Genomic DNA, 115,343 nt, shown 5'->3' with positions numbered 1-115,343 from the left:
ATATGCTCATATCAGTTGTATATTTATAACAATTAAGTATACAGAGGATATGGGCATATTTTTATATGTAAGATTAAGTTATTTAAACTCTATATATAATAGAAAGTAAATTGATTAAATACTAAATTTTTGATAGAATAAAGGAAAAAAGTGGGGATGTGAGATTTATGAATTATGAACAAGCCATTGATTACATAACGAATACAGCTAAATTTGGTATGAATTTTGGGTTAGAGAGAACAAAGAAGATATTAGAGCTTCTAGGAGACCCTCATAAGAAGATAAAGACTATACATATAGCAGGTACTAACGGAAAAGGTTCTACTACTGCTATGCTTACAAAGATATTAATGCAGTCTGGCTATAAAGTTGGAATGTACACTTCACCTTTTATCGAAGTATTTGAGGAAAGGATTCAGATAAATAATGAAAATATTTCAAAGGAAGATTTAAGCTTAGCAGTTACAGAAGTCTCAAAGGCAGTGGATAAGGTTATAGAGCTAGGTTATGAACATCCAACAGAATTTGAAATAATTACTTGTACTATGTTTTACTACTTTAGTCAAAATAAAGTTGATTTTGCAGTAGTAGAGGTTGGACTAGGGGGAAGACTTGACTCTACTAACGTAATGGAGGCTTATTCAGAAGATAACTCTGGTGGAGTAGTAGCTACGGTAATTACTTCAATAAGTTATGATCATATGCAAATTCTTGGAGATACTCTAGAAAAGATTGCATGGGAAAAGGCAGGGATAATAAAGGATGGTGTTCCTGTAATAATGTATCCTCAGGAAACAGAGGCGGAAAAGGTAATAGAAAAAGTCTGTGAAGAAAGAGGATGTAATTTAGTAAGAGTATTAACTAATTCTGTTGAATATTTACAAGAAAATAATGAGAAAGTAGATAAGAATACTGATACATATACTCAAAATTTTAAACTTACAACGGCTAAGGATAATTATGATATAGCTTTGTCTCTTTTAGGAAAACATCAGCTTTTAAACTGTGCTGTAGCAGTTTCTGTGGTGGAGCAGCTAATGGAGAGAGGGGTAACCGTTGATAAGAAAGATATTGTTGGTGCGCTGAGGGAAGTTAAGTGGATTGGCCGATTAGAGGTTATGAAAAGGAAACCTTTAGTGGTAATTGACGGAGCCCATAATATAGAAGGTATCAGCAAGCTAAGAGAAAATGTACAACAGTATTTTAAGTATAATAAAATGATTTTAATACTTGGAATATTAGCTGATAAGGAAGTAGACAAGATGATAGCTACAATTGCTCCTCTAGCAGATAGAATTATTGCAGTAACACCTAATAGTTATAGGGCAGAAAGCGCCGATGAACTTAAGAAGGCAGTAGAAAACTACCATATTAAGTGTGAAGCAATAGAAAATTATGAAGATGCGTATAAGCTAGCTCTTTCATACTGTGAAGAAGATGATCTTTTGTTAATTTCCGGATCTCTATATATGATAGGGGATATGAGAAAAATAATAAAGAATCTATAAAAATGGAAAAAGCTGTTCTAAGGATGTGTATACCTTATAGAGCAGCTTTTTTTATTAGTAAATTTTTATTTATTGCTTACAAGTTTTTCAAGAGCAGCAGCGAACTGATCTGGACAAGAAGTGGATTTTCCACCGCAGCTTATGCCTTTTAATCTTTCAATAGCATCATCAACTTCCATACCTTCTAGAAGTCGGGATAGACCTTGTAAATTTCCGTCACAACCTCCTAAAAATCTAACATTAGAAATTTTATTGTCTACCACATCGAAGTTTATTTCTTTAGAACAAACACCATTAGTTGAAAAAATATACATAAAAACACCTACCCTGTAAAAATTATTTAAGTCAACATGAATATTATATATAAAATATAAATCTTTGTCATTAATATAATTCTAAATCTTAGAGAAAGGTAAAATAGGTAAGCTTCCGGTATTATATAGCTTAGTTCTTAAACTAATTTAAAAAATCTTTACTAATTGTTATTACCCATTTTAACAAATATTCATATTATATTTGTAAGGGGGTGATAAGGTTGGGGTATTTGTATGTATGTAATACTTCTTCAGATTATATTTCAAAGGTCAACCTAGATAGCTTTGTTGAAGAAAATAGAATTTACCTGAAATCGAATAGTATGAATAATAGGGTAGGTCCACATGGAGTATGTGCAAACAATAATAAAATATTGGTTGCTAATAATTATAGCAATAGCATATCAGTTATAAATATATTAAAGGAAACTGAAGAAAATAGCTATTATATAGGGTTACACTGTAATGACGTTGTAGTTTTTGAAAATAACGCTTATATAATATGCGGAGACCTTAATAGCCTACTGGTTTTTGACATACTAGAAAATAGGGTTGTTGAGGAAATCCCATGTGGAAATCTACCACATAGTATATGCTTGAATAAAGAAAAAAAGCTTTTATTAGTAACGAATATGGAAGATGATAGTATAACATTAATCGATTGTAAAAATAATGGAAGTATAAAGCATATAAGAGTAGGGTCATACCCAACTAAGGCACTTTTCACAGTAGATGGACATCATGCTTTAGTATGTGAGAGTAACATTGGTTCAGATTTTAGAGGAAGTATAGCAGTGGTATCACTAAAGAATTATAAAGTTATAAATAGAATAACAGCAGGAAATTCCCCAATAGATATGTGTAGTAATGAAAATTACTGCTTTGTATCAAATTTTGGAGATGGAAGCGTAAGTATTATTGATATAAACCATTATAGGGAAGATAAGAATATAATTGTTGGAGGAATGCCGAGAGGAATAATAAAATTTGGAGAAAATATTTATGTAGGAGATAACTATAATAATCTACTAATAAGAGTAAATATTAAAGATGAGAATAAAAAATATATACCTATAGGAGGAGAACCTACAGGTATGATTTTGATTTGATAGTATAAAGAATTAAACTAGCCTTCTATTAGCGTGTGCATGATTTTTCCGTATAATTCTGAAGAATTACTTTTCCACTTTTCACATAAATTTTTTGCTTGTTTATTGGAGGCAACATTAATTTTAATGTCTATAAGTATTGAATCATTCTCAAGGGCCTTTAGATTGACAATAAAATTATTGTTCTGTTCAATAGTATAGTCGGCAGTTACAGTAACTTCCTTCTTTATGCTATCGATTTCCTTATTCAAATAGTCGTCTACTATTTGGATTTTAGAATCAGAAATTCTGTTTTTAAAGAGAGACAGAACCTTTACACCCTTTTCAGTTATTAAAAATCTATGACTTCCTGACTCACTTGTATATCTCAAAAACTTAGATGAAAGTAGTTCAGTTAAATACTGTTGTAGAGTAAAGTAGTTTATAAAGTTATTTTCTAAGATGATTTCTGTTATCTGGTTATTTGAAACGGGGAATTTAATTTTATCAAATATATAAAGAAGCAGTAATTTATTTTCTGCTAATTCTAAGGTATCCTCAAACATTATATATCCTCCCTATACGATAAGTTCTTGAGTATATTATAACATAAAATATATGAAAATAAATAAAGCACTGAAATAGCACAGTGCTTTATTTATTTTCATTTTCATAGAAATAAGGGTAGGACAATTACAAAATATTAATAAGAAATTTACTTAATTTCTGTAATATTTAGCATCAAAATATACTATATAAGTTTATAGGGATAAATATTTTGGGGGGAATAACTTGGAACTAAGAATAAAAAGAAAAATATTATTAGTACTTATATTACTTTTCTTAGGAACTACAACAGCTATTTTTATGAATCAAAATGATACCAGTGTATTATTAAGATTAGATAAAAAACTGCCAATTTATTGTGTAGATACAGAGGATAAGAAAATTTCATTAACTATTGATGTTAGTTGGGGAAATGATAATACAGAGAAAATTTTGGACATACTAGACAAATATAATATTAAAGCTACATTTTTTGTTGTAGGTGGATGGGTAGATCAATACCCTGATAGATTAAAGGAAATTTATAAAAGGGGACATGAAATAGGAAATCATTCTAATAAACATCCAGATATGACTAAGCTGTCTAGGGAAAACATTATTAAAGATATGCATATAAATGACGCTAAAATAAGAAATCTAACTGGTGAAGGAACTAAGCTTTTTAGATGTCCGGAAGGGGCATATAATGATTTGGTAGTTAAAACAGTGGAGGAAGCAGGATATTACTGTATACAATGGGACGTAGATAGCATAGATTGGAAGGAACAGGGTGCAGATATAGAATATAACCGAGTTATAAAAAACACAAAGCCTGGTTCTATATTGCTATTTCATAATAATGCTAAATATACGCCAGAAAATCTGCCTAGGATTATAGAAAAATTCCAAAGTGAGGGATATCAATTCGTTAAAACTGGTGATTTAATCTATAAAGATAACTATAAAGTAGATTATGCTGGAAAGCAAATCAGCAATTAGGAAAAAAGATAAAGGATTTAATGACAGATTTTTGTAATTAATAGCCTTTCAACTGTAAGAATTATTGAAACAAGTAGGAAATTTGTATATAATGGAAATATATAACTTTAGGGAGGAGATATTATAGAATAACAAATGATATGGTATAAAAAACTATATCCTGTTTAAAATAGTTTTAACAAATTATTTTATCGGGAGGGCAAAGAATGAAAACAATAGCGATTATAGGTGGTAACAAAGCTTTTTACTCATATTTAGTGAAAGTTCTCAAGCTGTTAGATGTAGAAGTAAAATTTTTCACCAAGTATGCAGTAAAAAATGAAACGTACTATGATTATGTAGTCTTTAACTCCAGTAGTAATATTAAAGATGTTCTAATAAACGGAGGTTATTGTTTTGTTAATATGGAATCAATAGGTTATAAAAATAACAATGTTAATATATATGGCAACTTAATTACTTATGGTTTGGGAAGTAAAAATACAGTTACAGTTTCTAGCATGGAGGATAATAATAGCTTTGTATACTGCTTACAAAGGGAACTTAATTATAATGCATTGGAAAGGCTCGAGCCACAAGAACTTCCTGTTACCATGAATTTTAATGGTGATGACGAAATATACGCAGCTATGGTTGGGATTACAATAGGTTTAATTGAAGGGAAAGATATAGGTAGTTTAAATAAAGGAAAAAAGTTAACTATCTTTAGCTAAGGATTTTAATTTAAATATTTGTTAGTATATTTTCTATATTTTTCGAATAATTATATGTTGATAAGATAATTTAAAAACTAAGGGAAAGAGGGGTTACGATGGATAATTTAATGTTAAATAATAAGATTTACCTTGAAGGAGAAATAGTATCAGAACTTCAGTTTAGTCATGAGATGTATGGAGAAGGATTTTATACCTTTAATATCGAGGTTCCAAGACTAAGTGACGCTAAAGATACACTGTTTGTTACTGTATCTGAAAGGCTAATTAGCGGAATGGATATTAAAATTGGCTCTCAGATTATTGTAGAGGGCCAATTAAGGTCTTACAATAAGTTTGTAGATGGAGCTAATAGACTAATATTGACTGTATTTGCTCGTAATATAAGTATATGTGAAGAAAGAAGTAAAAATCCTAATCAAATTTTCATGGATGGCTTCATATGCAAAGAGCCAGTGTATAGGACAACTCCTTTTGGAAGAGAAATCTCAGATATGCTCCTTGCGGTAAATAGAGCTTATAATAAGTCAGACTACATACCAACGATTGCATGGGGGAGAAACTCAAGGTTTTGCAAAAGCTTAAAAGTTGGTGATAACATTAAAGTATGGGGAAGGTTGCAAAGTAGAGAATATCAGAAAAAGATTTCAGAAACTGAAGTAATTAAGAAAATTGCCTATGAAGTATCAATATCAAAGATGGAGAGAGTTAGTAGGGATTCATCTGATAACGGTGATGAAAATATCTGTTTTGATGGTTTTGATGAATTAGAGGAAACTACTATAATGATGAATGAGGAATCCACCAGCAGTACAAAAGAAAATTTAGAGGATAAACAGATATCATAGTAAATGTAATAGGCAGTGAAGGTTCACTGCCTATTTATGATAACTATTTTCTTAAATCGTCAAGTATTTGAGTCTTATCCTTTGTTTTATCATCTACTTCTTTTATTATCTTAGCTGGAACACCGGCAACTACAACTCCTTCAGGAACATCTTCTACTACAACGGAGCCAGCGGCTACAACAGATCCTTTACCAATCTTTACTCCTTCAAGAATAACAGCATTTGCACCTATTAAAACATCGTCTCCTATCTCACAAGGTGACTTACTTGGTGGTTCTAAAACTCCAGCAACTACAGCACCAGCACCAAGGTGAACTCTTTTTCCTAATATACCTCTAGCACCAACAACTGCATTCATGTCTACCATAGTTGCCTCTCCAATTTCAGCGCCTATGTTTACAACAGCACCCATCATTATAACAGCATTTTTTCCTATGCTTACTTTATCTCTAATGATAGCACCAGGTTCAATTCTAGCATCTATCTTTGTTACATCAACAAGAGGAATAGCTGAGTTTCTTCTGTCATATTCAACTCTGAAGTGGTCTATTTTACTTTTGTTATCCTCTAAAAACTTAGTAACCTCTTCTGATTCTCCAAAAAGCACGTAGAAATTAGAACTATTATAACATTCTATATTTCCTAAATCACAATCTGAGATGTCACCTTTAAGGTACACCTTAACAGGAGTAGATTTTTTAGCTTCTTTTATGTATCTTGCAATTTCATATGGATCGGTTAAGTTGTAATTCATATGTAGAACCTCCTTAGTTAAGCATTTTTGATTATTAATAACATTATAATAAATATATTTTGTGAATTAAAGAGGTAAAGTATAATTTTTAGTAACAAAATGGCGATAGGAAAAATAATCTAATAGTAGAGTGCTTTAGGAGGTAGTTAAATGGATTATGAAATTAAGGATTGTATCGATGCGGGAAGTGCCTATTGTCCTTGTCACTTAGCTGAAACTGGAGACTGTATACTTTGTTCACAGCTTTCAGGGAAGAATTTTTGTGATTGTATTAATTGGAAAGGCGTATGCATATATCAAGACTATATACTAAATAATGAAAAAGCAAAAAGCGGTAGAAAAAGTTATATGTGTAAGATAATGAAGAAGGAAGTTTATAAAGATAAATTATATATATTTACTATAAATGCACCTCACAGCCTAGTACAGGATTTAGTTCATCCTGGAAGTATAATTTTCATGAGAAATCCTCAAACATCAACCTACTATGATACACCTATATCTATCATGGAGGCAGATACGTCAGAGAATACCTTGAAGGTTGCAATAGAGCTAAGGGGAGTAAAGACAAAAAGTATATGCAAACTTAAGGAAGATGAAAAAATACTTATAAGGGGACCTTTCTGGAATGGAATTTTAGGATTGAAAAATGTATATAAGGCAAAGGAAGGCGTTTCTATTGTTGTAGCAAGAGGTATAGGCATTGCTCCAGCAGCGCCTGTATTAAAGAAGCTGTATTCAAACGGAAATAAAGTCATATCTATAGTGGATAAAACTCCTTTCAGAAATATTTTTGGTAAAGAATATTTTCAGATGTGTAATTCAGATATTTTGAAATGTAAGATGATAGAGAATGGAGAGCTAAGTGAAGAGTTTAAAAATTTAATTGAACAAATTCTAAAGGTAGAGAATGTGAATCTAATTCATTGCGATGGACCGGATATACTGATATATAAACTGCTAGACTTTATAGGAGATAGGGTTAACTTCTCCTGCTGTAATAATTCTAAGATGTGTTGTGGAGAGGGAGTATGTGGTACTTGCAGTACTAGATATAAAAATAGGGTAGTTAAAAAGCTATGTAAGGTACAAGTAGATCCAAAACATGTATTCAGAGAGAGAAGACTTATTTAGCAGGAGGATTTAGGTTGAAAATAATTTTTTCAAGATATAGTTAACAGATTAATGAGGTTAAGGAGGACATTAAATGAAGGTTATAGTTATTGGTGGTGGATGGGCTGGTTGTGCAGCAGCTATATCCGCTAAAAAAGCTGGAGCCCAAGTAGCTCTTTATGAGAAGACGGATATGTTATTAGGCCTTGGAAATGTAGGAGGCATAATGAGAAACAATGGAAGATATACCGCTGCAGAAGAATTAATAGCACTTGGAGCTGGAGATTTGATAAACCTTACAGATAGTAATACAAGGCATAAAAATATAGATTTTCCAGGTCATGAGCATGCTTGGCTTTATGATGTAAATAAAATTGAACCTGCAGTTAGAAGATATTTAAAGGATATGGGCATTGAGCTAAATATGATAGCGAGAGTAATAGACATACAAAGAGAGGGAGATATAATAAAGGGTTTATATTTGGCAGATGGAAGTTATCAAGAAGGAGATGTATTTATAGAGGCTACAGGTTCCACTGGACCTATGGGAAACTGTTTAAGGTACGGAAATGGTTGTTCTATGTGTGTATTAAGATGTCCATCCTTTGGACCTAGAGTTAGTATAAGTATGAGAGCTGGTATAGATGACCTTCAAGGGGAAAGAGATGATGATATACTTGGAGCGTTTAGCGGTTCCTGTGAGCTATGCAAGGAAAGCCTTGATGAGGATTTAGTAAGGGAATTAGATGAAAAAGGGTCTGCTGTTATAAAGGTTCCACCTGAAGATATAAATATGGATAAATTAAAGGCAAAGGTATGTCAGCAGTATGCTTTAAAAGAATTTGCTGAAAACGTAGTTTTACTTGATAATGGACACATAAAGCTTATGACTTCCTATTACCCTCTTGATAAATTAAGAAAAATAAAGGGATTGGAAAATGCAAAGTATATAGACCCTTATGCAGGAGGAAAAGGAAATTCTATTAGATATCTTTCCGTTGCTCCAAGAACTGACGATATGAAGGTTAAGGGCATAAGTAACCTTTTCTGCGGCGGAGAGAAAAGTGGTCTTTTTGTAGGGCATACTGAAGCTATCTGTACAGGAAGTTTGGCAGGACACAATGCAGTAAGACATTTCCTGGGAATGCCTCCTCTAGTTCTCCCTAAAGCTACAGTTATAGGTGATATAATAGCCTTTGCAAATTATAAGATGATGACGAAGGAAGGCAGAAGAAATAGATATACCTTTGCAGGAGCGGAATACTTTAAGAGAATGAAAGAAATAGGACTATATTCCATAGACAAAAATGAAATAAGAGCAAGAATTGAAAAATTGAATTTGCTAGATATAATGAATCAAAAGCTTGTTTAGAGTGATATATTATATAAAAAAGAGGTTTGAAATTTTAAAGTTCAAGCCTCTTTTTTATACTAGCACTTTAGAGTGAAAAATTATATAATTATAATAATTAATTTTTGGTATAGTAATATAAGAGATAACAGTAATGTTAGAAGGGGTGCGTAAAAATTATGGATAACGTTGAAAATGTAGTTTCAAGAAATGTTCAAAGTATAGAAATATCAGGAATAAGAAAGTTTTTTAATAAGGTTGCTAAGTATCCAGATGCTATATCACTAACACTAGGGCAGCCAGACTTTAATGTACCTGCTAAAATAAAAGAAGCTATGATTAATGCTATAGAGGATAATAAAACTACATATACCTCAAATGCAGGGATTGTAGAGCTAAGAAAAGAAATATCTTCATATTTAAAAACTCAACATATAAATTACCAACAAGATGAGATTTGTCTTACAATAGGTGGAAGCGAAGGATTAATGGATGTATTTACAGCGCTATTAAATCCTAATGACAAAGTTTTAATACCTACACCAGCCTATCCTGCTTATGAAAGTTGTGTAAAATTACTAGGTGGTCAAATCTTAAACTATAATTTAAACAAGGACTTCTCTATTGATTTTGAACAATTAGAAACCTTAATAGAGACCGAAAACCCTAAGGTAATGGTAGTATCTTATCCATCTAATCCTACAGGAGCCATAATATCGAAGGAAGATAACGATAAGTTACATAAAATTCTTAAGAATAATGAAATCATTATTATAAGCGATGAAATGTATAGTGCTCTTTGTTTTGATGATAATTATTACTCAATAGCACAATTTGAGGATATAAGAAACAGGGTAATAGTAGTAGGTGGATTTTCTAAGATGTTCTCTATGACAGGACTTAGATTAGGTTATGTATGCGCTGATTATAAACTTATGGAAGCCATAATGAAGGTTCATCAATACAATGTATCCTGTGCACCGTCAATAGTTCAGTGGGGAGCTTATGAGGGACTTAGGAGCTGTATGGAAGATGTAGATTATATGAAAAGTCAGTTTATTAGAAGAAGAGATTATTTATATGAAAGACTTATAAGTATGGGATTTGAAACAAATTTACCAATGGGGGCTTTTTATATCTTTCCATCCATAAAGAAATTTAACATGGAAAGCGAAGAGTTTTGTGAAAGGCTTTTGAAGGAAGCAGGAGTTGCAGCTGTTCCAGGTTCTGCCTTTGGAATAGGTGGAGAAGGCTACATGAGAATATCCTATGCTTACAGCATGGAGCAGTTAAAGGAAGCAGCAGATAGAATGGAAAGCTGGATAAAAAAAGTGGGAGTATAATCCCACTTTTTTCATTACTTAACTACATCATCCATGGAGTAGAAGCCTTTTCCTTTTCCATACATAAATTCACAAGCCTTAAGAGCTCCTACAGCAAATACCTCTCTAGAAATAGCCTTGTGGCTGATTTCGATAACCTCGCCTTGGCCAGCAAAGATAACGTCGTGGTCACCAACTATGCTGCCGCCTCTTATAGCATGTATTCCAATTTCTTTATGCTCTCTCTTAGCAATTCCTTCTCTTCCGTAGGTGAACTGAGTTTCTTCAGGAATAGAATCTTTTATTGTATTCGCAAGAAGAAGTGCTGTTCCGCTTGGAGCATCAACCTTTTGATTATGATGTTTTTCTATTATTTCTATATCAAAGTTATTATATAATAATGCACTGATACTTCTTAATACCTTATTTACTACATTAATACCAATGGACATATTAGCTGAGCGAAACACTGGTATTTCTTTAGATGCTTCAGTAATTTGAGATAGTTGTTCATCGGTAAATCCAGTTGTGCATAAAACTACTCCAACATTTTTTTCTTTAGCGTACTTTAGTAAAGAATCCAATGCATCTGGTCTTGAAAAATCTAGGATTACATCAGCATCTACAGTACATTCGCCTATGCTGGAGAATACAGGATAACTAGAACCGTCAGTATTTTTATCTATTCCAGCAACTATACTTAAGTTGGAGAAATTATTTGCTAGACCGGATATAACTTTTCCCATTTTTCCATTACATCCACTTAATATAATTCTAACCATTCGAAAAACTCCTTTTTGATTTACTTTAATAGTCCGTAACTTTTCATTTCTTTCTTTAATACTTCAAGGTTTCCATCACTCATGTCGCATAATGGAAGTCTTAAATGTCCAACCTCCATACCCATTAAATTCATAGCGGTTTTTACAGGAATAGGGTTTGTTTCTATAAACAATGCATTTGTTAATGCTAAAGAATCTAACTGAACCTTTAAACCTTCTTTAACCTTGCCGGAAAGATATAATTCACATAAATCATGAACGTCCTTAGGAATTATATTTGCAAGAACAGATATAACACCTGCACCACCTAGGGATAGAATAGGAATTATTTGATCATCGTTTCCTGAATATATATCAAGTCTATCTCCGCATAACGCTTTAATTTCAGCTATTTGACTTATATTTCCACTAGCTTCCTTAATAGCGATAATATTATCAAATGCACATAATTCTTTTAAGGTTTTTGGCAGAATGTTCATGCCAGTTCTTCCAGGAACATTATAAATAATTATTGGAGTTTTAACACTGGTAGCTATAGCTTTAAAATGCTCTATAAGTCCCTTTTGTGTAGTTTTATTATAATAAGGAGTTATTACTAAAAGTCCATCTACCCCTATGCTTTCAGCCCATTTGCTCATATTTATTGAAGCAGCAGTATTATTAGTACCTGTACCTGCTATTACAGGAATTCTCTTTTTAACTACATCTACTGTGAATTTAATAGTTTCTTTTCTTTCCTGTTCTGACATTGTTGAAGCTTCACCAGTAGTTCCGCATATTATTATAGCATCTGTACTAGACTTAATGTGCCACTCAAGCAGTTCTTCCAATTTTTTAAAATCTACACCTTGATCATTGAATGGGGTAATGATAGCAACACCTGAACCTTTAAATAAACTCATACAAACACCTCGTTCTTAATATTTTTATTTATAAATAATTTTATAAATTATTTACTTTCTTTAATTATATACTCGGCAATTTGAACTGCATTAGAAGCAGCACCTTTTCTTATGTTGTCTGCAACTACCCATAAATTTAAACCATTATCTAAACTAAAGTCTCTTCTAATTCTTCCAACAAAAACTTCATCACGGCCGGCAGCGTCTACAGGCATAGGATAAACTAGGTTTTGAACATCGTCCTTCAGAATTATTCCTTCGGCATTACTGTATAGCTTGAATATGTCCTCTATTTCAAAGCTGTTTTTTAGTTCTACATTTATACTTTCACTATGACCATATATTACAGGAACTCTAACTGTAGTAGCTGTAATTCTTAAAGTATCATCATGAAGAATTTTTTTTGTTTCATTCACCATTTTTATTTCTTCTTTTGTATATCCGTTATCTAGAAAAACATCTATATGAGGAAGTAGGTTTCCTGCTATAGGATAAGGAAATTTCTTTGGAGCAGTTCCTTTATAACCTTCTACTAAATCATTATATCCTCCTAGACCAGCGCCAGATACGGCTTGATATGTCGAATATATAATTCTATCTATACCGTATTTATCATGAAGTGGTTTTAATGCCACTACCGCTTGAATTGTAGAACAATTTGGATTAGCTATTATTCCTTTATTCCATTTAATGTCCTCTGGATTTACCTCTGGAACAACTAAAGGTACATTAGGATCCATTCTCCAGGCACTGCTGTTATCTATAACTGTAGCTCCATATCTTGCGAAAATAGGAGCGTATTCCTTACTTATATCTCCACCTGCAGAAAATAGTGCAAAGTCTATTTTTTTATTTTTTATATTATCTTCCTTTAATTCTTCGATAATCTCATCTTTATTTTTAAACTTTAAAGATTTACCAGCAGACCTTGCTGAAGCAAAGAAGTAAATTTTATCTATTGGAAAGTTTCTCTCTTCTAATACTTCAATAAATTTTCTTCCTACCATTCCAGTGGATCCAACCACTGCTATATTATAGTTCATTTAAATCCCTCCTGAAATTTTACTTGATTATATTATATAACTGCTTAGAGCAAAAATATATAGCTTTTTTATTAATACATTATTTGTGAATATATATAAGTAATAAATTTACCTAATCTATATAGGTATTAGTGCTTGTTTAATGCAAAATAGAAAGGATTAAAGGTGGGCTTCATTCTAAAGTCAGAATATTGCGCATGAGTTCCCCTTGATCATGATACCTAAAGCTCATATACAAGACTTATTTGTTAAATTAATAATGTTACTAAATACAGTGAAATTAGTAATAAGCAAACCTATATGTATAAGTAGAATAATTCTATAAAAAAACTCTGGTTAGAATATATATTGGGTTTCAACTATTAAGTTATTAAATAGTTGAAGGCAAAAAATCTAAAGCTTAAACATTTAAAAAATTTTATATTTTACTCTACATTATAGTTTATAAATAATTAATGCAAAAAGTTCTATATTTAGTGAATAAAATTTGGACAAAATATCAGAATATTATATGATGTTATTTCGCAATTTATACAAATGTGGTTATATTAGTAATAATTTGGCTTTTGAATTTTTAGTAAGTTGCTTGCGTAGTGAATCAATCATAATTTAAGGAGAGATTTATGTGAAATTAAAGAGAAGAATATCTATGATAATTATATTTTTTATGCTTGAGACTTTAACTTTATCTGGATGTAAAAGCAGTAGTGTACAAAGTAATTCTATTGAAAATGATAAATCCCAGTATTTAAATATGGCTTTATATGAAGATCCAAAGACTTTAGACCAGTCTAAGGCAGTAGACATATCTTCCTGTCAGGTTCTTGCAGATGTAAATGAAGCATTGACAAGAGTTGAAAAAAATAAAGATGGTATAGATGAAACTAAGCCTGCAGGAGCAGAGCGTTGGGATATATCTTCAGATGGTTTAAAGTGGGTGTTTTATATAAGAGATAACTACTGGTCTGATGGAAAAAAGGTTACAGCTAAAGATTATGAATACGGAATTAAAAGAACCTTAGATCCTAAAACTCAGTCAGAAAACGCATTCTTATTGTATCCCATAAAAGGAGCTAAAAGTTATAATGAGGGAGGCAAGGGGAAAAAAGTACCTTCAAGCACAGTAGGAGTAAAAGCTTTAGATGAGAAAAAATTAGAGATAACCCTTGAAGCTCCTAATGCATATTTCTTGAATCTAACAAGCTTAAATATAATGCAGCCACAGCGGAAAGATATAGTAGATATTAATGGGGAAAAATATGGATTAGAAGCTAGCACAATGGTTTTTTGTGGACCTTTTTTAATAAAAGAATGGAACCATAATGATAAAGTAGAATTAGTAAAAAATGAAGATTATTGGGATGGTAAATCTGTGAAGCTGGAAAAGATTACAATGCAGATTGTTAAATCGGAGGACTATTCACTTGATGAGCTAGCAAATGGATCTATAGATATAGCAAAGGTTACGAAGAGCCAGTGGAAGGATAAGCTTAATAAGACAGGAAAGTTTGATAACATAAAGGCTCCAAAGCCAACTATTAATTATGAACTTTTTAATCAAAAGGATAAGCTATTTAGCAATATTAAAGTAAGAAAGGCTTTTTCATCAGCAATAGACAGAGAAGAGATATCGAGAAAGTTGTGGAATGAGGTTTATAGCCCCGCTTATGGATGGGTACCACCTTCACTTAAGATTGGTAACGATATTTTTAGACAAAAAGCCAATGAAGAACCAGTGAAGATCTTAAAAGAAGATATAAAAGATCCGAGGGCCCTGTTAATAGAGGGTCTAAGAGAGCTGGGGTTAGGAAAAGAACCAGAAAAAATCACAGTTAGATATTTACAACCAGGTATAGATGGAGCACAAAAGGAAATGGCGGAATTTTTTCAGCAGATGTACAATAAAAAGCTTGGTATAAATGTGAAGATAGAATATGTTCAATGGGAGGATTTTCAGAAAAAAGTAGCAGCAGGTGATTATCAAATCGCTAGCATGGTGTGGTCTGCAGACTACAATGACCCTATGTCAATGTTTGAGCCGTGGGTAAAAGGAACAAATATTATCTCTACAGGATGGTCTAATTCAAAATACGACACATTAGTAAAAGAAGCCTCTTCATTAGGAAATGACAAGAATGAAGAAAGGTTTAAGTATTTTAGAGAAGCAGAAGACATATTGCTTTTAGAAGACGTTGTAATGGCACCTACAATATATAAGAATAAGCAGTTATATAAGCAGAAATATATTAAAGGATTAATGTTCCCTTTGTTTGGCCCAGAAGTGGAACTAAAATATGCCTACATACAAGGCAGATGGAAATAATCTTTTCCTATGTATAAATGATCCTTACGCTGTAAAAGATAATAAAATATAAATAGTGGAGGGGTGGATCAATATGGGAAATACACCATTAAAAAAGGTAATAAAAGCAAAGCTAAAGTCCCATAGAGAACTTTCAGAGGTAGAAAAGTTAAGGGAAAAGCTTAAGTATGAAATTGCAGAAGAACTAGGACTTAGGGAAAAGGTAGATGAATATGGATGGAGTGGACTCACAGCAGAGGAAACAGGCAGAATAGGAGGGATGATGACAAGAAGAAAGAAAGAGTTAAATATCCCTAAAAATGAGGTTATTTTAAATAATTTAAAAAAGAATAAATAGAAAATATAACGAACTGTAAATATAAACTATACTAATTAAGCAAATTCCATATGGTGTAATTTGCTTAATTAGTAAATGCAAATTATTGACTTATTAATTAAAAATATATAATATTAATTGATGAATATAATTAGACAGTAAATTTATTGTTTTTGAAAGGGCATAAACATGGATTGTTATAAAGAATTTGCACATATTTATGACGAGCTTATAAATAATGATATTGATTATGAAAAATGGTCAGATGTAATATTAAGTATAAGTGATGAATTGGCAGTTGATAGAAAAAACTACTTAGATTTAGGTTGTGGCACTGGCAATATAACGGAAAAAATTGCGCCTAAGTTTGCTAATGCATGGGCGGTGGATTTATCCTATGATATGCTTACTGAGGCAGAAAATAAGCTTAGAGGTAAGGGCTTAAAGGTTAAGTTTCTTTGCCAAGATATAACAGAGCTTAACTTAAATAAAAAGTTCAACCTTATAACTTGTTGTCTAGATTCTACAAACTATATACTAGATAAAAATGACCTGAAAAAATATTTCTATAGTGTATTTAATCATCTAGAAGAGAATGGGGTTTTTATATTTGATATAAATTCCTACTATAAGCTTACTAACATATTAGGAAATAATGTGTATAACTATGATGATGAAAAAGTGACATACATATGGGAAAACTTCCTTCAGGATGAAATTGTGGACATGTATTTAACTTTTTTTGTAAAAGAAAATGAGCTATATAGAAGATTTGATGAGCATCACTCCGAAAGAGCTTACAGCTGTGAGGAAATTGAAAAGTTTTTAGAAGAAACAGGTTTTCAGGTTATAAGAAAAATGGATAGTTATCAGTCTGAAAATGTAGTAGAAGACACTGAAAGAATAGTTTATATAGTTAAAAAGAAAAGTGGGAAAGCTTTAGATTAAGTTACTTAATGTTAAGGAGGAAGATAATTATGGCAGATAAATTAGTAAAGGCTACTGCTAGTGATGGAAATATTAGAATAATAGCAGCAATAACTACTGAACTTGTAAACGAGGCAGTTAAAATTCATGATTGTGCACCAACTGCTGCCGCTGCCCTTGGTAGGATGGTTACAGCAGGAAGTATTATGGGCTCAATGCTTAAGTCGGAAAAGGATTCTTTAACTCTTAAAATATCCGGTGGAGGAGAAGCTAAAGGGGTAGTAGTTACATCCTACGCTGATTCTACTGTAAAAGGGTATATAGGAAATCCTTCTGTAGATTTACCTGCGAATAGTAAAGGAAAGCTTGATGTTGGTGGAGCTATAGGGAAAAATGGTAATTTAGTTATTATAAGAGACATGGGACTAAAGGAGCCTTATGTAGGTCAGGTACCTATATATACAGGAGAAATAGGAGATGACTTAGCTTATTATTTCACCGTTTCTGAGCAAACACCATCAGCAGTAGGCTTGGGGGTGCTTGTAGACACAGACTTAAGTATAAAAGCTGCTGGTGGATTTATAATTCAAATGATGCCTGGAGCTAATGACTTAGTTGCAGATTTAGTGACATACAGACTTCAAGAAATACCATCTGTAACAGAAATGATAGTAAAAGGAATGTCTGTAGAAGATATGCTTAATTATATATTCGAAGATATGGATTTAAAAATACATGAAACTATGACACCTGCTTATAAATGCGATTGTTCAAGAGAAAGAGTAGAAAGAGCTTTAATAAGTATAGGTAAAAAAGATTTAGAAGAGCTATATAATGAAGGAAAAACAGAAGAGTTAAAATGTCACTTTTGCAATAAATCCTATGAGTTTACTAGTGAACAAATAGGTAATATACTTAAGGGCGTTAAATAGGAAAAATTGATACATTATAATGGTAAAATGAAAGTTAAATGCTTTAATTTTCAAGTAATAGACCCTTAAGACTTATTATTGTTGTCATATAGCAAAGGAATAACTTATAACAAATAAATAGAGGTTATAAGTTATTCCTTTTTAAGTTGTCCATTAAAACTATTATTATAGATTTTAATTAATAAGTTTGTAGTAAAAGTGAGAAAAAAGCTGAAACACTAAGGAAATTAAGAATAAATTCAATGAAATGTAAAATATGACGTTGACAATACTTAATTATTTTTGTATTATAATATTCGTCAGCAGCGACAGAGCAGCATCAAATAATAACTTTAATAAGTTTAAAAAAAGGTGTTGACAAAGTCGAAAGATGATTATATAATAATAAATGTCTTAAAGACAAAGCGTATGGGCGCATAGCTCAGCTGGGAGAGCACCTGCCTTACAAGCAGGGGGTCACAGGTTCGATCCCTGTTGTGCCCACCATACGCGGCCCAGTGGCTCAGTTGGTTAGAGTGCCGGCCTGTCACGCCGGAGGTCGAGGGTTCGAGTCCCTTCTGGGTCGCCAAATTTAGGCTGGATAGCTCAGTCGGTAGAGCAGAGGACTGAAAATCCTCGTGTCCCTGGTTCGATTCCTGGTCCAGCCACCACTACGCGGGAGTGGCTCAGTGGTAGAGCGTCACCTTGCCAAGGTGAACGTCGCGGGTTCGAATCCCGTCTTCCGCTCCAGATGGCGCTATAGCCAAGTGGTAAGGCAGAGGTCTGCAAAACCTTTATCCCCAGTTCAAATCTGGGTGGCGCCTCCAAAAAACACTGTTTAGTAATTCTAAACAGTGTTTTTGTTTTTTTTTGTATAAAATGTAAATTATAAGAGGCATAAGTTAACTTATGCCTCTTATAATTTACTGTTGGGAGTATAACCTTTTGTCTAATTAACTTTAAGGCTAATTCTCTATTACAAAAAGACTTCCTCTATCTATTAGCTTATCCTTTCTTAAATAAACTGGTTTTACATTATGCTTTTTTAAAAAACTTAAAACTTCATTTCCATAAGCATAGTAATTTAAATCTCCGTAAAAAGCTAAAGTATTTTCATTAAGAAGACCACAACAACCTCCAATAAATCCATAATTCAAATTAGGCAGCTCAATATCTCCGGGAGGGAGAAGAAGTACGTCTATATTTTCAGTTATTAATGCTTTTGCTATAGACTTATCACTAGTCATAACTGCCTTCTCTGTTACAATAGCTGTTGAACATTTGCTATATCCTTGTTTTACATTTATCAGCTTTTTACTAGTCATCAGTTTCAAAAGTTCAGGATCAGTGTATTTTATATTATGCATAAATAAATTTGATAAGGATACACTATTTAAAATAATGTCGTGAGGATAAATATCTTTCAACTCATTTCCCGATAACAATACAGAAAATCCTAAATTTTTTAGCAGAGCTATAAAGTTTTTATCTACACCCTTATGAACCACTATTTTGTTTTTATCAAGAATATGCAAAAGCATATCAGGATGCCCGCAGACTGCCTCATAAAGGACTTGTGAAGGAGGGCATATTATAGTTTTATAACCTAAACTTGTAATGTTATATTTTTCTTCTTCTGTTATTCTAAAATCTACAATCGCATATTTCATTATAGTGTCCTTCCTTTGTTTCACGCTAATTTACTTGGAAACTTAATGTTAATTAGTGAGGATTTTTATTGGCTAGAAAAACCCTTTTTTTCTATTCTATATTTTTGTCATATAAGTTTCAAGTACAGAGGTTACATGTCGGGATTTGACAAAAAGATTTTGTATATAGATTTAGTTTAGACACATACTATTTTTAGAAGGGAGTGTGAGGGATGCTATTACTTACAGTAGTATATGATAGAGAAAAAGAAGATGTAATACATGGAATAAATGATATAAAAGAGTATTTTAAAAGTAAAAATATAGTTATTGGTATTTCGGAAAGCATAGAGTCAAATACTCACTTCGTAAAAATATTTTGTGAAGAAGAAATTAGCGCAAAACTCCATAACATGTTTAATATACATGTAGCAAATATTTTATATAATGTTGTAATAGATGAATTCTATAGAAAAGATATGATGAGTTTTTTATCAGATACATACTTTTTTCTTAAGTATGATGAATTAAAAGAGATAAAAGACAGTAGTGTGGAAATATTAAAAGGCGAAGGCGGCATAGTTGATGAGAGTTCAATCTATTGCATGAATAAAAGAAATAACATAATAGATAAGATAGTTGAGTGTATAGGTGAGAATAAAGAGATTAATATAAAGGGGTTTATTACCTTTAGAATGAAAGACCTAAAAGATGATTTGGAAGCTATAATAGATAAAGTAGTAGAAAAGTATATGGTAGAAAAGGAATATAATGAATTTATTAAACTCTTAAAATACTTCGTAGAAATTCAGGAAAGTAAAATTGATTTAGTAAACATAGAAATTGATAGTCGAGGAAAGTATTCAGTAAAAGACAAAAACTCAAATGATATAACTGAAATGTTATTTAGTGACCTTAATGACTTAAGATATAGAGAAAATACCAATGCAGAGGATATGATAATAAGCATTCTTATTACTAACTCTCCAGAAAAAATAGTAATTCACTGTGTTGAAAACTGTAGGAATAATGAGCTAATAGACACAGTTAAAAAGGTATTTACCGATAGAGTAGAGTTTTGTGACAATTGTAAAAGTTGCAAACAAATAAAGCAAAGTATTCATAGAGTGTAACATTTTAATTTAAAAATATTCATTATTTTTAGTTAATGTGTTGACAGTTAGAAAATTTAATACTATAATTTAAGAAAATAATTAAGCAGAATAATTAAAGACTATGATAAGGAAAAGTAAATAGAATACTGCTCTAAGAGAGAGGGATCCATTGGGTGAGAGGTCCTTTGAGTAAGATTTATTGAAAACCACCTTTAAGTTGTATACTGAATTTTAGTAAGTATTTCCGTAAGCCTGCGTTAAAGGTTCAGAGATAATAGTTATATTTATTATCTGCTAACTTAAATTATATTTCTAAGCATTTATATTTAGAATATGGTTTTATTAGTCAAAGATATATTTACTATTAAATTTGGGTGGAACCGCGATATACACTCGTCCCATGTACTGGGATGAGTGTTTTTTATTTGCAAGTAATTAAATTACAATAAGTAACAGAAAAGGGAGGAAAAAACCATGGTAAAGATTACTTTAAAAGATGGAAGCATAGTTGAAGTAGAAAAAGGATCAAAAGTAGCAGAAGTAGCTGCTAAACTAAGTACCTCATTAGCTAAAAAAGCTTTAGGAGCTAAAATAAACGGAGAAGCAGCAGAGCTAATGACAGAAATAAATGATGATTGTAAGTTAGAGATTCTAACTTTTGAGGATGAGGACGGTAAGAAGACTTTAAGACATACTGCATCTCATATACTTGCTCAAGCAATTAAAAGATTATATCCAGAAGTTAAGTTAGCTATAGGACCAGCAATTGATAACGGATTCTATTATGACTTCGATGCTGATTTTTCATTTACTCCAGAAATGCTTGAAAAAGTAGAAGCTGAAATGAACAAGATAGTTAAAGAAGATCACAAGCTTGAAAAATTCGAACTTCCAAGAGAAGAGGCTATAAAGCTTATGGAAGAAAAGGGAGAAAGTTATAAGGTTGAATTAATAAAGGACTTAGAAGAAGGAGCAGTAATATCCTTCTATAAAGAGGGAGAATTCGTAGACCTATGTGCAGGACCTCACGTACCATCTACAGGAAAAGTAAAGGCTGTTAAACTTCTTTCAATAGCTGGTGCTTACTGGAGAGGCGATGAGAAAAATAAAATGCTTCAAAGAATTTACGGAACAGCCTTTGAAAAGAAAGCTGAACTTGATGAGCACTTAAAGATGCTTGAAGAAGCAAAAAAGAGAGATCACAGAAAGATTGGTAAAGAATTAGATCTATTTAGTATTCATGAAGAAGGACCTGGATTCCCATTCTTCCATCCAAAGGGAATGGTAGTAAGAAATACACTACAAAACTTCTGGAGAGAAATGCACAGGAAAGCTGCTTATGATGAAATAATGACTCCTATAATCCTAAATGAAGCATTATGGCATCAATCTGGACACTGGGATCACTATAAAGACAATATGTACTTCACAAAGATAGATGAAGGAGATTATGCTATAAAGCCAATGAACTGCCCAGGTTCAATACTTGTTTACAAAAACGATATACACTCTTACAGAGATCTTCCTTTAAGATATGCTGAAATGGGAGTTGTTCACAGACATGAAAAATCTGGAGCATTACATGGACTAATGAGAGTTAGATGCTTTACTCAAGATGATGCTCATATATTTATCACTAAGGAACAAATAAGAGAAGAAGTACTTGGTGTTATAAGTCTTATAGATAACTTCTATAAAGTATTTGGATTTGAGTACTTTGTTGAGCTTTCAACAAGACCAGAAGATTCAATGGGAACTGATGAAGAGTGGGAAGCAGCAACTAACGGCTTAAGAGACGCTTTAGAGGATATAGGACTTAAGTATAAAGTTAATGAAGGTGATGGAGCATTCTACGGACCTAAAATAGACTTCCACTTAAGAGACTGCATAGGTAGAACATGGCAGTGTGGAACTGTACAGCTTGATTTCCAAATGCCAGAAAGATTTGACTTAAATTATGTGGGAGCAGATGGAGAAAGACATAGACCAGTTATGATTCACAGAGTTGTATTTGGATCTATTGAAAGATTTATAGGAATATTAACTGAGCATTATGCAGGGGCATTCCCAGCTTGGCTTGCACCAGTTCAAGTTAAGGTTATGAATATAACTGATGGTCAAGTTGAATATGTAAAGAAAATTGCAGATGAGTTAAAGAAAAATGATATAAGAGTTGAACTAGACTTAAGAAATGAAAAAATCGGATATAAGATTAGAGAAGCTCAACTTCAGAAGGTACCATACATGCTTGTTATTGGAGACAAAGAAATGAACGAAGGAAACGTAGCAATAAGAAGCAGAAAACAAGGTGATATTGGTACAATGAGCTTAGAAGGATTTATCTCAAAAATAAAAGAAGAAATAGATAAAAAAATAAGCATAGTTGACTAATAAAATATTGACAATTTAATATTATAGGTTTATAATACTATTTGTTAAGAAGAAACAGCCGTTTCTCACCTTGCAGCACAGCTAGTAGGGTTATTGGAAGCATTTATTTACTAGTGTATTCTAAGGACGGCTTTGCCGTCCTTTTTTATGTTTAAATAAATTAATGTCTATAAATTCACTGGAGGTGAAAGTTATTAGTAAAGATCTTCTTTTAAATGAGGAAATAAGAGAAAAAGAAATTAGGGTTATTGGGGATGATGGCTCTCAGTTAGGTATCCTAGCATCTAGAGATGCACTTAGAATGGCAGAAGAAAAAGAGTTAGATTTAGTTATGATATCACCAAATGCTAACCCGCCAGTTTGCAAAATAATGGATTATGGTAAATTCATTTATGAGCAAGCTAAAAAAGATAAAGAGGCTAAGAAGAAACAAAAAGTTATTAGTGTAAAGGAAATTAGACTTAGTCCAACTATCGAAGAACATGATATTTCAATAAAAGCTAACAATGCAAGAAAATTTTTGATTGCAGGAGATAAAGTTAAAGTAACTGTTAGGTTTAGAGGTAGAGAAGCTGATTATTCACATATAGGTAAAAAAATACTAGCTGATTTTTATACTAAAGTTGAAGATGTCTGCATTCTAGAAAAAGAAGCAAAATTAGAAGGTAGAAACATGATAATGATTTTATCATCAAAGAAAGCATAATTGAGAGGAGGAATTTATTATGCCAAAAATGAAAACTAAAAAAAGTGTTGCAAAAAGATTCAAAGTTACAGGAACAGGTAAGCTTAAAAGAGCAAAAGCTTTCAAGAGCCATATATTAACTAAGAAGAGCACAAAAACTAAGAGAAATCTTAGAAAGACTGGATATGTTTCAGAAACTCAAGAAAAAACAATGAAAACATTAATGCCTTACGCTAAGTAGTAGGCTCTAGAAGGAGGATTTTTAAATGGCAAGAGTAAAAAGAGCCGTAAACGCTCGTAAATATCATAAAAAAATATTAAAACTTGCAAAAGGATACTATGGTGGAAAAAGCAAGTTATTTAAAACAGCTAATGAAACTGTTATAAGAGCATTAAGAAATGCTTATGTTGGAAGAAGATTAAAGAAGAGAGACTTCAGAAAACTTTGGATAGCTAGAATAAACGCAGCTACAAGAATGAATGGTCTTTCATATTCTAAATTCATGAATGGTATAAAAACTGCAGGTATCGATATAAACAGAAAGATGCTTTCAGAAATAGCTATAAATGACCCTAAAGCATTCACTGAATTAGTTGAAATAGCTAAAAAGCAATTAAACGCTTAATATACATAAAAGATGCAGCGATGACGCTGCATTTTTTATATTTATGGACATATAAATTATGTAAACTCATCAAATATAGAAGTTTTTCAAATAACCAGCAATTATACTAGCTTTTACTTATAATCTTATTAAACTTTTAATATGTAGACAAGTATTGCCTATAGGATATACTTGTCATAAATAATTATTTTAGAACTACAGATAATATTTAATAAATAAAAATTATCATTAAATAAGGAAGGTATCTTAAGATGAAGGTAGCAATCAATCGGTGGTTCAAGGTCAACGAAATTCAAATATTAGTGTTAGGTTTTGCCGCAGTAATTTTTATTGGAGCAATTTTGTTATCCCTGCCAGTGTCCTCAAGAAGTGGACAGTACACTAATTTTATTGATTGTCTTTTTGTATCTACGTCAGCAACCTGTGTAACAGGATTAGTAACAGTAGATACAGGAACCCATTGGAGTAATTTTGGCCAGTTTGTAATCTTATGTTTAATTCAAGTTGGTGGACTAGGTTTCATGTCAATAGCTACGTTGTTTGCATTACTTATGGGAAAAAGAATTACTTTAAAGGAGAGGCTTGTTATCCAGCAATCTCTTAATTCTTTTTCAATACAGGGCCTTGTAAAGATGTCAAAATATCTATTGAAATTTACTATATTAGTAGAAATTATTGGGGCTACTTTACTAGCAACGCAATTCATACCGGAATTTGGAGTAGCCAAAGGTATATATTATGGAATTTTTCACTCTATATCTGCTTATTGTAATGCAGGAATAGATTTAATAGGAGAATTTAGAAGTGTAACTCCATATGCAGATAATCCATTAATATTAATGACTATAGCATCATTAATTACAATAGGAGGTCTTGGATTCTTTGTTTGGCAGGAAATATATAGCTTTAGAACTACTAAAAAGTTATCTTTACATTCAAAAATAGTAATAATATCTACAGTGATTTTAATTGTAGGTGGGGCAATTTTAATGTTTATATTCGAAATGAATAATGTTAAAACAATAGCTAATATGCCTTTAAGAGATAAGATAGTAAACTCCATATTTGCCTCAGTGGTTCCAAGAACTGCTGGATTCAACTCAGTTCCTACGGCAGATATGACAGAGGGCGGAAAGTTCTTAACAATAGTACTTATGTTCATTGGTGGATCTCCAGGATCTACAGCAGGAGGAATAAAAACCACTACAGCAGCTTTACTTGCTATTACAGTAGTTTCTATTATAAGAGGAAGAGAAGACGCTGAAATATATGAAAGAAGAATAGGAAAAGAAATTGTGTATAGAGCGTTAGTTGTAGCAACTTTAGGAATGTGTATTGTCTTGGTGGCCACCATCATATTGTGTATAACAGAAAAGACTACCTTAGACTATATCGTGTACGAAGTTGTATCTGCTTTTGGAACTGTAGGTTTGACCCTTGGGTTAACACCGGAGCTTAGTACACCGGGAAAGCTTTTAATTGCTTTTATTATGTATTGTGGAAGGTTAGGTCCTTTAACAGTGGCATTGTCTCTTGCACAAAAGAGTATGCCTGGTTCTATAAAATATCCTGAAGATAAAATTATAATTGGATAGAGGTGGGTTTTATGAATAAAAAACAGTTTCTTGTAATAGGTTTGGGGAGATTTGGAACATCTGTAGCTAAAACTCTATATCAACTAGGTCATGATGTATTAGCAGTGGATACTAATGAAGAAAGAGTTCAAAATGTAGCAGAGGATGTAACACATGCTATTCATACTGATGCTACAGACGAAGAAAATTTAAAGTCATTAGGTATAAATAACTTTGATGTGGCAATAGTTGGAATAGGGGTAGATATACAAGATAGTGTTATGATAACTCTTTTGTTAAAGGAAGTTGGCATTAAGTATGTCATTGCAAAGGCAAACACAGAACTTCATGCAAAAATTTTATATAAAATTGGGGCAGATAAAGTAGTTTTCCCAGAAAGAGATACCGGTGTAAGAGTTGCTCACGACCTTGTAGGTGATAATGTACTAGATTATATTGAACTTTCATCAGAGTATAGTATTGCAGAAATTATGTCTGAAGAGAGCTGGTATGGTAGAACCCTAGGAGAACTAGATATGAGGTCAAGATACGGAATAAATGTAGTTGCTGTAAAGAGAGCAGATGATATAGATATATCTCCTACTTCAGATTATACCATCCAAAAAGGTGATGTAATTGTAGCAATTGGTAAGTATAAGTGCTTAAATAAGCTAGAGGTTATCAAAGGATAAGGGTGAATTATAATTGGAAACTATTCAAAGCAAGGACAATTTATTAATTAAAGAAATAAAAAAGCTAAAAGACAAAAAGCATAGAACTGAAAGTGAAAGATTTATAATTGAAGGTTTTAGGTTTGTTTCTGAAGCATTAGAGTCTGACTTTGAAGTTCCTCTGGTTTTTATAAGTGAAAAAGCTAAAGATAGATGGAATAACTTCAATGTTGAAACTAAACTTCAGAAGAATACAAAGGTATATGTTGTAACAGAGCAAATTTTAAAAGTTATCAGCAGCACAGATACACCTCAAGGAATTGTAGCTGTAGTTAATAATAAGAATATGGTTTTACAGAATAAATCAGGTTTTTATATATTAGTTGACAAAGTCCAAGACCCTGGCAATATGGGAACTATAATAAGAACTGCCCATGCAGCAGGGGCGCTAGGTATTTTAGTAACTAAGGGAACTGTAGATATTTATAATGAAAAGACTTTAAGATCTACAATGGGCTCGATTTTTCATATACCTATTATACAGGATGATAACTTAGAGCAGTTACGTTTTTTAAGAGAGAATGATTTTAGGTTAGTTGTAAGTTCATTGGATACGAAAAGTAATTTCTATGATGCAAATTTAAAAGATAAGGTAATAATAGCAGTGGGCAACGAGGGAAATGGTGTAAGTGATGAAATAATCAGCTTATCGGATATTAAGGTGAAGATACCTATGCCTGGAGGAGCTGAATCCCTAAATGTGTCAGTGGCGGCATCAATTATGATGTTTGAAGTAGTAAGGCAAAAGCTAAGCTAACTTTTTATTGACAATTTATGAATGTATATGTAAAATAAAAAAATACGATATATAAAATTACATATATTAACTATGATAGAGAGAGTAAATATATAGTTTCTTTAAGAGAGTGAAGGTCATGGCTGGAAGCCTTCTCAGAATACTTTATGTTGAAGTTCACTCTGGAGTTCTGATTGTGAAATAATAGTAGCAGTTGGCGGTATAACCGATAAATTTACAAAGAGGATATTGTTTATTACAGTATCAATTTGGGTGGTAACGCGGATTTAAGAGTTCGTCCCTTATTTGGGATGAACTTTTTTTATTTGTTATAGTATTTTTTAAAAATAGAAAGGAGCAGATCAAATGAAAGAAAAATTACAGGCTATAGGTAATAGTGCTCTTGAAGAATTAAAGAGTGCTGAAAATAGCGCTCAGCTTGAAAACATAAGAGTTAAGTACCTTGGTAAAAAGGGAGAATTAACACAAATACTTAGAGGTATGGGAGCATTGTCTTCTGAAGAAAGACCTTTGGTAGGAAAAATAGCTAACGAGGTAAGAGCTTCTATTGAAAATGCTTTAGATGAATACGCAAGAGAAATAAAAAATAAAGAAAAAAATGAAAGACTTCAAAATGAAGTAATTGATATCTCAATGCCTGGCATAAAACAAAACTTAGGTAAGAGACATCCACTTGAGCAAACTCTAAATGAGATGAAGGAAATATTCATATCTATGGGATTCTCAATAGAAGAAGGCCCTGAGGTAGAGCTTGACTACTATAACTTCGAAGCATTAAATATACCTAAAAATCACCCAGCAAGAGGTGAGCAGGATACCTTCTACATAAATGATAATTTAGTTTTAAGAACACAAACATCACCACTACAAGTTAGAACTATGGAAAATCAAAAGCCTCCAATAAAAATGATAGCACCAGGAAAGGTTTATCGTTCAGATGCAGTAGATGCTACACATTCACCAATATTCTATCAAATGGAAGGCTTGGTAGTGGATAAGGGAATAACTTTTGCAGATTTAAAAGGTACTCTTGAGTTATTTGCTAAAAAGATGTTCGGTGATAAGCTAAAAACTAAGTTTAGACCACACCATTTCCCATTTACAGAGCCTTCAGCAGAAATGGATGCTACTTGCTTCGTATGTAATGGAGAGGGTTGTAGAGTATGTAAGGGTGAAGGTTGGATGGAACTTTTAGGCTGCGGTATGGTTCATCCAGATGTCTTAAGAAATTGTGGAATAGACCCTGAAGTATATAGCGGATTTGCCTTTGGTTTCGGAGTAGACAGAATGGTTATGCTTAAATATGGCATAGATGATATAAGACAACTGTATGAAAGTGATATGAGATTTTTAAATCAGTTTTAATTGAGGGCTATAGATAGGTTATAACTGAGTTAGCAGTTAAGCTTATCACCTATAAGGAAATTTTACTAGTTAATTAAATAAGGAGGATTTGGAAATGAAAGTTCCTGTTAAATGGTTAAAGGACTATGTTAATATAGATATTTCACCAAAGGAGTTAGGAGATAGACTAACTTTAAGTGGTTCTAAGGTTGAGGAAGTTGTAACTACCGGTGATGAGATAGAAAATGTTGTTACAGCTAAATTAGTAAAAATAGAGCAACATCCTGACGCAGATAAGTTATCTGTTTGTTTTGCAGATATAGGAGAGGCAGAGCCAATACAAATAGTTACTGGAGCAACTAACATGAAAGAGGGAGATGTAGTTCCAGCAGCTCTTCACGGCTCAACAATCCATAAAGGAGTAAAAATTAAAAAGGGTAAGCTAAGAGGAGTTGTATCTAATGGTATGTTCTGCTCAGAAGAGGAGCTAGGCATAGCTGGAGATGAGCCAGTTCACGGACTTATGATACTTCCTTCTGATACTCCTGTTGGAAAAGATATAAAAGAAGTTTTAGACATGACAAGTTCTGTAATAGACTTAGAGATAACTTCAAATAGACCAGATTGCTTAAGTATTATAGGAATGGCGAGAGAAACTGCAGCAACATTAAATACAACTTATAAAATGCCTCCTTTAGATTATAAGGCTTTATGTAAGGATAATATTCAAGAGCAATTAAAAGTAGAAGTGAGAGATAACCTATGTAGAAGATACATGGCTAGAGGAGTAAAGAACATAAAAATACAGCCATCACCAGGCTGGATGCAGGATAGACTTTTAGAGGCTGGCGTTAGACCAATAAACAACATAGTAGATATAACAAACTTTGTTATGATAGAGCTTGGTCAGCCAATGCACGCCTTTGATGTTAGAGAAATAACTACAAAAACTATAGTGGTAGAGAGAGCTAAAGAAGGAGAGAAATTCACTACTTTAGACGGTGAGGAGAGAACGCTAAATTCAGATGTTCTTAACATAAAAAATGGAGAAACTACTATAGGCCTTGCAGGAATAATGGGAGGCTTAGACTCAGAAGTTAAGGAAGATACTACAGAGATTATCTTTGAAAGTGCTAATTTTGATGGCACCAACATAAGAGTATCTTCACAAAGATTAGGGCTTAGAACAGAGGCTTCATCAAAATTTGAAAAAGATTTAGATCCTAACTTAGCTGAAATAGCTATAGACAGAGCTTGTCACCTAGTTGAAGAGTTAGGTGCAGGGGAAGTTATGGAGGGAACTATTGATATATATCCTGAAAAGCTTCAGTCTCATACTGTAGAAGTAGATAGTAACTGGGTAAATAGATTCCTAGGAACAGAAATCTCAAAGGAAGATATGAAGGACTACCTAAACAGATTAGACTTAGTTACAGAAATAAAAGATGATATACTAGTCATTGAAGTTCCAACTTTCAGAGCAGATGTAAATATAAAAGAAGATGTAGCTGAAGAAATAGCAAGAATATATGGATACAACAATGTTCCTACTACCCTTGAAAAGAGTGCCAGCACTAGAGGCGGAAAAAATAGAAAGCAAAGATTAGATGATAAAGTAATAGAAGCTTTAATAGGAAGCGGACTTAATCAATCTATCAGTTACTCCTTTGTAAGCCGTAAGGTTTTTGATAGAATACTTTTACCAGAGGATAACAGCTTAAGAAATGCTGTAGTTATAAGAAATCCTTTAGGAGAAGACTACAGCATAATGAGAACTACTACTATACCGTCTATGATGGAATCTCTTGCTAGAAATTATTCAAGAAATAATGAGTATGCAAGATTATTTGAAATGGGAAAAGTATATATACCTAATGAAGATTCAAATAAGCTTCCAGAGGAAAGAAACCTAGCTACAATAGGCCTATATGGTGATGTTGACTACTTTAATATAAAGGGAGTAGTTGAAAATATGTTAGAAGCTTTAGGAATTGAAAAGTTCTCCTTTAAGAGAGAAAGTGAAAACCCTAGCTTCCACCCAGGAAAAACTGCAGCTCTTTATATAAAGAAAGATTTAGTAGGAATTTTAGGAGAAATTCATCCAGATGTAGCTGAGAACTATGGAATAGATGAAAGATGCTACATTGCTGGGTTGAATCTAGATGTATTATATAGTAATGCAAATTTAGATAAAAAGTATAAGGCTCTTCCTAAGTATCCAGCAGTTACAAGAGATATGGCAATTTTAGTAGATGACAATGTACTTGTACAGGAAATAGAAGATATAATGTGGAAGCAGGGCGGAAACATAGTTGAAAGTATTAAGCTTTTTGACGTATATAAAGGCGAACAAGTACCACAAGGAAAGAAGAGTATAGCTTATGCCCTAGTTTACAGAGTAGAAAATAGAACTTTAACAGATGCAGATGTAAATAAGGTTCATGATAAAATTTTAAGAACTTTAGAGAATAGACTAGGAGCACAACTTAGATAATAGGGAAAAATCAGTAGGGCATTAGGTACCTACTGATTTTTTTATATTACTTAATTTGAATTTTTCTTTAATATTGTAATAAGGTAAAATAAATAGTTTAATATATGCAAACTTTATGGTAGAATAGTGGTAAGTAACTTGGAGTAAAGAGTAATTATCTAAGAGGGTGTTCACATGAATATTGTAACAGTTAAGATAAATGGTGTGGAATATAACTTAAAAGGTGAAGAACAAGAAGAATACTTGCATAAGGTAGCAGGCTATGTAGATAAAAAGGTAAGAAATATATTAGAGAATAATAAAAAACTAAGTACTTCTTCTGCGGCTATTCTTTCTGCTGTAAATATAGTTGATGATATGTTTAAAAAGCAAAAAGAATATGAGAGTTTTTTAGAGAAGCTTGAGGATATTGAAAAAATCAGGAAGAACTATGAAGCAGATATAGAATCTTTAAAGAAGCAGTTAAAACATATGGAAGAGTATAATTTAGAGCTTCAACAAAAATTAAAGAACAGTACCAATATTCAAGAGTTAGAGAGAAAAGAAGAAAAGATACGTAAGATTACAAATGAAATGGAGATAATGCAGGAGACTGCCCAAAGTTATATGAAGGCAAATACAGAACTTAAATCTGAAAATAAAGAGCTTAAGTTCCAGCTTCAATCGGCTAAGTATAAGGTAATAGACCTGCAGCACAAGCTTATGGAAAATCAAATAAGTCTTGTAAAAGAAAAAAAACAGAATAATCCTCTTTTAAATAGCAATGCAAAATAAACCCTGAACTAATTGTATCTTAATTAGTTCAGGGTTTATTTTATTTAAAGCATGAACACTTACATAAAGGTTGTAATACTATATACTATGTAAATTTAAAAAAAATTGTATCTTATGGTACTTGATATAATGTTTTTGTCTATAGTTTGTTAATGATCTAAAACTAACTGTAACTTATTATAAAAAAAACTAAACATTAGAGAGTGTGAATTGATATGAAAAAAGCGTTAATAACAGGTATAACCGGACAAGATGGTTCTTATCTAACAGAATTCTTGTTAAATAAAGACTATGAGGTTCATGGCATTATAAGGAGAGCAAGTAATTTTAATACAAAGAGAATAGATCATTTATTTGAAAACCCGGAGATAGGCAATAAGAGATTATTTCTTCATCATGGAGATTTAATTGATTCAAGTAACTTAAATCGATTGTTAGAAAAAATTCAACCAGAAGAAATATACAATCTTGCGGCACAAAGTCATGTTCAGGTATCCTTTGAAGTTCCGGAATATACCACAGATACCAATGCTACAGGTACTCTTAGAATATTAGATGCTATAAGAAAAAGTGGACTGTATTGTAAGTTCTATCAGGCATCTACTTCTGAACTTTTTGGAGGATTAGTAGATACTGCACCACAAAGCGAAAGAACTCCCTTTTATCCTAGAAGTCCCTATGCAGTAGCAAAGCAGTACGCCTATTGGATTACTGTTAATTATAGAGAGGCTTATGACCTATTTGCTTGTAATGGTATTTTATTTAACCACGAATCACCAAGAAGAGGGGAAACCTTTGTTACAAGAAAAATAACTAGGGCAGTAGCAAATATAGTGGCTGGAAATCAGGAAAGGCTTTCCCTGGGAAATATAGATGCTAAAAGAGACTGGGGATATGCAGGGGATTATGTTGAAGCTATGTGGTTAATACTGCAGCAGATTAAGCCTAGAGATTATGTCATTGCCACAGGAGAGGCCCATACAGTAAGAGAGTTTGTGGAACTGGCCTTTAAGGAAGTAGGTATAGATATAGAATGGAAAGATAACGGCATAGACGAAAAGGGAATAGATAAAAAGACAGGAAAGATTCTTGTAGATATAGATGAAAGATATTTTAGACCTACAGAGGTTGACTTATTATTGGGGAATCCATCGAAAGCGGAAAGAGAATTAGGCTGGAAGAGAAAGGTTGATTTTAAAGCTCTAGTGCATATGATGGTAAAAGCGGATTTAAAGGAAATAGCAGGTCTAAATTTATAGAGTTAGCAAGCAATTAATATAGGAGAGTATGTTAATGAATAAAGATAGTAAAATCTATGTAGCAGGACATAAGGGACTTGTAGGCTCAGCCATAGTCAGAAATCTAAGAGCTAGAGGATATGAAAATATAATTGGAAGAAGTCACAGCGAGCTGGACTTAACAAATGCTGATAAGGTAAGAGAGTTCTTTAAGGAGCAAAAACCAGAATATGTCTTTCTAGCAGCAGCAAAAGTTGGCGGTATAAATGCTAATAATAAAGCTCCAGCAGACTTTATTTATGAAAATTTAATGATAGAGTGTAATGTAATAAAGGCGGCTCATGACTCCAAGATTAAAAAGCTTCTATTTTTAGGAAGTTCATGTATATATCCTAAAATGTGTCCACAGCCAATAAAGGAAGAATATTTGTTATCTGGATATCTTGAAGAAACAAACGAGGGATATGCACTTGCCAAAATATCAGGATTAAAAATGTGCCAGTTCTTTAAAAAACAATATAGGGATAATTTCATAAGCGTTATGCCAACTAATCTTTACGGACCTAATGATAACTTTGACTTGCAGACATCTCATGTAATGCCGGCTCTTATAAGAAAATTTCATGAAGCTAAGATTAATAATAAACCTTATGTAGAGATATGGGGTACAGGCAAACCTCTTAGGGAGTTTTTACATGTAGATGATATGGCTGATGCCTGTGTTTACCTTATGGAGAATTATGATGGTGAGGAGCATGTGAATATTGGAACAGGAAGAGAAGTTACAATAAGAAAGCTAGCAAAAATAATTGCAAATATAGTTGGATATAAAGGTGAACTAAAATTTGATGACAGCAAACCTGATGGAACACCTAGAAAATTATTAGATGTTAATAAACTAAATAGTCTTGGTTGGAGATATAAAATAGAACTGGAAGAAGGAATAAAAGAAGTATACCAATGGTTTATTAAAAATTATCCAAAAGATAATTAGAAGAGACGCTAGAAAGGAGAAAACTACAAATGATTATAGTGCCAGTAGGTGGAGGGCTAGGCAATCAGTTTTTTCAATATGCCTTAGGAAGAAGATTAGCAATAGTAAATAAAGCAGATGTTAAATTCCAGATTCCAGTGTATAAACAGAATTACTATAGAAACTACTGCTTAAAATATTTTAATACAATAGAAAATATAGCAGACGAAAAAGAAATAGAAGAGATGAAAAAACGATGTTATATATCTGAAAAATATTTTCATTTTAATAAAGAAATATTAAATCTGCAGGGAGATGCTTATCTACAGGGATATTGGCAAAGTGAAAAATACTTTAAAGATATTGAAGAGGTAATAAGACAAGAGTTTACACTAAAAAACAAATCAAGTTTACCCAATGTGGAAATGGCTACTAAAATCCAAAACTGTAATTCTATAAGTCTTCATATTAGACGAGGAGACTATTTGTGGGTACCAAACTCTATAATTAAAGAACTTTATTCTTTAGAGTATTACCATAATGCCGCAAATATAATTGCAAGTTCAATAGATGAACCTCAGTTCTTTATCTTTTCAGATGATATGGAGTGGGTAAAACAAAATCTTAAGTTAAAATATAAAATGACATTTGTTGATATAAATGATAATGATAAGAATTATGAAGATTTGAATTTAATGAGTTTATGCAAACATCATATAATAGCTAACAGTACCTTTAGCTGGTGGGGAGCATGGCTTGGAAAAAATAATAGTAAAATCGTAATTGCCCCTAGAAACTGGTTTAATAATAAAGACATGAATACTTCGGATTTAATACCAGAATCATGGATAAGGATTTGATATATTTAAATATAAATATGAAAGGATGCTTTACTATGTTTGATGAAAAAATTTCGGTACTCATACCTTTTAAATCTGATGGTGGATACCGTGAAAAAAACTGGCAATGGATAAAAAGAAGATATGAGACTTTGCTACCTAATGCTGAAATATGTATAGGTAGTTCAGATATAGAACCCTTTTCTAGATCTGCTGCAATAAATGATGCTGCTAGGAGAGCAACTAGAGAAATATTTATGATTGCTGATGCAGATATATCCTTTGACACAAAACAAATAGAACTTGGCATTGATGCACTAAAAGATTATGTTTGGGTATTGCCCTTTGTGTATTCAAATTTTCTAAAAGAAGATCAAACAACTTGGCTGCTAAATCAAGAACCTTCTATAACTATGAGTGATATTGATTTTACTGGGTGTCATACTTGTACTGGTATAAATAGTCAGATAGTTATAGTACCTAGGCAATATTTTGAGAAGGTTGGAGGATTTGATGAACGGTTTAAGGGATGGGGATGTGAAGACGATGCATTCTTAATGGCCATGTATAAACATTGTGGTGCCAATACACGGTTAGATGGATTCAGTACATGGCACTTACACCATCCTCATGCATCTATGGATAACTACGGTAATAACTTGAGTATTTTACAGGATTTTTATCTAAAATAATCTATCAAAAGTAGTAGTACCCTAGCAAGTAAAAAGATAATTTAGAATTTATAGGGTTCCAAACAGAAAAGTAAATATTTATTATTTAAAATCTAAGGATTTCAATTATATAAGGAAATGAATAAGGTAACTTTCTGACTTGGAACCTCTATATACACTATAGATTTTTTATGGCTGCAAGTATATATCAACTTCTTTAAAGTTGATATCTCAAATAGAATATTCTAACAATTCGTGATATTGATTAAAAGTATTGCATAATAATATTTTAAGACTATAGTAATATATAAGCTTTTAGGGGGATTTGCTTATGAAGATACTACTTTGCGTAAGAGGAGATTATTATAGAAACTTTGCAGGGGATTCTGTACAGGTCATAAAAACAGCAGAACACCTGAAGAAAATGGGAGTAAGTGTAGAGATAAATAATGGCCATATAGTGGATTACTCTGGTTATGATATAATACATTTATTTAACTTGACCATGATAGGAGAAACATATAAATATTTTAAAATAGCTAAGTCCTATAAAAAAAGTATAGTACTGTCTTCTGTATACTGGGATTTTAAAAAATACTATAATCATATTAATGATTTAGAAAGCATTAAGTTATGGGATAGGTGCAAAGTATATAGAACGGAGATATTAAGAGGATGTAAGATGGTATTTCCTAATAGTAAGGCTGAAGGGGAATTAATACAAAAAGAATTTGGGGGATGGGTTCCCTGTACTGTAGTTTACAATGGAGTAGAAGTGGAAAATGATGATGTACCCCTTTATAATTTCAAAGGAAGACATAATTTAAATAATTATGTCCTATGCGTTGGCACAATAGATAAAAGAAAAAATCAGTTGCTTTTAGCTAAAGTGTGCAGCGATTTGGGAGCTCAATTAGTTTTAGTTGGAAACATAGGAGATAAAAATTATTTTAATGAATGTATGAAATTTAAAAATGTAGTGTATCTGGGATTTATGGATAATTATAATGTGTATAATGCCTACAGGTTTGCTAAACTTCACGTACTGCCATCCTTTCTAGAGGCTCCAGGTTTATCATCATTAGAAGCTGCAGCAAGTGGATGTAATATAGTATCAACAAGTGAAGGTTGTGCTGAAGAGTACTTTAAGAAAATGGCACTTTACTGCAATCCTTATGATATAGACAGTGTCTACGAATCAGTTCGACTTGGAATGAAGCAAAATAAGAATTGTAGTTTAAAATCCTATGTTACAGAAAATTATAATTGGGATAAATGTATAAAAGTACTCTATGAAAGCTATTTAAAAATAGGGGGAAACTAATACTATGCTTAGTAAAGTAATTTGTTCTAAAGAAGAAAGTATTATTGATAACGATAACAGTGGCTTTTATGCCTCAGTTATAGTTCCTTGTAAAAATGAGGTTGACAGCATAAAATGGACAATAGATTCTATAAAAAACTCCAAAAATAATCTGTCCTATGAAATCATCATAGTTGATGATGGTTCTACAGATGGAAGCTGTAATTTTATAGATGAAAATAAAGAAGCTTATAAAAATATAAGAGTTATCAGAACCGAAAATGGGGGAACAGCCGGTGCCAGAAACATAGGTGCAGAAGCGGCAGAAGGGAAATATCTATTTTTTTGTGACGCACATGCAAAGGTGCCGGATTATTGGATTGATAACCTAATAGAAACCCTGGAAAAGAATGATGCTGATGCTGTAGCTGCAACTATAAAGGTTATGGATGGAGAGGCTAGAGGATATGGTGGAACCTGGAATAATAAGCTCCAATTTACATGGTTAGGAAAGCCTGAAGAAACAGTTGCAGAGATACCTTTTTTATCTGGTGGAGCTTTAGCAATTAAAAGAGATGTTTTTCAGGAGATTGGTGGATTTGATAAAAACTTTGAAGTTTATGGTGTTGAAGATCAAGAAATATCCTTAAAACTATGGTTATTTGGTTATAAAGTGGTGATTAACTGCTCTGTTGAAGTAGAGCACCTCTATAAAGAGAAACGGTGTTACGAAGTAACCTACCTTAATGTACAATATAACTTCTTATGTATGGTGTATTCACACTTCGGTTATGATAATTTAGTTAAAGCAATAAGGGCATCAAAAGAACTTCCAAGCTTTGATGAAGCCATGGCAAAGGTGATAGTGAATGATAATATATTTAAACAAAGAAGAGATTATTTTAGTAGAAGAAAATATGATGAAAATTATTTTATACAAAAATTCAATATACAATTTTAATCTTGAGTAGTGAAATTCTCCCTTTGTATAGGTGGGTAAGTTTTATCAAAAATATATTTTTAAATAGAATTATAACTTAAATAGGACAATAACCTTTTCAGAGGCTATTGTCCTATTTAAGTTAGAGTACTTTGGGAAAACATAAGTTTATAATAATCAGCTAATCATCTTCAACTTGAAGGGGTGTATGGAATTAGTTCAGAAAGATTAAAATCAGTTTGAAAAGCTAATAATATAAAGGTATAATAAAGAACGTATCATCAAACTTTTAAAGATAAATTTACATAGAAATTACTTAATAAAAAGCATATGACTAATATTAGGAGAGATAAATAATGAAAAAAATAGAACTTTTAGCACCTGCAGGTAGCATGGAGAGCTTATATGCAGCAGTACAGGCTGGGGCAGATGCAGTATATCTAGGTGGAAATAAGTTTTCTGCTAGAGCATATGCATCAAATTTTGATAATGAAAACATGACTAAGGCATTGGAATACTGCCATTTATATAATGTAAAAATGTATGTTACCATAAACACAATTTTGAAGGAAGATGAAGTAAGGGAAGCATTGGAGTATGCTAAGTTTTTATATAAAATAGGTGTAGATGCACTTATAATTCAAGACTTAGGATTTGCAAATTTAATAAGAAAAAACTTGCCTAATTTCGAACTACATGCCTCCACTCAGATGACTATACATAATGCTGAGGGGGCTTTATTTTTAAGGGAATTAGGATTTAAAAGAATAGTACTTTCAAGGGAATTGTCTTTAAAGGAGATATCCCACATATCTAGGGAACTGGGAGTAGAAACAGAGATATTCGTTCATGGTGCTCTTTGTGTGTGTTACTCAGGTCAGTGTCTAATGAGCAGCATGATTGGAGGAAGAAGTGGAAACAGAGGGAGATGCGCTCAATCCTGTAGACTTCCAAATACTATTATAGATAAAAAGACCATGACAGAGAGAAAGGGATACTTACTAAGCCCTAAGGATATATGTACAATTGAAAATGTAAAAGATATAGTAGAAAGTGGTACTTCTTCGCTAAAGATAGAAGGAAGAATGAAAAGACCGGAATATGTGGTAGGTGTTGTTCAGGCCTATAGAAGGGCTATAGACAATGCTTTAGGTATTGAAAGAAAGTCAAAGGAAGAGATAAACTTTAACGTAGATAAAGAAAAGAAGAAGCTTCTGCAGCTTTTTAATAGAGAAGGTTTTTCAAAGGCATATCTCTATGGTAATGTAGGAAGGGATATGATGGCATATACTTTCCCTAAAAATACAGGGGTAGAGCTTGGTAAAGTACAGAAAGATTTAACAGTTGTACTAAAAGAGAATATATCTATTAAAGACGGTATAAGAACTGAAGAAGAGGGCTTTACTGTATCTAAGATAATAAAAAATGGTAAAGAAGTAGAAGATGCCTTTAAAGGGGATAAGGTAAAGCTAATGCCGGTGCAGTATAAAAGCGGCAGCATACTTTATAAAACCTCTGATGTGAAGCTATTAAATGAACTAGAAGAGGTTTATAAAAAGCCTTTTGAAAGAAAAGTTCAATTAAATTTATCAGTAAGGTTTAGAGTAGAAGAACCAATAGAATTGAGTTGCTGCTATGAAGGTGAGAGTTTAAAGGTCACAGGAGAGGTTGTACAAAAGGCATTAAAGAAGCCTTTGGATAAAGAGAGAGTTATAGATAGCTTAAGTAAGGCTGGAGATACACCTTTTAAGTTTACAGATATTAGCTTTGAAGAATTTGATAATGGTTTTTTACCTATATCTGCCTTAAATGAGGTAAGAAGAAGCTTAGTGGAAAAGTTAAGTAAACATATACTAGATAAAAATGATAGTAACATAGACAATAGCTATGAAAAACAAACTATTAAAAATGATATTGTAAGCAGCAAAAGTTTAAATGAAGATAATTTGAACAAAGCAGGAGAAACTAATAGGTATTCCCTGCCAGAAACTATCGTTTATGTAAGCAATGAAGAACAACTTAGAGCATTTATAGAATCTGACTTTAGATTTGTGGCAGTAAATCCCTTTGGTCTTTTAGACTTTAGTTCTTTAGACAAATTAAAAGAAAAAAAGATGTTTATAAAAATACCTAATATAATAAGAACTGAGTTTGAACACCTAATTAAGCAAGTAGAAGAAAACCTAGATAGAGTAGAAGGCATAATTACAGCGAATCTAGGAGCTATAAGTAGATTAAGAGGTAAAACCAATATAATAGGAGACTATAAACTAAACATATTTAATAGTGAGGCTTTAGATTTCTACAAAGATTTTCTCATTGGCAGCTGCTTAAGTGTAGAGTTAAATAAAAAAGAAACGAGAAGCTTGGTTAAAAAGGCCCAATTACCTACGCAGACATTGGTTTATGGAAAAGTTGAATTAATGGTCAGTGAGTATTGTCCTATAGGAAGTACTTTTGGTGGCAAATGTTCAACTAACAATTGTAACAATGCTTGTAAAAGGGGAGAATTTGTGTTAAAAGATAGAAAGGGAGAAGAATTTATACTTGGAACAGATAGATTTTGTAGAAGTTATATTTATAATAATGTGCCTATCAATTTAATTGACAATATAGGTGAATTAAGAGATATGAATATAAATTCTTTTAGAGTTGATTTTATAGATGAAAGCTATGAAAGAACTAAAAAAATCCTAGAAACCTTAAAAAATGAGGAATGGAAGGATGATTTTAGTCAGTTTACAAGGGGACATTACAAAAGAGGCGTAGAGTAAAAATCAGGGACTTTATAGCTTAAAGATAAAATGGAATGATTTAAATTACACAGGCAATCTGTATAAAGGTGGTAGAATAAATGAACGAAAAATCTCTGAAAATTTTAGAGTTCGGTAAGATTAAAGAAGGACTGAAAAGATACACAGTTACAAAGGCAGGTAAGGATTTAATAGATGAATTAAAGCCTTATGATAACATATATGAAGCAAGAGAACACTTAGAAGAAACAAAGGAAGCATTGAGATTGCTTGTGACAAAGGGAGCACCTCCTTTTGAAGGAGTTTACGATGTAAGAGAAGGAATAAGCAGGGCAGAAAAGGGATCCTCTCTTATGCCAGCACAGCTTTTAAGAATAGCGGCAATGCTTAGATCTGCAAGAAGATTTAAGGAATATGTAAGTCATAAAGAAGAAGAAGAAGCTTTCAGAGTAATTGAGGATATTTGTGAAGGCATTGTTCCACTTAAAAAGTTAGAAGATGAAATATTTTTAGCTATAGAATCAGAGGAGGAAATTTCAGATAGAGCCAGTTCAACTCTATACAATATAAGAAAATCTTTAAAAGATAAGAATTCCTCTGTAAGAGACAAGGTTAACTCTCTTATAAGAAGCTATTCTGCTTATCTTCAAGATACTCTATATACAATGAGAGGAGACAGATATGTTCTTCCTGTAAGAGCAGAGCATAAAGGAGCTGTACCAGGACTTGTTCATGATCAAAGCTCCAGCGGGGCTACCTTATACATAGAGCCTATGAGTCTTGTTAATTTAAACAATGAAATAAAGGAGCTTATGCTTAAGGAAAAGGCAGAAGTAGAGAGAATACTTGCAGAGCTTTCTGGTAAGGTTTATGAGAATAGAGTAGTAGTAAGAAACAACGCAAGCATTATATGGGAGCTAGACTTTATATTTGCAAAAGCCAAGTATGCCAGTGATACAAACTGCACAGCTCCGATAATAAATGATGAAGGTATAATTGATATAATAGAAGCAAAACACCCACTTATAGATAGAAAAATAGCTGTTCCAATGAGTATGTATTTAGGCAGAGAATTTACTTCTTTAGTTATAACAGGACCTAACACTGGAGGAAAAACTGTTACCCTAAAGACAGTGGGACTGCTGCATATTATGGCTTTAAGTGGACTTATGATTCCAGCTAGAGAACACTCTACTGTGAGCTTTTTTAAAGAGGTATTTGCAGATATTGGAGATGAACAGAGCATAGAACAGAGTCTATCAACCTTTTCATCTCACATGACTAACATAGTAAACATAATTGAAAAGGCAGATGAAAAGTCCTTAATATTATTCGATGAATTAGGAGCTGGGACAGATCCTACAGAGGGAGCAGCACTAGCAGTATCAATTCTTGAGCATTTAAGAAAAAGAGGCTGTAGAATAGTAGCTACAACCCACTATAGTGAACTTAAAGCCTATGCATTAAAAACAGAAGAAGTAGAAAATGCTTCTGTTGAATTTGATGTGGAAACCCTTAGACCTACTTATAGATTGCTAATAGGTGTTCCAGGTAAATCAAATGCCTTTGAAATATCTAGAAGATTAGGACTTCCTGACTTTATAATTGGAGATGCAAAGGAAAGCATAGCCAGTGAAACTCTTAAATTTGAAGATTTAATTCAAAGTCTGCAGGATAAGAGTATTAAAGCTGAAAACTATGCTAGAGAAGCAGAGGTTTTAAAGCTTGAAGCAGCAAAACTTAAGGAGAAATATGAAGAAAAGCTATATAGTCTTAATAATGCTAGAGAAAAGGCTATAATTGATGCACAAAGAGATGCAAAGAGAATATTAAAGGAAGCAAAAGAAGATGCAGATAAAATAATTAAAGATATGAGAGAATTAGAAAAGATGGGCTACGGCTCTGACGCAAGACAAAAGCTTGAAGAGAAGAGAAGAAATCTTAAAGATAAACTTGAAAATGCAGAAGAAAAGGCAAACAAGGTTAAAGAGGAAGATGGAGAGGAACTTAAAACTGTTGGCGAAGGTCAGGAGGTTTTTCTACCTTCTTTAAACCAAAAGGTTATTGTTCTATCTAAACCTGATAGCAAGGGAGAAGTTCAGGTTCAAGCTGGAATTATGAAGATTAATGTTAAGCTTAAGGATCTAAGAGCCACAAAAGGTCCTTCTAAGGAAGAAAAGAAAATAGCAAAAAGAGAAGCTAAGTTAAATTTAAGATCCGTTGCAAGCTCCGTGGATTTAAGAGGAATGGATTCTATGGAAGCTGCCTATACTGCAGATAAGTATTTAGACGATGCTTATATGGCAGGGCTTGCGGAGGTGAGCATTATTCATGGAAAAGGAACAGGGGTACTTAGAAATGCAATTAATGATATGCTTAAGAGACATGCCCATGTTAAGAGATATAGACTTGGAGAGTATGGTGAAGGTGGAAGTGGAGTTACTATGGTAGAATTAAAATAATTTAAGGATACCTTATATAAAAGTTGTCAAAAGTTTTTCATTACAAAAACTTTTTAATTGAATTTGTAGAGTTAAGTGGGGTGAGTTTATGATTATAGTAAGTGCCTGTTTATGTGGAATGAACACAAAGTATAACGGCGGCAATAATTTAAATGAAAAAGTATTGAAACTTGTTCGTGAGGGCAAAGCCATACCAGTTTGTCCAGAGCAACTAGGGGGACAGAGTACTCCAAGAGCTGCCCACGAAATATTTAAGGCTACAGGAGCAGCGGTACTAGATGGGAAGGCAAGAGTAGTTGGACCAGAAGGTGACGATGCAACAGAGGAATTTTTAAAGGGAGCTTATGAGACTCTAAAGATATCTAAAGAATGCAGTGCAAAGGTAGCTATACTAAAGGCTAGAAGTCCTTCCTGTGGACATGGAAAGATTTATGATGGAAGCTTTAGTGGTGCTAAGATTAATGGTAATGGTGTTACTGCAGAGCTTTTAGAGAGAAATGGAATTAAGGTTTATACTGAGGAAGATGACCTAGAAGATATTATAAAGACATTATAGATAACTTGTTTTTAATTGTTATAAAAGGATGCTTCAGATAAACTGAGGCATCCTCTTTTACTATTAATCTCTAGTTAATTCTAAATAGTTAGCAACAATTCTTACAGTAAAAGTACGAGGTGGAGGACAAGACTCATCACCAAATACGAAGAAGAATCTGGTCTCCTCCCACAAATGGGACTATAGGCAGGTTATGATTTATGGCAGGTAAAGGAGTCAAATAACGAAAAGTTTGAATAAAGTTAAATATTTATACATTTCCAATAGGAGAATAGGGTTTTCTGGTTAATACATAAAAGGGATCTCAATTACCAATGTTCTATTGAAATTAAGTCAAAGTTTTTTGAGGCCATTATCAATCCTTCGTCTGTTGGGGACATTCCCAAATATATACTTCCTTCTCTTAGTGACCTTAATTTCCTCATGCCGTATTTATAAGGGTAATATTTCATAACGTAGTTACCGTAGGTTTCAAACTCACTAAACCCTGCTCCCTGTATATCTTTTTCATCAATAGAATACATTATTTTTTCATAAAAATAGTTACCTTTTAAATTTTTATTACTTTCGATTTTCTTGATTAGTTCAATCATTATTTTTGTATCTATTATCATATGCTCTGCTATAAATGACTGATTATTATACTTCTTAACTTCATTATTAAAGAGTTTTCCAATAGTTGTGAAATAAGGCGTATGATACTCGGTCTTCATCGTAAACAAATATTTATCGCTTCTATCGTCAAAAAATGGAATAGTGTTAAGAGGTATTGTATCAGCGTCCCATACAACATAATAATTTTCTCTACTTATTGTTGCATAAGACATTTTAAGAAATTGCTGAAGATACCAGCCACTTCGGTTAGTGCTTCCTGTAATATTATACATAATAGATTGAATAGTACTTAATTTCATATCTTGATAAATCTCATCTTCATTAATAAATTCTAGTTTCTTATTAAGTGGAAATGAACTTTTTAACTCGCTAGAACCAATAAAAATAATCTTTCTAGGTGAGAGCATTTTGAATATATAGGGTATATTTTTTATAACTAAAGACAAATCTTTTTTTGCCACTGGTATAATTACATCAAATAATTTATTATTATCCATTATATTTTACTCCTATTTAAGTCCAATGTATAAAATATTTATGATTTATACTGCTGTGTTTTGTTATATTGTATGTACTAGAGCTTTGTTATTGTATAAAAGGGTACTTTAGTAAAACCAAAGCACCCAATTTTAAAATTGATACTATCTTTCTAAATAGTTAGCAACAATTCTTACAGTAAAAGTACGAGGTGGAGGACAAGACTCATCACCAAATACGAAGCAGAATCTACCAGCGTTTAAGCTAGGAATACAGTTTGGACCATCACCAGTAAATAGTCTGCAAGCTTTAATAGATATAAGTCTATTTTGAGCATCATAAACTAATACTCCAACACTAACCAATTTATTTGGACAAACATTTCTTAAAGTAACATTTACGTCTAAGAATCTACCAGTACAATCTAAAGTGATATTATCAAAGGTTTCTGATTTCTCTAATTCACATCTAGCGTATACTACAGCTCTTTGGTCTACAAAACAGCAAGGACAAGGTGTAGGAGTAGGAGCCGCTGTTGTAGGTGCAGCAGTAGTTGGAGCAGCAGTAGTTGGTGCCGCTGTAGTCGGTGCAGCAGTAGTTGGAGCGGCAGTAGTAGGAGCCGCTGTAGTCGGTGCAGCAGTAGTTGGAGCGGCAGTAGTTGGAGCCGCTGTAGTCGGTGCAGCAGTAGTTGGTGCAGCAGTAGTTGGAGCTGCAGTAGTTGGTGTTACTGCAGTACAGCTTGGTCCTGTTATAACTCCAATAAAACATGTCTCTGGTGATGGGTCTCCTCCACCAGTCTTTACAGCTACATTGACATCAGTTTGTTGAAAACATCCTCTTATGGTAAAGGTATAAATTCCTGTAACGTTATTATTGTTAACTCCATCATATTTGATTCCATTAAAAGTTGTAATAGGAGGTGGTGGGGCACTATTAGATAAACATGATCTAAAAGTTCCAGTTTCTGCTGTAATATCATCAGGTGCAGAAAAGTTAATTACTTCTTGCACAGGATCAGAACAAAGCTGAAGGACCCAATCACTAATTTCCCCTCCTGGTGGTGATGTTGTAGTTATAGAAACTGCATATCTCCAAGTTTGAGTATTATTTGAATTACAAACGGCATCAATAAAAGTTATTGTATACCCGGCAAGTGTAACACTATTTGCCATATAAACATCTCCTCTGTAAAAGTTTTTTGAGTTTTATTAATTGTATATCACCTTTTTAATATAATTTTGCTGAGGTTATTAATACTAAATTATAAATATCCTCTTAGGATCAGTAAGCTGACATATCGTAGTGTTTAAATTAGAAAAAGTCTAATTTTTAAGCTTGTACATTATTAGCTTTGTTTGGTAATGTCATCTGATGAGGAACTGCAAGATTGTCTGTACCTAATGTAGTAATACTTATTAGAGTTCATTCCCATACAATTCAGAAATTTTTTCATAAATGAGAAACTAAAAATCACCTCATTATAGTTTTTAAAGTATATTTCATAGATTTCTTAGTTCATTTTGAACATTAGTATATGCGTAAAGTAACTAAGAAACATCTATGTAATTAGATTTAACAGGTAAATATATACTAAAACAAAAATGAATTAAAAATTAGTAGATTATCTCTACTTTAATATATGTAATATTTTATAAAGTGCTAATAAAATAAGTAGAATATTTTATATAAATATCATTAAAATTTTAAAAAATAACCTCTAAAAATTTTTGGAGGTAGGCCTGATTCCTATGGAGTGGTAACCAATATGAACCAGGCAAATAGCATACTATCCTTCTAAATAGTTAGCAACAACTCTAACTGTAAGAGTACGGGCTGGAGGACAAGGTTCATCATCAAATACAAAGCAGAATTTACCAGCATTTAATCTAGGAATACAATTTGAACCGTCACCAGTAAAAAGTTTACAAACCTTAATAAATAAAAGTCTGTTTTGATTATCATAAACTAATACCCCAATACTAACTTGCTTGTTTGGACAAAGATTTCTTAGAGTAACATTTACATCTAATAATCTACCTGTACAGTTTAAAGTCATATTATCAAAGGTTTCTGATTTCTCCAATTCACATCTAGCATATACTACAGCTTTTTCATCTACAAAGCAACAAGGACAAGGTGTAGGGGTAGGGGCAGCAGTAGTTGGAGCCGCAGTTGTCGGAGCAGCAGTGGTCGGTGCAGCCGTTGTTGGAGGTGTGGTAGTTGGTGCAGCAGTGGTCGGTGCAGCTGTTGTTGGAGCTGCAGTAGTTGGAGCTGCAGTAGTTGGAGCAGCTGTAGTCGGTGCAGCTGTAGTTGGAGCTGCTGTAGTCGGTGCAGCTGTAGTTGGAGCAGGTATACATTCTGTTTCAATAAAGAATACATCTGGATTTTGATTTCCATTTAAAACAAAACGGTTATCGCTCCAGCCATGATATAGCGCATTTCCAGGTCCAGCGATTATCTGATTATAGTCACCCATATAACAGCCTGAAACAGCAGTATCAAAATTAGGATTAGTAATTGGTACTGGTGAAAATACTGTGCTAACTTGACTTTCAGCACTTAAACCCTCTGTGATAGAAAAACTCTTTTTAAATAATGCAAAAGTACCATTTCCAGTGTCGCCTACATTATTCGGATCATTAAAGCGATTGTAGTGTATATGAGCTCTGTCGCAATTAAAGGCAACAGATGGGAAGAATTCAGTAGCTATACTATTAGTAACTGGAGTTGTGGTCCAGCTATCGCCACCATTAGTGCTGTAAGCTAGGAATATATTAGATTGAAATTCTTCTAAACTAACGCTAGCATTCCAGACTGCATAAAGTGTACCATCAGGGGCAACAGCAGCATGTGGAAACTCATTTATTCTAATGGATCTAGTAAAATCTGGTGGAACAGCAATTACAAGTCTGTCGCAAGCTACAGCATTTCCAGCCTGAACAAAAGGACCTGAAACTAGCGTTGGAGAACTAAAGTTAACTCCCCCGTCTGTTGACTTAACCATATAGATAAAGCAATCTAAAGAATTTAAATCAATTTGTTCATAGAATACATATATATTCCCGTTGCTGTCTATCACTGGAAAAGAACCGGAAACATAGCTTGTTAAAGGATCTAGAGTAGTGTGAGCTATAGTTTTACTTCCGATTATTTCTGTGGGAGTTGGACCTGTTGTAAATTTAGAGAACCTGATTGTGGTTAATTCCTGTGAACCCCGTTGTAGAAAATCACTCCAAGTAACATAGAGAGCCTGTGAGCCAGTTTGATTTTTATCAATACCAACGGTTATCCATTCTTTATCTTGAAGCCTATTTGGCAGAGACTGCCCCCTACCTACTACAATAGGATTATTAAATTGTAATGTTCTATTTGTATTATTTACTTGGGCAGTGTTAACAATTATTACAGATTCACCTGATGATAGCGTTCCGAGATGTCCATAGTAGAAAATTCCCTTAGTATCTACTGCTATAACAGGATCTCCACCATTGTCTATAATATCTCCTCCTATAGGTACGGAGCCGCAATCACACCAGGTAACCCCACTATCGCTTGAAAATCCATATCCTGAAAAACCTGTGGGAGCATCATTGGAGTCATTAAATCCAAAAAGAATAAATTCGCCAAAGTAAGCTAAGCTTGTTTCACTTTGGGTTATATTTGGATACTCATTAGCATCTATGGAAGATGCGTTAACCTGTCTTTCACCAGGAGAACCTGGACCTGAGTTGCCATTTCCACAGTTAGGACAAACATCGCCTGTAGGAACTATGTCTTTCGTTATTTTGGGGATTAAAGCACCTTTTTTAAAAGCTAAAGAGGTTTCTGGTTCTAGTTTACTTAAAAGTTCAATGGCAAGTTTTTTTGGTATAATGTTATCTGGCAACTTAATTCACTCCTTTAAAACTATGTGCATCTGTTTATTAGCTAAAGCCCATCCGATGTAACATTTCTCTGGTTTTTAGATTACCAGTGGTGACCGGATAGGCAATGTATTAGTTCCTTATAAAGTTTGAGTTTAATACACAGAAGCTTAGGTATAATATATTGAAAACTCTTTTATCTTTCTAAGTAATTAGCAATAATTCTAACAGTAAGGGTGCGAGATGGAGGACAAGGGGCATCGTCAAATACAAAGCAGAATCTACCAGCATTTAGAGTTGATATGCAATTAGTACCTTCACCGGTAAATAATCTACAAACCTTCAAGGATAGTAGATTGCTGCCTTCGTAAACTAATACTGCTACAGCAACTCGTTTATTTGGGCAAACATTCCTTAATGTAACATTTACATCTAATAGTCTACCTGTGCAATCTAAGGTTACATTATTGAAGGTTTCTGTTTTTTCCAATTCGCATTTATCATATGTTATAGGTCTTTGTTCTGCAGAGCAACATGTGCAAGGTGCCTGAGTTGGTGCGGCAGTTGTTGGTATAGAGGTAGTTGGGGCTGTAGTTGTTGGTCTAGCAGTAGTAGGTCTGGAGGTCGTTGGTCTAGCAGTAGTCGGCCTAGCGGTGGTTGGGCAACAGCATTCTGCAGAGGTACTTATCTCCTCAAATCCTTCGTATAAAGGAGAATCGATATTTATTGTTTTACTATTTTCATCCATAACTACAATATCCTTTCTTCAATTTTTTAGTGATATACTAGGCAATAACATTTGCCTAATATATGATATGGGCAATAAATAATAATGTTCACAAGTTGTATAAGATTTACATTTTTATTTACACAACATTAAAAGCTTATATTTAACTTAGTACTGCTAATTTTAAAATTTAATATCAAATTTATTAAAAAAGTAGTTTTCATCAAATTTCCGTCTACTAAAATAATCTCTTCGTTGTCTTAACAAATCTTCATTCAGCATTACTCGTGCTAAGGCTTCAGGAAACCCTGGGGTATCCTTTACCATGTCAAAGGCCTTAATTAGGTTTTCGATACCAAAATGGGAAAAAGCCATGCATAAGAAGTTGTGCATGAAATCTATGTGTGTCACACCATAGTTGTTAGTTAGTTTAAATAAGTGAATTACTTCAACAGAGGAGTCAACAACAATTTTATAGCCAAAGAGCCATAGTTTTAATGAAATTTCCTCATCTTCTTTTCCCCAAACTTCAAAATGTCTTTCAAAGCCGCCAATATTATCAAAAGCAGTTTTACGTAGTCCGAAAGCACCACCGGGAGCCAGAGCAACTTCTTCACCGTCCCGATTAGGTTTACCTAGCCAAGTAACTTGGAGCTTTTCACGCCAAGTTTCTCCGTAGCCCACTCCACCACCTACGTTATCTTTAATTGCGGGAACTACAACATCAGCGTTGTTTTCTTCAAGAGTTTTTATAAGCTTGTCAAGCCAATAATCGGGAACTGTTACGTGGGCATCACAGAAAAAGATATATTTACCGAGAGCATTGTCTCCACCCAAATTTCGTGCTGCTGATGGACCTAAATTTTTTGATGTGAAGAGTCTTAGGTTTGGGTAAGCATTTCTATTATTGTTTATAAACTCACAGCATCCATCCGTTGAACCATCATCAACTACAATAATCTCAAAAGATAGCCGATTTTTTGAATTCATTATAGAATCTACTGTATTTTTTAAGTTCACTGATTCATCCCTGCAGGGGATTACTATAGAAGCATCATAAGTGTAGGTATCTTCAGTTCTATTTGTGAGTATATCTACTTTGTCTAAAACATTTGCATTACCAAGTTCATTATCATAAAATATTTCTGAACTCATAAAAATAAATTCCTCCAGTCATATTTATAAAATCTTAAATAAGACATATATATATATATATAGAAAGTAACATCTAATGCTATTTTCATAATTAGTTACTTATTCAGACTTATAGGTGATTAACTAAAGCTCAATGTTAAATTTATTAAAAAACCAGTCATCATCATATTTCCTACTGCAGAAATAATCCTTTCTTTGGTTCATTAAGTCTTGATTAATTAATGCTTTGGCAGCAGCTGTAGTAAAAAGTTTATTTTGACTTAAAGTAACTATAGCTTTAGAGAAGTTATTATCACTGAAATGAAAATAGCAAAGGCATAAATAATTGTACATAATGTCTGCATATGTGATTTTATAGGAATTGTTAACTTTAAAGAGATGACCAACTTCCACGGCTGAGTCCACCACAATTTTATAGCCGAACAACCATAGTTTTAGCGAAAGTTCTTGATCCTCGACACCATAAACTTGTAAATTAGTATTAAAACCTTGCACAGATTCGAATACGTCCCGTTTTATTCCAAAAGCACATCCAGGAGCTAGGGGTATTTCTGCAGTATCCTCTGAGGGCTTATCAAGCCAAGTAAAATTGAGTTTATTATTCCAAGTGCCACCATAACCTTTATAATCACTACCTATGGACTTTATTGCTGGAACTATAGCTTGAGCATTTAGGTCATTTAGTGTTTTTACAAGGGTGTCCAGCCAATTGTCAGGAACCTCAATATGAGCATCACAAAAAAATAAATATTTGCCTTTTGAATTTATAGCACCTATATTTTTGCACTTTGCAGCTCCTATGGTATCTGAATATATAACAGTGACATTTCCGTAAAGCTCTTCATTTTGTTTTAAAAAATCACAGCTTCCATCAATTGACCCATCATCAACTATAATTATCTCAAATGCAAGACTATTTTTCGATTCAACAATAGATTTTATTGTCCTTTCTAAGTTATCAACTTCATTTCTTAAGGCGATTATAATTGAAACATCAGGAGAGGCGGGAGCATTTTTAGATAAGTTACTTATGTTTTCTATCTGATAGTCTTCGTTAACTTTAACTGGAGTTGATTTTTTTTTATAATTTAGAGATAACTTGTTTAAGAACATTAGGTTATTTCCTCCAATCATAATAAACTTATATTGTGATTTAATAGAGTTGCTTACTAAAAGTCTGAGACTTTAGGCCCCAGACTTTCAAATATCGCATTAAATATAAAGATGTTTATCTTTCCAGGTAATTGGATACAGTTCTTACAGTAAAAGTACGAGGGCCAGGACAAGAATCATTTTCATCAAACACAAAACAGAATCTTCCAGAATTTAAGCTTGGTATGCAGTTAGGGCCATCACCAGTAAACAGTCTGCAAACTTTAAATGATAGAAGTCTATTCTGTGCGTCATAAACTAATACACCTACTGCAACCCATTTATTTGGACAAACATTTCTCAATGTAACGGTAACATCTAGGAACCTTCCAACACAATTTACTACAGTTTCAATATTTTCTTCTTCAACTAGTTCACATCTATCATAGTCAACTCTTCTTTCTGTTGAGAAACAACATGGACAAGGTGTTGGAGTTGGTGCAGTAGTGGTTGGAGCTGCAGTTGTAGGTGCCGCAGTAGTTGGTCTTGCAGTTGTAGGTGCTGTAGTAGTCGGTCTTGCAGTTGTTGGTCTTGGAGGCCAATCTGGAGAGAAATCCTCATCTGCAGCAAACTCCTCGTATAATGGTGAATTAACGTTTATTATTTTTTTACTTTCGTCCATTATATTCACTATCCTTTTCTTTAATATTATTAGGCATATGACTTTGCCTAGTATATAATATTAAAATCAGCTGTATTATGTTCAGCTTATAATCAAATTTTATAGAAAAATTCAAAGAGATGGTACAAAGGGTATAGTCATCAATAATAGATTTTGAAATTTAATTACTCGTTTAGCCTTCTCATTAGTTCGAAAATGGATATTATAATTACATCATTTATATTATACTTAATAAGGTTATTTTGCTTACTATGCCTATGGTGACTACGATGTTTGCGATGTCTATCATGTCTATGATGTCTGTGACCTTTAATAGGTTTATCAGTTGTATCACTTTCATCTTTTATAATCAGATTAGATTCATTTTGAATAATTTCCTCCTTGGAGCAATTTTTTAAAAACATATCTATGAGGTTGGTTAATACTGCTAAAATCAAATGAGAATTAGGTTTCATATTTATCCCCTCTTTTTTTCTTTTTTTCTTGTGGGAGAGATTTGCTACACTAAGGTCCTCTACTATTTCAGTGTTGTCTGTGGTTATAGTGTTATCATCTGTTGTAACAGAGTAACTTTTTTTATCTTCTTCACTTACACTGACATTAGAAGTTAGTTCAATTGAATTTGAAGAGTTTTCCTCATCCTTAGGGCATTCAGGTAAATCTATGAATATGTCTTCAATAGGTTGACATGGCAAAGCTAAAGAGGCACCATCATTAGATATAGGGCTATCACAGCAGTTGTAGCAGCCTTCATCAGATATACAATAATTAGCTGAAGAGATTAATGAATCTATGTAGCTGCAGTGGAAGGGGCTGCAACTTACTTGTGCATTTACATTTATTTTTTTCTCTACTTCACAGGAAGAAAAGGACACATCATAAGTATTGCAGTCTGGTAAATATGAACACATATTAATAGATACATCTATTTTTTTATATGTTTCACAGTTAAGTAAGTTAACTGACTTCTCATTATATTGACTTTGTTTATTGCAGTTTAGTGATTTATTTTCCATTTGAAATCTCCTTTATCAATCACTTAAAACAAAAGAACTTATAATTACAGTATATGAATATATATTGCATTAAGTTACTCACTAATATAATTTTTATAAGTATGCGATGTTATATTTATTCCCTTATATGGTAACAGAGCGCTGAAATTGGTATGGTGGTAGCTGCGTATAAAAATAAGAGCTATATCCCAAGATGAATTTCATGAATACTCTTGAAATCCATCTTGGTACAGCCCTACTAAGAATATATAGCTATATTACTTATATATTAACCCCTCTAGATTAGAATAAGCTCGTCTATGAGCATATATAATTTGATGAGGATTCATATTAATACCTCGCCATTCTCCATATATATAAATATCCTGTCTAGGAATCTTGTTTCTGCAGCAAAGAATGGAGTAAATACTTTGATCATGTCTGTGATTTGTATGATTGCCGAAAACAGCATCTTTAAACTTTGAGAATTTAAAGGCCTCATCTACATAGGAACTTTGATATTTTCCATTAACCTTATAGCCTTGCATTCCTGCCCAAATTTGAAGATATTGTTTTTCTTCTTCTGTAGCATTCATTATTTCAAAACATTTATCGTGGGTATAAACATAGTTTGGGTGGTAGTCACCTACAATGAGAATATCTTCCTGTTCAATAATATCATATAGGCATTTAATATTTTTTACGGTTACAGCACCGGAATCCATGTATAGTATTAGGTTACCATAGTTTCCGGCATCCTTAATAACATAAGGCTTCCAAGCAAATTGCTTTGGAGTTAAATATTCCTCAAAATAAGAATCGTCTAAATTAAATTCCATAACCTGGACCTTCTGCAAACTGTTAAGCTGCTCTTTTTCATCCTCAGTAAGACCTAAATTATATACAAGTATTTTATCAACATCATTAAAGCTTAGTCGATGAATACTAGCTATTAAGGTTAAACAAGCATTAAAATATGCTGAGTTACAGGCAGTGGCTAAAACATTCATTACTATATTTCACCTCTAATTATTTTATAAATAATGTTCAATGGATTCAGTTCATTCATTAATTTTTCTTTTTCTTTTTTTATAAAAGGGATTCTCTTTTCATATTCATTATTTTCAATGCTCCATTTTATAGTTTCAAGAGATTCATCTGGTTTTTTTAAATTGATTTTTATATAGGCTCTTGAATCAATAAACTCTTCAATATTTGGACATCCATCGTAAAAGCATAAGCATTCACAAAGTATAGGATCTATTATTTTCTCTGTAAAGTAATTTTTTTCATAAACATTCTCTGCATTAAAGTGGTACCTATATGAAATTAGACCATCTTCTTTATTAGGTAAATATCCTTTAAAGGATTTTAAAAAACCTAGATCTCCCTTGCCAAAGTGTTCATAAAATGGAAGCTTATCTAAATACTTAAGGAAATTAAATCTATCTACATGACCTTCTAAGTTATATATTCCAGATACTATCCCAGACATTACTTTATTTTTGGAGAAGTTACCATTTAGCAACTGCTGGTAGTTTAGTCCTATAAACCATTTGTCCACATTGTGATTATGCTCGGTATCGTAAACCTTAAAAAAAGCTTTGGAGTCTGGTTTATAAAAATTACCCCAGCACATTCTAGTAGATTCAGGTTCACATTGAAATACTATTGTTTTAGAGGGAGGAAAATTATTATGCTGTGGATGATTCATAATTACGAAAAAATCATAATCATCATCTAAAGTTATAAATAAATTTTTCCATGTATAGTCATTATTAGTAGTACACCTGTTAAAATGCTCCCTGATTTCATAATCAGAACACCAATTAGCATGGAATTTTATTTTTATCATTAATAAATAGACACCTCACTTAACAGTAAAGTAGAGCTAACATATTGCTACATTATAATTTATAATATACGGACAATAAGCCTATTAAGTGACAGTATTATACTTAACAAATGTAATTTATAGCCAACTGCCGGCCCAGTGGTGAACTGCATAAGCATTAGGAAACTTATTATTTTTTTTGTTTTTTTCGTCATATAGATAGGGGTAAAACAGTGCAGAATCAAAAATTTTAATATCATGTCTATCTACTAGTTTTTCAGTAGCATAGGCTTGACCTAACCTGTAGTTTATAGTCCTGCATTTCCTGAATTTTAGTGCCTTAGGAATACCATCTATTAAAGTTTTTATGATAGGATTTTTGGGGCTACACCCCATGATTGCTGTAGAGATCATATCATAACTTTCATAAGCGGCAAAAAAGTTTCTATCTGTTATTAAAGCTTCAATGTTTCTTAAACATTCAAAATCACAATCTATATATACCCCTCCGAAGTTATATAAAATTTCTAACTTGGCAATATCTGATTTTAAAACTGGATGAAATGCATTGTCAAAAGCCTTTTGATTTTGAAGCGGTATCATGTTTTTATCAGTCCAAAGCTTTATTCCCCAACTTGGATGCTTTCTACACCATGTCCTTCCGTAGTTTATAAAATCTATAGGCATAGGTTTGTCACCCAACCAGATACGGTGAAAGGTTCTAGGTATAAATAGATGAGACATGTTTTCATCTCCCATAGAATTTATAATCTCTAATATATGCTAAGTGCAGTTCAGGTGTGAATTAAATCTCATTACCTCCCTTTTATTGAACTAAGGTATTAAATAAATTATAATAAAAGATAGGTTTAATGTAATTTCTACCTGTAATATATCCTTTATGTTACAGGTAGAAGTTACGTAATAATTTAAAGCATTACTGACTTCAAGTAGTAAGACTTGGATTTGATAATGAACAAAATGGGGAGGAATTAAAATGGATTACAAAGAGGTATTGAAAAGCGCACGTGAAAATTTGAATGGAAGCTGTAGGGTTTGTCCAGTATGTAATGGAAAAGCTTGCTCAGGAGAAGTGCCAGGTATGGGAGGGAAAGGTACAGGAGATGCCTTTTTAGGTAATATAGAAGCATTAAATTCATATAAGTTAAATATGAGAGTTATACATGATGCCAAAGACCCAGATACTTCAATTGAGTTATTTGGAAAGAAGATGGAAGTTCCTGTTTTTGCAGCACCTGTTTCTGGAACAACCTTAAATATGGGTGGTAAGTTTACAGAAGAAGAATATATTTCTTGGGTGATAGGCGGATGTCTAGATGCAGGAATTTACCCAATGGTAGGAGATACTGCGGTAGACTCATTTTTAATTACAAACTTAGAACAATTAAAGCAATTTAACGGAGAAGGAATTGCTATAATAAAGCCTTGGGAAAATAGCAATGTTATTAAAAAAATAAAGCTTGCTGAAGAAGCAGGTGCTTTTGCTGTTGGAATGGATATCGATGCAGCAGGACTTATAACTTTAGCACTTCATGGAAAGCCAGTTGGACCTAAGACTGTAGAAGCTATAAAAGAAATAGTAGAGAGTACAAAGCTACCATTTATATTGAAGGGTATAATGACTGCTGATGAAGCAGAATTAGCGGTAAAAGCTGGTGTTGATGCTATAGTAGTTTCAAATCACGGCGGAAGAGTACTTGACCAAACTCCAGGGGTAGCAGACGTACTTCCTGAGATTGCAGAAGCAGTTAAAGGAAAAGTTACTATACTTGCTGATGGTGGAGTTAGAAACGGAGTAGATGTACTAAAAATGTTAGCATTAGGTGCTGATGCTGTATTGATTGGAAGACCTTTCGTAACCGCTTCCTTTGGAGGACAAAGAGAAGGTGTTAAGGTTTATATGGAAAACTTAAAGAGTGAATTAAAATCAGCTATGGTACTTACTGGATGTAAAAACGTGAAGGAAATTACAGATAGAATTATTTACTAAATCTAATATCAAATAAAGTTTAAAGGCTCCAATTTTTTATGTTTTTTACAAGACTATAAAAATTGAGGGCCTTTAAATTTTAAATAAAATATAAGATAACATAAAGTTTCGTTGTAACTAAATAAAGCTCCTATAAATAGAATATAGCAAAATAAGCTATGATTATAAAAATTATATATAATTTAATAATCAATAAGTTATGTTGAAGCAATGGAAAAGATAAATAGGAGATAGGTGATTTTATGAGTAATATTATAGATGGACAGATTACTAAGTCTATTGAAATGTCGGACATTAAATTTCCCATATCATATAGACCGGATACAACAGATACTATATTATTAAATAGTATTTTTTAAAATAACCAATATAAAATTCCTTTTGAAATAAACCCTAAGTTTATCATTGATGGAGGTGGCAATGTAGGATTTACTGCAGTATATTTTGCTAACAAGTATCCTGAGGCTACTATAATTTCTATTGAACCAGAAAGCTCAAATTATAAGATATTAAAACACAATACTAGTTTTTATAAAAATATAAAGACCCTTCAATCAGCACTATGGAATGATGATGCTGGAGTAAAAGTAATAGATATCGGGCATAGGGAATGGGGGTTTATTGTTGAACCATGTGTAAAAGAGGTAGAAGACACCATTAGAGCAATAACAATTAGTAGCATACTAAAGAATTCAGGTTTCAATGAAATTGATATTTTAAAATTAGATATTGAAGGTTCTGAAAGAGAAGTATTTTCTTCAAATTATGATCAATGGCTTTCTAAAGTTAAAATTTTGATTATTGAGATTCATGATGATATGAAAATAGGAAGTAAAGAAAATGTCTTTAACGCAATTTCACAGTATAACTTTGAGATGTCAAGTCTAGGAGAAAACTTGATCTTCATAAGAAAATAAGTTATTAGTGGATAAAAAGTAAGATGACATTTTATGTAGAAACAATTAAGGAGGTGTAACTCTGATTATACCTCTTTTTCTTAGTCACTATTGGATATACCGATACTGCTTTAAAACTAATGCTTTTCCAATAATATGAATAGATGATATAATTATAAAGGGTTAAAAGGATTACAATATAAAAGGAGGAGATGTTTTATGATAAAAAAGCTTGATGAATTATTAAATTTAGCAAGAGAAAAGGGGAAAAAGACTTTATCAGTAGCTGTTGCTCAGGATAAAGAGGTTTTAACGGCTGTTACAGAGGCTGTTAAGCTAGGTATAGTAGATGCAATTTTAGTTGGCGATGAGGAAAAAATAAAGAAAATAGCAGAAGAAGATAATCTACATATGGATAACATAAAGATAGTAGATGAGAAGAATATATTAAAGGCTGCAGCAAAGGCTGTGGAGTTTGTTTCAAATGGACAGGCTCATTTTATTATGAAAGGTATGCTGGGAACTGCTGATTTGTTAAGAGCAGTTTTAAATAAGGAAGCAGGACTAAGAGGCAGCGGATTATTATCTCATGTTATGGTTTATGACGTACCTGCTTATCACAAGCTTATATTATTAACAGATGGAGGTATGGTGCCATACCCTACATTGGAAGACAAGATAGGTATAGTAAATAATGCTGTAAAGGTAGCACATAAGTTGGAGATAGAAATGCCTAAGGTAGCACCAATTTGTGCTGTAGAGGTAGTAAATCCTTCAATGCAGGCTACTATGGACGCTTCAGTACTTAGCCAAATGAATAAAAGAGGACAGATAAAGGGATGTATTATTGATGGACCACTAGGTTTAGATAATGCCATATCCAAACTAGCTGCAGAGCATAAGGGAATTGTTAGTGATGTTGCAGGTGATGCAGATGTTCTTTTAGTTCCTAATATAGAATCTGGTAACTTCCTCGGAAAATCAATGACCTATTTTGCAAATTCAGAGAGTGCAGGAGTTATTATGGGAGCTAAGTGTCCTGTAGTTCTTGTATCAAGAGCTGATTCTGCTAAGTCAAAGCTTTATTCAATAGCACTAGGTTCAGTGATATCTTAGTTTATCAGTAAGAAAAATTTATAATAAAGGTCAGTTAGACTTTAATACTAAATTTTAATCATAAGCAAAAGAGAGGTACTTTAGCACATTACTAAAATACCTCTCTTTCAGTTTTCAGCTATTAAAGCTTGATGAAAGTCTATTTGCATATAGGCTTTACCTTACGACCTTAATATTTTCTACTTCTGGGTCTTCAGTTCCTTGAACATATAATCCAGTATCTTTAAGTTTTTGAACATAATCTACAATTTCTTGTGTAATCTCTTCCCCAGGGCATAATACTGGTATTCCAGGTGGATATGCCATTAGGAATTCTGCACTTACTTCACCAATACTGTCTTTTAAAGCTACACGAGTTTTAGTGCTGTTAAAAGCTTCTCTTGGTAACTTTAATAGTTTTGGTATAGCAGGCATATCTATGAAATCAGATTTCTTGTTATCATTTCCATAGTATTCTTCACTTATTTCCTTTAAAGCAACTAATAATGCATCTATACTTTCTTTAGTATCACCAAAGGAACCAACAGCTAAAACGTTATATAAATCTGATAACTCCATTTGTATATGATACTTACTTGATAATATCATATCTAAATCATAACCTGTTATACCAAGGTCTCTGCAGGTTATTGTTATTTTAGTTGGGTCTAGAGCATAAACCCCTTCGTTTCCAAGAATTTCTTCACCGAAGCAATAGAATCCTGGGATTTTATTTATTTCACTTCTAGCATAATTTGCAAGCTCAATAGTTTTATCTAAAAGCTCTTCTCCGTTAAGAGCAATTTGTCTTCTTGCACAGTCTAAAGAAGCCATTAATATATATGAAGGAGATGTTGTTTGTAAAAGAGATAAAATTTGCTGAACTCTATTTATATCAACACGTTCTGAGCGAACCTGTAATAGTGAGCATTGAGTTAAAGCTCCAATTATCTTGTGAGTGCTTTGAGCACAAATATCAGCTCCAGCTTCCATTGCTGATATTGGCAATTTATCATTAAAACCAAGGTGTGGTCCATGAGCCTCATCCACAATTAAAGGAATATCGTAGCTGTGAACTATGTCTGCTATTTTCTTTAAATCAGTAGCCACTCCATAATAAGTAGGATTTATAACTAAAACTGCTTTTGCGTCAGGATTTTCCTTTAGAGTTCTTTCTACAGTTTCAGGAGTAACTCCATGAGCTATACCTACGTTTTTATCAAGGGCTGGTTGCATGTAAACTGGTATTGCACCACTTAAAATAATTCCAGCAGTAACAGATTTGTGTACATTTCTTGGAATTATTATTTTATCCCCAGCAGATACCACGGACATAATCATTGCCTGTATGGCACCTGAAGTACCATGAATTGAGAAGAAAGCAGCATCAGAACCATAAGCGTCAGCAGCTAACTTTTGGGCTTTTTTTATTGGCCCTGTAGGATGATGAAGACTATCAACTAATTTAAAAACAGTAACATCAATTTTAAATGGATTTTGACCAATAAAGTTTTTAAATTCCTCATCTATACCTATTCCTTTTTTGTGACCAGGAACGTGGAAAGGAATCGTTTCTCTATTTACATACTCCATTAATGCGTCAAATAAAGGAGTTTCATTTTGATCTAATTTATACACCTTGATAGAGCACCTTCTTTCATGAAAATATACCCTTTAAACACCGATGGTTAAAGGGTTGGCCTAGGTTTTCTCTTAAACCAATATAATTATATGTTAATTGTATAGTAAATGCAACAATATGAATTGATTTTATAAAATAAATATTTTATACCCAGAGTTATGAATAATATGACAGACTTTGTAAATAATGAATAATGTGAAAAAACATAAGGTTGGGAGGAATATAACATGGAAAATCTTATATTACATAAAAGGGAAAAGAAAACCCTACACGATGCTAAAAAAGGAAGAAGATCAGGTATCATACCTGGAGTTATCTATGGAAAACATATGAACAACATAATGTTTGAAATTGGTGAGCTAGAGTTAAGTAAGGAAATTGCAAAGAATGGAGAACATGCAGTATTAAATGTTGACGTAGATGGGGAAACTCATAGAACTTTAATTAAAGAGATACAAAGAGATCCAGTACATAATAAGATAATTCATTTAGACTTAGAAGAATTAAAAGAAAATGAGACAGTAGTTACAGAAATACCAATTTTATTTAGTGGTGAAGAATTAATAATGAAAAAGGGTGGAGCTGTTCAGAAGGAGAAGAGCAGCGTCAAAGCAGTATGTAAAAGTGACAATATACCTAAATGTATTAATGTAGGTCTTGCTTCTTTAAATGTAGGAGATGCATATAGATTAGCAGATGTAGAAATGGCACAGGATATCACTTTTATGGAAGGATTAGATACAATTATTGCTACTATAACAGTGAATAAAAAACCATCAGATATACCTGAAGAAAATTCTTAATATAATTAATATATTTCTAAGCTATGGGAATAATTTTAATGATTATTCTCATAGCTTTTTATATGTTTGAAAATATAATATAATTATATTATAATTGTTTTTATTTTACAGATTAAGTATAATAGTAAATATTGGATATTACTGATTGGGAGGTTGGACATGTATTATAAGGAAAGATATTATTCATGGCTAGATTCGGAGCTTGTTGATGATAAGGCAAAAGAGGAACTAAGAAACTTAGAAGACGAAAAAGAAATAGAAGATAGATTTTATAAAGACCTAGAGTTTGGAACTGGTGGCCTTAGAGGGGTCATAGGTATAGGAACTAATAGGATGAATATATATACTGTTGGTAAGGCTACTCAGGGATTAGGAGAATATTTACTGAATAAGTATAACCAAGAGGTTTCTGTAGCTATAGCCTATGATTCTAGAATAATGTCAAAGGAATTCGCAGAAGCAGCTGCCTGCAACCTATGTGCCAATAATATAAAAGTATATCTGTTTGAGGATTTAAGACCAACACCTATGCTTTCATATACAGTAAGACATTTAAACTGTAAGGCTGGTATTGTAATAACTGCTTCTCATAACCCAAAGCAATACAATGGGTATAAGGTGTACGGAGAAGACGGTGGACAGGTTACTGATAAGTCTGCAAAGGAGATTTTATCCTATATAAAAAATATATTAGATTTTTCAGAGATTAAAACTATGAATATAGAGGAAGCTAAAGAAAGCGGTCTTCTTAACATAATAGGAGAGGAAATAGATAAAGCTTATATAGAAAAGGTAAAGGACTTAACTATAAGAAAGGACCTAGTAAATAACCGTGCTGAGGACTTAAAAATAATATATACACCGATCCATGGAACCGGAAATATGCCAATAAGAAGAGTTCTTAAGGAGTTGGGATATAAAAACCTAAGTATAGTTAAAGAACAGGAACAGCCAGATGGAACTTTTCCTACAGCTGATTACCCTAATCCAGAAGAGCCAAAGGTATTTAACATAGCTTTAGATATGGCAAAGGAGATTCAACCGGACATAATATTTGGAACAGACCCTGACTGTGATAGAATAGGAATAGTAGTAAAAGACAGTTCTGGAGAGTACAGGGTGCTTACAGGAAATCAAACAGGGGCTCTTTTAACTCACTACATACTATCCTCTTTAAAGGAATTAAATCAATTACCTGAAAGTGGTGTAGTGGTTAAAACAATAGTTACTTCTGAAATAGCAGCAGATATTTCCAGAGAATATGGTGTTGAATTAATAGACGTTTTAACAGGTTTTAAATATATAGGAGAGAAAATAAAAGAGTTTGAAGAAGATAATAGAAAGTACTTATTTGGTTTTGAGGAAAGCTATGGATATCTTGCTGGTGACTTTGTTAGAGATAAGGATGCAGTTATTGCAGCAACCTTAATATGCGAAATGACTCTTTATTATAAAAATAAAGGTATGAGCCTATATGAAGCTTTAATGGGCCTCTATGAAAAATATGGATTTTATAAGGAAAAATTATTTTCACTAGAATTAAAAGGAAAAGAGGGTCAAGAAAAGATAGAAAAGGCTCTTGAGTTTTTAAGACATTCTATGAGTCATACCATCGGAGGCGTTAAAATCGTTAAAAAAGCAGACTATAAGCTAAGTATAGAGAAGGATTTAGTAGATATAAAGGAAAGCAAGATTGACCTACCTAAGTCAAATGTACTTAAATTTACTTTAGAAGATAACTCCTGGTTTGTTATCAGACCTTCTGGTACCGAGCCAAAGATGAAGATTTACCTATCAGTTATCGGAGAAAACTTGGAAAATGCAGAGAATAAGATGAAGTCATTTGAGCAGGATGTTAAAAATATTATAGATAAAGCTTGCAACTGCTAAGGATATTTTAAATCTAATTTAAATATAGGTATGTCTAGGTGATTACTTTGTATTGCATAGATATACCTATTACAAAATCAGGTCTATTTAGAAGCATAGCATAACATACTTGATTCAGGGAACCAGGGAAAAAGAAATAGAGGTACCTGTTTTTTGTTTGTCTTTATAATATTTGCTTATGTTTATAGTTTATAGTAAAATTCATAGTATTGGAAAAATGAAAATATAAAGTGGGTGTTCAATTTATGGATGTTAAATCACGTTTTGCAGATAAGCTAAATGAAATACTATTTTTAGAGGTAAAGAAAGAAAAGATTAAAAGAATATTTAATACGGAAATCCTAGAGGATATTTACTTACCAGTAAAGTCATCTAATATAGTGGATAACGTTAAATCACAAAAGGATATGGATCAAATACCACTAAGCTTTTTTATTGAAGGAATGGTCTATGTATTAGGAGCAGATGAAAATTTCAGATTTAATAATGAGTATAAGACAATGCTTCTTAATATAAAGGATGCAATTCTGTTCACTAAAAGTAAAATTGCGTTAAATGTAAAAGAAAAGAAATATGAAGATGCATATATTTTGCTTAAAGGACTACTAAATATAGATGACAGCGTAGAAGTCTACGATAAAATAATAATAATGGCTGAAGAGTTACGAAACAAGGATAAATCTTATAAAGAAGAGGAACTGGAAATTATAGAAAAGGCTAAGGTAAAGGAAGGATATCCATTACCATATTTTTATGAAGCAATTATAAGAAGAGAAGAGGGAGACTTTCAGAAGGCACTATTTTGCATAAACAACTATATTGCAAAGGGCGGCGAACAAACCGTTGAAGTTACTGAATTAAAGGAATCCTTAAAGCTGGTAATAGACTACGAAATGGGTAAGGAAATCTTATTTGAGCAGCCAAAGGAAGCCTTGAAATTGTTACTTCCATTACTTCAGGACTTTGGAAATGATGCCACTTTGTATTACTATATAGCAGTGGCCTATAGAATATTAGAGAATTTTGAAAAGGCTATATACTATCTAAATGAGGCACTAAGTATAGACAGCAATATTGTAGAAGTGGTAAATGAACTAGGTATAAACTACGCTTCTTTAGGAAATTTTGAAAATGCAATAGCATATCTTAGAAAGGCCTTTGAGGTTACTAAGTCTGTTGAAATATGTACTAATCTTATTATGTGCTATTTAAACAGTGGAGACGTTGAAAGTGCTAGAAAACACTTAGATATTGCAAAGAAGCTTGATCCTAAGGATGAAATAGTAGTTCAATTGGAAGGCATGATGGGGTAGTAAATAGATTTTTGTTTTTAGGGTAGTGAAAGGGGAGTTTTGTTATGAGAGTAAAAAAGGCTATAATACCAGCAGCGGGATTAGGCACTAGATTCTTACCAGCCACTAAGGCTCAACCGAAGGAAATGCTTCCCATAGTTGATAAGCCTACAATACAGTATATTATAGAAGAGGCTGTCGCTTCAGGCATAGAACAGATATTAATCATAACAGGAAGAAACAAAAGAGCTATAGAAGATCATTTTGATAAATCTGTTGAGCTTGAAAATGAACTAGAGAGTCATGGAAAAGAAGAATTGCTAACTTTAGTTAGAGGCATATCAAATATGGCAGATATATATTATATAAGACAAAAGGAACCAAGGGGGCTTGGACACGCCATAGCTTGCGCTAGAACCTTTGTTGGCAATGAGCCCTTTGCAGTAATGCTTGGAGATGATGTAGTTGATAGTAAGGTTCCCTGTTTAAAACAATTAATAGATTGTTTTAACGAATACAAAACTTCTATTATAGGAGTTCAAGAAGTACCGGATGATCAGGTGTATAAATACGGAATAGTCAAAGGAATGCATATAGAGGACAGAGTGTATAAGGTAAAGGACTTAATTGAAAAACCAAAAGTAGAAGAAGCACCTTCAAATATTGCTATTTTGGGAAGATATATAATTACTCCATCTATATTTGAAATACTAGAAAATACTGTTCCAGGAAAGGGCGGAGAAATTCAGCTTACAGATGCATTAAAAAGATTAATAAACAGCGAAGCAATGTATGCTTATAACTTTGAAGGAAGAAGATACGACGTTGGAGATAAATTAGGGTTTCTTCAGGCTACCGTTGAATATGCTTTAAAGAAAGAGGAAATCAGAAAGCCTTTTATGGAATATCTTATAACTTTGAAGGATACAGAACTGTTTAAAGAAGTTCATAGTAAAGTCTCATCACAGAAAGATATATAATAATATAAATTGCTGGGGCGGTGTACTACTACTGCCCCTTTAAATTTAAAAAAAATATTGAATAATTTTTTCTATGATGTACAATAGAAAAGAGAGTTTTTAATAAAACTTTTATAATAATCTTTGAGGAAGTGTTAACGTGCAAAAAGGTAAAAAGCTCATAGCATACGATATAATTTTCCTTATAGTGTCGCTATATTTTTCTTTATTGCTAAGATTTGATTTTAATATACCACAGGAATACATGGTATTTTTAAAGTTATCCATTATTCCTGTGGTAGTTATAACTTTAGTAGCTAATAGATTCTTTAACCTATATAATAGTATATGGAAGTACGCATCTGTAGAAGAATTAATTTCTATTATATATTCTCTATCCTTATCTAATGTTATTTTTATAATTTACAGCTATGTTGTAAACTATAAGTTCTTAGAGAATAGATACTTTAGATTTCCTTTCTCAGTGCATATAATCTTCTGGATTCTATCCGTTGTTGCCTTAGGGGGAACAAGATTTATATACAGAGTAATTGAGCATAATATGGGAGAAAAGACATCTAAAAATGAGGAAAAAAATCTTCTTATAATTGGTGCAGGAGACGCATCAGCTCTTCTCATAAAGGAAATTAGAAGAAATAAAGAAATGAACTATAACATAGTCGGCCTTATAGATGATGATGATGCTAAAAAGGGAAAGCTGATAAATGGTATAGAAGTTATAGGTGGAAGAGACAGAATAATTAGTACTAGTAAAGAAAAAAATGTAGAAGAAATAATACTGGCTATTCCTTCAGCAGATTTAGAGACTAAAAGGGAAATTGTAAACATATGTAAGCAAACTCAGTGTAAGCTTAAAACTCTTCCTGCTATAGATGAAATAATTGATGGAAGAATAAATATAGGTAAGCTTAGGGAAGTAAATATTGAAGACTTACTTGGAAGAGAAGAGGTAAAGCTTAATAACGAGAATATTAATAAATATATAAAGGATAAAGTAATACTTGTAACTGGCGGCGGTGGATCTATTGGATCTGAGCTGTGCAGACAAATAGCTAAGTTTAGTCCGAAAAAACTGGTTATATTAGACATATATGAGAACAATGTATATGATGTACAAATGGAGCTAAATAGAAATTATCCTGAACTAGAAAAGGAAATAATCATAGCTTCAATTAGAGATAACAAGCGTATTCGAGAAATATTTGATACTTACAAACCGGATGTAGTTTTCCACGCAGCTGCTCATAAGCATGTTCCTTTAATGGAAGGAAACCCAGCAGAGGCAATCAAGAACAATATTATTGGAACTTATAATGTGCTGAAATGTGCTGATGAATTTAAAGTTAAAAAATTTGTCCAAATAAGTACAGACAAAGCAGTTAATCCAACTAATATAATGGGAGCAACTAAGAGGTTCTGCGAGATTATGGTTCAAGCCTTTGATAAATCAAGCAGTACTGAGTATGTAGCAGTTAGATTTGGAAATGTTTTAGGAAGTAATGGTTCAGTTATTCCTTTATTTAAGAAACAGATTTCTCATGGAGGACCTGTTACTGTTACCCATCCAGAAATAAATAGATTCTTTATGACTATACCAGAAGCAGCTCAATTAGTTATTCAGGCTGGAGCCATAGCCCGTGGAGGAGAAATATTTGTACTAGATATGGGCAAACCTGTTAAAATAGTGGATTTAGCTAGAGATCTAATAACTTTATCTGGTTACAAGCCAGATGTAGATATAAAGATAGAGTATACAGGATTAAGACCAGGGGAAAAACTATATGAAGAGCTTTTAATGGATGAAATAGCATTAACATCTACAGAACATAATAAAATATTTGTTGAAAAACCTAATAACATAGAGATGGACTTTGTGGAAAAATCTATAGAAGAATTTAGCAAAGTATCATCTATGGATAAAGAGGATATATTCAAGCTTGTAGAAAAGAAAGTTCCTACTTATAAAAGAAAAAAGAATAACTAAAAGTCATACGGGAGACGTAATAGTCAATAACTATTACCAACTTCTAAGGAATACAGGAGGGAAAAAATGTCACAGTTAAAAGATGAATTAATGAAAAAACTAGAAAATAAAACAGCTAAACTTGGTGTTGTTGGATTAGGATATGTAGGACTTCCCCTTGCAGTTGAAAAAGCTAAAGCGGGATATGAAGTAATTGGCTTTGATGTTCAAGAGCAAAAAGTCCAAATGGTAAATGAAGGACATAACTATATAGGTGATGTAGTTGATGAAGACCTAAAAGGGCTTGTAGAGTCAGGTAAGTTAAGAGCAACTACAGATTTCAGCTTTGTTAAGGATGTAGATACAGTATGTATCTGTGTGCCTACTCCACTTGATTTATACAAACAGCCAGATATATCCTATGTTGTAAATTCAACAAAAAGCGTGGCAAAGTATCTTCATAGAGGAATGCTTATAGTTCTTGAAAGTACTACTTATCCAGGAACAACAGAAGAAGTATTAAAACCAATACTTGAGGAAAGTGGGTTAAAGTGTGGAGAAGATTTCTTCCTAGCTTTCTCACCAGAAAGAGTTGACCCAGGTAATAAAGAATTCAAGACTAAAAATACTCCTAAGGTAGTTGGAGGATGTACTGCTGAATGTACAGAAGTAGCAGCTACTCTTTATAGAAATATACTTGAGGGAGAAATCTACACAGTTTCTTCGCCAGCAGTAGCAGAAATGGAAAAAATACTTGAAAATACTTTTAGAAATATAAATATAGGTCTAGCTAATGAAATGGCTATATTATGTAAAAGAATGGGCATAGATGTTTGGGAAGTAATAGATGCTGCTAAGACTAAACCTTATGGATTTATGGCATTCTACCCAGGTCCAGGACTAGGTGGACACTGTATACCACTTGATCCATTCTATTTAGCATGGAAGGCAAGAGAATACGACTACCATACAAGATTAATAGAGATTTCCGGGGAAATAAACGACATTATGCCTGAATTTGTAGTTGATAACGCTATGAAGCTTTTAAATGAACACAAGAAAGCAATGAATGGAGCGAAGGTTCTTCTTCTAGGAGTTGCTTATAAAAAGGATATAGATGATCCAAGAGAATCTCCAACTTTAAAAGTTATGGAGCATTTAGAGAAAAATGGAGCAGATATGATAATTAACGATCCTTATATACCAGAATTCAAACATGCTGGTAAAAAGTATTATACAGTAGATTGGAAGGAAGTAATAGATGAATCTGATATAGTTATCATTACTACTGACCATAGCTGCTATGATTATGAGGAGATTGTATCTAGAGCTAAAATAGTTTACGATACAAGAAATGCTACTAAAGATGTTAAAAATAATAGAGAAAAGATTTTCAAACTATAATGTATAGTTTAGACTTCTAAAATTAAATTAAGAAATATAAATAATTGACAATGGACAATTGACAATGGACAATGAAGGTTGATGTTTCTTCCACTGTTAATTGTCCATTATTAATTTACAGATTAGTAAAGTATATAGAGTTATAACTTGAAAATAGAGGGGTGTTTTTATGAAAAAGTTGAAATTTGCCATTATTGGATGCGGAAGAATATCATACAAACATGTAGAAGCATTAGTTGCTAATAGAGAGGAAGCTGTCTTGGTAGCTACTTGTGATATAGCACAGGAGAAGGCTGAGGAAAAGAAGAAGGAATATCTTTCAAAATTAGATGAAAGTATAGAAGTAGGGGTATATGTAGACTATAAGGACATGCTTAGCAAAGAAGATATAGATGTTGCAGTTATAGCTACTGAAAGCGGATACCATCCAGAAATAGCTATCTATTGTATGAATGAAAAGAAGCATGTTATAGTTGAAAAGCCAATGGCACTATCTATAGAAGATGCGGATAAAATGATAGAATGTGCAAAAAGTAATAATGTGAAGTTATGTGTAAGTCATCAGAATAGATTTAATGCACCAATACAACAGCTTAGAACTGCAGTAGAAGAAGATAGATTTGGAAGACTTGTTAACGGAACAGCAAGAATACTTTGGAATAGAAATATGGGATACTATACTCAAGCACCATGGAGAGGAACCTGGGAGCTTGATGGAGGTACCCTAATGAATCAATGTATACATAATATAGATTTACTTCAATGGATGATGGGTGGAGAAATAGACACAGTATATGCACAGTGTGATACCTTCTTGAGAGATATTGAAGCAGAAGACTTTGGAGCTATAATTATACGCTTCAAGAACGGAGCTATAGGAATAATTGAAGGAAGTGCCTGCGTATATCCAAAGAATTTAGAAGAAACCCTAAGCATATTTGGAGAAACTGGAACAGTATCTATAGGAGGGCTAGCAGTAAATAAAATAGAAACTTGGAGATTTGCAGACAATAAGGATAACGAAGATGAAATATTAAAAGCTCAAGAAGGAGATCCAGATACAGTTTACGGCTTCGGTCATATTCCACTATTTAAAGATATGATAGATGCTATAAATGATAATAGAGAGCCTTTAATAAATGGAGAAGAAGGAAAGAAAGGTATGTCTATAATTCTTGCTGCTTATAAATCAAGATTAACTGGAATGCCTGTAAAGTTTCCAATGGAAAGCTTCTCAACTATGGAAATGGTAGGAATAGATAAGATAAATAAATAATTGAAAACGTAGGAGATGAATATATGGAACAACAGTATATATCAGAAAAGGCAACCATCGGAAGCAATGTAACCTTTGGAAGGTTTGTAGTTGTAGAAGAGGATGTTGTTATAGGAGATAACTGCTTAATAGGCCATAATGTAGTTATACATAAAGGAACAAAAATAGGAAATAACGTTAGAATAGATGATAACTCTGTAGTTGGAAAACAACCTATGAGATCTGTTAACAGTATATTCAAAGATGAAAAGGAATTTCCACCAGCAGTAATATCTGAAGGTTGTTTAATTGGAGCAGGAGTTATTGTTTACTGTGGATGTGAAATAGGAGAAAAAACCTTAGTTGCAGATTTAGCTACAATAAGAGAAAATGTTACAATAGGAAGCAAGACTATCATAGGCAGAGGCGTTGCCGTTGAAAACTTCTGTAAGGTAGGTTCAAATTGCAAATTAGAAACAAATGTATATCTAACTGCTTATTCTGAAGTTGAAGACAATGTTTTTATAGCGCCAGGAGTGGTAACTTCAAATGATAATTTTGCAGCTCGTTCAAAGGAAAGATATAACCACTTTAAAGGTGTTACAATTAAAAAAGGTGGTAGAGTAGGAGCACAGGCTACAATACTTCCAGGTAAAATAGTAAACGAGGATGGATTTGTAGCAGCAGGAAGTGTAGTTACAAAGGATGTAGAAAAAGAAGTTATAGTTGCCGGAAATCCAGCAAAAGAATTAAAAAAGGTTCCTGAGGATCAGCTTCTTAGAAACCAATAGATGTATAGTTAAAAGTAAGGAGTTAAGAGTGAGTAGTTAGGACAGTTTTTCCTCTGGGAAAACTAAAGCAGAGGTTAATTTTTATACACTTGTATAAAAACATAAACAACTCTTAACTCCTAACTTTTTTAAGGGGTGAATTAAATGGCTAAAATATGTTTTTTAGCAGATGCTGATAGCATTCACACTAGAAAATGGGTGGATTATTTTTCAAGCTTTAATAATGAAATTTATCTAATATCTATGAGAGCTACCAAGTATAGCTATAAAGATAATGTTAGAGTTATTGTTGTAGAACCGCCATTTAAGAACAAGCTATCATACTTCTTTATTTTAAAAGAGATAAAAAAACTAGTACAGGAAATAAAACCTGATATTTTACATAGTCACTATGCTACCAGTTATGGATTATATGGAAGGATCAGTGGGTATCATCCATTCATCATTTCTGTATGGGGCAGTGACGTATATGAATTTCCAAAGGGGAGTACTTTGAAATCCAAGCTTTTAAGATATATTTTAAAGGGTACAGATGCAGTTTGTTCCACAAGTAAGGATATGGCAAGGGAAACAAAAAAATATTATGACCATAAGGAAATAACTATAACTCCCTTTGGCGTAGATGTAGATAGATTCAATATTAAGACTCCAGTTTTGTCAAAGGATTACATAACCATAGGAGTAGTAAAGAACTTACATAAAATATATGGAATTGAGTACTTAGTAAAGGCTTTTAGTAGCTTGTTAAAGGAAACAGAAAAAGATATTAGGTTAATGATAGTTGGAGATGGAAGCGAAAGAGAAAACTTAGAAAAACTATGCAGTGAGCTTGATATAGTTTCCAAGGTTAACTTTACAGGGAATATAGATAACAGCAGTGTACCAGAGTACATAAATAAGATGGATATAGTTTGCCTGCCATCTTTAAGTGAAAGCTTTGGAGTTGCTGCAGTTGAGGCTTGTGCCTGTGGAAGACCAGTTGTATCTACTAATGTAGGTGGCTTAAAGGAAATAGTAATTGATGATTATAATGGGTATTCTGTTGATCCCGAAAATAGTGATTTAATTAAAGATAAATTACAAACACTAATAGAAGATGAAGATAAAATTAGAAAGTTTTCAGTAAATGCTAGAAAAGTAGCAGAAGAAAATTATAACTGGACTGAAAATGCAGCAATAATGAAAAATTTATACGAAAAAATTATGCAATTAGGGGGACCGATGGATGTATGAACTAAGTAAGAAAAGTAGTATTTATCTGTTGATAGTTTTTATTTTTCTTTTAATTTCATCAGTAATAAATAAAAACTTTATAATAAATGGATTATTTTTATTAAGTGTTATTGCAGCTTGTGGGTTAACAAAATCACGCAGCTTATATGAGAATGTATACTATACCTTATTGGTATCCGGTATTTTTGAATATGCATCCTATTTTCCTAGACAGGAAAAATTATATTATTTTCATATAGTTTTAGTTTTAGCAGCTATTCTCACTGTTTTTAATCTACTATCAAATAGGTATGAGTTAAAAAAAGTGAATAAAAAGCTTTTAGGTTTTTATGTAATTTGGTTTCTTTATATATGCCTAAGTTTTATTTGGTCAAAAAATAAAGGATTAAATATAAAATATATAATAATATATGCAATGATGTTTACCTTTATTTTTATTTTGGTTACCTTTAACAATTCAAAAGAGAGATTTTATAATACATTAAAGGTAGTAGGCTTTGTATTCTTACTTACTGTTATAATAGGAATGATAGAAGCAATAACAGGAACTCAGTTACCTGTAAAACATTACTATGATAGTATTTTATATAAACTTACATTGAAGGAGCTTATAGTTTTAAAGAGCAGACCGGTAGTGTTCTTCTTTAATGCAAATAACTATGCTACCTTCTTAAGTATTGGAATTCCTTTTGTACTATACCTCTTTTATGCTGCAAGATCTTCAGCAGGAAAAATATTTTATGGATTAGCTTCATTACTTACTTTCACTGCTTTAGTACTTACAAATTCAAGAGCAAATATCTTATCAATAACTTTAATAATGATAGTGTATACCTTAGCTTTAATAAAGGAAGGCAAGCTAAAAGGCTTGGCCTATGCTTTAATTATTGCCATAGCCTTCACAGGTGTATATAAGTATAGTTACAAGATGGTTAAGCATGGTGTAGAGTATGAGCAAAAGATGATAGAAAAGATGGGCAGTATGACAAAGATAGGTAAAGCTGAGATAGGCGAAGAAGGCTCTGAAAATGTAAGAGCAACTATTATCTATGACGTTGTCAATGGGGTAATAAAAGAGAAGAAGCTTCTGGGCTTCGGAGCAGGTAATACTGTGCAGCATCTTATGGATATGGATAACACCCATGGAATCTACAGTCCACATGGACTTGCTGTAGAAGTATTAGGAGACTTTGGATTATTTTTGGTGATTTACGGATTATTTTATTTATATCTACTCTATAATCTATTGATAATTGCTTTAAGAAAAGAGGGAATAAATAAATATATTGCATATTCTCTGTTTACAGCTTTAGCTGGATTTACATTAGGAAGTTTTTCACCAAGTTCTGTAACATATTTTTTACCTAATTATTTATTATTTGCTTTAAGTATTTCATTCATTCAAATTAATACAGTAAAGGGTAATGGAAGATATGAGTAATAAAGGGAAATTAGCAACTACTGCAGGTTTAATTGTTATTTGTACTTTTATAAGTAAGTTTCTAGGACTTTTAAGAGATAGTATAACTGCAGCTAAATATAACACTGGTGACCTAGATGCCTTTTTTCAGGCATCTAATGTTCCAATGGTGTTATTTATAATGATAGGTGCAGCAATAACTACCACTTTGATACCTCTATATAATGAAAAATTAAAAGAGGGAAAAAAGGAAGCTGTAGATTTTATAAGTAACGTTTTAAATGTATTTATAGTTGTTACTGTAGTTATATCAATTATATGTATAGTTTTCAGCAAACCTATAGTTACATTATTAAACCCAGGATTTGTTGGAGCAAAACTAGATTTTACTCAAAAGCTTACTAATATACTAATACCAACCTTGATTTTTAATGCAGTTATATACATTTTTAATGCAGTTCTCCAATCAGAAGGGAATTTCACTATTCCTTCATTGGTGGCATTACCTTTAAACGCAATAGTAATAGGATACTTAGTATTCTTTGGCAGCAACCATGGTATAGTTGGATTAACTATTATCACCTTTATAGCAACCTTTGCACAGATAATTCCTCAGGTTATTGCTATGAAAAGGGTTGGGTTTAAATACAGCTTTAAGATAGATTTTAAAGACCCTATGTTAATAAGAATGTGTATTATGTTAGTTCCAGTAATACTGGGAACTGGAGTTCAACAAATCAATACTTTTATTGAAAGAGCTCAGGCGACACATTTTGGAGAGGGAAGTGTTACATACCTAAACTATGCCTATAGGGTTTTTGCACTTTTTGTGGATATTTTTGTAGTTACTTTATCTACAATTATCTATCCTAGAATGGCGAAACAAACAGCTAAGAATGAAATATCAGAAATGAAAAAGACTTTAAGTGAGTCTATAGGAATGTTAATATTAACTATACTTCCTATATCATTTATTGTTATGGCTCAAAGCAGACCTATAGTATATATATTATTTCAAAGAGGTGCTTTTAAAGAGGAGTCTACCATACAGACAGCATTGCTATTAACCTTTTATGCAATAGGACTTTTAGCCTTTGGTATGAGAGATTTTGTCTGCAAGGCTTACTACACTTTAAAGGACACAAGAACACCTATGATTAATAGCGCAATAGCTATGGTAGTTAATATAGTCTTAATTTTTGTTTTTGGAAAGACTATTGGACTTAGAGGACTAGCTTTAGCCAATGCTACATCAATGTATATAGCCTGTGGACTTTTAATTTATACTTTAACAAAGAAGATAGGAAGTATAAATGGAGGATATATTATAAAAACAGCGGCAAAGACAATAATTGCATCTATACCAATGGTAATAATTATAAGACTTTTAAATACTTTACTTTCACTTAACTATGATTCAATGGTTTTAGTATTAGTTAAAGTTGCAATTTCTTCTTTAGCTGGTATAGTAGTATTTGTTATAGTGTCAATAATAATAGGAATAGAAGAAGTAAAGGGTATAAGAAACTTTATATCTAAGAAAATCAACAGGAAAATTGGTTAGGTTTTCCAAACTTATATAAAACAGGTAGGTGAATATGGTGGAAACTGTTTCAATAATTATTCCGTGTAGAAACGAAGAAAAGTATATAGAGGAATGCTTAAATTCCTTTGTAAATCAAAGTTATCCTAAGGAAGGCTTTGAGGTTTTCGTTTGTGACGGAATGTCAACGGACAATACTAGAGAACTAGTGAAAAAATATGAAGAAAAGTACGGTAACGTAAAACTTGTGGATAATCCCGGACTCTCCGCTCCTAAGGGAATGAATGAGGGAATTAAAAAAAGTAAGGCAGATATTGTTATAATATTTGGCGCTCATGCTTATGCAGATAAAGATTTTATAAAATATAATGTTGAAGCTTTAAAAAATAAAGAAGTAGGATGTGCTGGTGGTCCTATAGAAACTATAAGTGAAGATGATAAGGGAACTGCTATAGCCTTAGCAATGAGTTCACCTTTTGGAGTTGGAAATGCACTTTTTAGGTATGCTCAGGAAGAAACCTATGTAGACACGGTAGCCTTTGGAGCTTATAGAAAAGAAGTTTTAAATAAAATAGGATATTTCGATGAAGAATTGGTAAGAAATCAAGATGATGAGCTTAATTTCAGGGTGGTAAAAAGCGGATATAAGGTTTTGTTAACTCCTAAGGTTAAGTCCTGGTACTATAGCAGGTCTTCCTTGAAAAAGCTTTGGAAACAATACTATCAGTATGGCTTTTGGAAGGTAAGGGTAATGCAAAAGCATGGTAAGCCGGCGTCTATAAGACATCTAGTTCCTATGCTCTTTGTATCCACTAATGTTTTAGGTATAGCACTTGGAATATTCTTCAAACCAATACTGTACTTATGGTTTTTAGAGGTGCTTTTATATCTAACTTGTGATATAGCTGCAGCCATTAAGGTTTCTAAAGGAAAATCTAGAGTTCTAAAATACATACCATTTATATTTCCTATATTACATATGAGCTATGGTATTGGATTTATGGAAGGATTAGTTAGCTTCTACTTATTAAAATCAAATAAATCTATAGAAAAGAATACTAAAATGTCTAGATAGTATCTACAGATTGGTGTTAAATTGGTAATATAGCCTAACCAATAATATATTGCAAAGTAGGTGTTAAGAATTGCATGTAGCAAATTCTATATTGTATCTAATGATATGTCTATATATTATATTTAATCCCTTAATTCCTAAAACAAATATAAAGGGTATTAGTTTGTCAGGAGATACATTACTATTTTTAATCTTTTTACTTTATTTTGTAATTCTTCTTTTCCTAAGAGAAAGAAGAATAAAGTTTTTTAGATCCTTAAGGGATTTTTTTACAGACTACTTAAATTTGTTCATGGTTGGACTATTTGTAGTAATGACTGTATCTGTAGCTTATTCTACAGAAAAAGGATTGGCAATATCAGAAACCTTTAGATTTGCAACATATTTACTGTTATTCTTTATAATAAAATATGAATTTAATAAGAGTGCGTATATAAAAGGTTTTATAAATTCCTATATAGTGTGTATTACTATAATGAGCATATTTGGTATATATCAATATTTTACCGGAGCATACTTAAGCAAAGGCTTTGTTAACACTGATGGATTTTTAGGAAGACCTAGGGTTACGGTTTCCTTGGACAACTCCAATAATTTTGGAGCCTTCCTAATATTAGCTATTTTTCCAGTGGTAATGCTCTTAATATATGAAAAAAGTATTAAGAAGAAGGTATTCTTAGGAATTTTATCTCTTTCACTGCTTATAAATATAGTTTTTTCATACTCACGTAATGCAATGATGGGACTTGTAATAGGGCTTATAATACTTGCCTTGGTATATAGCTGGAGACTGCTGATTCCTATTGGTGGTGTTACAGCATTACTATTCTTGATTCCTCAAATAGGGGGAAGGCTATTAGAAATAGGAAAAGGTTCGGAAAACTATACTAGATTAAAGCTTTGGAAAACTGCCTGGTATATGATTAAGGAGCATCCTATCTTTGGAGTAGGTAACGGAAACTTTGTAAGCTTATACGATAGCTATGTGGAAAAGTATCCTGAGCTATATATTTACTATGAGTATAAGAGATTTCCTACTCATAATTCCTATTTAAAAGTTCAAAGCGAATTAGGGGTAATGGGAATTGTATTTTTTATAGGGATTTTAATTTCTGCCCTATTGAAAATTAAAAATTTAATCCAATTTACGGAGGATAAGCTCTATAAGTATTTTTATACTGGCTTTTTTGCCTCTATGGTATCCTTTTTCTTTATGAATCTGTCGGATAACCTATTCTTTGTACCTAAAACAACAGCTTTCTTCTGGCTGCTTTTAGCTATGGCTGAGGGAATTATTCTTTCAGAAAAAGGTAGAGGTTAATAATTTTGTTTATTTGGAGGTGTTTAAAATTAAAGTACTTCAAGTAATATCTGGTAATGACAATGGAGGTGGTGGAAACCACCTCTTAAACTTAGCTTACTATTCAAAGGATAAGTTTCACTGCGTTATAGGAGCCCTTGGTAAAGGAGCCCTCTATGACAACGGAAAAAAGCTAGGATTAGATGTTGTTCAGTTTAATGGTAAATCTCCTTACAAAGGAGAAATACTAGAGTACGTTAAGAAAAATAATATAGATATAGTTAACTTTCATGGTGCAAAAGCTTTTTTTATACACTATTTTTTAAAAAACAAGCTTAATGTACCTTCTACTGCCACTATACATAGTGACTATAGAAGGGATTTTCTAAATAGTAAATTTAAGCATATGTTTTTTACACCTTTAAGTATTAAGGGTCTTGAAAGCTTTAAAAACTACATATGTGTATCTAAGTATATTAAGGACTTGGTGGAAAAAGATAACTTTCAAGGGGAAAAGTTTTTAATCAATAATGGTATAGACTACAGCAGTGTAGAAATCTGTGAAAGCAAAGATAAAATAAGAAGTCAGTACAGCATTGGCAGAGATGATTTTTTATATGTTAATGTAGCAAGAATGCATCCTATTAAAAACCATTTTAATCTTATAGAAGCCTTTAACAAGTTGAAAAAGGAAATAGGGGATATAAAATTAGTTTTAGTTGGTGACGGTGAACTAGAAGAGAAAGTAAAGGAAAAGGTTAAGGTTTTAGGCTTAGATAATGATATAATTCTTACTGGTTTCAAGAAAAATCCAGTAGATTTTGTAGCTGCTTCTAATGTAAGTGTTCTAACTTCCTTTAGTGAAGGAGGATCACCGCCTTTAGTGGTTTTAGAAAGCGCTGCAGTTAAAAAGCCTTTTATATGCTCGAGAGTAGGGGACATAGAAGAGACTATAAACAAAGATAGAGGGTTTTTAGTAAATCCTTATTCAGTAGAAGATATATACAGCAAAATGAAGGAAGCCTATGATAAAAAAGGGCAATTAAATGCTATGGGATGTAATTTACATGATTTTGTTAAAGAACAATATTCTATGGATAGTTTTTGCAATGGATATTACAAGGCTTATACAAAGATACTTCAGGGAAAATAATTGGAGTGAAAATAATGTCAGGAAAAAAAATTATAAAAAGTTCAGTAGTAGTTATGGTGCTTATAATATTAGGAAAGATATTGGCCTTAGTGAGAGATGCTTTAATAGCAGCAAAGTTTGGTGCTACTTATGTTACTGATGTGTATAATTTTGCATTGGGTTTAGTGTATCTTCTTACCACCATAAGTTACGGTTTGACGACAACCTTCATACCCCTTCATACAGAACAACTGGAAAAAAGTATTAAAAAAGTTAGAGATAAATTTGTATACAATGTTATTAATCTCTCTTCCATAGTTACAATATTGATATCTGTAATTTTAATAATATTTGCTAAGTATATAATATATATCTTTGGACACGGCTTTGGAAATGACCCAGTGGTGTTTTCAACATCGGTAAACATAACAAGGATAATGCTGTTATCTCTAATATTTATAAGTATTCAAAGTGTTATTACAGGGGTTTTACAAGCTCATAAGGAATTTTATGAACCAGCTGCTATGGCAGCAGTTTCAAATGTGGTTTATATAGTATATTTATTGCTTTTAACTAATAAGTATGGAATAATGGGCTTTGCTGTAGCTACAGTAGTAGGTTTTATTATGCAACTTGTAATAAATATACCTAAGTATTTAAAGCTAGGCTACAAATACGAGGCGGTTATAGATACTAAAGACAGAGAAGTACATAAGATGTTCAAAATGATGATACCAGTTATAATAAGTACTTCTGTAATTCAATTAAATGTCTTTGTAAATAGATCTTTTGCAACAAATATATTTTATGGGGCAGTTACGGTTTTAGATTATGCCAATAAAATAAACACTTTAGCTTACGAGGTCTTCGCTATTGGAATTGCCATGATTGTATATCCAACTTTATCAGAGTTGGCGGCTAAAGGAGATAAGGAAGAGTATAAAAAAGCATTAGTAAAGTCAATAAATACTATAATGCTTATAATGGTTCCAGCGGCAGTAGCTATAGCTGTTTTAAGAACACCTCTTGTAACGGTGATTTTTAAAAGAGGAGCCTTTACCAATGAGGCAGCAGGTTTAACAGCAAATGCGCTCCTTTTCTATTGTCCTGCTATGATCGCCTATGGAGTTAGGGATATTTTAAACAAAGCCTTCTATTCTGTGAAGGATACAAAAACGCCTATGATTAACAGCTTTATAGGTATAGCTATAAATATAGTAATAAATATATTTATTATAAAGTACATGCAGGTTTCTGGGCTTACTTTGGCTACCACCTTATCAGCAGTTATAACCACAATTATAATGACCTGGCAGTTAAATAAAAAGCTTCAGGGTATAGAAATAAGAAATGTAATAAATAGTTTTATAAAAATTACTGTTTCTTCTGTAATTATGGGTGGAATTATATACTTTATAAATAAGATAGCTATGGCGTCAATAGCATCGGAAATGCTGGGAAGTTTAACTTCCATAATTATTTCCTTTATATTAGGAACGGCTACATACTTTATATTAATATATCTACTTAAGGTGGAAGAGTTTAATAGTACAATAAGAACTATTAGAAATAGAAAAGTTTAAATCATTGACATTAATTACTAATAGGTATAAACTAGAATTAAATTTAATAATAAGATATAGGTTTAATCAATTTCGATTAATTAAAAGGGAATCAGGTGAAAATCCTGGACTATCCCGTAGCTGTAAAAGATGAATTTAAATACATTAAGCCACTGGAAAACTGGGAAGGCGTATTTAAATAATGATTCTTAAGTCAGAATACCTGCCTATATTATGCACTGTAAACTCTACGAGTGATAGGGGGGGCGTTATTATGATGGTTTTGTTGATTTTTTATGATTGAACAAGCTCTTATAGTATTTCCTTTTAACACTTTTGTTAAAAGGATTTTTTATGTTTGTTATGATTTTAGCCTATAATATAACAAAATTAAGGAGGTTTTTATGCGTATTAAGGATAATCATTTAAAATCATCAACGAATAGTGTAATTACAGGGGCTATACTGGCAGCATGGTCAAAATCAGAAAAAACTAATAGCTCTACAGTAGATATATTAAATAGAAAAGATTTTACTGTCACAGCAGATATAAATGAGTATATAGAGAAAGATTTATTTAAAGAACATTTAATGTTAAATATCTGGTAGTACAGTAAGAAATAAATAGTTATTGATTATTAATAGATGTGCATTTAAGCCGATATCCTGAAGAAAAAAGTAAAAAAATTTAATATTAATAGTATTAGGTGCTGCCATTAATTCAAAATGGAGTTAAAAGGGAAAGTGGAAAAGCCACTGCAGCCCGCCGCTACTGTGAAGAGGATGAAACCTTATTATGTCACTGAATAACATTGTTCGGGAAGACGAGGGAGTAAAATGAATCTGAGCCAGGAAACCTGCCTAGTATCTTGTTGATTCTTTCGGAGGGGAAGATATATGCAGCTATAAAGTTATAAGTGTTTAGTTAATTAATGAAACATATTATTTCGTTGCTTCTAAGAGAACCTCTAATGGTTCTCTTTTTATGTGCTATAAATATTAATAACTAAATTGTACGAGAGAGGTTTGACATGAAAATATTCATTATTTTATTCACCATGTTCCTGATAGCTATCTTTTTCTTCAAAGATAAGAGACGAGATGGTCACACCCATGGTGATAAGACATATCGTCACCATCATAGAATTGGACATAAACACGGAGAGGGGTTTTCAGTTGATTTTTACGCTTATAATTCTAAAATTAGATATTGGAACCCTACCTTTAAAGTATCTCTTGCAGTTTTGACCTTGATTCTTTGCATTGTATTGGATAATCCATATGTGTCTACTGTAGTCATTATTGCAATGGCTTATCTGACCATTGTAAAAGGAGAACTTCCCATAGGTGAGTACTTACCAATACTGGCAGTTCAAATAAGCTTTATACTCATCGGCACTTTTACTATTGGAATTGATTTTTCAAAACAATCGATGGGGCAGTACAACTTGTATCTTGGCTTCTGCTATGTTTTTACTTCCCAGGCAAAGCTTAAGGAAGTCATTTTCCTGATTCTTAAGGTTTTTGCAGCAATTAGTGCGCTGCAGATGATGATACTGTCAACTCCATCTTCTGAAATTATATATGTGCTCCGAAAGGCACATGTTCCAAAACTTATTGTAGAGCTGATGAATATAATTTATCGTTACATTTTCATTTTAATAGATGTCTATACTAAAATGAAAAATTCCGCAGAATCTCGTCAGGGATACTGTGATTTTAAAACATCCTGTTACACATTTGGAAGTATTACAAGCAATATGCTGGTTATTTCGTTGAAGAAGGCAAACTCTTACTATGATGCTATGGAGGCCAGATGCTATGATGGAGATCTTGTATTTTTAGAGGAAGATAGAAAGGTGGAGGCAATACAGATTGTTTCAGCAACAATATTCATAATTTTTTTAATTATACTCCGGAGCTTTACACGGTAGAAAGGAGCAATTATGAAAAAATCAATATTAGAGGTTGAAGATCTATACTATGTTTATGGAAATGGAAAGTCTGCACTAGAGGGCGTAAGTGTGAGTGTTTATGAAGGGGAGAAAATAGCTGTCCTTGGGTCCAATGGCTCGGGAAAGTCTACATTTTTCCTGAATATTAACGGTGTATTTACAGCAGAACAGGGAAAAATTATTTACCGGGATACAGTGATTAATAAAAAGAATTTAAAGGAACTCCGAAAAAATATTGGAATTGTATTTCAGGATGCAGACAATCAAATTATTGCATCTACAGTTATGGCAGAGGTTGGATTCGGACCAATGAATTTAAAACTTCCGAAAGAGGAAGTACAGAGAAGGGTTGATGAAGCACTGGCATACATGAATATCTCAGATTTTAAGGATCGTCCGCCGCACTACTTGAGTGGTGGCGAGAAGAAGCGCGTCACCATTGCGGATATTATTGCTATGAAATCGGAAATCATCATTTTTGATGAACCGATGGCAGCATTGGATCCATTAAATGCGTTAATGTTAGAAGAAGTTTTAGATAAGCTTAGTTCTGAGGGGAAGACAATGTTGATTTCCACTCATGATGTAGACTTTGCATACAGATGGGCTGAAAGAATTCTTGTATTTTATCAGGGACAAATTATTGCAGATGGAACACCTTTAGAAATTTTTCAAGATAGGTCAATTTTAAAACGGGCGAATTTAAAACAGCCAACTATGCTGGAGGTCTATGAAATGCTTGTAGAGAAAAATGTACTAGAAGATACAAAAGTCTATCCGAAAAGTACAGAGGAACTTGAGAAAGTTCTAGAAAAACAGGAAATTTCTCTAGGTGATTTAGCTTAGATTAATATTAATTAAAATAACATAAGGGGGAAAAATAAAATGAATCAAAAAGAAAAGAGAATTATTACTATTATGACAGTATTTACGTTAATTTTCGGAGTAACTACCATAGCAAACGCAATGCACATCATGGAAGGGTATCTTCCACCAAGATTTTGTATTATATGGGGTGCTATATGCTTTCCATTTTTAGTAACAGGTTACTTATCAATTAAAAAAACGTTATCAGAAAATCGTAAATCCATAACTGTTCTTGCTATGGCAGGTGCATTTATTTTTGTAATTTCATCTTTAAAAATTCCGTCAGTAACAGGAAGTTGCTCACATATGACAGGTACTGGGCTTGGCGCAATTTTATTTGGGCCTGCTGCAGTCAGTATTTTAGGTGTTATTGTGTTAATTTTTCAGGCAATTTTGCTTGCTCACGGAGGATTGACTTCCCTTGGTGCTAATACATTTTCCATGGCTATTGCAGGTCCGTTGATTTCTTATGGGATTTATAAATTATGTGGAAAGCTGAAGGTAAACAGACATGTAGGAGTTTTTCTAGCAGCAACAATTGGTGATTTATTTACTTATTGTGTAACAAGTATTCAACTTGCACTTGCATATCCAGCTCAAAACGGTGGTTTCCAGGCATCTGCAGCTAAGTTCCTTGCAGTATTTGCACCGACGCAGCTTCCACTTGCAATTATAGAAGGTATTTTAACTGTTGTCATCATTATAGGACTTGAAACATATGCAAAATCTGAATTAACAGGTCTTAGATTTCTTAAAGGGAGTGAAAATTAATGACAAAGACAAAAAAGAAAGTTATTAGTTTACTAGTTATTGCTTTATTAATAGCGGTTATACCATTATTTGCATTAAAGGGTGCTGAATTTGGCGGCTCCGATGATGCAGGAAGCAAAGTCGTTTCTGAGATTACTGGTACAGAGTATAAGCCCTGGTTTACACCTGTTATGGAGACTTGGATTGGCGGAGAATTACCAGGTGAAATTGAAAGTTTACTCTTCTGTGTACAGACAGGTATTGGAGTAGGTGTTTTAGCCTTCTATATGGGAAGATTAGTAGAAAGAACTAAAAAAGAAAATCAGCAAAGTAAAACTGCATAGGGTTTTACTACATTTACATAACTAAAAAGTAAAGAAAAAATAGCTTAGTTTTTTTCTTAGAATACCAAGAAGAAAAATCAGCTAGATATTAAAGTTTATTTCTAAAAAGGGCTGCCGCGTTATAATGCGGCAACCTCTTTTTTTAAAATGCTATTAATTTTACAACATATTAAAGTACAATTTACTTAAATATCTTAACACGATTTTCTAGTGGTTGGAACTGTTTTTCATCAGGCCTAGCAGTTGGCTTTCCAAATGGCATTTGTGCAATTAACTTCCAGTTGCTTGGTATGCTCCACTCTTTCTTTACATCTGTTTCAATAAGTTCATTGTAGTGTTGTAATGACGCTCCAAATCCTTCAACTTCTAATGCAGTCCAAATGACAAATTGATGCATTCCACTTGCTTGCTCAGACCAAACTGGGAAGTTATCCTTATAAAGGGCAAATTGCTTTTGAAGAGACTCTACTACACTAGTATCTTCAAAGAATAAAACTGTACCATATCCATTTCTAAATGAATTTATCTTTTCTTCAGTTGAACTAAACTTGTCAGCAGGCACAATCTTTCTCAGTGCTTCCTTTGTAATATCCCATAACTTATCATGATGATTTCCTAATAATAAAACTACCCTTGCACTTTGTGAGTTAAATGCTGATGGGGTATGCTTAACAGCATGATCTATGATTTCTTTGATTCTATCATCTGAAACCATAGCCTCCTTGCTAATTCCATAAAACGTACGTCTGTCTGCTACAGCAGTTAAAAAATCCTTTGACATTTAATCATTCCTCCATATTATATAAAATATTTCTTTCTACCATTTGTAAATAAAACTTAATGTACCTTCCATATGATTTAAATACTATTACTCTTGTTTATTCATATCTAAAATCAAAATATGAGAAGTTTCCTTTGCTTTTATTAGAATATCTTCTTCAGCTATTTCTAGTGCATCCCTATTAGCTAATTCAATATTGTTTATTATTGAAGTTCCCTCTATTTGAACTAAATATGCCTGTCTTCCTTCTTTTACTGGAAAGTCTATTTCTTTTTCTTTTTCAAGTTCTAAGGAATAGATATTAATATCTTGATTTATCTTTATTGGTGCATTTCCAGTTTTACTTGAAACCATATGAAGCCATTTATTGTGCCTGTCATCCCAATTAAATCTATAGTCTCCATAGTTAGGTTTATATCCTTGTTTATCAGGGAAAATCCATATTTGTAATAATCTTAGTATGTCTTTTCCAAGGTTGTGCTCACTATGATATACTCCTGTTCCTGCACTCATATACTGAACATGACCCCGAGTTATAGTATTCTTGTTTCCCATACTATCTTCATGAGTAAGCTCACCATTAACTACATAAGATATTATCTCCATATCTCTATGAGGATGAGTATCAAATCCAGTATCAACCTCAATTAAATCATCATTTATTACTCTTAAAACTCCGAAATTTATGTTATCTGGATTATAATATTCAGCAAATGAAAAATGGAATTTACTTCTTAACCATCCAAGATTGCTGCTTCCCATGTTTTTACTTTCTATCTTCCTTAACATTTTACACCTCTCCCTCTATTTTATTGTTTGCAAATTTAACTTAAAACATAAATTAATATTTCTATATAACTTATCTTGATACTTACTAATATTTATCTCAAGCATTTATTCAAGTTGGTTACTAATAGTAACTAACTTTAAGTTTATTATTACATAATCAATAAAATTAGTCAATAGTAATTATTAATTAAAAAGAATATATTATTGAACCCTTATCCTAATATACACAAAAAGAAAGAACCTCCTATTAGTTTAGGAGGTTCTTTATCACATTATTCCGATTATCTTCATTATGTCCATTTCTCTGCCCATTTTTGAATTTCATCCATAACAGCTTGTAGTTCTGTTCCTTTTTCTGTAAGTTCATATTCTATACGCACAGGGGTTTCTGGATAAACCTTTCTGATGACTATTCCTTCATTCTCCAGCTCTTTAAATCTTTCGGTAAGCATACGAGCGCTCATATTAGGAATTGCTTCTGCTATTTCAGAAAACCGCTTTTGTCCACTTAATAATGTTCTTATAATTAACCCAGTCCATCTTTTTCCTAATAATTCAAAGGCATTTTCAAACTTTGGGCACATATGATATTTTTCCATATCCATTCACCACCTTTTATTAATATATCACAGTTACTTAATAAAAGTAAGTGACTTATTATAGTATACCAATATAAGGATTTATTATAATTTCATTTTTATCTTTTATTATATATTCCTATGTTATTTTTGTTAATTGGAGATGAAATTTAGTATATAGTACTGTTCTTATATAATTTCTTAACAAATCTTAAGATTTATATACGAAGGTTTTTAAGAATTTCTTTATACAATAATACTTATAGATTGTATAGAGGAGGAATTCCATATGAGAAAAATAAGCAAAATCTCAATAATAACTGTTTGGCTGGCTTTAATATATATGTTATTTAGAATAAATTTATTATCAGGAGATATAAATGATTTAAATCAATTCATCAATAACTGTGGTACCTATAAGATTATAATATTTATAGCTTTATCTTCATTAAGAATAGTAGCATTAATTCCTAGTGCAGTATTTATGATTCTAGGTGGAATTATATTTAATCCTATAGAGGGGGGAGCTCTTACTCTTGTTTCAGTTATATTAAGTGAAACCATCCTTTATATAACATCAAAGGTTTTAGTTAGTTCTGATATAACCAATTATCTTGTTAATAAATATCCTAAGCTTTATAAACTGTTACTTAAAAATAACACAAAAATATTAGCTATAGGTATTTTATGCCCAATAGCTCCTTCAGATGTAGCTTGTTTTTTGGCTAGTTCTACAGGATTAAATTATAGAAAGTTTATCTTAACAGTAATAGCTGCTAATATACCAATGATAATACTTTATAGCTTTCTTGGAGATAGTGTTATGTCTTCCGCTAACAATGTAATTATAATTACGTTTATTATACTTATAATAAGTATCTATTCCATATACTTATGGAATAAAGAGCAGAAAAATCAAAGATTAGCTTAAAAGGAAGGTTTAGTACCTTCCTTTTTATACCTTAAAGATTGAATAGTGCTATGTTAAAAATACTGATACTTTCTGCGAATATTGAGGATACATAGATAGTATGATATTATGGAATTAAATTACAATTGTTATATTAGACTAAGTGTTAGTCTATAAAACTATTAAAGATGATAGACTTTCTTCCTATGTAGCTCATAATAATATTTTAATAATAAAAGGGGATGGACTTTATGAATACAGGAGAAAAAGTTTTGAAGTCTTTTTTATTTGTTGCATTAAATACGATTAATATTGGCTTTATATTTATATCGGTGACTATTTGGATGTCTCCAATTTATACGGTTCAAGTTTATAAAATCGAAAATCCAGTTTTTATAGTGCCATACTTAGCTTTTTTATATATAGCTGTGGCATTAGCATTGGCTATACTAAAAAAGTATTTTTCTATATCACAAAGTAATGTATTAATACCACTTTTAGCTCCAGCTATGTTTCTTATTCCTATTTTCATTATTGATGTTTCTCAGTACGTTGCAATGTTATTTGTAATTCTAGGAGGCGGTGCTTTGATTCTAGCAATAATAAGAGTCACTATTAAAGATTTGCTTCGGGTCTACAAGGAATAAAATTTGCTGTAATGTGTAAAATAATATGTTAAAATTGTATTAAATATTATGTATAGAATATTTAGCAAATAAGGTTTCACTTTTGTATTGGAGGGAAAAGCATTGAACAAAAGATTAAAAAAAGTTATGGGGTTTGCAATTGTGTTAGCTGTAACTTTATGCTCAGTTAGTTTTGGAAGCCTAGAAAAGGTAAGTGAAAGAAAAGTCTATGCTGAAACATCTGGCAAAACCTACTACGTTTCTCAAAGTGGTGGATACGGATCTGATGAACTGGGCAGTATTTCTAATCCATTTACAAGCATACAAGAAGGCATCAATAGGCTGCAACCAGGAGACACTCTCTTGATAAGAGGCGGAACCTATCATGAAACCACAGATGTTACGAAAGGCTTCCAAAAAGATGGTTCTGAAAATGCTTGGATTACCATTAAAAACTATCCTGGTGAAGAAGTTATAATGGATGGTGATTATAGATTAAACTGGGCAGGAAAAAATGCACCAGACGCCATAACTTTCAATGGAGTCTCTTATTGGAAGGTTGAAGGTATAAAAATGACAGAGTATACAGGAGCAGGAATTTACATAACAGGTAGTAGCAGTCATATAGAAATGAATGATTTAACTATTTGGAATATAGATTACCCTACCTATAGAAGTCTTGGTACATCTGGTATACAGGGAGAAAACTCAAGCCACTGCACAGTAAGAAACAGCAATATTTATAATATAGGATTAAAAGTAAACAAGCCTAAGGATCACGGTATATACATAGGCTATGGAGCAAGTAATTGGGTTTTTGAAGGAAATAAGATTCATGATAACGCCGGTGCTGCAATCCAGATGTATGGAGAGCCAAATGGTGGAAGCAACTCTACTGTCCAAAACAACCATCTTTATAATAACCATGCTTATGGGCTAGCAATAGGATCTAAGGCTACAAACAATTATATAAATAATAATGTATTTTATGGAAATACCTTTGACGATGTATATATGCTTGAAGGAGCAGTAAAGAATTATTTTAGAAACAACCTATTTCTTTCAGCTAACAGTAACTACAATGTTCAGTTATCTGATGAAAGCTCAATAGATAACTCCTTTGACAATAACATTTACTATAAGTCTAATGGAATACCAGTTAACAGATATGATAAAACCTTAAAATTCGATGAGTGGAAGGCTTATTCACAGGAATACAGCGGAAGATATATAAATAGCGGTAATGAGGCAGAAGCACTTATTAGAAGCTGGTCACCGGTAAGCGGCAAAAAGTATACAAGCAGTAGATTAAGCGGCTTAGATAGATTTGAAACAGCAAGAAAAATAGCAGAGGGATTTAATAATGGAGCTGTTGGAAGCGTAGTAATTACATCTGGGTATAACTTTCCTAATGCTTTAAGCGGCAGTGTATTAGCGAAAAAGCTAAATGCTCCTATTCTACTGGCAGGGAATTCATCTTCTGAGAATAGCAATGCGCTGCAGTATGTAAATACCCATTTAAACAAGGATGGAACAGTTTATATACTTGGAAATAGTGAGGAGATAAAAGAAGATGTAGTTAGAGAATTAAATAACTTAGGATACGGTAACGTAAAGAGATTAAGCGGCAGCAGCAAGTACGATACAATTAAGGTAATAAATGATGAAATCGACGCAGCAGAAGGTACACCAATAGTTGTTGCAGGAGGAAATGCATTTGCTGATGGTTTGAGTATTTCAACTATAGCAGCATCAAAGGGATACCCTATTGTACTCACAGATGCTGATGCTTTATCTAAGGAGGCACTAGATACAATTAAAAAGGTAAAACCTTCAAAGGTTTATATTGTAGGAGGGGCTGGAGTAGTATCAGAAAATATTAAAGAACAAATAAAAACTACTGCAGGTTTGTCTGAAAATAATATAACCAGAATATGGGGACAGGATAGATACGAAACTTCTTTAAACATTGCTAAGCATTTTCAGTTAAAGAGTGATACTGTTACCTTTGCATCTGGAGAAAACTTTCCAGATGCACTATCAGGCAGTGTTTATGCTGCTAAGTGCAGTGCTCCTGTAATCCTAGTTAGTAATGACATAAAGAAACAAAAAGCTTACGTAGATAGCAAGGAGTATTTAAATCAGGTAATATTCGGTGGAACTGGAGTTATAAGTGACACTGTAAAGGCTAACTTAATAAAATAGTACATTGACGCTATAGAATCTTTAAACTAGGAGTAGGCAAAGGTTTACATCTTACCTTATTCCTAGTTTAACTTTGTAGTTAAAGAATAGTGAATAATTTATCGGGTTTACATATTAGTTCTGTTTCAAAATTGCAAATATTAACTTACGGTAAACTTTTATAAATAAGGCAATAGTGTTAATGAAATGAATAAATTACTATGGTATAATTAACGTCGTGTGCTTAATAATGTAAGATATCATAATGGCAATAGAGCTTCAGATTAAAAAGATAATCTGGAGCTTATAAATTGTTATGATTAATTCATACTTTAACACAAAGTTAAACATAATATATTAGGTGAGGGGGAATTCAGTTGCAAAAGATGAAGATTAAGAAAATGAAATATTTAAAAATCATTTTTTTTACTTTAGTTATATGTTTAAGCTTTCAATTTTTTATAGAAGGTAACAATACAACAGTATACGCAAGTGCTGGAAAAAACTTTTATGTTTCAACGCAGGGAAATGATAAAAATAATGGAAGTTTGTCCAGTCCTTTTAAAACAATTCAAAGAGGATTAGACGAACTAAAACCGGGAGATACTCTTCTAATAAGAGGAGGAGTGTATCACGAAACCACAGATGTCTTTAATAAAAGTGGTTCTCCAACTGCATGGTATACTATAAAGAACTATCAAAATGAAGAAGTTACTATGACTGGTGATTATAAGCTTAACTGGGGTGGTAAAACTGCACCGGATGCAATAACCTTTAGAAACAGTTCTTTCTGGAAAATTCAAGGGATAAAGATGACTAAGTATACTGGGGCAGGTATATATGTAACAGATAAAAGCAGCTACATAGAAATGTCTGATTTAACTATTTGGGATTTAGATTATCCAATTTACAGACCTTATGGTACATCGGGGATAGATGGAGAAAACTCAAGCTTTTGTTCAGTTAAAAACAGCCATATATATAATATAGGCTTAAAGGTAGATAGGCCAAAGGATCATGGAATTTACATAGGTTACGGTGCTTATAATTGGACTTTTGAAAATAATAATATTCACGATACTGCCGGTGCAGCAATTCAGCTTTATGGAAGTCCAAATGGTGGAAGTAATTGCACAATAATCAACAATCGTCTATATAATAATCATGCATATGGACTAGCTATTGGATCTAATGCAACTAACAATTATGTAAGTAATAATATGATGTATGGAAATAATTGGTCTGATGTGTACATGCTAGAAGCTTCTACTAACAACTGGTTTAAGAACAATTTATTCTTAACAGGATATAATAATTATAATGTACAGTTAACGGATGAAAGCTCTGTAGACAACTCATTTGACTATAATACATACTATAAAAATAACGGATATGTAGTTAATAGATATGACCAAATATTAAATTATGAAGAATGGAAGTCTTATTCTCAAGAGTCATCTGGTAAATATTTAGACGAACCGGATGAAGTAGAAGAAAGTATTAAAAATTGGGCTCCTTTACAGGTAAAACAGTATTCAACAAAGAGACTAAGTGGGGGAGATAGGTTTGAGACTGCAAAGAGAATAGCAGAGGAATATAATAGTGGAACTGTTGAAAATGTAGTGATAACCTCAGGTTACAGTTTTACAAATGCATTAAGCGGTAGTGTATTAGCTAAGAAGCTAAATGCACCTATACTTCTATCTGGAGGAATGGATGAAGAGAACACAAGTGCAATTGAATACATAAAAGCACACTTAAAGGAGAAAGGCAAGATTTATATACTTGGCAATGAAGGAAACGCAAATGAAAGAATAATTATAAGGTTAAAAGCTTTAGGTTATAATGATATAAAGATATTACAAGATGGTGAAAAATACGGAAGTGTAAAAGCTATAAATGATGAACTCAATACAAATCGTGGTACACCTGTAATTATTGCATCTGGTAATGCTTTTGCTGATGGACTTAGTATATCAGCTGTGGCAGCGGCTAAAGGTTATCCAATAATATTGTCAGATGTAGATAGTCTGCCATTAGAATCAGAGGAAACTATTAAAAACATAAGACCTTCAAAGATTTATATAATTGGAGGAACAGGTGCAGTATCTGATAATGTAAAGGATAGAGTAAGAAAATTATCCGGTGCTTCAGAGGAAAATGTAATTAGAATATGGGGAGAAAACAGATATAGTACATCTGTAAATATTGCAAAGACTTTTAAGCTAGATGGAAAGGTTATTACTATGGCATCAGGAGAGAATTTTCCAGATGCACTAGCAGGAAGTATTCTCGCAGCGAAGCTTAATGCTCCTTTAATTCTAATAGGGGAAAATAACAATGAACAAAAGAAGTTTATAGATGAGGGCCAGTGTACTGAGCAGATTATATTTGGAGGAACAGCTTCTGTTAGTGAATATACACAAAGAAATTTAGCTAGGTAAAGACTTAAGATTTTCTATATATTGTACAAATAGCTTGTAAATGTGCCGTATATTTGATATGCTTTATATTTGTAGATATATTTTATCCTAGGAGGATGTTTATGAACCCGGAAGATATAAAAATAAGTGTAGAAAAAGAAATAAAGGGTAAAAGAATACAGTTCTTATTAAAAAGACTAATGGATATAATTTTATCACTTATAGGTATAATTATACTATCTCCAGTTTTTATAATTCTTTCTATATGGATTAAGATGGATTCGAAAGGGCCTGCTGTATTTAAACAAATTAGAGTAGGTAAGGATGGAAGAGATTTTACCATATATAAATTTAGAACTATGGTTGTGAATGCAGATAAGAAAAGGGAGTTAGAAATAGATCCAACTAATTTAGGTAACTTTGTATTTCAAAGCAAGAGTGATAATAGAATAACTAAATCAGGAGCTTTTTTAAGAAGAACTAGTTTAGATGAGATTCCTCAGCTATTTAACGTATTAATAGGAAACATGAGCTTAGTAGGTCCAAGACCGGAGATACCAGATGTAGTTAAATACTATCCTGAAGCCTATAGACAAAGGCTTTTAGTACCTCCTGGTATAACAGGACTAGCACAGGTAAGTGGAAGAGGAGAAATCGAGTTAGGTAAAACTGTATTTTATGATTTAACCTATATTAAGAACTTTTCTGTATGGTATGATATAAAAATACTATTCAGAACAGTATTTTCCGTAGTTAAAGAAGAAGGGGCTTTTTAATAATTATAAATTGGGGATTGGAAATTGGAGATGCGGTTTCCAATTTCCTTTTTATTATATTCGGAGGTAAAAATGTTTACTAAAATACTAAAGTATAGTGTTTTCAGTGGAAATAAAGAAGAACTTATAAGTTATATAGAAGGTTTCGAAAAGATAAATATAGTATCAGGCAACCCTGAAGTTTTGCATAATGGGCTTAACGATAAACTGTTATTCTCAAGCTTTACCGGAGAAAGAACAGTAATTATTCCAGATGGTATTGGAACAGTGCTTGCCTCAAAAATAATTAAAAAGCCTGTAAAAGAGAAAATTGCAGGTATAGAGGTTATGGAAGAAATAATAAAAAAGTGCGAAAAAGAAGGTAAGGGAATATATCTTGTTGGTGCTAAGGAAGAGATTCTAAGAGGATGTATTGAAAAACTTAAAAGTAAATATCCTAGGCTAAATATAGCAGGAAGTCATAATGGATATTTTGATTTAAAGGATTGTGACCATATAATAGAGGACATTAAGGAAGGTAATCCTTATGCTTTGTTTGTTGCTATGGGATCACCAAGACAGGATTTATTTATTATCAGTAATATGGATAAGCTTCCCTGCAAGGTTTTTATGGGAGTAGGGGGAAGTTTTGATGTGTTTTCAGGTAAGGTTAACAGAGCTCCAAATTGGATGATTAAATTTGGATTGGAATGGTTGTACAGAGTTTGTAAGGAACCATGGAGAATTAAAAGGCTATCCTCCATACCTAAGTTTCTATTACAGGTAGTAAAATACAATAAATATAAATAAGTTTTTAAGACTTCATGCTTTTTTAAGTAGTGGGGTCTATTTTTTTTGCTTAAACTTTGAGAATATGTTTATAATCTGACAGAAAACCGTGGTATTTTCACTGAATATTTAGAATATATTGAAGGGTATTTGAAATTTATAAAGAATATTAATAGTATAAAATCTGCAGAAAAAGGAGGGACATAAATTGCTTTTGTTTATCTAAATTATAAGAGGATTTAGATTTATAAAAGCAGTAGCAGTAAAGTTTAAGGGTAGAAACATAGTCAGGGTAATAGAAATATAGACTAATAAATGAGGGGGATGGCGCCATGAATATACTAATTAAGAACATAACCAACCTTGTAACTTGCTCTGGAGGTTATCCTAAAACAAAGGATTTACTTAAAGAGGCTGGTGTAATAGAAAAGGGATATGTATTTATTAAAGAAGATATTATTGAAGCTGTAGGAAGCTGTGATGAATATAAAAAGTACCTAAAAGAAGCAGATGTTGTTATAGATGGCAAAGGTAAGACTGTAACGCCAGGGCTTATAGATAGTCATACTCACTTAGTTTATGCAGGGTCAAGGGAGAAGGAGCTGCCTTTAAAACTTCAAAACATGAAGTATATAGATATTCTAAATGCTGGCGGTGGTATATTGAGCACAGTGAGAAATACTAGAGCTGCTTCATTAGTTGAGTTAAAAAGGGAAAGTAAAAAAAGGCTGGATTTGATGCTTCTACATGGTACAACTACAGCGGAAAGTAAATCAGGCTATGGATTAAACTTTAAAGATGAAATTAAAATTCTTGAGACAAACAAAAGTTTAAATAAAATCCATCCTATTGATATAATATCAACTTATCTTGGAGCACATGCCATCCCAGAAGAGTTTAAGGACAACAGAGATGGATATATAAGTTTAATAATTGATGAAATAATTCCATATATAAAGAGAAATAACTTAGCTGAATTCGCTGACTGCTTTTGTGAAGAAGGAGTTTTCACTGTAGAAGAAAGTAGAAGAATCTTAAGTAGTGCTAAAGATCTAGGTTTAAAAATTAAATTACATGTAGATGAGGTAGAATCTATAGGAGGAGCAGAATTGGCAGGAGAACTTAAAGCTACTTCAGCAGAGCACTTAGTAGCAGCATCAGATGAGGGGATAAAGGCCTTGGCGGAAAATGGAGTAGTTGCAGTATTGCTGCCTACAACTTCCTTCTATTTAATGCTTGGCAAGTTTGCGAGAGCAAGGAAAATGATAGAAGAAGGTGTAGCAGTAGCTTTGGCTACAGATTGTAATCCAGGTACATCGCCAACAGAATCTCTTCAAACTACAATGACCTTTGCTTGCTTTGGGCTAAAAATGCTTCCAGCAGAAATAATAAATGCGATGACTATAAACGCTGCCTGTGCAATAGGTAGAGAAAAGGAGATTGGAAGTATAGAAGTTGGTAAGAAGGCTGACATAGCTATTTTTAATGCTAATAATTTAGATTACCTAATATATCATTTTGGAGTGAATGCAATTGATACCGTAATTAAAAATGGTATTTTGGTAGTTCAAAATGGAAAATTAGTGTACGAGCATTCTAGGATATATAGATAGATTATAGAAATTAAGAGAAAATTACCTTATTAACTAAGGTAATTTTCTACTAGCATTTATAATTACAGCACCAAAAAGAGTAATCAAAAAGCCTTTAATTCCATAATTTAATGAGGCAATAGGTATATTATTATCGGTATAGTATCTTGTAAAATAATACAGTATAAAAGCATGGGATAAGTATATACCGTAGGAATTTACAGATAAATACTGCATAATCTTAGTAAAGAGATTATCTTTCCAGTCTATACTAAAGATAAAGAATATAAGTGCTACAGTAAAAATAAGAACGCTAGGTCTTAAGAAAGTAGTAGTATAATCAAGGTTTTTTCCGGCATTAGTATTTAAAATTATTTCATACACAAAGCCAGATACTGCAGCTACAAATATTATAGAAAATACAATCTTATACTTTTGCAGCCTTTGGGAAAACTCTTCTAGGTTATTACCAATAAAAGCACCTAAGGAAAAGTAAAAAACCCAGTCTAACATATTCTTTCGTTCTAAAAACCACATCCAATTCTCTGGGAAAAGATACTGATGACTTCCTATTAAGATTACAGAGGTTATTATAAAACTAATTAATAATCCCACTTTTGAACCAATAAATCTATATATGAAAGGAAACACCAAATAAAATTCCACAATCAAAGGTACATAATAAAGATGATAAAAAACCCTTCCGAAGATAACATCCTTTGATAAAGTATATATGTCAAAAGTTTTTGTAATAAAAAATACATATATAGCACACCAAAGAATATATCGTGGTACTATTTTATAAAGTCTTTTGGTTAAAAATTTAAAATATCCTTGATTTTCTTTATAGGTCATAGTAAGGCCTACACCGGAAAGAGCTATAAATGCAGGTACAGAAAATCTGGAAAGTTGATTTATAATTAAAGACTGCATATAAACTTTACTGTTAAAAGAAGCTTCCCCTAGCATTAATGCTGAAACATGAATTAGTATAACTGCAATAATTGCTAGGGCTCTTAGTATATCCATTGACAAAATACGTTTTTTTACCATAGTTTTGTACCTCCTACAACTAAGTTATGCCATTAGTAGCTATCATAATTGTAGTTTATAACGGATTTCTTGTCTATTGTTAATATATAATGGAAGCCAAAAGTTTATACTATTTTAAGCCTAATCCTTGTCTTTTTTCTAAAACAATTCCTTCTAGTATATCTGCAGTTTTCATAACGTCATCTTCTAATATAAGTTGTCCACCAGTTAAATTCTTTAAATCCTCAGTTAAAACCTTAGTTACTAGTTCACTACCTGTAATAAATGGAGGAATTGCTAAGTGAAGAGGCAGTCCTAGTGCTAATCCAAAGGCACCATCTGCTAAAGCTTGTTCTTCAAGCCATTGAGGAGCAGATAATACAAGTGGAAGTTGAGGAATATCTATTCCTAGGAATTCAGCAAGCTCAGTTGCAACTATTTCAAGTCTTCCTATAGCTAGACATGGGCCAAAGTTTAGTACAGGAGGTATGCCTAGGCTCTTACAAACTTCTTTTAAGTTGTCTCCAGCAAGTTCTGCTGCTTCCGGTGACATAAGTCCTACATTTTCAAGTCCGCCGCTGGAACAGCCTGCAGATAATACTATTATGTCTCTCTTTATAAGTTCTTTAGTTAGTTCTACAGTAAATACATCGTGACCCTTTGCCATAAGGTTAGAGCAGCCAACTACCCCAGCTACCCCTTTAATTTTGCCCGCAGCAATTAAGTCTACAAGAGGTTTCCATGTACCGCCTAGGAACTCTCTTAGAGAAGTTTCACTAACTCCAGTTATTGTAGTGTCATTTCCATGGTTTTCAGGAATGTTGATCTTAACATCAGGTCTTCTTTCCTTGTATGTGTTTAATGCTGCATCAATAATGTAGTTTGTTATGTTCTCTCTTTCCTCGAAAGAATAAGCTACATGTTCTGCATTTCCTTTTTTAGCTATATTGTCTATACAAATTTGTTTTACCCTGAACTTATCTGAAATAGGCTCTATTCCAGGTAAAGTACAGTTAAATTCTGAAAGTATTATGTCAATAGCCCCTGTTGCTATAAGTGCTTCGCTAGTAAAGTTATTTCCAGCATGACCAGAGAAAACTTCCTCATAATGCTCGCCTCTAAGCTGTAAGTCTTGTCCAACACAAGTACAGCCAACTAATTTAAAGCCCTTAGCACCTGCAGCTTTAGCTTTTTCTACTATATCTTTATCAATTAATCTATCTTGAAGATGGGCTATTAAGGAATGTTGATGTCCTGTAATCATTATGTTTATATAGTCCTTATCTACAACCTTAAAGCCAACCTTTGCAGCTCTTATTTTTGGTTCGCCAAGCATAATATCATTTAATAAGTTAGTAAGGGTTAAGCCGTATATTCCAGTAGATACCCCAAGTCTTAGAGAACTTAATAACATATCCACAGGATCGCTGTTTAGATTTGTGGAAGTTTTTACAACTCCGTCAAAAACCTCTGACTTTGCGCCACCAGGAAGAATATTTAATTCTGCCCACTTATCTAATCTAGGCTTATAGCCCATCTTTTGCACTAGTTCCATCTTCTCATATCTAGGTTTATATAAATCTGCTAAAACCTTATCTGCAAGTATTACAGCTTTCTTATGAACATCTTCTTCCTCAATATTAAAAATTTCAGCTAATCTGTTTAGTGTATCTACGCCCTTTATTTTTTCTTTCTTTTCTCCAAAGGCTTTTAAGTTTAGAGCTGTATTTTCAACAACATGAATATAGCAGCCTGAACCAGCAGAAACAGATCTTAAAAAGTTTCTAGCCACTATAGTATCAGCTGTAGCACCACAGACACCTCTAGGGGATTTTGGGGTTATCTTACAAGGACCGTTAGCACAAATTCTACAGCATACACCCTCTGAACCAAATTTACATTTTACTTTTTGGCTTTCAACTCTATGGTGAGATGTTTCCACATCTAGCTCTGATATAAAATTAATTAAAGCACTATCTGCTGATTGACATAAGTTACAATTTGAACAACTTGACATAATTAAACCTCCTAAAATGTATACCGATTTGGTATAGTTTTATTTATAAATATATGGGGAAGGTTCTTCCCCAAATAAATCATGTATTAAATTTTTTTCTCCAATATATCCTTAAAGGTTATTCCATCTAATTCATTAACCAACTTGTTTTGAACCTTAGCTAAGGCATTGTGGATTTGACATCTTGATGTTCTATTTAAATTGCATTCCTCAGGATTGTATAGGCACCTGTTTATATAAATAGGGCCATCAATAGCTTCTATAACATCTTTAAGGGATATATCTTCTGGCATCTGATTAAGAGAATATCCACCATTAACGCCTCTGTAAGATTTTATAATATTTGCTTGGGTAAGCTTTCTTAAAAGCTTCAGTAAAAATCTTAGAGGTATATTTTCTTCTTCAGAGATAACCTTTGCTTCAATTTTTTCTCCATATCCTAATTTAGACAAATAAAATACAACTCTAAAGGCATAATCTGCTTCTTGTGTAATTTTCATAATATATCTCCAAAGTTAAAAGTATACCTGTTTGGTACAGTTTTAATATACTACTAAAATTTTCATGTGTCAAGGGAAAATTATTATTAATTAATTATTTATTTAAGGAAGTTTATCTAAGCTTTCCAATTCATATCCCTTACTTTTCCAGTCTTTTATTACAGAATCAAGTATTTCAGTATTAGTCTTAGATACAGCATGCAGTAGTACTATAGCACCGTTGTGAGTCCTTTCTGCTATAATCTTTTTGCCATAATCGGCAGTAGGCTGCTTTTTAGGGTCCCAGTCACCATAGGCGAAGCTCCAGAATATTGTCTTATAGCCAAGCTTTTGTGTGTAGAATAGAGATTTTTCACTGTATTTACCCATTGGTGGTCTGAAAAACTTAGGCATTTTTTTACCAGTGACTTCTTCATAGACCTTTTCTACTCCTGAAAACTCCTTTTCAAACTTAGCAGGGTCACTGGCTGCTGCTGCCATTGAAGGATGATTTTCAGAGTGATTACAAACTAAATGCCCTTCAGCTGCCATTCTTTTAATTAGCTCTGGGTTATCTTTAACATAAGGAGTAGTAACGAAAAAGGCTGCTTTTACATTATTAGCTTTTAAAGTATCTAAGATTTTTCCGGTATATCCATTTTCATAACCTTCATCAAAGGTTAAGTATATTACTTTCTTAGAAGTATCACCTAGATAATAGCCAGAATATTTATTAATGAGGTCTAATATTTCCTGTGGTTCACCGGAAGGCGTGCCATCCTTTTTGGGTTGATAAAACCAGTTTTTTTCTGTACTCTTTAAGTTAGAGACATCTAAAGTTTTTATATCAGTAATCTTATCAGCCTTATTTTCTGGGTTTGAATCTTTTTTATTATTCTCTAAAGGCTTGTTAGATGTTGAGGTAGTTATATTTTTATTAGAATCCTCAGTAAAAGAAGTTCTACTGCTGCAACCACATAAGGTGATTGTAGTTAAAAGACAGATACTTATTATTTTTTTATGCATTTTCAAAATCACCTACCAAATATATATGATATACTTTATGATGTACTTAATTTAAGACTTTATACTTAGTGTATTGTGGAGAGAGAGAATATGTTTGAAAACTTTATGAAAAAAATTGATGATTTGTATAATATAATTCTACAGCGGTCAGATAGCATAAACAAGTTAGCCGCTATAGACAGTTATAGAATTATGCTGAATATAGAGGAAAAGAATAGTTTTTCAGATGAATATTATAAATTTAGCAGAATAAATAAGGAAGATGGAGTAGTCTATACTCCTTACGAAATAGCTGTATTTATTATAGAAAACTTAATAAAGCCAGAAGACATAATTAATAACCCTTACTTAAAAATTTTAGATCCAGCCTGTGGATGTGGAAATTTAATAGTTCCTTGTTTTAAGTATTTGAGAGAATTATTTTTAAGAAACCTGCAGGAAATAAACTACAAAAACCATATGTCACTAAAAGAAGAAGATATAACAACACATATAATAGACTACAATTTACATGGAACTGATATAGATGTTAAGGCTTTAAAAATATTACTAATAGACTTATATAGTATAAGTGGATACATTAAAGAGAGCAATTTTGCAGCCAAGGATTTTTTAGTGGATAACATAGAGGAGAAGTTTGACATTTTCATAGGCAATCCACCTTATGTTGGTCATAAACTAGTAGACAGAGAATATTCAAGGCTGCTTAAAGAAAAATATAAAGGAATCTATAAAGACAAAGGAGATATATCTTACTGCTTTTTTAAGAAGGCAATAAACAGTATGAGCAAAAAGGGTAAGCTTTCCTTCATTACTTCTAGGTATTTTTTAGAGTCTCAAAGCGGAGAAGAGTTAAGAAGAATATTAAAAGAAGAAACAACAATACATAAAATAGTAGATTTTTATGGCATAAGACCTTTTAAAAAAGTGGGCATAGACCCAACAATTATTTTTTTATCTAATGAAAAAGTGGAAGAGAACAGAATAGAGGTCATAAAACCTTTAATAGCTAAGGGAAAAGGAAAAAATGACTTTTATGAGTCTCTTTTTATAAATAAAGGCAGCAGTTATAAGAGTTTTTCAATATTAGAAAGGGACTTAGAGGATAAAGGCTGGAGTCTCATTAGTGAAAAAGAAAAAAATATAATTAGAAAGATTGAAAAAAAGGGGTACGATACTTTAGGAAATATTTGCAATAGTTATCAAGGTATAATAACAGGTTGCGATAAGGCCTTTGTAATAGATGATGAAATAATATTAAAAGAAGATATCGAAAAAGGTATTGTGAAGCCCTGGATAAAAAGCAGTTTTATACAGCAAAACCGCATAGAGAGGGAGAGGCAATTCTTAATATACTCCAATCTAATAGATAAGGAAGAAGAATATCCTAATTCCATTAGATACATTAGTGAGTATAAAGAAAGACTAGCTAATAGAAGAGAATGCAAAAAAGGTTTTAGAAAATGGTATGAACTTCAATGGGGAAGAAAACAGGAGATTTTTGAAGGAGAAAAGATAATATTTCCATACAAAGCAAGCAGCAATAGGTTTGCCTTAGATAAGGGCAGCTATTTTAGTGCAGATGTTTATTCATTAGTGTTAAAAGAAAAGGGAGTTTTAACCTATGACTATTTATTATATATATTGAATAGTAAGGTGTATGAGTTTTATTTTAAGACCTTTGGCAAAAAGCTTGGGGAGGATTTATTTGAGTATTATCCTAATAAATTAATGGAACTAACAATTCCTTATATAGAGGATTGTACAGGAAATGAAGATGATACTTATTTGTATGATTATTTTGGGCTAACAGAGGAGGAGATAGGTATTATTGAATAAAAGGGGGATGTAACATGTAGTGAGATAGTCAAAATACTATCATGATTAATAGAAAGGGAGATGAATTCATCTACCCCATCTATTATTTTGACTATGAGGATGAAGTTATTAAGTTTTACAAGACAAAAAGCTATATCTATCAAATAAAACAATAGTAATATACCCCTAATAATTCTGTAAGCGTTATTAGGGGTATATTACTATAATTAGACACATATTCTGTGTTTCATGTGGTATGATTATCCTATAAAGTATTAAGTTTACACTTGTACAATTATATGAAGTAAAATTATTTATGTAACAGGAGGGGAAATATGGGAGACATAAAAAGATTGCCTTTAATCATAATGTTTTTAATGGTAATTCTATCTTTTACAAATCTATTCGGATTAAATATCTCACCAGCGTGTATTTTCATCGGAGTTGCATTTTTCTTTATCAATAAGGTTGTTGAAAGAAATCCAATGAGAAATAGTGGACTTGATATAAAGGCAGTTGGAACTAATTTAAGAGATAGAAAGATATGGATCTGGCTTATACTACCTATAATTATGGATGCAGTTTGTGTTCTAATCTCAAAATTATTTTTACCTGAATATATTGAGTATGAAACTATAAGAGCAGGGTCATTTGTACCAATTGAAATAAGTATAGCATCAATTCTTCTATTTTTCATTTTTGCTTTAGGAGAGGAAATTGCATGGAGAGCATTCTTTCAAAATCAATTAAACAAAGTCTTACCAATTATACCTGCTTTACTCTTTTCATCTTTATTATTTTCTTTAGGTCATTTTAAACGAGGGAATACTATTGTAGTAGTATATGGACTTTTCTTTACCTTTATCAACAGTATTTTATATGGAGTCATCTTTAATAAAACAAAAAATGCATGGATTAGTGCAATGTCACATTTTACAGCAAATATATTTGAGGTTATAGTATTCATACTAATTTCACATACGTTATAGTCATAAGATGAGAAAAAGGAGACGTAACTTTTAAAATTTAAAATACGAATAATAGGCTTTGAAAACTGAATAATACGGTGTTAAGAAGGCAAGAGATTCTACTTTTGTTACAAAATTAACCATATAGGACTGTTTAGATTATGATACAAATAACATTAGTTAAGTTGAAATGGTAAAATATCGTAAAGAAGAGATTATTGATATAAAATAATGATAAATATTAACTTGAAAAGGGGATTAAAATGGTTTTATTAGTAGTCGATACACAAAAGTTAATAGCCAATGAAAAATTATATGAATTTGATATGTTTGTATCTAATGTTAAAGAAATAGTACATGTGGCTAGGAAAAATAATATTGAAGTAATATATGTACGTCATGATGATGGAATAGGAAATGAATTAACAAAAGGAACTGACGGCTTTGAAATATATGCAAAGTTTCAACCTATGAATGATGAGAAGATATTTGATAAAAAGGTTAATAGTGCTTTTAAAGGTACTGGATTATTAGAATATTTAATAGATAAGGGCGAAAAAGATATAATTATTGTAGGGCTTCAAACAGATTATTGTATTGATGCTACTATAAAATGTGGATTTGAACATGGATTTAATATTATAGTTCCAGCATATACAAATACAACAGTTAATAATAAATTTATGTCAGCAGAACAAAGCTATCAATATTATAATGAATTTATGTGGAATGGTAGATATGCAGAATGCATTTCATTGGACGAAACAATTAAAAGAATGAAATAGCTAAATCTCCAATTTGTAGAGTTGTAGTAGCATAATTTTAGAGTCTGCTAAATTGTATCTTTCTTATTTAACGTAACAACTGAAAAGACATATGATTTACTAGAACACTTAGAATAAAGAGCAAGAAAATCAAAGATTAGCTTAATAAAGAAGGTTTAGCACCTTCTTTTTTTATACCTAAAATAAATTTAAGAATTCTTAAGTTTTTTCAGCGGAGATTCTTAATATTTGGTATTTATACTAAAGCCATTAGATAACTTGAAAAACTAGTGGGAGGTTTTAGTATGAAGCTAATAAAATTCTTAATAGAATATTTTAAATCGCCAAGAACTGTAGGGGCTGTAGCACCTAGTTCAGAAAGGCTTGCAAAGAAAATGGTCAAAGATATAGATTTTGAGAATGCCAATTGTATAGTTGAGTATGGTCCGGGTACAGGAGTTTTTACAGAGAAGCTTGTAGAAAGAAAAAGGCAAGATACGATACTAATATTACTAGAATACAATAAAGAATTTTGTAAACAGCTAGAAGATATGTATAATGGGTATGATAATATTATAATAATAAATGATTCTGCCGAAAATGTAGATAAGTATTTAGTACAATATGATATTAAAAAGGTAGATTATGTTGTCTCAGGTTTGCCTTTTGCTAGTTTGCCTAAGGATGTTTCAAATAAGATTTTAAATAAAACTAGAGGTATACTAAAGAGAAATGGGCTATTTATAACATTTCAATATACTCTTATAAAGAAAGAATTTATTGCTGGTTATTTTAAAGAAATAGACATGGATAGGGTTGTAATTAATGTTCCACCAGCTTATGTTTTAAAATGTCATAATTCTTAGTAGAAAGGAGTATGTTTATGGCAAGCAAAATTTTAGTAGTTGATGATGATACTGAAATAAGAAAAGTTACAGGCATATATTTAGAAAATGAAGGATATGAGGTAATAAAAGCTGAAAATGGAGAACAGGCCTTAAGTATTATAGCTGAAACTCAGATAGACCTTGTACTTTTAGATATTATGATGCCAGGTATGGACGGAATAGAGACCTGTATGAAAATTAGAGAAGATAATATAATGCCTATTATTTTTCTATCTGCAAAGTCAGAAGACCTAGATAAAATTCAAGGCTTAGCCTCTGGTGCTGACGACTACATTACAAAACCCTTTAATGCTATGGAGCTAATGGCAAGAGTTAAATCTCAGCTTAGAAGATATACAAAGTACTCACCTGTTCAAAGTATAGATAAAAATATAATTGAGATTGGAAATTTAACTATAAACACTGATACAAGGCAAGTGTTTGTAGGAGATAAAGAAGTCAGGCTTACCCCAAAAGAATTTGATATACTAGAACTTCTTGCAAGAAATAAGGGAATTGTTTTTAGTATAGAAAAGATTTATATAAGGGTTTGGGGAGAGGAATTTTATAAATCAGATAATACGGTAATGGTTCATATAACTAAAATAAGAGAAAAAATAGAAGAGGAACCTAGAAAACCTATATACATTAAGACCGTTTGGGGAGTTGGCTATAAGATATGAAATCTAATATATTTACAAGACGAATTAGCATTCAACTTATATTAGCATTTGTGATTTCTGTATTTTTTGGATTTCTATCAGTATTTGTGTTTGCTGCTTTTATTGCTCAGCCTTATATTCTTGCAAAAGCTAACTCTATAACTATACTAGAGTATAATATTATCGCTCTTATTATTTTTGCCATTGGAATTGCAGTTTTCTTGATTATGTTTTTATTATTAGTAAATAACAAAATAAAATATATTAAGTACATTTCTAAGCAGGTTAGTAAAATTGCAAATGAAGAACTAGGTCTGTCCCTGAAAGTTCGAGGAAATGATGAGCTAGCAGAACTTTGCAAAAATATTAATATCATGTCTAAACAATTAAAAGAAAAGTTTGATTATGAGAGAGAACTAGAAAATACTAAGAATGAATTAATAACTAATGTCTCTCACGATTTACGAACACCTTTAACTGCTATTATAGGTTATTTAGATATTTTAACAAATGAAAAATATAAAGCTAAAGAAGAAAAGGAATATTTAAATTCAGCTTATAACCTATCTATAAAATTAAAGAAACTTATCGATGAATTATTCGAATATACAAAGTTATCAAGCAGCGATATATTCTTAGAACTTGTAGAAACAGATATAGGTTCTATTCTTATACAAATCCTAGGGGAATATGCTCCTGTGTTTGAAACTAAGGGACTAGGAATTATAACATATATTTGTGATACTAAACTTCCTGTTAAAGTAGATATTGAAAAAATTATTAGAGTTTTTGATAATGTTTTAGGTAATGCAGAAAAATATAGCAATAAGCCTTCAGATATAATAGTTAGAGCATATAGAAATGAGGATAACATTATAATCTCTGTATCTAACAAAGGAAAAGATATTAAAAAAGATAAATTAGATAAGATGTTTGAAAAGTTTTACAGAATGGATAACTCAAGGTCAAGTAAAATTGAAGGCTCAGGATTAGGATTAGCAATTTCTAAGAAAATAGTAGAACTTCATAATGGACAGATTGGGGCAGAATCTAATGAAGATATAGTTACTATAAATATTAGGCTACCTATTGCTAAGTAAAAATAAAAGCGACTTAAGAATAAGAATTAAAACTTTCCAGCCTTTTATTTGTATCCCATCATCCTTAATTATATGTATTAACCAATAAGCCTAAATACATAGGTGTTCTTTGACAGCTGAGTAATGTAGTGTTAAAATTATGGATAAGTTTGATAAAAATGTATCTCATTCATAACAATATTTGGTCTTGAATTAATTATAATGGTAGAAAAACATTAGATATAACCATAGTTAAACTGTAATTATAAGGTGGTAAAAAAATGACACTCCAGATTTACTTAGTATTTATATTAACTTTTATTATTTATATAATAGGAACGTTGGCTTATTCTGCTAGGATTGTGGGAGTAAAAACTGGGAGAATTGCAGTAGCTTCTGCTGTATTTAATGTTTTTGTATTGATACAAAGGACAGCGAACACTATTCAAGCGCCTTTACTAGGAAAGACAGTTGATAATAGTATAAATACAGGACAAACCAGTAGCTTGCTTTATATTTTTAGGTGGATAATTTTTTCTATTACATTGGCCACAATAGCTGGTTCAATTCTAATGCCAACATTTATAAGAGTATTTAATAAATTAGTTGTATCATTTAGTGTATATAGATCTTTACCTAAATTAATATTTCATGCATTTTCAAAGTCTGGAATTGAACAGTTTAGAAATAGTATTTCAATTCCTAAAAAAGAGAATTTATATGAATTAAGAAATTTTAGTAAGACACCTAGAAAAGTAATGCTATTAAATATGATTGCATTTTCTGTATCTAGTGTAAGTATTTTATCAGCGCTATATGCTGCGTGCTTAAGTCCAAATTTAAGAACTACCTTATCATCTGTAATAAACAGTATTTCAACGATATTTATGGTTATATTTATTGATCCATATTTATCTATGGTAACAGATGATGTAATAAGAGGAGATTGCACAGAGTTAGAATTTAATCGCTGTATAATCTTTATTGTTGTCGGACTTATTATGGGAAGTATACTAGCACAATTTATGTTAGTTCCTGCTTCTAAACTAATAGTAGTCATTGCAAAGCTACTATAATTGTTACATAACACTATAAAATCATGATGAACCACAGATTATTTTTCTGTTATAAAAAAAATTTTAGAGCACTGCACTAATCAAGTCTGAATTTTGCAGTGTTTTTAGAGATTACATTTTTAGTTACAGATATATGGAGGTAAGCGGATGGAGGAGTAACACAATTATTATGCCTATATAGTTTAGAATCACGGGGGCGGGTATTTAGTAATTTATTATGACATAAGATAAATATAGAAATAAGTAAGTTTACGGGGGATTTATGAAAAATAATATATTGTTTACTATAACTATTATTTTCTTATTAATTTCAGTAATAATTATTCTTATAGGAGGATATGAGAATAATTATTTATTAATGATTATAGGAAATCTATTAGGAGTTGTTACCGGTATATTAAACTGTATTAGGCGGCTTAAGAAGTGGAATGAAGATAAATAGTCAATATAAGCTTTCGAAGGATATTACACAATTAGGATTTATTTGCTTGCGATAAATATTTATAAAAAATTCTTTAAAAGTTTTACTTACATCAATGGATTTTTATGTGCTAAAATAATATATGAACTCCTATTTTGGGTTTACTAGAAAGGGGGGAAAACATGTCCATATGCAGAGTGAGAGATGTTGTTAAACATCCAGATTGTATTGCACTATCTAAAGTTGGAAGGTGCACCAGGTTAAATATTGGCAAATGTAAGGGAGAAGAGTGTACATTTAAACGGACACATAAGGAAGAATTTAATTCAATTCAGCATGCATATCAGCGTTTAGCCAATCTTGATAGATCAATACAAAGTCATATTGCGAAGAAGTATTATGGTGGCTATATGCCTTGGAGCAAAGAAAATCTATTGGAAAGTATAGAGAATATAGAGTCTTAGAAAACGGAAAAAGTAAAATCTAAGATTAGTGTTTTATAGAAAACTTATATTTAAATTATACGCATGGCGATATGTAAACGTTTACTAAAGAATTAAGATATTATTCAGTAAATCAGATTTCTGAATAAGTTTAGGGAGGTATAATAGATGACTATGTTAAATGAAGTGGTAGAGCATATTATGTTTGGATCTGGAGTTGTTACGGAAGCAGAGGATCATATGATATGGGTAAAGTTTCAGGATGAGATTGGAACAAAGATGTTCTTATATCCAGAAGCATTTGAAAAGTTTTTAAAGGCAGAGAACCCAGCAGTAGAAAATTATACGCTGCAGAAATTACAGATAAAGCAAGATCAGATAGAACAGGAGCGTAGAGAAAAAGAACGTGAAGCTGCTGAACTACAAGAGCAAATGAGAAAAATATCAATTGCCAAAAAGAAACCAGCGAGGTCCATTAAGAAGAAATCCTAAAATTAATTATAACTGCTTTTTAAATATAACAATTGAATGGAACAACAATCTTTTTAACTTAGAGTGATAATTTTAGCAAAGGAGCAAATGAATTGAAATGTTTAATATTGGAGACTTAGTAATATATTCAGGACAGGGAATTTGCTGTATAGACGATAATTCTATAAACAGGATGACGCACTTTTAGAGTTTACTCAAAGTATATTGTTTAAAGAATTGGCGATGTCATTGAATACTACTTATGAAGCAATATATGAAAAAGTTAGTAGTTTAATAGCTGTAAGCGAAGTATAACAGAGGGTAGTGGAGGAATTTATGAAGGGTGTTGAAATAAATGGACATAAGCAACGATAAAATTATGGCAATAGAATCAGCTATGAATCAGATAGAAAAACAATTTGGAAAAGGTTCTATTATGAAGCTTGGTGCAGCTACAACAATGGATATAGAAGTGATTCCAACAGGGTGTCTTCCCTTAGACATAGCGCTAGGTGTTGGTGGAGTTCCAAAAGGAAGAATAGTAGAAGTATATGGGCCCGAATCTTCAGGTAAAACCACTATTGCACTGCACGTAGTGGCAGAAGCTCAAAAAAGAGGTGGCATAGCAGCGTTTGTTGATGCTGAACATGCTTTAGATCCATCTTACGCAAGAAAACTGGGAGTTAATACGGAAGGCTTGGTAGTCAGCCAGCCAGATACAGGGGAACAAGGTTTAGAAATAGCAGAGGCACTTGTAAGATCTAATGCAATAGATGTACTTGTTGTTGACTCTGTGGCGGCACTTGTTCCGAGAGCTGAAATTGAAGGAGAGATGGGAGATTCTCATATGGGACTTCAAGCTAGACTAATGTCTCAGGCTTTAAGAAAGCTTACTGCAGCAATTAACAAGTCAAAATGTATTGTAATATTCATAAATCAATTAAGAGAAAAAATAGGTATTATGTTTGGTAACCCTGAGACAACAACTGGTGGTCGTGCTCTCAAGTTTTATTCATCTATAAGACTTGATATAAGAAGGATTGATAGCATAAAAACAGGTGAAAATATTCTTGGAAACAGAGTAAGAATAAAAGTAACAAAAAATAAGGTTGCACCGCCTTTTAAACAGGCTGAATTTGACATAATGTACAATGAAGGAATTTCAAAAGAAGGCAGCTTAATAGATATAGCTGTTACTGAAGGCTTTGTTGAAAAAAGTGGAGCATGGTTTTCATATAAAGGTGATAGACTTGGCCAAGGAAGGGAAAATTCCAAGCTGTTCTTAAAGGAGAATACTGATTTAGCTCTTGAAATAGAAAATTTAATTAGAGAAAAATATAACATGCCATTAATAAAGGATTCAGTAAGGGACGAAGATAAAGATGACGTACAATTTAGCTGAAATACAAAATAGTTCAAGCGGATAATTAGAGTTAACGGAGCAACAAATTAATTAAAATAGTAAAGATATTAAAATTAGAATATAATTTTAATATTATTCATGTTGCTGAAAAGGATTGTATTATTAATAGGATGTTGATATAATAAATTACGTGTAGTTTATTATAAACTTACATTGATTGTTATAATTATGGGTTAATTTTTATTTTTGAGTTAAAGAGCAACTAATTCATTCATATCTTAAAAATCTTTAAAAGTAGGAGATTATGTATATGAAGGAATTTAGTATTAATACAAAAGTTTATTTTGGAGAAAGCTCTTTGGACAGACTAAGTGAAATTAAAAATAAGAGAGTACTAATTGTATGCGATAAGTTTATGGAGACTTCAGGTATGGCTGCAAAAGTACAAGGAAAACTTGTTGATTGTGAAGTAGCTATATATAGTGATATAGTGCCTGATCCATCTGTAGAAGTTATTGCTAGTGGTATCCAAAAGTTGCAAAGTTGTAATGCTGAAATTATTATAGCTCTTGGTGGAGGCTCATCAATTGATGGAGCTAAGGCAATAAGAGAGTATGCAAAAAAGGTTACTGGAGGAGTTTCCTCTGTAAAAGAGTTCTATGCTATACCTACTACAAGTGGTACAGGTTCAGAAGTAACAGAATATGCAGTAATTACAAACAAGCAAGAAGGGCTAAAGTATGCTCTTGCAGATAAATCTCTTCTTCCAACGGTTGCTATTCTCGATCCGGAATTAGTAAAATCTGTCCCTAAGGCGATAACTGCTGATACAGGAATGGATGTAATAACCCACGCTATGGAGGCTTATGTTTCAAAGAATGCTACTGATTTTTCAGATGCTCTTGCAGAAAAAGCTTTTACCTTAGCTTTCAGGTTTTTACCACAGGCTTATACTGATGGAAGTGACTTAGTAGCAAGAGAAAAACTTCATAATGCGTCCTGCCTTGCTGGTATAGCTTTTAATGCAGCTGGACTCGGAATTACTCATAGTTTGGCTCATGCTGTAGGAGGTAAATTGCATATTCCTCATGGAAGAAGTAATGCTATTATACTTCCTTATGTAATTGAATACAATGCTAATTTAAATAAAGGTGCTTTCAATGTTGAATATGGAGTAGCAGCTAAGAAGTATCAAAGACTTGCTAAGCTATTAAAGTTGCATGCACCAAATGTAAGCATTGGAGTTAACAATCTAATTAAAAGTGTTAAAGAGCTTCAAAAGACATTAATGATTCCAACAACATTAAAGGAACAAGGCGTTGATATGGAGTTAGCCAATGCATGTACAGAAGAAATTATTGGTGCAGCTTGTAAGGATATATGTACAACGGCAAACCCTAGAGAAGCAACAAGTGAAGACTTGTTAAATATTTTAAATAAAGTTTTGGGGTAAAATATTGTATTTTAAACCACTCAATACTGAGTGGTTTTTTGTGATACAACGTTTAAAATGTAGTTTAAAATATAACTGAAAAAGGAGAGTAGCTATGGCTGGTGAGTTATATTCAATAGGGAAAGTTGAAGAAATATGTAAAATAACGAAGAAAGCACTAAGATACTACGATAGAATGAACATACTATCACCAGATAAAGTATGTAATGAAAATGGTTATAGATATTACAGTAAGAAAAATTTATTGTCTGTTCCAGTTATAAGATATTATAAACAGAGTGGTTTCAAATTGGAGGAAATGAGAGCTTTTTTAGAAGGGACAACCTATGAGTTCGTCGATAAAAGATTTAGGAAAAAGATTGATGAATTAGAAGAGCTTGATAGAGAGGTGAATTTAAAAATAAGATCAGTGAAGGACTGGCACGATCTTATAGTTGAAGCACAGATGGTGCTTGAAAATAATGTTTGCGATGTAGCTATAAAGTATATAGATAGCAAAAAATTGATATTCTTAAATCAAGATTTTCAATATGATTATATGGACTCTATAATTAATATAGAATTTAATAATTATGTAGATAGTATAAATAATGCAATAACAGGTCCTGTGATTATAAATTTTCCATCTTATAAGGACAAGATGAATGGAAAGTGCAATAAGATGAAAATAATGCAGCAGACCATTTTAAAGTGTAAAGAAGAAGAAACCCTTGAATATGGTGGTTGGATGGCAGCTTCCTGCTATCATATAGGAGCTCATGAAAATATTGATGAAACATATAAAAAGATACAAGACTGGACTGAAGAACATGGATATATATGCTCGGAAGAATGCTATGAAAGATATGTAACAGATTATTGGACTACTAAAAACACTGATAGGTTTGTAACAGAGGTTATGATTAAAATTAAGAGATAAGAGGCATAAGCGGTAAGTAATCATCTTGAATGATGATTATTTACCGCTTATGTTTTTTTGAATCATATCATGAAAATAAGCTAATTTACTCCATAGAATATGCTTACAACTGCTGAAAAAGTAAGTGTTTTTTAACAAGGTGTGAATTTGAGCTATTATGTGAGTAATCGAAAAACACTGCCCTTAGGGGAAGGTATTGCTAAAAAATATAATTTACATTGTGAAAAAAATGCTAATATTTTTACCCTGAAAAATTAAAAAACTGCCTAATAGATGATTTGTAATCGGTTAAAAAGTTTGTAATATAGCGATAAATGTAGAATTTTAAATTTTATTTGAATTTTCATGTGAAATATATATTGACCTTGCCCTAAAGGGAAGGGGATATAATTTAGGTGAATAAAAAATAACTAATAAGATATAAATGAAAAGTTGTTTAATAATTTAACGATAAAATATCCCAAATCATAACAATCTAAAAACATTCCCATTATGAAGTTTTATTTAAGAACACAATATAAAAAGTTATTAATTGTATAGGGGAAAGGGGTCCTATTTTATGGATAAGGGTTCAAAGGCTATCACCTGGGAAACGACTACTGCAAAAAATAAGTTAAAAACTAATTTTCTTAAGAAAGGTATTTCAATAGCTCTTTTTTCAGGTCTTATGTACGGATTTTACTCAGCGTTTTTAACATTGGGAATGACGAAAGGAATATGGGGCGAATGGTATGGTGCAAATACAGTAGGTTTATCGGCAATTGTTATAACATACGTATTAGGTGCTCTTGGTAGCGCTGTAAACGACACCTGTAGTGCTGTTTGGGCCATGCTTTATGCAGCTTTTAAAGGTAAACTTGGAGATTTCTTTAGATGTCTTAAAACTAAGCCTGGCACTGTAATGATATTTGCGGCTCTTATAGGAGGACCTATTTCAAGTACAGCTTATGTGGTAGCTTTACAAATGGCAGGCTCAATTGTTATTCCAATTACTGCTCTTTGTCCTGCTATTGGTGCTATTTTAGGAAGAATATTATTTAAGCAAAAATTAAACAAACGTATGATGTTTGGTATTGGTATTTGTGTTTTATCTAGTTTTATGATCGGAAGTACTAGTATTGGTGGCGATGCTCCAAAAGGAATGTTTCTTGGAATTTGTATTGCTTTTATAGCAGCTCTTGGATGGGGATTTGAAGGTTGTGTAGCAGGATATGGCACATCTATGATTGACTCAGAAATTGGTATTACAATTCGTCAAGCCACATCTGGACTTTCAAATTTATTAATATTAGTGCCTATATTTGGTTTATTACTTGGTGATGGAATTAAATTTTCAACTAATTTAACTATTCAGGCATTTACAAGTGGGCCTGCAATGATATGGTTTGCGTTAAGTGGACTTTGTGCCTTTGTTTCCTACATGAGCTGGTACAACGGTAATAGTATGTGTGGTGCTGCTCTTGGTATGGCATGTAATGGTACTTATTCCTTCTGGGGACCATTCTGCTGCTGGATAGTTCTTGGATTAATAGGTGGTATGGAAGGATGGACTTTACCTACCATAGCTTGGATTGCTGCTTTATTAATGATGATTGGTATTCTCATAATAGCCATGAATCCTATGGATTTATTTAGAAAAAAAGATGTAATAGAAAGTGAACTGGCTTAATTATGAGATTATAAATACTTAAATTCTATTGAATTTAATAAAAAAGCTTGTTACTAATTGGTGAAGCTTTTGGAAATGAGCTTTTTTATTAAAATATATGAACAAAAGATAATCGAAAGGAGATCCATTATATGAAAGAAATTTCAATGTCAGCTAATACTAAAGCAATAGCTGCAAAGAAGAAATTATCAAGTGATTTCTTCAAAAAAGGTGTGTCATTAGCTTTATTTTCAGGACTCACCTATGGGATGTATACAGCGTTATTAACCATGGGTATGACTAAGGGGGTTTGGGGTGACTGGTATGGTGCTAATACAGCAGGTTTATCAGCATTTGTGATAGCATACTTACTTGCAGCACTTGGTAATGCAATAAACGATACCTGTAGTGCTGTTTGGGCAATTTTATACTCAATAGTTAGAGGTAAATTTAGAGATTTTCTAAGATGTATCAACACTGCTCCAGGACGCATTATGATATTGGCAGCTCTTATCGGGGGGCCCGTAGCTGGTACGGCTTATGTTATAGCTCTTCAAATGGCTGGCTCAATAGTTGTTCCAATATCAGCTCTTTGTCCTGCTATTGCTGCAATATTAGGTAAAATCTTATTTAAACAGAAACTAGACAAACGTATGGCTTTTGGTATTGCGGTATGTGTATTTGCTAGTTTCCTAATTGGTAGTACAAGCTTTAACGGTACTGCTTCAACAAAAACAATTATCGGATTCTTTATAGCTATTATCGCAGCTCTTGCATGGGGATTTGAAGGTTGTGTAGCTGGATATGGTACAGCAATGATTGATTATGAAATTGGTATTTGTATTCGTCAAGTAACTTCAGGTATAGCAAATCTATTCATTTTAGTACCAGTTTTCTCAATTATGGCTGGTAAAGTTGGTCTTTCTGTTAACCTTGCAATGCAAGCATTTACAAGTGGACCTGCAATGATTTGGTTCGTACTAAGTGGTCTTTTATCAGTTGTTACATTTATGACATGGTACGCTGGAAACAGTATGTGTGGAGCAGGACTTGGTACTGCATGTAATGGTACATATTCATTCTTTGGTCCGTTATTCTGCTTATTGCTATTAG

General features: G+C 32.3%; 103 protein-coding genes, 5 tRNA genes, 2 riboswitches and 3 other annotated features (1 of these 113 only partly in view). Of the genes, 82 read left to right on the top strand and 26 right to left on the bottom strand.

From position 1 onward, the window contains the following. The first annotated feature begins 167 nt into the window (after positions 1-167). Entirely contained in the window at positions 168-1,508 is a 1,341-nt protein-coding gene (locus tag N4T77_RS11980) for a folylpolyglutamate synthase/dihydrofolate synthase family protein (RefSeq protein WP_261672035.1), read from the top strand. A gap of 65 nt (positions 1,509-1,573) precedes the next feature. Here N4T77_RS11980 and N4T77_RS11975 read toward each other — a convergent pair whose 3' ends face one another. Then, the gene (locus N4T77_RS11975) at positions 1,574-1,822 is read right to left on the bottom strand and encodes a TIGR03905 family TSCPD domain-containing protein (RefSeq protein ID WP_261672034.1); all 249 of its coding nucleotides are present in this window, start codon (positions 1,820-1,822) and stop codon (positions 1,574-1,576) included. Between the two features lie 221 nt (positions 1,823-2,043). Here N4T77_RS11975 and N4T77_RS11970 point away from each other — a divergent pair, with 221 nt between their 5' ends. Then, a complete protein-coding gene (locus tag N4T77_RS11970) occupies positions 2,044-2,931 on the top strand; it encodes a YncE family protein (RefSeq protein ID WP_261672033.1) in 888 nt (295 codons plus the stop codon). A 17-nt stretch (positions 2,932-2,948) separates the two neighbouring features. Here N4T77_RS11970 and N4T77_RS11965 read toward each other — a convergent pair whose 3' ends face one another. Next, the gene (locus N4T77_RS11965) at positions 2,949-3,476 is read right to left on the bottom strand and encodes a DUF4364 family protein (protein WP_261672032.1); all 528 of its coding nucleotides are present in this window, start codon (positions 3,474-3,476) and stop codon (positions 2,949-2,951) included. Between the two features lie 226 nt (positions 3,477-3,702). Here N4T77_RS11965 and pdaB point away from each other — a divergent pair, with 226 nt between their 5' ends. The 3 genes from pdaB (at position 3,703) to N4T77_RS11950 (ending at position 6,016) form a co-directional block, all read left to right on the top strand. Next, entirely contained in the window at positions 3,703-4,455 is a 753-nt protein-coding gene (pdaB, locus tag N4T77_RS11960; protein ID WP_261672031.1) for a polysaccharide deacetylase family sporulation protein PdaB, read from the top strand. A 206-nt stretch (positions 4,456-4,661) separates the two neighbouring features. Beyond that, positions 4,662-5,168, top strand: coding sequence for a hypothetical protein (locus tag N4T77_RS11955; RefSeq protein WP_261672030.1), 507 nt, complete (start codon positions 4,662-4,664; stop codon positions 5,166-5,168). 98 nt (positions 5,169-5,266) lie between these two features. Next, positions 5,267-6,016 (top strand): single-stranded DNA-binding protein, encoded by a 750-nt coding sequence (locus tag N4T77_RS11950; RefSeq protein ID WP_261672029.1) that lies wholly within the window; start codon positions 5,267-5,269, stop codon positions 6,014-6,016. A 43-nt stretch (positions 6,017-6,059) separates the two neighbouring features. On the opposite strand, the gene dapD is transcribed toward N4T77_RS11950, so the two are convergent. Beyond that, entirely contained in the window at positions 6,060-6,770 is a 711-nt protein-coding gene (gene dapD / locus N4T77_RS11945) for a 2,3,4,5-tetrahydropyridine-2,6-dicarboxylate N-acetyltransferase (RefSeq protein WP_261672028.1), read from the bottom strand. 150 nt (positions 6,771-6,920) lie between these two features. Between dapD and N4T77_RS11940 the strand changes: the two genes are divergently transcribed. From N4T77_RS11940 to N4T77_RS11930, 3 genes are all read left to right on the top strand, one after another. Continuing rightward, complete coding sequence (locus tag N4T77_RS11940) at positions 6,921-7,904, top strand: sulfide/dihydroorotate dehydrogenase-like FAD/NAD-binding protein (RefSeq protein WP_261672027.1); 984 nt, start codon at positions 6,921-6,923, stop codon at positions 7,902-7,904. A gap of 73 nt (positions 7,905-7,977) precedes the next feature. Next, on the top strand, positions 7,978-9,255 hold the full coding sequence (locus N4T77_RS11935; protein WP_261672026.1) for an FAD-dependent oxidoreductase: 1,278 nt from the start codon (positions 7,978-7,980) through the stop codon (positions 9,253-9,255). A gap of 158 nt (positions 9,256-9,413) precedes the next feature. Then, positions 9,414-10,577 carry a pyridoxal phosphate-dependent aminotransferase gene (locus tag N4T77_RS11930; protein ID WP_261672025.1) on the top strand — a complete coding sequence of 388 codons (1,164 nt, stop codon included), beginning with the start codon at positions 9,414-9,416 and terminating at the stop codon, positions 10,575-10,577. Positions 10,578-10,591: 14 nt separating this feature from the next. Here N4T77_RS11930 and dapB read toward each other — a convergent pair whose 3' ends face one another. Genes dapB through N4T77_RS11915 form a run of 3 tightly spaced genes read right to left on the bottom strand, consistent with a single transcriptional unit; the run spans position 10,592 to position 13,283 of the window. After that, a complete protein-coding gene (gene dapB / locus N4T77_RS11925; RefSeq protein ID WP_261672024.1) occupies positions 10,592-11,338 on the bottom strand; it encodes a 4-hydroxy-tetrahydrodipicolinate reductase in 747 nt (248 codons plus the stop codon). Positions 11,339-11,358: 20 nt separating this feature from the next. After that, positions 11,359-12,240: a 4-hydroxy-tetrahydrodipicolinate synthase gene (gene dapA / locus N4T77_RS11920; RefSeq protein ID WP_261672023.1), complete on the bottom strand. Its 882-nt coding sequence runs from the start codon at positions 12,238-12,240 to the stop codon at positions 11,359-11,361. A 47-nt stretch (positions 12,241-12,287) separates the two neighbouring features. Then, on the bottom strand, positions 12,288-13,283 hold the full coding sequence (locus N4T77_RS11915; protein ID WP_261672022.1) for an aspartate-semialdehyde dehydrogenase: 996 nt from the start codon (positions 13,281-13,283) through the stop codon (positions 12,288-12,290). 625 nt (positions 13,284-13,908) lie between these two features. On the opposite strand from N4T77_RS11915, the gene N4T77_RS11910 reads away from it, so the two are divergent. From N4T77_RS11910 to N4T77_RS11870, 9 genes are all read left to right on the top strand, one after another. Further along, positions 13,909-15,606, top strand: a complete 1,698-nt coding sequence (locus N4T77_RS11910) for a peptide ABC transporter substrate-binding protein (protein ID WP_261672021.1) — start codon at positions 13,909-13,911, stop codon at positions 15,604-15,606. A gap of 73 nt (positions 15,607-15,679) precedes the next feature. Next, positions 15,680-15,943, top strand: coding sequence for an alpha/beta-type small acid-soluble spore protein (locus tag N4T77_RS11905; RefSeq protein WP_261672020.1), 264 nt, complete (start codon positions 15,680-15,682; stop codon positions 15,941-15,943). 168 nt (positions 15,944-16,111) lie between these two features. Continuing rightward, positions 16,112-16,870 carry a class I SAM-dependent methyltransferase gene (locus N4T77_RS11900; RefSeq protein WP_261672019.1) on the top strand — a complete coding sequence of 253 codons (759 nt, stop codon included), beginning with the start codon at positions 16,112-16,114 and terminating at the stop codon, positions 16,868-16,870. A gap of 29 nt (positions 16,871-16,899) precedes the next feature. After that, positions 16,900-17,781, top strand: a complete 882-nt coding sequence (gene hslO, locus N4T77_RS11895; protein ID WP_261672017.1) for an Hsp33 family molecular chaperone HslO — start codon at positions 16,900-16,902, stop codon at positions 17,779-17,781. Positions 17,782-18,191: 410 nt separating this feature from the next. Further along, a tRNA-Val gene (locus N4T77_RS11890) sits at positions 18,192-18,267 on the top strand. A 5-nt stretch (positions 18,268-18,272) separates the two neighbouring features. Beyond that, a tRNA-Asp gene (locus N4T77_RS11885) sits at positions 18,273-18,349 on the top strand. Between the two features lie 6 nt (positions 18,350-18,355). Continuing rightward, positions 18,356-18,431, top strand: a tRNA-Phe gene (locus N4T77_RS11880). Positions 18,432-18,435: 4 nt separating this feature from the next. Next, positions 18,436-18,510, top strand: a tRNA-Gly gene (locus N4T77_RS11875). A gap of 3 nt (positions 18,511-18,513) precedes the next feature. Further along, positions 18,514-18,587: transfer RNA gene (locus N4T77_RS11870), tRNA-Cys, on the top strand. 138 nt (positions 18,588-18,725) lie between these two features. Here the strand turns inward: N4T77_RS11870 and N4T77_RS11865 are convergent. Then, positions 18,726-19,430 carry a DUF6873 family GME fold protein gene (locus N4T77_RS11865; RefSeq protein WP_261672016.1) on the bottom strand — a complete coding sequence of 235 codons (705 nt, stop codon included), beginning with the start codon at positions 19,428-19,430 and terminating at the stop codon, positions 18,726-18,728. A gap of 212 nt (positions 19,431-19,642) precedes the next feature. Between N4T77_RS11865 and ytxC the strand changes: the two genes are divergently transcribed. The 20 genes from ytxC to N4T77_RS11765 all read left to right on the top strand — a co-directional run bounded on the left by ytxC (position 19,643) and on the right by N4T77_RS11765 (position 43,635). Beyond that, on the top strand, positions 19,643-20,542 hold the full coding sequence (ytxC, locus tag N4T77_RS11860; RefSeq protein WP_261672015.1) for a putative sporulation protein YtxC: 900 nt from the start codon (positions 19,643-19,645) through the stop codon (positions 20,540-20,542). A 94-nt stretch (positions 20,543-20,636) separates the two neighbouring features. Next, positions 20,637-20,928 (top strand) — a binding site (T-box leader). A gap of 70 nt (positions 20,929-20,998) precedes the next feature. Further along, positions 20,999-22,915 (top strand): threonine--tRNA ligase, encoded by a 1,917-nt coding sequence (thrS, locus tag N4T77_RS11855; RefSeq protein WP_261672014.1) that lies wholly within the window; start codon positions 20,999-21,001, stop codon positions 22,913-22,915. A 40-nt stretch (positions 22,916-22,955) separates the two neighbouring features. Further along, positions 22,956-23,068, top strand: a sequence feature (ribosomal protein L20 leader region). 10 nt (positions 23,069-23,078) lie between these two features. Beyond that, on the top strand, positions 23,079-23,621 hold the full coding sequence (gene infC, locus N4T77_RS11850; protein WP_261672013.1) for a translation initiation factor IF-3: 543 nt from the start codon (positions 23,079-23,081) through the stop codon (positions 23,619-23,621). Between the two features lie 19 nt (positions 23,622-23,640). Continuing rightward, positions 23,641-23,841 (top strand): 50S ribosomal protein L35, encoded by a 201-nt coding sequence (rpmI, locus tag N4T77_RS11845; RefSeq protein ID WP_261672012.1) that lies wholly within the window; start codon positions 23,641-23,643, stop codon positions 23,839-23,841. Positions 23,842-23,866: 25 nt separating this feature from the next. Further along, on the top strand, positions 23,867-24,226 hold the full coding sequence (gene rplT / locus N4T77_RS11840) for a 50S ribosomal protein L20 (RefSeq protein WP_261672011.1): 360 nt from the start codon (positions 23,867-23,869) through the stop codon (positions 24,224-24,226). A 251-nt stretch (positions 24,227-24,477) separates the two neighbouring features. Next, positions 24,478-25,821, top strand: coding sequence for a TrkH family potassium uptake protein (locus tag N4T77_RS11835; protein ID WP_261672010.1), 1,344 nt, complete (start codon positions 24,478-24,480; stop codon positions 25,819-25,821). An 11-nt stretch (positions 25,822-25,832) separates the two neighbouring features. Beyond that, a complete protein-coding gene (locus N4T77_RS11830; protein ID WP_261672009.1) occupies positions 25,833-26,492 on the top strand; it encodes a TrkA family potassium uptake protein in 660 nt (219 codons plus the stop codon). Positions 26,493-26,505: 13 nt separating this feature from the next. Continuing rightward, positions 26,506-27,288 (top strand): RNA methyltransferase, encoded by a 783-nt coding sequence (locus N4T77_RS11825; RefSeq protein WP_261672008.1) that lies wholly within the window; start codon positions 26,506-26,508, stop codon positions 27,286-27,288. Between the two features lie 63 nt (positions 27,289-27,351). Then, positions 27,352-27,573: a binding site (T-box leader), on the top strand. 60 nt (positions 27,574-27,633) lie between these two features. Continuing rightward, entirely contained in the window at positions 27,634-28,653 is a 1,020-nt protein-coding gene (gene pheS, locus N4T77_RS11820) for a phenylalanine--tRNA ligase subunit alpha (RefSeq protein ID WP_261672007.1), read from the top strand. Positions 28,654-28,747: 94 nt separating this feature from the next. Next, positions 28,748-31,126: a phenylalanine--tRNA ligase subunit beta gene (gene pheT / locus N4T77_RS11815; protein ID WP_261672006.1), complete on the top strand. Its 2,379-nt coding sequence runs from the start codon at positions 28,748-28,750 to the stop codon at positions 31,124-31,126. Positions 31,127-31,300: 174 nt separating this feature from the next. After that, positions 31,301-31,900 carry a cell division protein ZapA gene (zapA, locus tag N4T77_RS11810; RefSeq protein WP_261672004.1) on the top strand — a complete coding sequence of 200 codons (600 nt, stop codon included), beginning with the start codon at positions 31,301-31,303 and terminating at the stop codon, positions 31,898-31,900. 215 nt (positions 31,901-32,115) lie between these two features. Continuing rightward, on the top strand, positions 32,116-33,159 hold the full coding sequence (gmd, locus tag N4T77_RS11805; RefSeq protein ID WP_261672003.1) for a GDP-mannose 4,6-dehydratase: 1,044 nt from the start codon (positions 32,116-32,118) through the stop codon (positions 33,157-33,159). Positions 33,160-33,193: 34 nt separating this feature from the next. After that, complete coding sequence (locus tag N4T77_RS11800) at positions 33,194-34,132, top strand: GDP-L-fucose synthase (RefSeq protein WP_261672002.1); 939 nt, start codon at positions 33,194-33,196, stop codon at positions 34,130-34,132. Positions 34,133-34,161: 29 nt separating this feature from the next. Then, on the top strand, positions 34,162-34,971 hold the full coding sequence (locus N4T77_RS11795) for an alpha-1,2-fucosyltransferase (RefSeq protein WP_261672001.1): 810 nt from the start codon (positions 34,162-34,164) through the stop codon (positions 34,969-34,971). A gap of 35 nt (positions 34,972-35,006) precedes the next feature. Beyond that, complete coding sequence (locus N4T77_RS11790) at positions 35,007-35,642, top strand: galactosyltransferase-related protein (RefSeq protein WP_261672000.1); 636 nt, start codon at positions 35,007-35,009, stop codon at positions 35,640-35,642. A gap of 310 nt (positions 35,643-35,952) precedes the next feature. Beyond that, positions 35,953-36,945: a glycosyltransferase family 4 protein gene (locus N4T77_RS11785; protein WP_261671999.1), complete on the top strand. Its 993-nt coding sequence runs from the start codon at positions 35,953-35,955 to the stop codon at positions 36,943-36,945. A 4-nt stretch (positions 36,946-36,949) separates the two neighbouring features. Then, positions 36,950-37,885, top strand: a complete 936-nt coding sequence (locus N4T77_RS11780; protein WP_261671998.1) for a glycosyltransferase — start codon at positions 36,950-36,952, stop codon at positions 37,883-37,885. A 335-nt stretch (positions 37,886-38,220) separates the two neighbouring features. After that, positions 38,221-40,638, top strand: a complete 2,418-nt coding sequence (locus tag N4T77_RS11775; RefSeq protein ID WP_261671997.1) for a DUF3656 domain-containing protein — start codon at positions 38,221-38,223, stop codon at positions 40,636-40,638. Between the two features lie 80 nt (positions 40,639-40,718). Then, entirely contained in the window at positions 40,719-43,079 is a 2,361-nt protein-coding gene (locus N4T77_RS11770; RefSeq protein WP_261671996.1) for an endonuclease MutS2, read from the top strand. 88 nt (positions 43,080-43,167) lie between these two features. Then, positions 43,168-43,635, top strand: coding sequence for a DUF523 domain-containing protein (locus N4T77_RS11765; protein WP_261671995.1), 468 nt, complete (start codon positions 43,168-43,170; stop codon positions 43,633-43,635). Positions 43,636-43,943: 308 nt separating this feature from the next. Here the strand turns inward: N4T77_RS11765 and N4T77_RS11760 are convergent, their stop codons facing one another. The 11 genes from N4T77_RS11760 to N4T77_RS11710 all read right to left on the bottom strand — a co-directional run bounded on the left by N4T77_RS11760 (position 43,944) and on the right by N4T77_RS11710 (position 55,834). After that, positions 43,944-44,747: a DUF6492 family protein gene (locus N4T77_RS11760; RefSeq protein ID WP_261671994.1), complete on the bottom strand. Its 804-nt coding sequence runs from the start codon at positions 44,745-44,747 to the stop codon at positions 43,944-43,946. A gap of 144 nt (positions 44,748-44,891) precedes the next feature. Continuing rightward, on the bottom strand, positions 44,892-45,899 hold the full coding sequence (locus N4T77_RS11755; RefSeq protein WP_261671993.1) for a hypothetical protein: 1,008 nt from the start codon (positions 45,897-45,899) through the stop codon (positions 44,892-44,894). Between the two features lie 614 nt (positions 45,900-46,513). Continuing rightward, a complete protein-coding gene (locus N4T77_RS11750; RefSeq protein ID WP_261671992.1) occupies positions 46,514-48,613 on the bottom strand; it encodes a sialidase family protein in 2,100 nt (699 codons plus the stop codon). Between the two features lie 173 nt (positions 48,614-48,786). Continuing rightward, a complete protein-coding gene (locus N4T77_RS11745; RefSeq protein ID WP_261671991.1) occupies positions 48,787-49,338 on the bottom strand; it encodes a hypothetical protein in 552 nt (183 codons plus the stop codon). 162 nt (positions 49,339-49,500) lie between these two features. After that, complete coding sequence (locus N4T77_RS11740) at positions 49,501-50,472, bottom strand: glycosyltransferase family 2 protein (RefSeq protein ID WP_261671990.1); 972 nt, start codon at positions 50,470-50,472, stop codon at positions 49,501-49,503. A 123-nt stretch (positions 50,473-50,595) separates the two neighbouring features. Continuing rightward, positions 50,596-51,585 (bottom strand): glycosyltransferase, encoded by a 990-nt coding sequence (locus tag N4T77_RS11735; RefSeq protein WP_261671989.1) that lies wholly within the window; start codon positions 51,583-51,585, stop codon positions 50,596-50,598. Positions 51,586-51,700: 115 nt separating this feature from the next. Continuing rightward, positions 51,701-52,246 (bottom strand): hypothetical protein, encoded by a 546-nt coding sequence (locus tag N4T77_RS11730; RefSeq protein ID WP_261671988.1) that lies wholly within the window; start codon positions 52,244-52,246, stop codon positions 51,701-51,703. A 164-nt stretch (positions 52,247-52,410) separates the two neighbouring features. Continuing rightward, positions 52,411-53,262 carry a hypothetical protein gene (locus tag N4T77_RS11725; RefSeq protein WP_261671987.1) on the bottom strand — a complete coding sequence of 284 codons (852 nt, stop codon included), beginning with the start codon at positions 53,260-53,262 and terminating at the stop codon, positions 52,411-52,413. Between the two features lie 257 nt (positions 53,263-53,519). Next, positions 53,520-54,251 (bottom strand): DUF1647 domain-containing protein, encoded by a 732-nt coding sequence (locus N4T77_RS11720; protein WP_261671986.1) that lies wholly within the window; start codon positions 54,249-54,251, stop codon positions 53,520-53,522. Between the two features lie 2 nt (positions 54,252-54,253). Further along, entirely contained in the window at positions 54,254-55,096 is an 843-nt protein-coding gene (locus N4T77_RS11715; RefSeq protein ID WP_261671985.1) for a hypothetical protein, read from the bottom strand. A gap of 117 nt (positions 55,097-55,213) precedes the next feature. Continuing rightward, positions 55,214-55,834, bottom strand: a complete 621-nt coding sequence (locus N4T77_RS11710) for a glycosyltransferase family 32 protein (protein ID WP_261671984.1) — start codon at positions 55,832-55,834, stop codon at positions 55,214-55,216. Positions 55,835-56,072: 238 nt separating this feature from the next. On the opposite strand from N4T77_RS11710, the gene N4T77_RS11705 reads away from it, so the two are divergent. The 3 genes from N4T77_RS11705 (at position 56,073) to N4T77_RS11700 (ending at position 59,098) form a co-directional block, all read left to right on the top strand. Beyond that, positions 56,073-57,086 (top strand): alpha-hydroxy-acid oxidizing protein, encoded by a 1,014-nt coding sequence (locus N4T77_RS11705; protein WP_261671983.1) that lies wholly within the window; start codon positions 56,073-56,075, stop codon positions 57,084-57,086. Between the two features lie 374 nt (positions 57,087-57,460). Then, complete coding sequence (locus N4T77_RS20290) at positions 57,461-58,003, top strand: FkbM family methyltransferase (RefSeq protein WP_396125122.1); 543 nt, start codon at positions 57,461-57,463, stop codon at positions 58,001-58,003. Positions 58,004-58,201: 198 nt separating this feature from the next. Continuing rightward, positions 58,202-59,098: a phosphate butyryltransferase gene (locus tag N4T77_RS11700; RefSeq protein WP_261671982.1), complete on the top strand. Its 897-nt coding sequence runs from the start codon at positions 58,202-58,204 to the stop codon at positions 59,096-59,098. A 156-nt stretch (positions 59,099-59,254) separates the two neighbouring features. On the opposite strand, the gene N4T77_RS11695 is transcribed toward N4T77_RS11700, so the two are convergent. Beyond that, positions 59,255-60,715, bottom strand: a complete 1,461-nt coding sequence (locus N4T77_RS11695) for an aminotransferase class I/II-fold pyridoxal phosphate-dependent enzyme (RefSeq protein ID WP_261671981.1) — start codon at positions 60,713-60,715, stop codon at positions 59,255-59,257. A gap of 231 nt (positions 60,716-60,946) precedes the next feature. On the opposite strand from N4T77_RS11695, the gene N4T77_RS11690 reads away from it, so the two are divergent. From N4T77_RS11690 to N4T77_RS11595, 20 genes are all read left to right on the top strand, one after another. After that, on the top strand, positions 60,947-61,522 hold the full coding sequence (locus tag N4T77_RS11690) for a 50S ribosomal protein L25 (RefSeq protein WP_261671980.1): 576 nt from the start codon (positions 60,947-60,949) through the stop codon (positions 61,520-61,522). 159 nt (positions 61,523-61,681) lie between these two features. Continuing rightward, a complete protein-coding gene (locus N4T77_RS11685) occupies positions 61,682-63,412 on the top strand; it encodes a phospho-sugar mutase (protein ID WP_261671979.1) in 1,731 nt (576 codons plus the stop codon). A 245-nt stretch (positions 63,413-63,657) separates the two neighbouring features. After that, positions 63,658-64,725: a tetratricopeptide repeat protein gene (locus N4T77_RS11680; protein WP_261671978.1), complete on the top strand. Its 1,068-nt coding sequence runs from the start codon at positions 63,658-63,660 to the stop codon at positions 64,723-64,725. A 44-nt stretch (positions 64,726-64,769) separates the two neighbouring features. Further along, positions 64,770-65,684 (top strand): UTP--glucose-1-phosphate uridylyltransferase GalU, encoded by a 915-nt coding sequence (galU, locus tag N4T77_RS11675; RefSeq protein ID WP_261671977.1) that lies wholly within the window; start codon positions 64,770-64,772, stop codon positions 65,682-65,684. A 139-nt stretch (positions 65,685-65,823) separates the two neighbouring features. Next, complete coding sequence (locus N4T77_RS11670) at positions 65,824-67,668, top strand: nucleoside-diphosphate sugar epimerase/dehydratase (protein ID WP_261671976.1); 1,845 nt, start codon at positions 65,824-65,826, stop codon at positions 67,666-67,668. A 66-nt stretch (positions 67,669-67,734) separates the two neighbouring features. Further along, on the top strand, positions 67,735-69,051 hold the full coding sequence (locus N4T77_RS11665) for a nucleotide sugar dehydrogenase (protein ID WP_261671975.1): 1,317 nt from the start codon (positions 67,735-67,737) through the stop codon (positions 69,049-69,051). A 169-nt stretch (positions 69,052-69,220) separates the two neighbouring features. Then, positions 69,221-70,327 carry a Gfo/Idh/MocA family protein gene (locus tag N4T77_RS11660; RefSeq protein ID WP_261671974.1) on the top strand — a complete coding sequence of 369 codons (1,107 nt, stop codon included), beginning with the start codon at positions 69,221-69,223 and terminating at the stop codon, positions 70,325-70,327. Positions 70,328-70,350: 23 nt separating this feature from the next. After that, positions 70,351-71,097, top strand: a complete 747-nt coding sequence (locus N4T77_RS11655) for an N-acetyltransferase (protein WP_261671973.1) — start codon at positions 70,351-70,353, stop codon at positions 71,095-71,097. A gap of 144 nt (positions 71,098-71,241) precedes the next feature. Continuing rightward, positions 71,242-72,330 (top strand): glycosyltransferase, encoded by a 1,089-nt coding sequence (locus N4T77_RS11650; protein WP_261671972.1) that lies wholly within the window; start codon positions 71,242-71,244, stop codon positions 72,328-72,330. Continuing rightward, on the top strand, positions 72,323-73,771 hold the full coding sequence (locus N4T77_RS11645) for an O-antigen ligase (RefSeq protein WP_261671971.1): 1,449 nt from the start codon (positions 72,323-72,325) through the stop codon (positions 73,769-73,771). Before N4T77_RS11650 ends, N4T77_RS11645 begins: the two co-directional genes overlap by 8 nt. Next, positions 73,764-75,314, top strand: coding sequence for a murein biosynthesis integral membrane protein MurJ (gene murJ / locus N4T77_RS11640; RefSeq protein WP_261671970.1), 1,551 nt, complete (start codon positions 73,764-73,766; stop codon positions 75,312-75,314). The genes N4T77_RS11645 and murJ (N4T77_RS11640) overlap by 8 nt, the downstream gene beginning before the upstream one ends. A 34-nt stretch (positions 75,315-75,348) precedes the next feature. Continuing rightward, positions 75,349-76,368 carry a glycosyltransferase family 2 protein gene (locus tag N4T77_RS11635; RefSeq protein ID WP_396125118.1) on the top strand — a complete coding sequence of 340 codons (1,020 nt, stop codon included), beginning with the start codon at positions 75,349-75,351 and terminating at the stop codon, positions 76,366-76,368. A 163-nt stretch (positions 76,369-76,531) separates the two neighbouring features. Then, a complete protein-coding gene (locus N4T77_RS11630) occupies positions 76,532-77,689 on the top strand; it encodes an O-antigen ligase (protein WP_261671968.1) in 1,158 nt (385 codons plus the stop codon). 19 nt (positions 77,690-77,708) lie between these two features. After that, positions 77,709-78,821: a glycosyltransferase gene (locus tag N4T77_RS11625; protein ID WP_261671967.1), complete on the top strand. Its 1,113-nt coding sequence runs from the start codon at positions 77,709-77,711 to the stop codon at positions 78,819-78,821. Positions 78,822-78,835: 14 nt separating this feature from the next. Continuing rightward, positions 78,836-80,383, top strand: coding sequence for a murein biosynthesis integral membrane protein MurJ (gene murJ / locus N4T77_RS11620; RefSeq protein ID WP_261671966.1), 1,548 nt, complete (start codon positions 78,836-78,838; stop codon positions 80,381-80,383). A gap of 41 nt (positions 80,384-80,424) precedes the next feature. Further along, positions 80,425-80,608: riboswitch (cobalamin riboswitch) on the top strand. A gap of 158 nt (positions 80,609-80,766) precedes the next feature. Further along, positions 80,767-80,970: a hypothetical protein gene (locus N4T77_RS11615; protein WP_261671965.1), complete on the top strand. Its 204-nt coding sequence runs from the start codon at positions 80,767-80,769 to the stop codon at positions 80,968-80,970. Between the two features lie 79 nt (positions 80,971-81,049). After that, a riboswitch (cobalamin riboswitch) is annotated at positions 81,050-81,241 on the top strand. A gap of 178 nt (positions 81,242-81,419) precedes the next feature. Then, positions 81,420-82,295: a cobalt ECF transporter T component CbiQ gene (gene cbiQ / locus N4T77_RS11610; protein ID WP_261671964.1), complete on the top strand. Its 876-nt coding sequence runs from the start codon at positions 81,420-81,422 to the stop codon at positions 82,293-82,295. 12 nt (positions 82,296-82,307) lie between these two features. Beyond that, on the top strand, positions 82,308-83,162 hold the full coding sequence (locus N4T77_RS11605; RefSeq protein WP_261671963.1) for an energy-coupling factor ABC transporter ATP-binding protein: 855 nt from the start codon (positions 82,308-82,310) through the stop codon (positions 83,160-83,162). A 39-nt stretch (positions 83,163-83,201) separates the two neighbouring features. Then, on the top strand, positions 83,202-83,954 hold the full coding sequence (locus N4T77_RS11600) for an energy-coupling factor ABC transporter permease (RefSeq protein WP_261671962.1): 753 nt from the start codon (positions 83,202-83,204) through the stop codon (positions 83,952-83,954). Continuing rightward, positions 83,954-84,277: an energy-coupling factor ABC transporter substrate-binding protein gene (locus tag N4T77_RS11595; protein WP_261671961.1), complete on the top strand. Its 324-nt coding sequence runs from the start codon at positions 83,954-83,956 to the stop codon at positions 84,275-84,277. Before N4T77_RS11600 ends, N4T77_RS11595 begins: the two co-directional genes overlap by 1 nt. Positions 84,278-84,458: 181 nt before the next feature. Here the strand turns inward: N4T77_RS11595 and N4T77_RS11590 are convergent, their stop codons facing one another. The 3 genes from N4T77_RS11590 to N4T77_RS11580 form a co-directional block, all read right to left on the bottom strand. Beyond that, positions 84,459-85,058, bottom strand: a complete 600-nt coding sequence (locus tag N4T77_RS11590) for a nitroreductase family protein (protein WP_261671960.1) — start codon at positions 85,056-85,058, stop codon at positions 84,459-84,461. A gap of 87 nt (positions 85,059-85,145) precedes the next feature. Then, positions 85,146-85,847 (bottom strand): pirin family protein, encoded by a 702-nt coding sequence (locus N4T77_RS11585; protein ID WP_261671959.1) that lies wholly within the window; start codon positions 85,845-85,847, stop codon positions 85,146-85,148. Between the two features lie 290 nt (positions 85,848-86,137). After that, positions 86,138-86,446 carry a helix-turn-helix domain-containing protein gene (locus N4T77_RS11580; protein WP_261671958.1) on the bottom strand — a complete coding sequence of 103 codons (309 nt, stop codon included), beginning with the start codon at positions 86,444-86,446 and terminating at the stop codon, positions 86,138-86,140. 268 nt (positions 86,447-86,714) lie between these two features. Between N4T77_RS11580 and N4T77_RS11575 the strand changes: the two genes are divergently transcribed. The 7 genes from N4T77_RS11575 (at position 86,715) to hutI (ending at position 95,725) form a co-directional block, all read left to right on the top strand. After that, positions 86,715-87,356, top strand: a complete 642-nt coding sequence (locus N4T77_RS11575; RefSeq protein ID WP_261671957.1) for a TVP38/TMEM64 family protein — start codon at positions 86,715-86,717, stop codon at positions 87,354-87,356. A gap of 230 nt (positions 87,357-87,586) precedes the next feature. After that, entirely contained in the window at positions 87,587-87,982 is a 396-nt protein-coding gene (locus N4T77_RS11570; RefSeq protein ID WP_261671956.1) for a hypothetical protein, read from the top strand. 102 nt (positions 87,983-88,084) lie between these two features. Further along, the gene (locus N4T77_RS11565) at positions 88,085-90,166 is read left to right on the top strand and encodes a cell wall-binding repeat-containing protein (protein ID WP_261671955.1); all 2,082 of its coding nucleotides are present in this window, start codon (positions 88,085-88,087) and stop codon (positions 90,164-90,166) included. Positions 90,167-90,531: 365 nt separating this feature from the next. Continuing rightward, positions 90,532-92,589 (top strand): cell wall-binding repeat-containing protein, encoded by a 2,058-nt coding sequence (locus N4T77_RS11560; RefSeq protein ID WP_261672041.1) that lies wholly within the window; start codon positions 90,532-90,534, stop codon positions 92,587-92,589. A gap of 101 nt (positions 92,590-92,690) precedes the next feature. Next, positions 92,691-93,344: a sugar transferase gene (locus tag N4T77_RS11555; protein ID WP_261671954.1), complete on the top strand. Its 654-nt coding sequence runs from the start codon at positions 92,691-92,693 to the stop codon at positions 93,342-93,344. A gap of 72 nt (positions 93,345-93,416) precedes the next feature. Beyond that, complete coding sequence (locus tag N4T77_RS11550; protein WP_261671953.1) at positions 93,417-94,133, top strand: WecB/TagA/CpsF family glycosyltransferase; 717 nt, start codon at positions 93,417-93,419, stop codon at positions 94,131-94,133. A 317-nt stretch (positions 94,134-94,450) separates the two neighbouring features. Further along, a complete protein-coding gene (hutI, locus tag N4T77_RS11545; RefSeq protein ID WP_396125121.1) occupies positions 94,451-95,725 on the top strand; it encodes an imidazolonepropionase in 1,275 nt (424 codons plus the stop codon). 33 nt (positions 95,726-95,758) lie between these two features. On the opposite strand, the gene N4T77_RS11540 is transcribed toward hutI, so the two are convergent. From N4T77_RS11540 to pdaA, 4 genes are all read right to left on the bottom strand, one after another. Continuing rightward, the gene (locus N4T77_RS11540; protein WP_261671951.1) at positions 95,759-96,757 is read right to left on the bottom strand and encodes an acyltransferase; all 999 of its coding nucleotides are present in this window, start codon (positions 96,755-96,757) and stop codon (positions 95,759-95,761) included. A gap of 109 nt (positions 96,758-96,866) precedes the next feature. Beyond that, positions 96,867-98,753 carry an anaerobic carbon-monoxide dehydrogenase catalytic subunit gene (gene cooS, locus N4T77_RS11535; RefSeq protein WP_261671950.1) on the bottom strand — a complete coding sequence of 629 codons (1,887 nt, stop codon included), beginning with the start codon at positions 98,751-98,753 and terminating at the stop codon, positions 96,867-96,869. A gap of 86 nt (positions 98,754-98,839) precedes the next feature. After that, entirely contained in the window at positions 98,840-99,253 is a 414-nt protein-coding gene (locus tag N4T77_RS11530) for an Rrf2 family transcriptional regulator (protein WP_261671949.1), read from the bottom strand. 102 nt (positions 99,254-99,355) lie between these two features. Beyond that, positions 99,356-100,258, bottom strand: coding sequence for a delta-lactam-biosynthetic de-N-acetylase (gene pdaA, locus N4T77_RS11525; RefSeq protein WP_261671948.1), 903 nt, complete (start codon positions 100,256-100,258; stop codon positions 99,356-99,358). Positions 100,259-100,348: 90 nt separating this feature from the next. On the opposite strand from pdaA, the gene N4T77_RS11520 reads away from it, so the two are divergent. The 15 genes from N4T77_RS11520 to N4T77_RS11450 form a co-directional block, all read left to right on the top strand. Further along, on the top strand, positions 100,349-102,097 hold the full coding sequence (locus tag N4T77_RS11520) for an Eco57I restriction-modification methylase domain-containing protein (RefSeq protein WP_261671947.1): 1,749 nt from the start codon (positions 100,349-100,351) through the stop codon (positions 102,095-102,097). 314 nt (positions 102,098-102,411) lie between these two features. Further along, a complete protein-coding gene (locus N4T77_RS11515) occupies positions 102,412-103,065 on the top strand; it encodes a CPBP family intramembrane glutamic endopeptidase (protein WP_261671946.1) in 654 nt (217 codons plus the stop codon). Between the two features lie 242 nt (positions 103,066-103,307). Then, the gene (locus N4T77_RS11510; RefSeq protein ID WP_261671945.1) at positions 103,308-103,829 is read left to right on the top strand and encodes a cysteine hydrolase family protein; all 522 of its coding nucleotides are present in this window, start codon (positions 103,308-103,310) and stop codon (positions 103,827-103,829) included. Between the two features lie 284 nt (positions 103,830-104,113). Then, complete coding sequence (locus N4T77_RS11505; protein ID WP_261671944.1) at positions 104,114-104,674, top strand: class I SAM-dependent methyltransferase; 561 nt, start codon at positions 104,114-104,116, stop codon at positions 104,672-104,674. A gap of 17 nt (positions 104,675-104,691) precedes the next feature. After that, positions 104,692-105,378, top strand: a complete 687-nt coding sequence (locus N4T77_RS11500) for a response regulator transcription factor (RefSeq protein ID WP_261671943.1) — start codon at positions 104,692-104,694, stop codon at positions 105,376-105,378. Further along, a complete protein-coding gene (locus N4T77_RS11495; RefSeq protein WP_261671942.1) occupies positions 105,375-106,457 on the top strand; it encodes a cell wall metabolism sensor histidine kinase WalK in 1,083 nt (360 codons plus the stop codon). The genes N4T77_RS11500 and N4T77_RS11495 overlap by 4 nt, the downstream gene beginning before the upstream one ends. 260 nt (positions 106,458-106,717) lie before the next feature. After that, positions 106,718-107,512: a lipid II flippase Amj family protein gene (locus N4T77_RS11490; protein WP_261671941.1), complete on the top strand. Its 795-nt coding sequence runs from the start codon at positions 106,718-106,720 to the stop codon at positions 107,510-107,512. Between the two features lie 262 nt (positions 107,513-107,774). After that, a complete protein-coding gene (locus N4T77_RS11485) occupies positions 107,775-107,954 on the top strand; it encodes a hypothetical protein (RefSeq protein WP_261671940.1) in 180 nt (59 codons plus the stop codon). 161 nt (positions 107,955-108,115) lie between these two features. After that, positions 108,116-108,397 carry a hypothetical protein gene (locus tag N4T77_RS11480; RefSeq protein WP_261671939.1) on the top strand — a complete coding sequence of 94 codons (282 nt, stop codon included), beginning with the start codon at positions 108,116-108,118 and terminating at the stop codon, positions 108,395-108,397. 147 nt (positions 108,398-108,544) lie between these two features. Continuing rightward, on the top strand, positions 108,545-108,868 hold the full coding sequence (locus tag N4T77_RS11475; RefSeq protein ID WP_261671938.1) for a hypothetical protein: 324 nt from the start codon (positions 108,545-108,547) through the stop codon (positions 108,866-108,868). A 334-nt stretch (positions 108,869-109,202) separates the two neighbouring features. Continuing rightward, positions 109,203-110,249, top strand: coding sequence for a recombinase RecA (gene recA / locus N4T77_RS11470; protein ID WP_261671937.1), 1,047 nt, complete (start codon positions 109,203-109,205; stop codon positions 110,247-110,249). 271 nt (positions 110,250-110,520) lie between these two features. After that, on the top strand, positions 110,521-111,663 hold the full coding sequence (locus N4T77_RS11465; RefSeq protein ID WP_261671936.1) for a 1-propanol dehydrogenase PduQ: 1,143 nt from the start codon (positions 110,521-110,523) through the stop codon (positions 111,661-111,663). Between the two features lie 94 nt (positions 111,664-111,757). Continuing rightward, entirely contained in the window at positions 111,758-112,582 is an 825-nt protein-coding gene (locus N4T77_RS11460) for a MerR family transcriptional regulator (protein ID WP_261671935.1), read from the top strand. 559 nt (positions 112,583-113,141) lie between these two features. Further along, positions 113,142-114,251 carry a hypothetical protein gene (locus N4T77_RS11455; RefSeq protein ID WP_261671934.1) on the top strand — a complete coding sequence of 370 codons (1,110 nt, stop codon included), beginning with the start codon at positions 113,142-113,144 and terminating at the stop codon, positions 114,249-114,251. Between the two features lie 131 nt (positions 114,252-114,382). Next, positions 114,383-115,343, top strand: the 5' portion of a protein-coding gene (locus N4T77_RS11450; RefSeq protein WP_261671933.1) for a hypothetical protein. It continues 155 nt past the right edge of the window; 961 of the gene's 1,116 nt are visible here — the first part of the coding sequence; it begins with the start codon at positions 114,383-114,385; the stop codon falls past the right edge of the window.

The sequence above is a fragment of the Clostridium sp. CX1 genome (assembly GCF_025398335.1).
GTDB lineage: Bacteria > Bacillota > Clostridia > Clostridiales > Clostridiaceae > Clostridium_AM > Clostridium_AM tanneri.
Note: the sequence above shows the minus strand (reverse complement) of the source record. Positions and strands in the feature narration are given on the sequence as shown.

Coding starts and splice junctions, on each gene's coding strand:
- N4T77_RS11980 (WP_261672035.1), top strand. CDS start 168: ATGAATTATGAACAAGCCATTGATTACATAACGAATACAGCTAAATTT.
- N4T77_RS11975 (WP_261672034.1), bottom strand. CDS start 1,822: ATGTATATTTTTTCAACTAATGGTGTTTGTTCTAAAGAAATAAACTTC.
- N4T77_RS11965 (WP_261672032.1), bottom strand. CDS start 3,476: ATGTTTGAGGATACCTTAGAATTAGCAGAAAATAAATTACTGCTTCTT.
- N4T77_RS11955 (WP_261672030.1), top strand. CDS start 4,662: ATGAAAACAATAGCGATTATAGGTGGTAACAAAGCTTTTTACTCATAT.
- N4T77_RS11950 (WP_261672029.1), top strand. CDS start 5,267: ATGGATAATTTAATGTTAAATAATAAGATTTACCTTGAAGGAGAAATA.
- dapD (WP_261672028.1), bottom strand. CDS start 6,770: ATGAATTACAACTTAACCGATCCATATGAAATTGCAAGATACATAAAA.
- N4T77_RS11940 (WP_261672027.1), top strand. CDS start 6,921: ATGGATTATGAAATTAAGGATTGTATCGATGCGGGAAGTGCCTATTGT.
- N4T77_RS11935 (WP_261672026.1), top strand. CDS start 7,978: ATGAAGGTTATAGTTATTGGTGGTGGATGGGCTGGTTGTGCAGCAGCT.
- N4T77_RS11930 (WP_261672025.1), top strand. CDS start 9,414: ATGGATAACGTTGAAAATGTAGTTTCAAGAAATGTTCAAAGTATAGAA.
- dapB (WP_261672024.1), bottom strand. CDS start 11,338: ATGGTTAGAATTATATTAAGTGGATGTAATGGAAAAATGGGAAAAGTT.
- dapA (WP_261672023.1), bottom strand. CDS start 12,240: ATGAGTTTATTTAAAGGTTCAGGTGTTGCTATCATTACCCCATTCAAT.
- N4T77_RS11915 (WP_261672022.1), bottom strand. CDS start 13,283: ATGAACTATAATATAGCAGTGGTTGGATCCACTGGAATGGTAGGAAGA.
- N4T77_RS11905 (WP_261672020.1), top strand. CDS start 15,680: ATGGGAAATACACCATTAAAAAAGGTAATAAAAGCAAAGCTAAAGTCC.
- N4T77_RS11900 (WP_261672019.1), top strand. CDS start 16,112: ATGGATTGTTATAAAGAATTTGCACATATTTATGACGAGCTTATAAAT.
- hslO (WP_261672017.1), top strand. CDS start 16,900: ATGGCAGATAAATTAGTAAAGGCTACTGCTAGTGATGGAAATATTAGA.
- N4T77_RS11865 (WP_261672016.1), bottom strand. CDS start 19,430: ATGAAATATGCGATTGTAGATTTTAGAATAACAGAAGAAGAAAAATAT.
- ytxC (WP_261672015.1), top strand. CDS start 19,643: ATGCTATTACTTACAGTAGTATATGATAGAGAAAAAGAAGATGTAATA.
- thrS (WP_261672014.1), top strand. CDS start 20,999: ATGGTAAAGATTACTTTAAAAGATGGAAGCATAGTTGAAGTAGAAAAA.
- infC (WP_261672013.1), top strand. CDS start 23,079: ATGTCTATAAATTCACTGGAGGTGAAAGTTATTAGTAAAGATCTTCTT.
- rpmI (WP_261672012.1), top strand. CDS start 23,641: ATGCCAAAAATGAAAACTAAAAAAAGTGTTGCAAAAAGATTCAAAGTT.
- rplT (WP_261672011.1), top strand. CDS start 23,867: ATGGCAAGAGTAAAAAGAGCCGTAAACGCTCGTAAATATCATAAAAAA.
- N4T77_RS11835 (WP_261672010.1), top strand. CDS start 24,478: ATGAAGGTAGCAATCAATCGGTGGTTCAAGGTCAACGAAATTCAAATA.
- N4T77_RS11830 (WP_261672009.1), top strand. CDS start 25,833: ATGAATAAAAAACAGTTTCTTGTAATAGGTTTGGGGAGATTTGGAACA.
- pheS (WP_261672007.1), top strand. CDS start 27,634: ATGAAAGAAAAATTACAGGCTATAGGTAATAGTGCTCTTGAAGAATTA.
- pheT (WP_261672006.1), top strand. CDS start 28,748: ATGAAAGTTCCTGTTAAATGGTTAAAGGACTATGTTAATATAGATATT.
- zapA (WP_261672004.1), top strand. CDS start 31,301: ATGAATATTGTAACAGTTAAGATAAATGGTGTGGAATATAACTTAAAA.
- gmd (WP_261672003.1), top strand. CDS start 32,116: ATGAAAAAAGCGTTAATAACAGGTATAACCGGACAAGATGGTTCTTAT.
- N4T77_RS11800 (WP_261672002.1), top strand. CDS start 33,194: ATGAATAAAGATAGTAAAATCTATGTAGCAGGACATAAGGGACTTGTA.
- N4T77_RS11795 (WP_261672001.1), top strand. CDS start 34,162: ATGATTATAGTGCCAGTAGGTGGAGGGCTAGGCAATCAGTTTTTTCAA.
- N4T77_RS11790 (WP_261672000.1), top strand. CDS start 35,007: ATGTTTGATGAAAAAATTTCGGTACTCATACCTTTTAAATCTGATGGT.
- N4T77_RS11785 (WP_261671999.1), top strand. CDS start 35,953: ATGAAGATACTACTTTGCGTAAGAGGAGATTATTATAGAAACTTTGCA.
- N4T77_RS11780 (WP_261671998.1), top strand. CDS start 36,950: ATGCTTAGTAAAGTAATTTGTTCTAAAGAAGAAAGTATTATTGATAAC.
- N4T77_RS11775 (WP_261671997.1), top strand. CDS start 38,221: ATGAAAAAAATAGAACTTTTAGCACCTGCAGGTAGCATGGAGAGCTTA.
- N4T77_RS11770 (WP_261671996.1), top strand. CDS start 40,719: ATGAACGAAAAATCTCTGAAAATTTTAGAGTTCGGTAAGATTAAAGAA.
- N4T77_RS11765 (WP_261671995.1), top strand. CDS start 43,168: ATGATTATAGTAAGTGCCTGTTTATGTGGAATGAACACAAAGTATAAC.
- N4T77_RS11760 (WP_261671994.1), bottom strand. CDS start 44,747: ATGGATAATAATAAATTATTTGATGTAATTATACCAGTGGCAAAAAAA.
- N4T77_RS11755 (WP_261671993.1), bottom strand. CDS start 45,899: ATGGCAAATAGTGTTACACTTGCCGGGTATACAATAACTTTTATTGAT.
- N4T77_RS11745 (WP_261671991.1), bottom strand. CDS start 49,338: ATGGATGAAAATAGTAAAACAATAAATATCGATTCTCCTTTATACGAA.
- N4T77_RS11740 (WP_261671990.1), bottom strand. CDS start 50,472: ATGAGTTCAGAAATATTTTATGATAATGAACTTGGTAATGCAAATGTT.
- N4T77_RS11735 (WP_261671989.1), bottom strand. CDS start 51,585: ATGTTCTTAAACAAGTTATCTCTAAATTATAAAAAAAAATCAACTCCA.
- N4T77_RS11730 (WP_261671988.1), bottom strand. CDS start 52,246: ATGGACGAAAGTAAAAAAATAATAAACGTTAATTCACCATTATACGAG.
- N4T77_RS11725 (WP_261671987.1), bottom strand. CDS start 53,262: ATGGAAAATAAATCACTAAACTGCAATAAACAAAGTCAATATAATGAG.
- N4T77_RS11720 (WP_261671986.1), bottom strand. CDS start 54,251: ATGAATGTTTTAGCCACTGCCTGTAACTCAGCATATTTTAATGCTTGT.
- N4T77_RS11715 (WP_261671985.1), bottom strand. CDS start 55,096: ATGATAAAAATAAAATTCCATGCTAATTGGTGTTCTGATTATGAAATC.
- N4T77_RS11710 (WP_261671984.1), bottom strand. CDS start 55,834: ATGGGAGATGAAAACATGTCTCATCTATTTATACCTAGAACCTTTCAC.
- N4T77_RS11705 (WP_261671983.1), top strand. CDS start 56,073: ATGGATTACAAAGAGGTATTGAAAAGCGCACGTGAAAATTTGAATGGA.
- N4T77_RS11700 (WP_261671982.1), top strand. CDS start 58,202: ATGATAAAAAAGCTTGATGAATTATTAAATTTAGCAAGAGAAAAGGGG.
- N4T77_RS11690 (WP_261671980.1), top strand. CDS start 60,947: ATGGAAAATCTTATATTACATAAAAGGGAAAAGAAAACCCTACACGAT.
- N4T77_RS11685 (WP_261671979.1), top strand. CDS start 61,682: ATGTATTATAAGGAAAGATATTATTCATGGCTAGATTCGGAGCTTGTT.
- N4T77_RS11680 (WP_261671978.1), top strand. CDS start 63,658: ATGGATGTTAAATCACGTTTTGCAGATAAGCTAAATGAAATACTATTT.
- galU (WP_261671977.1), top strand. CDS start 64,770: ATGAGAGTAAAAAAGGCTATAATACCAGCAGCGGGATTAGGCACTAGA.
- N4T77_RS11665 (WP_261671975.1), top strand. CDS start 67,735: ATGTCACAGTTAAAAGATGAATTAATGAAAAAACTAGAAAATAAAACA.
- N4T77_RS11660 (WP_261671974.1), top strand. CDS start 69,221: ATGAAAAAGTTGAAATTTGCCATTATTGGATGCGGAAGAATATCATAC.
- N4T77_RS11655 (WP_261671973.1), top strand. CDS start 70,351: ATGGAACAACAGTATATATCAGAAAAGGCAACCATCGGAAGCAATGTA.
- N4T77_RS11650 (WP_261671972.1), top strand. CDS start 71,242: ATGGCTAAAATATGTTTTTTAGCAGATGCTGATAGCATTCACACTAGA.
- N4T77_RS11645 (WP_261671971.1), top strand. CDS start 72,323: ATGTATGAACTAAGTAAGAAAAGTAGTATTTATCTGTTGATAGTTTTT.
- murJ (WP_261671970.1), top strand. CDS start 73,764: ATGAGTAATAAAGGGAAATTAGCAACTACTGCAGGTTTAATTGTTATT.
- N4T77_RS11635 (WP_396125118.1), top strand. CDS start 75,349: ATGGTGGAAACTGTTTCAATAATTATTCCGTGTAGAAACGAAGAAAAG.
- murJ (WP_261671966.1), top strand. CDS start 78,836: ATGTCAGGAAAAAAAATTATAAAAAGTTCAGTAGTAGTTATGGTGCTT.
- N4T77_RS11615 (WP_261671965.1), top strand. CDS start 80,767: ATGCGTATTAAGGATAATCATTTAAAATCATCAACGAATAGTGTAATT.
- cbiQ (WP_261671964.1), top strand. CDS start 81,420: ATGTTCCTGATAGCTATCTTTTTCTTCAAAGATAAGAGACGAGATGGT.
- N4T77_RS11605 (WP_261671963.1), top strand. CDS start 82,308: ATGAAAAAATCAATATTAGAGGTTGAAGATCTATACTATGTTTATGGA.
- N4T77_RS11600 (WP_261671962.1), top strand. CDS start 83,202: ATGAATCAAAAAGAAAAGAGAATTATTACTATTATGACAGTATTTACG.
- N4T77_RS11595 (WP_261671961.1), top strand. CDS start 83,954: ATGACAAAGACAAAAAAGAAAGTTATTAGTTTACTAGTTATTGCTTTA.
- N4T77_RS11590 (WP_261671960.1), bottom strand. CDS start 85,058: ATGTCAAAGGATTTTTTAACTGCTGTAGCAGACAGACGTACGTTTTAT.
- N4T77_RS11585 (WP_261671959.1), bottom strand. CDS start 85,847: ATGTTAAGGAAGATAGAAAGTAAAAACATGGGAAGCAGCAATCTTGGA.
- N4T77_RS11580 (WP_261671958.1), bottom strand. CDS start 86,446: ATGGAAAAATATCATATGTGCCCAAAGTTTGAAAATGCCTTTGAATTA.
- N4T77_RS11575 (WP_261671957.1), top strand. CDS start 86,715: ATGAGAAAAATAAGCAAAATCTCAATAATAACTGTTTGGCTGGCTTTA.
- N4T77_RS11570 (WP_261671956.1), top strand. CDS start 87,587: ATGAATACAGGAGAAAAAGTTTTGAAGTCTTTTTTATTTGTTGCATTA.
- N4T77_RS11560 (WP_261672041.1), top strand. CDS start 90,532: ATGAAGATTAAGAAAATGAAATATTTAAAAATCATTTTTTTTACTTTA.
- N4T77_RS11555 (WP_261671954.1), top strand. CDS start 92,691: ATGAACCCGGAAGATATAAAAATAAGTGTAGAAAAAGAAATAAAGGGT.
- N4T77_RS11550 (WP_261671953.1), top strand. CDS start 93,417: ATGTTTACTAAAATACTAAAGTATAGTGTTTTCAGTGGAAATAAAGAA.
- N4T77_RS11540 (WP_261671951.1), bottom strand. CDS start 96,757: ATGGTAAAAAAACGTATTTTGTCAATGGATATACTAAGAGCCCTAGCA.
- cooS (WP_261671950.1), bottom strand. CDS start 98,753: ATGTCAAGTTGTTCAAATTGTAACTTATGTCAATCAGCAGATAGTGCT.
- N4T77_RS11530 (WP_261671949.1), bottom strand. CDS start 99,253: ATGAAAATTACACAAGAAGCAGATTATGCCTTTAGAGTTGTATTTTAT.
- pdaA (WP_261671948.1), bottom strand. CDS start 100,258: ATGCATAAAAAAATAATAAGTATCTGTCTTTTAACTACAATCACCTTA.
- N4T77_RS11520 (WP_261671947.1), top strand. CDS start 100,349: ATGTTTGAAAACTTTATGAAAAAAATTGATGATTTGTATAATATAATT.
- N4T77_RS11515 (WP_261671946.1), top strand. CDS start 102,412: ATGGGAGACATAAAAAGATTGCCTTTAATCATAATGTTTTTAATGGTA.
- N4T77_RS11510 (WP_261671945.1), top strand. CDS start 103,308: ATGGTTTTATTAGTAGTCGATACACAAAAGTTAATAGCCAATGAAAAA.
- N4T77_RS11505 (WP_261671944.1), top strand. CDS start 104,114: ATGAAGCTAATAAAATTCTTAATAGAATATTTTAAATCGCCAAGAACT.
- N4T77_RS11500 (WP_261671943.1), top strand. CDS start 104,692: ATGGCAAGCAAAATTTTAGTAGTTGATGATGATACTGAAATAAGAAAA.
- N4T77_RS11495 (WP_261671942.1), top strand. CDS start 105,375: ATGAAATCTAATATATTTACAAGACGAATTAGCATTCAACTTATATTA.
- N4T77_RS11490 (WP_261671941.1), top strand. CDS start 106,718: ATGACACTCCAGATTTACTTAGTATTTATATTAACTTTTATTATTTAT.
- N4T77_RS11485 (WP_261671940.1), top strand. CDS start 107,775: ATGAAAAATAATATATTGTTTACTATAACTATTATTTTCTTATTAATT.
- N4T77_RS11480 (WP_261671939.1), top strand. CDS start 108,116: ATGTCCATATGCAGAGTGAGAGATGTTGTTAAACATCCAGATTGTATT.
- N4T77_RS11475 (WP_261671938.1), top strand. CDS start 108,545: ATGACTATGTTAAATGAAGTGGTAGAGCATATTATGTTTGGATCTGGA.
- recA (WP_261671937.1), top strand. CDS start 109,203: ATGGACATAAGCAACGATAAAATTATGGCAATAGAATCAGCTATGAAT.
- N4T77_RS11465 (WP_261671936.1), top strand. CDS start 110,521: ATGAAGGAATTTAGTATTAATACAAAAGTTTATTTTGGAGAAAGCTCT.
- N4T77_RS11460 (WP_261671935.1), top strand. CDS start 111,758: ATGGCTGGTGAGTTATATTCAATAGGGAAAGTTGAAGAAATATGTAAA.
- N4T77_RS11455 (WP_261671934.1), top strand. CDS start 113,142: ATGGATAAGGGTTCAAAGGCTATCACCTGGGAAACGACTACTGCAAAA.